The following is a 112,917-nucleotide window of genomic DNA, read 5'->3' on the forward strand; positions in this document are numbered from 1 at the left end:
CAGCAGCCGGTTGACGATCGCGGCGTGCGGGACGACGGCTCCCTTGGGGCGGCCGGTGGAGCCGGAGGTGTGGATGACATAGGCGGGGTGCTCGGGGCGCAGGGGCTGGAGCCGGTCGGCGTCGGTGAGTTCCGCGGTGTCGAAGTCGTCGCCCGGCAGGGCGTCGAGCAGCAGCAGGGGCGCCCGGTCGGGCAGGTTCCCGGCGGCCTGTGCGGAGGTCAGTACCAGGGTGGGCGCGGTGTCCTCGACCAGGAACGCCAGCCGGTCGGCGGGGTATCCGGTGTCGAGCGGGACGTAGGCGGCGCCCGCCTTGAGTACGGCGAGCAGCGCCACGACGAGGTCGGTGCCGCGGTCCAGTGCGACGCCCACCAGGCGCTCCGGGCCCACGCCGCGGGAGATCAGGAGCCGGGCGAGGCGGTTGGCGTGGGCGTGCAGACCGGCGTAGTCGAGGGCGGGCGTGCCGTCGTCGGCGAGGAGGGCAGGTGCGTCGGGGGTGCGTGCGGCCTGCCGTGCGAGCAGGTCGGTGAGGTGGGTGACCGGGACGGGGTGGGCGGTGGCGTTCCACTCCTCCAGGACCCGGTGTTCCTCGGCGCCGGTCATCAACGGCAGGCGGGACAGGGCGAGTTCGGGGTCGCTGAGGGCCGCGGCGAGGAGTGTCTCCAGGTGCTGGAGCAGTCGGTCGACTGTGTCCGGGGTGAACAGGCCGCTGCTGTAGGTGGCCTCGATCCGCAGCCGGCCGCCCGTCAGGAACGCCTCCAGGCTCAGGTCGAACTGGGTGGTGTCGTTGTGGACGGTCTCCCATTCGGCGCCCACCCCGGGGAACTGCGGCCCTTCGAGTCCCTGGGTGAGGAAGAGGAGCATGACGTCGAAGTAGACGGAGCGCCCCGGCTGCCGCTCCGGCTTCAGCACCTCCACCAGCCGGTCGAACGGCATGTCCTGATGGGCGTAACCGTCGGTGCACAACTGCCGTACCCGCTCGACGAGTTCGGCGAATCCGGGGTCGCCCGCGAGGTCGGCGCGCAGGGCGAGGGTGTTGCCGAAGTTGCCGATCAGCTTCTCCAGGCCGGGCAGGTCGCGGTTCATGACGGCCGAGCCGATGGGGACGTCGGTGGCGCCGGTGGTGCGGTGCAGCAGGGCCGCCAGTCCCGCGAGCAGGACCATGAAGGGGGTGACGCCGGCGCCCCGCGCGAAGGCGGTGAGGCGCTCGGTGACGTCGGGGGCGAAGGTGTGGAAGCGGCGGTCGCCGGCCGCGGTGGGGCGGGCGGTACGTGGCGCGTCCGTGGGCAGGGCGAGAGGGTGGGGCGGTGGGACGAGGGTGGAGCGCCAGTGGTCGAGGTGTTCGGCCAGCCGCTCGTCCGTCCAGGTGGTGCGCTGCCAGTGCGCGAAGTCGCCGTACTGGAGGGGAAGTTGTTCGAGGCCGGAGGGCTCGCCGGTGGCCGCCGCGCGGTAGAGGGCGGTCAGATCTCGGGACAGGGCGTTGAACGTCCCGCCGTCCCAGGCGATGTGATGAACGGTCAGGACGAGCGTGTGGTCCTGCTCCGCGCGCCGGATCAGCAGGGTGCGGATCGGGTGGTCGGCGGCGAGGTCGAAGGGGGTCGCCGAGGCGGCACGGGCGAGCTCCGCCGCCCGGCTGTCCCGCTGCTCCTCCACCGGCCCGCTCAGGTCGGCGGTGGCGAACTCCACCTGCGCCCCTGCGTCGACGATCTGCTCCGGGGTGCCGTCGGCGGTGGCCGGGTAGCGAGTGCGCAGAATCTCGTGCCGGTCGGTCAGGCCCTGTAAGGCGGTGCGCAGGGCGGCCGGGTCGAGAGGGCCGCGCAGACGGATGGCCAGGCAGACGTTGTAGGCGGGGCTCGCCGGGTCGAGCTGCTGGAGCAGCCACATGCGGGACTGGGCGTACGACAGCGGCAGCCGTGCCGTGTCCGCGGGGCGCGGCGGAACCAGCTCGGAGCGGGCAAGGCTGGCGGCCAGCCCTGCACTCTCCAGCCTGCGGCGCAGGAGTTCGCGGCGGCGTGCGGCGAGGTCGGCGGTGGGGGTCTCCGTCACTGGTCATCGCCTTTCAGGAGCCGTTCCAGGGACATGGTCCAGAGCTCGGCCAGCCGATGGATCTCCGGCTCGGTGAAGAGCCGCTGCGGCCACTGCCAGCACACCGAGAGCTCCGTCCCTGTGATCACTGCGTCGACGACGAGGGCGTAGGGCGCGGGCATGTCGGGGTCGGCGCCACTGCCCATGGCACCGGTCTCGGGCGCGCTGGTGAACACGGCGCTCTCGCGGCGCTCGCCCGTCGTCATCCGGCCCAGGTAGTTGAACTGGATCTGCGGTTCCGGGAGTGGGGAGAGCCGCGCGGCCGTGTCCGGGGCGAGGTGACGGAGCAGGCCGTAGCCGATTCCCTTGTCGGGCAGGGCGGCCAGCTGGTCGCGGATCCGGCGTACGTGGTCCGTGGCACCGGGGTCCAGCCGGACCGGGAAGACGGTGGTGAACCAGCCGAGGGTGCTGGACAGGTCAGCGCCGGGGAGGAGGTGCTCCTCGCGGCCGTGGCCCTCCAAGGCGATCAGTACGGAGGGGTCGGGTGACGCGGCGGCATCGGGTGCGCTTCGCCAGTCCGGTACGGCGAGTGCCAGCGCGGTCAGCAGCACCTCCTGGACGGACGCGGCGGTCAGGGGTGCGGTGATGTCCGGGCCCAGCGTGGTCCAGTGCCTGCGGATCGTGGCCCTGGTGTCCCGGGCGGGATCCAGCGGGCCGACTCCCAGGGGCTGCTCCGCTCGGTCCAACATTCCCTTCCAGAAGGCGAGTTCGCCCGCCCGGCCCGGCGTCAGATCCCGAAGCGCCTGTGCCCATGCGCGGAAGGAGGTGCCCACGGGCGACAGGTCCCTGCCTTCCCAGGCGGCGGCCAGGTCGGCGACCAGGACACCCCAGGACGCCGCGTCGGTCACCAGGTGGTGCAGCACGACCAGCAGTCGCCCCTCGCGACCGCTGCCCGGGTCGAACCACAGGAACCGCGCCATCGCCCCGGCGGCCGGGTCCAGCTCGGCCACCAGCTCGTCCATCGACTCCGGCACCAGCGTGCCGACCGCCGTGTGGTCCAGCCGCTCGGCGTCGATGCGCCGTACGCAGTCGACGGCGCGGGCCGAGCCCACGGGCGCGGCCTCGAAGCGCCAGGACCCGTCCTCGGCCCGGGCGAAAGTGGACCGCAGAAGGTCGTGCCGGTCCAAGACCGCCTGGACCGTGCGGTGCAGTCCGTCGAGGTCCATGCCCGGCGGGGTGCGCAGGAAGCGGGCCTGGCTGAGGGCGCGGAAGGGGCCGCCCTGCTCGGTGAGCCAGGTCAGGATGGGGGTGAGGGGTATCGCGCCCGTTCCCGCGTCGGCGTCGGCCGCCCGGTGTACGGCGGTGTCCGCCCGTTCGGCCAGTTCGGCCAGTTCGGCGATCGTGGGCCGCTCGAACACGTCACGCGGCGAGATCGCCAGCCCGGCCGCCCGCGCCTGGCTGACCAGCCGCATGGAGAGGATGCTGTCGCCGCCGAGCGTGAAGAAGCTGTCGTGCACGCCGACCGTGTCCAGCCCGAGCACCTCGGCGAAGAGCGCGGCGAGCTTCTCCTCGACCGGGTTGCGGGGCGGCTGCGCGGCCGGGCCCGCGGAGCGTGACGGCGCCGGGAGCGCGGCGGTGTCGAGCTTGCCGTTGAGGGTGAGCGGGAATCCGTCCACGGGGACGAAGGCCGACGGCACCATGTAGTCGGGCAGCACGGCGGCCGCGGCCCGGCGCAGCAGCTCCGCCGTCTCCTCGGCCGGGGGCGCGCAGAGGATGACGTAGGCGACGAGACGTCGTACGCCGGGCGTGTCCTCGCGGACGACGACCGCCGCCCGCTCGACGAGCGCATGCTCCAGCAGCACCGCCTCGATCTCGCCGGGTTCGATCCGATAGCCCCTGATCTTGACCTGGTCGTCGACCCGGCCGAGGCACTCGGCCAGGCCGTCGGCGGTCCAGCGGGCGATGTCGCCCGTGCGGTACATGCGGGCGCCGGGGTCGTCCGAGAAGGGGTCCGCGACGAAGCGGGCCGCTGTGGCGGACGGCCGGCCGAGATAGCCCCGGGCGAGGCCGGCGCCCGCGACGTACAGCTCGCCGTCGACGCCGGCGGGTACCGGGTTGAGGTGCCCGTCCAGGATGTACAGGGTGCCGCCCGCCACGGGCCGGCCGATCGCGGGGCGCTCGCTGAGGGCGAGGTCGCAGTCCGCGGAGTCGACGGTGGCTTCTGTCGGGCCGTAGAGGTTGTGCGCGGCGAGCCCGTCGGTGTCGCGCAGGGTGCGCCACAGGTCCGGCGGTACGGCCTCGCCGCCGACGCCGATCACCTTCAACCGGGCCTGCCAGTCGCCGCCCTGGGCGACCAGCTCGCCGAGCAGGGACGGGGACAGCTCGATGAACTCGATGCCGTGCCGGGTGAGGAAGTCCCGCAGGGCGGCGGGGTCCCGGCGGACGTCCTCGGGCACCATGTGCAGCTCGTGTCCGGCGAACATCCACAGCATGGGTTGCCAGGACGCGTCGAAGGCGATGGGCCAGGCGTGGCCGATCCTCAGCGGCTTGCCTGCGGCCGCTTGCGATGCCGGTTCGTGGAGGGCGGCGTTGTGGGCGGTGAAGAGGTTGACGATGGCTCGTTGGGGGATGACGACGGCCTTGGGGCGGCCGGTTGAGCCGGAGGTGTAGATGACGTAGGCAGGGTGTTCGGGGAGCAGGGGGGTTCGGCGGTCGGCGTCGGTGAGGTCGGCGGTGGTCGTTTTCGCGAGGCGGTGACGGGTCTCCGGGGTGTCGAGGAGTACGCGGGGGGTGGGTGGGAAGACCGGGGGGCGGCTGCGGGTTGTGGGGGGCTGGTCGCGCAGTTCCAAGGGCGTCGTAGCCAGCGTGGTGATAAGAGCCACCGGGCTTGCATCCGCCAGCATCCCCGCGATCCGCTCGTCCGGCCATGCCGGATCCAGTGGCAGATAGGCCGCGCCCGCCTTCTGGATCGCCAGCAGAGTCGTCACGGTGTCCGGCGTCGGGGGCAATGCGAAAGCCACTGTCCGCTCGGGTCCCGCACCCAACTCGACCAGGACTCGGGCTAGTTGATTGGCCGCACTGTTCAACTTCGCAAAGGTCAGGCTCTGTCCCTCCCCCACCACCGCCACCGCGTCCGGCGTACGCGCCACCTGTGCTTCGAACGCCTCCGGCATCGTGCGGTACCGCACCGGCAGCCGCTCCCCGACCCCGCCGGCCAGCAGCGCGGTCCGCTCCTGCGGGGCGAGGACGTCCAACGCGGCCAAGGGGGTGTCCGGGTCTGCCAGTACGGCCAGTACCAGGCGCTCGAAGCGCCCGGCCAGCTCCTCCACCGCGGGGCGCTCGTAGCAGTCGGGGCGGAACTCGAAGACCACGCCCAGTCGTTGCTCGGCGAGCACGGCCAGCGTCAGTGGATAGTGGGTGGCACCCGAGCCCTTGACCTCGACGATCCGCAGGCCCGCGGACGCCTCGGCCTCGGCCACCGCCGCCTCGTCGATCGGGTAGTTCTCGAAGACGAGCAGGGTGTCGAAGAGGTCGCCCGCGCCGGCGAGGCGCTGGATCTCCGTCAGACCCAGGTGCTGATGGTCCATCAGCCGGGCCTGCTCGTCCTGCAGTCGGCGCAGGAAGGCACCCGCCCGCTCCCCCGGCGGGACCGTCACCCGGACCGGCACCGTGTTGATGAAGAGGCCGATCATGGACTCCACACCGGGGAGTTCGGCGGGCCGTCCCGCCACCGTCGCGCCGAAGACCACGTCGTCCCGGCCGGTCAGCCGCGCCAGCAGCAGCGCCCACAGTCCCTGCACGACCGTGTTGACCGTGACGCCCCGGCTCCTCGCGAACTCCTGCACCCGGCCGGTCAGTTCCTCGGTCAGCCGCAGTGTGTGCAGCTCGGGCGGCACCGGGACCAGCCCGGCGGACCTCGGTGCCAGGACCGTCGGTGCCGCCCCGGCCAGCGCCTCGCGCCACGCGTCGGCGGAGGCCTCCCGGTCGCGGGAGGCGAGCCAGGCGAGAAAGTCCCGGTACGGCCGTACGGCGGGCAGCGGGGCCGTGGCGCCGGGGGCGAGCTGGGCTGCGTAGAGCTGGAGGAGTTCGCGGACGAGGAGCGGGATGGACCAACCGTCCAGCAGGAGGTGGTGGTTGGTGAGGATCAGCAGCCAGCGGTCGGTGGCACGGCGCACGAGCGTCAGGCGCAGCAGCGGCGGGTCGGTGAGGTCGAAGCGGGCGACGGCGTCCTCGGCGATCAGCCGGGCCGCCTCGCCCTCCCCCTCGGCCCAGTTCACCGGCACCTGCTTGAGCACCACCTGCACCGGTTCGTCAAGGTCCTCGTGCAGGAAGGCACTGCGCAGGTTGGCGTGCCGGGCGAAGAGTTCCTCGGCGGCCGTGCGCAGCAGGGCGGGGCGCAGCGGGCCCTCGATCTCCACCAGGGACTGCATGGTGTAGACGTCCTGGGCGCCCTCGTCGAACAGGGCGTGGAACAGCAGGCCCTGCTGGAGCGGGGAGAGCGGCAGCACGTCCTCGACCAGGGAGCCGTCGTCCCCGGGTGCCTTGCTCATCGAGTCCTCCACCTCGCCTTGACGTTGTCGAGCTGCGACTGGCTGAGGGACACCAGTGGTGCGCCTGTCGGAGTGAACGCCGAGGGTGCGGATGCGGTGTCGTCGGGCAGGGCGCGGGCGAGCCCGGCCGGGGTGCGGTGGGCGAAGACGTCCCGGGGGGACAGCGCGAGTCCCGCTCTGCGGGCGCGGTCGGCCAGTCGGACCGAGACGATGCTGTCGCCGCCGCGTTCGAAGAAGTCGTCGTGGACGCCGATCCGTTCCAGCCCGAGCACCTCGGCGAACAGCCCGCACAGCACCTTCTCCGGTTCGGTGCGCGGCGGTTCGAAGGCGGACGTCTCCGTGAAGTCGGGCGCGGGCAGGGCGCGTCGGTCGAGCTTGCCGCTGGGGGTGAGGGGCAGTTCGTCCAGTACCACCAGTGCGGACGGGACGAGATGACCGGGGAGCCGCTCGGCGAGGGCGCGGCGCAGGGCGAGGGGTTCGAGGGTGGCGCCGGGGGCTGCCACGACGTAGGCCACCAGGCGTCGTGGCGCCGAGCCGTCCTCCCTGGCCACGACCGCGGCCCTGCCGACCTCCGGCAGTGCGCGGAGCGCCGCCTCGATCTCACCGGGTTCGATCCTGAAGCCCCTGATCTTCACCTGGTCGTCGGCCCGGCCGAGGAATTCCACGGTGCCGTCGGGCCGCAGCCGTGCCAGGTCGCCGGTGCGGTAGAGGCGGCTGCCCGGTGGGCCGAAGGGGTCGGCGACGAAGCGTTCCGCGGTGCGGCCGGGTTCGTTGAGGTAGCCGCGGGCCAGGCCCGCTCCGGACAGGTACAGCTCGCCGACGGCGCCGACGGGGGACGGTCGCAGGAACGGGTCGAGGACGTGGACGCGGGTGTGAGCGATGGGCCGGCCGAGGGGCACCGCGCCCTCGCCGCGCTCGTGGACGTGGATCAGGCTGTCGCCGGCCGCCTCGGAGCAGCCGTAGAGGTTGATGAGCCGTGCGTCCGGCCAGCGCCGGGTGATGGCCTCGGCCAGTTCGCCGGGGAGCGTTTCGCCGCTGGAGATCCAGGTGCGGACGGAGGAGAAGGCGCCGGGCGGGGCGGATTCGACGAGGGTGGTGTACAGGCTGGGGACCGCTGTGAGGAGGGTGGCCCGGTGGCGGTCGGCCAGTGCGGCGAGGGCCGTCGGGTCGCCGGTGGACTCGTCGTCGGCGAGTGCGACGGCCTCGCCCGCGACGAGGGCGCCCAGCAGTTCTGTCAGGCCGTCGATGAAGCTCAAGGGGCTTTTGGAGACGCGGACGCCGGCGGAGTCGGCCCCCAGCTCCCTGCCCCAGGCGAGCCTGTTGGCGAGGGCCCGCTGGGTTCCGATCACGCCCTTGGGGCGGCCGGTGGAGCCCGAGGTGAAGATGAGGTAGGCGGGGTGCTCGGGCGACAGCGGCGGTCGGCGGCGTACGGTGGCCTCCGCGTCCGGGGGGCACACCAACTCCCGTTCGATGCCGAGCTGTTGGGCCGTCGGCGCGTCGCAGATGACCAGCCGGGGTCGGGCGTCGTCGAGCATCAGCGCGATGCGGTCGGGTGGGTAGCCGGGGTCGATCGGCATACAGGCGGCTGAGGCCTTCAGTACCGCGAGGAGTGCGGTGACCAGGGCCGGGCTGCGGGGCAGGGCCACGCCGACCACGGACTCCGGGCCGGCGCCGCGCGCGAGAAGAGCCGCTGCCAACCGGTCGGCCCGGGCGTCGAGTTCGGCGAAGGTGAGGGGGGTGTCGTCGCCGTGGAGGACGGCGGGCGCGTCGGGGGTGCGGGTCGCCTGGTCCTCGAACAGTTCACGGACCGTCGGATGCGGGAGCGGTTGGCCGTTCGGTGGGTGGGGCTCGGGCTCCGGAGGAGGGCTGAGTCGTGCCACGGGGGTTGCGGGGTGCTCGATGAAATCCCTTAACAGGGCGTCGAGTTGGGATGCGACTCGGGTCGCCGCCGGACCGTCCACCACTGCGGTCCGGTGGCCGAGCGTCAACGTCATTCGGGGGCCCGGCAGAGCGGTGAGTGTCAGCGGGTAGTGGGTGGCGTCGTGGACCGAGACTCCGGTCATGCGCAGGCCGTCGGTGCCGAGCGCTCGGGTGATGCCCTCGTGGTCGATGGGGTAGCTCTCGAAGACCAGCAGCGTGTCGAAGAGGGCGGTGTGCCCGGTGGCGCGCTGGATGTCGGCGAGGCCGAGGTGGCGGTGGTCGAGGAGCGCGGACTGCTCGGACTGGAGCCGGGTGAGCAGGTCGGCGAGCGGCTCGGCGGGGCGCAGCCGTACGCGTACCGGCAGGGTGTTGATGAACAGGCCGACCATGGACTCGATGCCGGGGACGTCGGCGTCGCGACCGGAGACGGTGGCGCCGAGGACGACGTCTGTGCGGCCGGTCAGCCGGCCCAGGAGGACGGCCCACAGTCCCTGGAGCACGGTGCTGACCGTCAGACCGTGGGCGCGGGCGGTGGCGGTGAGCGCCTCGGTGTCCCGCTCGGAGAGTTCCCACGCCAGCCGGGCGGGGTCCTCGGCCGGGAGGTCCCGGGCTTCGGGTGCGATGAGTGACGGTTCGTCAAGTCCTGTCAGGGCGGCCTGCCATGACCGTTCGGCCGCGGCGCGGTCCTGTCGGGCCAGCCAGGCGAGGTAGTCGCGGTAGGGGCGGACGCGGGGCAGGGTGCCGAGGTCGCCGCCCGGGGCGTACAGCTGGAACAGCTCCCGTACGAGGACGGGGGCGGACCAGCCGTCCCAGAGCAGGTGGTGGGAGGAGATCACCAGGCGGTGACTCAGCGCGTCGAAGGTGACCAGGCGGAAGCGCACCAGCGGTGGCCGGGCCAGGTCGAACCGTTCGGCACGATCCTCGGCCAGCAGCCGTTCGAAGGCCGGCTCGCGTTCCTCCGGTGGCAGGGAGGACAGGTCCGTGACCTGCCAGGGGGTCCGGACCGCGCTCGCGATCACCTGGACCGGGCGTCCGGAGCGCCGGGTGCGGAACGCGGCCCTCAGGTTGGCGTGGCGGGCGAGCAGCTTCGCCACCGCCGCGCTCATGAACAGCTCGTCCACCGGTCCTTCGAGGCGCAGGGCCATCTGGCCGGTGTAGACGTCGTGGCCCTGCTCGTCGTACAGGGCGTGGAAGACCATCCCCTCCTGCATGGGCGACAGGGGGAGGACGTCCTCCACGGCCGGGCGGCCGGCCATCAGCCCTCGGCCCGGCGCATGGCCTCGGCCAGGCTGCGCGGGCGCATGTCCGTCCAGTGCCGCTCGACGTATTCCAGGCAGGCGGCCCGGTCGGCGGGCCCGTGCACGGTCGACCAGCCCTCGGGTACGGGCGCGAAGTCCGGCCACAGGGAGTGCTGGCCCTCGTCGTTGACCAGGACACGGAAGACGCCGCTGTCGTCGTCGAAGGGGTTGGCCATGGCTCAGTTCCTCTCCTGCTCGCGGGACGGACGTGGCGCACGGTCGGTGAAGGTGCCGGAGAACTGGTCGTCCGCGCCGGGCACCGGTTCGGCGGGGTCGGCGCCGAGCGCGACGATCCGGTTGGCCTTGTCGACGTGGACGACCCGGGGCCGATGGGTGGCGCGCTCGGATTCGTCGAGCGCGGCGAAGGACATGATGATCACCAGGTGACCGGGGTGGACGAGATGGGCGGCGGCGCCGTTGATCCCGATGACGCCGCTGCCGCGTGCGCCGGTGATGGCGTAGGTGGTCAGTCGGGCGCCGTTGTCGATGTCGACGACCTGGACCGCCTCGCCCTCGACGATGTCGGCGGCCTCCATGAGGTCCTGATCGATCGTCAGGGATCCCACGTAGTGCAGATCTGCCTGGGTGACGGTGGCTCGGTGGATCTTGCCGTTCAGCAAGGTGCGGTGCACCATGACCCCCTGAGGAGACTACTTAGGTGAGGCTAACCTAAATCAACAAGGCCGGGTGGGGAAGAACGGTCGTGGAAGAACTCCAGGAGCAGCCGGTTCAGTTCGTCCGGTCGCTCCAGATAGCCGTAGTGGCCGCAGCCCTTGATCTCCTGGTAGACGGCGCCGGGGATGGCGTCGGCGACCTCGCGCCCGAGGCGCGGCGGCAGGACGACGTCGTCCGCGAAGCCGACGACCAGGCAGGGCACGTCGATCGCCCGGTAGGCCGCCAGCCGGCCCTCGGGGACCTCCAGGTCCAACTGGGCCCGCACTCCGGGCCCGCCCAGCCGCGGTGAGAACTCGAAGAGCTCCAGCCAGTCCTGAATCTGCCGCTCGTCGTCCAGGGTGGCCGGTGACAGGTTCTCCAGCGCGCGGATCCAGGCGCCGTAGGCGGCCGGCAGCTCCGATCCGCTGTCGTACAGGGCGCGTTCGGCCCGGGCCATCGCCGCACGCAGGACGTCCGTACGGCCCCGGGTGGCCAGCAGCACGCCCTGCCGCACGAGTCCGGGCCGGGCCAGCATCAGCTCCTGGACGACGTACGCGCCCATCGAGACGCCGACGAAACGGCCACGCGCGAGACCGAGGTGCTCGGCCAGGCCCGCCGTGTCGGCCACCAGGTCGTCGACGGTGAAGCCCTCCGGGCACTCGTCCGTGGGCGGAATACCCCGGTTGTCGAAGGTGACGACCCGGTGTCCGGCCTCGACCAGCGCCGGCACCTGATGGAGATGCCAGGCCCGGCCCCCGGCGCCCTGGCCCATCACCAGGACCACCGGCTCGCCGTCGCCGACGTCCTCGTAGTGGAGCCGGATCCCGTTGATCCGCGCGCTCGGCATGGTTCTCCGCCCTGTCGCCTCGAGGCTCGGTCAGTCGGCCGCCGGGGACGCCTTCGCGGGCGCCGCCCGGTCGTCCCCGTCGGCGTCCGGAGGCCGGCTGAGCGTGGCCTTTCGCAGCCCCGGCATGGCCAGGGCCAGCACGCCCACACCCGCCAGACAGATCACGCCGCCGAGCACCACGGCACCACTCGTCGAGCCGAGCGCCCTGGCGACCAGGCCCGCCTCGACGTTGCCGACGGACGGCCCGGCGGTGGCCTGCGCGAGCCACAGGCTGCCGACCCGGCCCTGGAGCCGGTCCGGCGTGTAGTGCTGGAGCAGGGCCCGGCGCAGGATCTCCGACGCGGTGTCGCCGAGTCCGGCCAGGCCCAGGAAGAACAGCGCGAACCACAGGTCGGTACTGAGGCCGAAGCAGGTGATCGCCACACCCCACACCGCCACCGCGCCGATCAGGGCCCGCCCGGTGTGGTGCACCCGGCCGGTCCAGCCGCTGGTCAGCGCGCCGAAGAAGGAGCCGACGGCGGGGGCGGTGTAGAGCAGTCCGACGGTGGACGGGCCGCCGCCGAAGTGCTCGGTGCCGAGTTCGGGGAACAGCGCGTACGGCATCGCGAAGACCACCGCGCACACGTCGATCAGCAGCAGCCCGGCGACGACCTGGTTGCCGCGCAGGAAGCGCAGCCCCTCCCCCATCGCCTTCAGCGGATGCTGGGCCTCGGCCGACCCCTCGGGGGGAAGCTTCGGCAGCGGTGCGAGCAGGGCGAGTCCCACGACGTATATGGCCGCGTCGATCCCGAAGCACCAGGCGATGCCGGGCCCGGCCGCGATCACGCCCGCGAGGGACGGGCCGATCATGCCGCCCAGTTGGGCGGTGAGCGTGGTCAGCGCGCCGGCGGCGGCCAACTGGCCGGGGGTCACCAGGGCGGGGGTGGCGGCCATGAGAGCCGGGCCGCCCAACCCGGCGGTGAAGCCCGCCAGTACGGCCGCCACGAAGACGAACCACACCTGCGGGTCGGGCAGCGCCGCGTTCACCGCGAGCCCGGCGATCACCAGCGCGGTCACGGCCCGGGTGACCAGCATGACCCGGCGCCGGTCGACCCGGTCGGCGATCAGTCCGCCGGTGACCAGACCGACCAGCAGTGCCAGGCCCAGCACCAGGCTCATCAGCCCGACTTGGACCGACGATCCGGTCAGCGTGTAGATCTGCAGGCTCGCGGCCACCGAGGTGAGGTGGGTACCCACCATGGAGATCGCCTGGGTGGCGAACACCAGCCTGAAGTCTCTGCTGGAGCGCAACGGCGCCACGTCCACGACGACTTCACCCAGCTTCACGCGCGCCCCTGACCCTGTGCCGGGACGACATAGGGGGCGACGCTGCGCAGTTTCTCGCAGGTCTCCTCCAGTTCCCGGGCCGGCGTCGACCCGGCGAGTATGCCGGCGCCGGCCCGCAGCCAGGTGCGCCCGTCCTCCTCGAAGATGCTGCGCAGCACGAGCGCCGCGTCGAGGGAGCCGTCACCGCCGGCCCGGAGCACCGCCCCGCTGTAGACGCCGCGCGGCTCCTTCTCGAGACGGGCGATGCAGTCGTAGGCCGCGGTCTTGGGGATGCCGGAGGCGGTCACCGCGGGGAACACCGCGCGCAGGACGTCCCAGGCGGTGGCGGACTCGGCCAGCAGGCCGTGCACGCTGGAGCCGAGGTGCTGCACACTGCCGCGCCGGCGGACGCTGAGCAGGTCCCGCACCGAGACCGTGCCCGGCCGGCAGACGGTGGCCATCTCTTCCTCGGCAAGTTTGACCGACAGCACGTGTTCGGAGATCTCCTTGGGGTCGGCGAGGAGTTCGACGCGCAGCCGCTCGTCCTCCTGCTCGCCCAGGCCGCGGGCGCGGGTGCCGGCGAGAGGCATGGTCACGACCTCGCCGTCGGCGCTGACCTCGGCGACGGTCTCGGGGCTGAATCCGGCGACCCGGCGTCCGCCGAGGCTCAACAGGAAGGAGCGGGCCGGGGTGTTGTGCGAGCGGCCGTGGACGTACGTGGCGACGAGGTCGACCGGGAAGGGCACGTCCACGGACCGGGAGAGGATGACCTTCTGGAGATCGGTGGTCCGTATCTCCTCGATGGCCTGGGCCACCAGATCGGGGTAACGGCCCTCGGTGTCGGACACCTCGATGGGCCGGGGTACGGCGGCTGGCCGCGCGTCGGCGCGCTCGAATAACTGGAGCAGCGTCGTCAACGTCTCCTCGTCGGCGCTGCGCACGACCGCACTCTTCCGACCGAGCCTCACTTCGGTGTGCGGGACGACAAGATGGAGCACGTCGTCGTCGCCGGCCCGGTCGGGGCGGCCGGCGTGGAGGTGGGAGAACTCGAAGGCCATCCAGCCGTAGGCGTTCCAGCCTTCGACCGCCATCCGGTCGAGTTCCTCGTGGACTTGGCGCAGGGGATGCGACCCGATCGGGGCCACCGTCTCCTCGTCGAACCATCGCCGGCGGATCTCGGAGCGGCCGACCAGGATCTCGCCGAGCGCCCCTCCGGCGAACCAGACGTCGCCGTTCTGTTCATAGATCACGTACTGGTCGAACAAGCCCGACTCCGCCAGTTTCGCCGCCAACTGGACGGGGTCTCCCGGCAGTTCCGTCTCCGCGCTCCGATAACGCAGCAAGGACCTACCTCCCTGGAGTTAGGTTAACCTAACCTAATTTACAACGACCCTAGCCTCCGCAGCGCGGTGCCGTCCAGATCACACCGCCAGGCTTGACCGCGGTGACTCATTAGGCAAGCCTTTCCTAAATAGCAGGCGGGAGTTGAGCATGCTCGACGGTTGGGTGGCCTGGCCGGACCCGTTGGCCGAGAAGTACCGCGCGCAGGGCTACTGGGAGGGGCGGCCGCTCGACCGGCTGCTGAGCGAGAGCGCCGAACGCACACCGCAGCGGACCGCGCTCGTGGACGCCGACGGAGACCGCTGGACATACGCCGAACTGGAACTGCGTGCCGACCGCTTGGCGGCCGGTCTGGTGCGGCTCGGCATCGGGGACGGCGACCGCGTGGTCGTCCAACTGCCCAACACCGACGCGTTCGTGGTGCTCTTCTTCGCCCTGCTGAGGGCGGGCGCGATACCGGTGCTCACCCTGCCCGCGCATCGCGAGAGCGAGATCGTGCATGTCGCCGAGGTGTCCGGCGCCACGGCGTACGCGATCCCCGACCTGCACGACGGCTTCGACCATCGCACGCTCGCCCGATCCCTGCGCAAGGCCGTGCCCGGCGTCGAGCACGTGCTGGTGGCGGGCGACGCCGCGGAGTTCACCGCGCTCGCCGACCTCGACGCCGAACCGGCCGCACTGCCCGAGCCCGACCCGGGCGACGTCGCCGTACTGCTGCTGTCGGGCGGCACGACCGGCAAGCCGAAGCTGATCCCGCGCACCCACGACGACTACACGTACAACGTCCGCGCGAGCGCCGAGGTCTGCGGTTTCGACCGCGACACCGTCTATCTGGTGGTGCTGCCGACCGCGCACAACTTCGCGCTGGCCTGCCCCGGACTGCTGGGCACGCTGATGGCGGGCGGCACCGTCGTGCTCGCTCCCACGCCGAGCCCCGAGGACGCCTTCGCGCTGATCGAGCGGGAGAGGGTCACCGCCACCGCCGTGGTCCCGCCGATCGCGCTGCTCTGGCTGGACGCGGTGGAGTGGGAGGAGGCCGACGTGTCCTCCCTCGCCCTGCTCCAGGTCGGCGGCTCCAAGCTGGGCGCCGAGCCCGCCGCCCGGGTCGAACCGGCCCTCGGCTGCACACTCCAGCAGGTGTTCGGGATGGCCGAGGGACTGCTCAACTACACCCGGCTCGACGATCCGCCCGAGCTGGTGATCGGCACCCAGGGCCGCCCGCTGTCCCCCGCCGACGAGGTCCGCGTGGTCGACGAGGACGACCGTGACGTACCGCCCGGCGAGCGCGGCGAGTTGCTCACCCGCGGCCCCTACACCCTGCGCGGCTACTACCGCGCCGCCGAGCACAACTCCCGCGCCTTCACCACCGACGGCTACTACCGCACCGGCGACCTGGTGCGGATCCTGCCCTCGGGTCATCTGGTGGTCGAGGGCCGGGCCAAGGACCAGATCAACCGCGGCGGCGACAAGATCTCCGCCGAGGAGCTGGAGAACCACATCCTCGCCCACCCCGGCGTGCACGACGCGGCCGTGGTCGGCATGCCCGACGCGACGATGGGCGAGCGCACCTGCGCCTACCTCGTCCCGCGCGGACAGGCCCCGGGACAAAGGGAGTTGGCGGTGTTCCTCACCGAACGAGGGGTCGCCGCGTACAAGCTCCCCGACCGGGTGGAGACCATCGAGGTCTTCCCCCGGACCTCGGTGGGCAAGATCGACAAGAAGGCGCTCGGCCGGCTGATCGCCGAACGTCTCCGCGCGGAGGGCATCGGTGGCGACTGAGGCCAGGACGGCCCCTGTTGTACGGACGGACAAGCAACCGCGCAGGCGCCGCGACTCGACTCGCACCCTGGCCGTGTTCGGTGCCCTGGTCCTGCTGGTCGTCGCGGCCGTGCTGAGCCTCGCGGTCGGCTCGCGCGCGCTGTCGCCGTCCGTCGTGTTCGACGCGCTGCTCCATGACGACGGCTCGACCGCGGCGTCGGTGATCTGGGACGTCCGCGTGCCGCGCACCCTCGCGGGCATCGCGGCCGGTGCGGCGCTCGGCGTCGCGGGTGCGCTGATCCAGGCGCTCACCCGCAACCCGCTGGCCGATCCGGGGCTGCTCGGCATCAACGCGGGCGCCGCCACCGGAGTCGTGCTGTCCATCACCGCGCTCGGCATCACGAGCCTGTGGGCGTCGGTGTGGTTCGCCATGGCGGGGGCGGTGGTGGCGGGGCTGCTGGTGTACTCGCTCGCCTCGGGAGGGCGCGGCGGCGCCACTCCGGAGCGGCTCGCGCTCGGCGGTGCGGTGATCGCCGCGGTGTTCACCGGCATCGGCCAGACGCTGATGCTGCTCGACGCGCAGGCCCTGGACCAGCTGCGGTTCTGGAGCGTGGGCTCACTCGCGCGGGCCGACAGCGAGACGCTGACGACGATCACGCCGTTCGTGGTGGTGGGCCTGGTGATGGCGTTGGCGCTGGTCCGGCCGCTCAACGCGCTCGCGCTGGGTGACGACGGCGCGCGGGCGCTGGGCGCGCATGTGGACCGGACGCGCTTGGTCGGCCTGGTGGCCGTGACGCTGCTGTGCGGGGCCGCGACCTCGGCCGTGGGACCGCTGGTCTTCGTCGGTCTCGCGGTGCCGCACATCGCCCGCCTGATCGCCGGGGCCGACCAGCGCTGGACGCTGCCGCTGTCGATGCTGCTGGCGCCGGCCCTGCTGCTGTGCGCGGACGTCCTCGGCCGGGTCGCCGTACGCCCGGACGAGCTGGACGCGGGGGTGGTCACCGCGGTGGTCGGCGCCCCGGTGTTCATCGCGCTGGTCCGCTACCGAAAGGCGGTGTCGGCATGACGACGCAGGCCCCGCCACGCGCCCGTACCCATGTCGTACGCAGCCGCTCGCACGGTCTCTCGCTCCGCGTGGACGTACGCGCGGTGACGGTCTGCGTGCTGGTGCTGGCCGCCACCGCCGCGGTCGGCGTCCTCACGCTCGGCACCGGCGAGTACACGATCTCCCCGGCGGACGTGGTCCGCACGCTGCTCGGCAACGGCAGCCCGCGCACCGACTTCGTCGTCAACGACCTCAGGCTGCCGCGTCTGCTGACCGGCATCCTGGTCGGCGCGGCGCTCGGGCTGAGCGGTGCCCTCTTCCAGAGTCTGACCCGCAATCCGCTGGGCAGCCCCGACATCGTCGGCTTCACCTACGGCTCGGCCACCGGGGGTCTGCTGGTCGTCCTGCTCGTCGGCGGAACCGGCGGGCAGATCGCCCTCGGGGCGGTGGGCGGCGGCCTCGCGACGGCCGTCCTCGTGTATCTGCTGGCGTGGCGGCAGGGCGTCCACGGCTATCGGCTGGTGCTGGTCGGCATCGGGGTGAGCGCGCTGCTGCAGGGCGTGAACGCCTATCTCCTCGCCAAGGCCCGCTTCACCCAGGCCGCGCAGGCCATGGTGTGGCTCAACGGCAGCCTGAACGGCCGGAGTTGGGCGGACGCACGCCCGGCCGCCCTCGGCCTGCTGGTCGTGCTGCCCCTGGTGGGGCTCGCCGCGAGCCGGCTGAGGATCCTGGAGATGGGCGACGACGTGGCGGGCGGGCTCGGCGTGCCGGTCCAGCGGACGCGGCTGCAGGTGCTGGTGCTCGCCACGGCGGCCTGCGCGGTGGCGACCGCGGCCGCCGGCCCGATCCCGTTCGTCGCGCTCATCGCCCCGCAGCTGGCCCGCCGCCTCACCCGGACCCCCGGCCCGGGCCTCCTGGCCGCCACCTGCACCGGCGCCCTGCTCGTGGTGAGCGCGGACTTCGCCTCTGGGCGCATCCACGAGACGGCCCAGCTGCCGGTCGGCGTGGTCACCGCGGTGGTCGGCGGGGTCTATCTGGGGTTGCTGCTGCGCAGGCAGCGGCGGGCCGGGCGGATCTGAGCCCGTCAGTGCCCGTGCTCCTCGGCCCCGTCCTCGTGCGAGGGGGCCGGTGAGCCGGCCGCTGCCGTGCCCGCCCGGACCGTCAACTCCGCGGTGTGCACCTGCCCCTGGTGCTTGAAGTCGAGGAACAGCCGGTAGGTGCCGCTGCTCGGTGCCGTGGCCGTGAACGAGATCTCCGGGCCGGGCTTCGTCCTGCCGTCGCCAGGTTCGCCGCCCGGGTGGACGTGGAGGTAGGCGAGGTCGCCGGAGCGCAGGGCGACGAGGTGGCCGTAGGCGCCGAGGTAGGGCTGGAGGTCGGTCACCGGGCTGCCGCCCCGGGAGACCTTCAGCTTGAGCTCGCCCTCCTTGCCCGGGCGCAGGGCGCCGTCCAGACGGACCTCGTAGCCGTCGACCTTCGCGGTGGCGTTCGGGACGGGCGGTTGCCGCGGCTCGTAGGTGCCCGAGGCGGCGAGGTCAGCGCCGAGGGTGAGGTTCTCGGCACCCTTCTTCGCCGGGGTGAAGTCGGCGAAGACGCGGTATCCGCCCGCGCGGGGCAGTTCGACGGGGATGCTCCAGGTGCCGTCGGCGGCGCGGGTGGGGTGCACATGGCGGTAGGTGGCCAGGTCGCGTGAGGCCACGATGAGGTGCAGTTCCTTGTCGTGTTCGCGCCGGTAGGCGGTGACCGCGCGGCCCGCGCTGTCGCGGATGGCGAAGCTCAGGTCGGAACGCTTCCCGGCGGCGACGGTCGTGGTCCTCAGGTCGAGGGTGTAGCCGCCCTCCGAGATCTGGAGCCCGCCGTCCGGCATCGTCTCGTGCCCTCCGTGGTCCTCGCCTCCCGCCGGATCCGGCGACGCCTCGCCGTGGCTCTCGTGGCGGGCGGGAGCGGGGTCCGCCACGACGGGGTCGACACCTTTGCCCACGCCGTAGGCGGTGCCGAAGGTCGCGGCCAGTGCGGCGGCGAACGCTGTGATCCTCAGTCCGGCATGCATGGCGGTCTCCTGCGGGTCTGATCCTTGGATACGGTCCTTCGATGCACCTCACCATACCCCTGGGGGGTACCAAGTCAACCCGAATCAGAGCTTGCATTGCCTACCCCCTAGGGGTATACATGGACACCGGCAAGGATACCCCCACCCCGTATTACGGTCGACCGAGACCTCGCATCCCAGGAGGAACCCATGTCCACCACCACCTACGCCGTCTCCGGTATGAGCTGCGCCCACTGCAAGGCCACGCTCACCAAGGTCATCGGCGAGCTGGACGGCGTCACCGGGGTCCACGTCGATCTCGCGGCCGGGCAGGTCACCGTCACCAGCGCCACCGAGCCGGACGACGCCCTGCTGGGCGAGGTGGTCGACGACGCCGGCTACGAGCTGACCGGCCGCACGGCCTGACCCGCACCCCGACCGCGGGGCCCGGCCGCACCGGGCTCCGTGAGCACCCCGCACGAGGAGCAGCGATGACCACCACCGCGTCCGATCCCACGACCGAGGTAGAGCTCGCCATCGGCGGCATGACCTGCGCCTCGTGCGCGGCGCGCGTCGAGAAGAAGCTCAACCGCATGGACGGCGTGACGGCCACGGTCAACTACGCCACCGAGAAGGCCAAGGTCAGCTACGGCGGTGACGTCTGCGTGCGGGACCTGATCGCCACCGTCGAGGCGACCGGGTACACCGCGCAGGAGCCCGCGCCGCCCGTGCGCGACGAGGCCGGGAGCGCGGACGGGCACGACGAACTGCGCTCGCTGAGGGAGCGGTTGATCACCGCGGTGACGCTCTCGGTGCCGGTCGTCGCGATGGCCATGATCCCGGCCCTGCAGTTCGAGTACTGGCAGTGGCTGTCGCTCACGCTGGCGGCGCCCGTCGTGACGTATGCCGCGTGGCCCTTCCACAAGGCGGCGTTCACCAATCTGCGGCACGGCGCGGCCACCATGGACACGCTGATCTCGGTGGGCACGTCGGCCGCGTTCCTGTGGTCCCTGTGGGCGCTGTTCCTCGGCACGGCGGGCGAGCCGGGCATGACGCACCCCTTCGAGCTGACCATTTCGCGCGGTGACGGCTCCGGGAACATCTATCTGGAGGCGGCCGCCGGTGTCACCGCCTTCATCCTGGCCGGGCGCTACTTCGAGGCCCGCAGCAAGCGCAAGGCCGGCGCGGCGCTGAAGGCGCTGCTGGAGCTCGGCGCCAAGGACGTCACCGTCCTGGACACGGGCGGTGGCGAACGGACCGTCCCCGTCTCGGAGTTGACGGTCGGCGACCGTTTCCTCGTCCGTCCCGGCGAGAAGATCGCCACCGACGGGACCGTCGTCGAGGGCTCGTCCGCGGTGGACGCCTCGATGCTGACCGGCGAGTCCGTCCCGGTCGAGGTCGCGCAGGGCGACCCGGTCACCGGCGCGACGATCAACGCGGGCGGCCGTCTCGTCGTCGAGGCCACGCGCGTGGGCGCCGACACCCAACTCGCCCGGATGGCACGGCTGGTGGAGGACGCGCAGAACGGCAAGGCGTCGGCGCAGCGGCTCGCGGACCGGATCTCCGCCGTGTTCGTGCCGATCGTGATCGCCCTGGCGCTCGGCACCCTCGGCTTCTGGCTCGGCAACGGCGCCGGAGCGGCCGCGTCCTTCACCGCCGCAGTCGCCGTACTGATCATCGCCTGCCCGTGCGCGCTGGGGCTGGCCACGCCGACCGCGCTGATGGTGGGCACCGGGCGGGGCGCGCAGCTCGGGATCCTGATCAAGGGCCCGGAAGTGCTGGAGTCCACGCGCAAGGTCGACACGATCGTCCTGGACAAGACCGGCACCGTGACCACCGGCCGGATGACCCTGCTGGCCGTCCACACCTCCGACAACACCGACGAGGCCGAAGTCCTGCGCCTCGCGGGCGCGTTGGAGCACGCGTCCGAGCACCCGATCGCCCGCGCCGTGGCCGACGGAGCACTGCAGAAGCTGGGTTCTCTGCCCACGCCCGAGGACTTCGCGAACGTGCCCGGTCTCGGGGTGCAGGGCATGGTCGAGGGGCACGCCGTGCTCGTGGGGCGGGACCGGCTGCTCGCGGGCTGGGCCATGGAACTGCCGGATGACCTGCGGCAGGCCAAGTCCGAGGCCGAGGCGGCCGGTCGCAGCGCCATCGCGGTCGCCTGGGACGGCGAGGCGCGTGCCGTGCTGGAGGTCGCCGACGCGGTGAAGGAGACCAGCCCGGAGGCGATCCGGCGCCTGCGCGCCCTCGGCCTCACCCCGATCCTGCTGACCGGCGACAACCGGGCCGTCGCGCAGGCCGTCGCCCACGAAGTCGGCATCGCGCCCGAGCAGGTGATCGCCGAGGTGCTGCCGCAGGACAAGGCCGATGTCGTCAAGCGCCTTCAGGACGAGGGCCGTTCGGTCGCGATGGTCGGTGATGGCGTCAACGACGCGGCCGCCCTCGCCCAGGCCGACCTGGGGCTGGCGATGGGCACCGGCACGGACGCCGCCATCGAGGCCGGCGACCTCACTCTGGTGCGGGGCGACCTGCGCGTCGCGGCGGACGCGATCCGGCTCGCCCGCAGGACGCTCGGCACCATACGCTCGAACCTGTTCTGGGCCTTCGCCTACAACGTCGCCGCGCTGCCGCTCGCCGCGGCCGGCCTGCTCAACCCGATGATCGCCGGGGCAGCCATGGCCTTCTCCTCGGTGTTCGTGGTCGGCAACTCCCTGCGGCTGCGCTCGTTCCGGGCAGCGGACTGACGACTCCCAGCGAGGAGAAGAGGGCGCCGCACCAGCGGCGCCCTCTTTGTTTCGTTCGTCAGCCGAAGGCCTTCACGGCCTGGTAGTAGGTCCAGGCTGTGCTGTTGCAGGCGGTCTTCGACGCACCACTGTAGCTGGCGCACACGCGCTTGAGGTCCTCGTAAAAGGCGCTGTCCACACGCGACTTGTTGGCGTCGAAGGCGCCGATCGCCTTGTAGTTGCGGTAACCGAAGTCGTGGCGGGCGCAGGACGTGGCGAAGGGGAAGCCGAAGGGGTTGTCGGGCGAGGAGGAGCAGTAGTCCGTCGACCAGTCGAACCCGTACGCGGACCAGGCGGACTGGTTGTTGCGGGCGGCGACCCAGGCGTTGTAGCTGGACGCGCTGGTCTGGGTCCAGCCGGACAGAACCTGGGGCTTGTCGGCGGGAGCGGCGTCGGCGGCCGAGGCGGTGGCGAGGACGGCTGCGAGGGAGAGGGCTGAGGCGGCAAGACCGGTGGCGAGTCTGCGGTGCATTCCACACCTCCATGAGGCTGCGACCCGTCCGTCGGGCCGCAGGTTCATGACAAGATGATTGACACCTGAACGGCTCTTTCACACCGCATGCGACTCAATTGCCCATTAACTCTTGGACATGCGAGGAGATCAGGGGATGAATTCGACGTCGGCGCGACCGGCCTCGCGCCGACCCGGCGGGCCCCCGACCGCATCCTCCCTCCGTAGGTCCACGGCAGTCACCGCCAGCGCAAGCGGCCCCGGGGCGAGGAAGGCCAGCGGCATCAGCATCCAGGCGCACAGGGCGGCGGTCGCCACCGCGAGCAGCACCAGGCCGCTGCCGCCCGCGTCCCGCACGCAGTCCCGGGCGGCCTCCCGCAGCGCGGTCCGCCAGTCGGTGAGCGACTCGGGGCGGGCGCAGGCCCGCAGGCCGGCCACCACGCCACCCGCCCCGATGCCGGCGGCGATCACCGCGAACGCCGCCCCGCCCGGCAACCCCGCCCGGGCCAGCGCCAGATCGGCGACCAGCAGCAGGACACCCGTCAGCGCGAGGGCGCCCGCCGCCAGGTCGCCGGTCCGCAGCCGTCGCCGTAGCAACGCGAAGTACCGCCCGGCGGTGGCCGGTTGGTCCTGCCTCGCGCCCCGCAGCACCGCACATGCCGTCGACAGGGCGGCCGGGGCGGTCAGCACGGGCAGACAGGCCACGGCCGTGGCCAGGCCGACGCTGAGCACATCGGCGAACAGAGTCATCCGCGGGCCGAACACCTCGCCCGCCTCACGTGCCGGCATCCCGCTCATCCCTTCAGTCCGGAGCTGGCCATGCCCTCCACCAGAAAGCGCTGGAAGGCGAGGAAGAAGAGCACGATCGGCAGCAGCGCGATCACGGACAGCGCGAACATCGGGCCGAACGCCGAGGTGCTGGAGGCGTCCACGAACGACCGCAGGGCGAGCGTGAGCGTGAACTTGTCCGGGTCGAAGAGATAGATGAGCTGGGTGAAGAAGTCGTTCCACGTCCAGATGAACGTGAAGATCGCCGTGGTGATCAGCGCCGGACGGGTCAGCGGCAGCACCACCAGGAAGAAGCTGCGGAACGGGCCGCAGCCGTCGATCCGGGCCGCCTCCTCCAGTTCGCGGGGCAGACCACGCATGAACTGCACGATGAGGAACACGAAGAAGGCTTCCGTCGCCAGGAACTTCGGCAGGATCAGTGGCCAGTAGGTGTTCACCAGGCCGAGCTGGTTGAAGATGATGTACTGCGGGATCAGCACCGCGTGGTGCGGCAGCATGATCGTGGCGATCATGAACGCGAACAGCGGCCCGCGCAAGCGGAAGCGCAGCCGCGCGAAGGCGTAGGCGGCGAGCGAGCAGCTGATGACATTGCCGAGGACCGCGCCGCCCGCGATCAGCAGCGAGTTGGACAGCAGCCGCCAGATCGACACGTCGTTCACGCCGTCCAGGGCCGTGGAGTAGTTCGACCACTCCAGGTGACCGGGCAGGAGGTTCAGGCTCGCGATGACCTCGTCGGCCGGCTTGAGCGAGGTGGCCAGCAGCCAGGCCAGCGGATAGAGCATCACGAGCAGGGCGGCCGGACAGCCCAGGTGCAGGGCGATCCGGCCCCAGCGAACTGGCTTACGGGCAAGGGCAGTTGAGGTCATCGGTCCCCCTCGGAGGTGTAGAAGACCCAGGAGCGCGAGGTACGGAACAGCACCGTCGTGACGGCGCCGATCACGATCAGCAGCACCCAGGCCATGGCGGAGGCGTAGCCCATGTGGGAGGCGACGAAGCCGCGGTCGTAGAGGTAGAGGGTGTAGACGAGGGTCGAGTCGGCGGGTCCGCCCTTGCCGGCGCCGATCGCGAAGGCGGGCGTGAAGACCTGGAAGGCCTGGATGGTCTGCAGCACGAGGTTGAAGAACAGGACCGGGGACAGCATGGGCACGGTGACGGACAGGAACTGCCGCCATTTCCCGGCCCCGTCGACGGCCGCCGCCTCGTACAGCTCGCTCGGGATCTGCTGGAGACCGGCGAGGAAGATGACCATCGGCGCCCCGAACTGCCACACCGTCAGCAGCGCCACGGCGAGCAGCGCCCAGCCGGGCCTGTTGACCCAGCCGCCGGTGCCGAACAGGTTGTCCACGGTGCCGCCGTCGTTGAAGATCGCCCGCCAGACGAGCGCGATGGACATCGACGCGCCGAGGAGCGAGGGGGCGTAGAACGCCGACCGGTAGAAACCCTTGCCGCGCTTCATGGACTTCAGCGCCAGGGCGACGACGAGGGCGAGCGCGAGTTGCAGCGGCACGGCGATGACGACGTACGTCAGAGTCGTCAGCACCGAACGCCAGTAGCGCGGGTCCTCGGTGAACATCTGGACGTAGTTGCGCAGGCCCACCCAGCGCGGCGGGTTGAACAGGTCGTAGTCGGTGAAGGACAGGTACAGCGACACGGCCATCGGCAGCAGGGTCAGCACGGCCGCGCCGAGCACCCACGGGGACAGGAACACCCAGGCGGGGCCCTGGCGTTCGCGCCTGGGCCGGCGCTTGGCGGCGGTGGCGCGCCGCGCGCGTGTGGGGATCGTGGTGGTGGTCATGACCTCAGCTCCGCCTTCGCCTCGGTGACGTAGTTCTCGGCCGCCTCGCGGGGCGACATGCGCTCGTACGACACCTGGTCGTAGTCGCGCTGGAAGGTGGTCTGGAGGGCGTTGTCGCCCGAGGGAGGGGCCTGCGGCGGGGCCTTGAGCGTGCCCTCCAGGGAGGTCTGGTAGCCGGCGATCGTCTTGTCGAAGTCCTTGAGCTGCGGCTCGATCTCCTTACGGACGGAGTCGTTGACGGGGATGCCGCGAGTGGCGCCGAGGACCTTCGCCGCCTGCTCGTCGTTGATGAGGAAATCGACGAGCTGCGCCGCCTCCTTGGCGTGGCTCGTGTTGGCGCCGACGCCGAGGAACATGGACGGCTTGAAGTACTGACCGGGGGTGCCGTCCTCGCCGGACGGCATCGGCGCGAGCGCGACACCGCTGGGTATGAGAGCGAGGTAACCGCTCGCCGGGGCGTCCCAGTTGGCGTCGGCCGTGGCCTCGCCGCGCCCGAGCGGGGTGTTCTCGACGGAGCCGTCGAGCTGGGTGGTCTGCTCGGCGGGCGAGACGACGCCCTCGCGCCGCAGTTCGTCGGTGAAGGTCCACCAGCGCGTCAGGTCGTCGGCGGTGAAGCCGAGCCCGCCGTTCTTCGTGTAGAGGGACTTGCCCTGGCCGCGCAGCCAGACCTCGAAGCAGTCCTCGCTCTGGCCGGGGTCGGTGGCGCCGGGCTTGCCGGTCTTCTCGGCCAGCGCGCGCATGGTGTCGGCCCACTGGCTCCAGGTCCAGCCGCTGTCCGGGAGCGGCACGCCGGACGCTCTCCACGCCTTGACGTCGTACGCGACGGTCTCGGTGCCGCGTCCTTGCGGGATCGCGTACTGCGTGCCTGCCAGCCGGCCGGTGGCGAGCAGTCCGGCGTCGATCTCGTCGGTACGCAGTACGGCCTTCTGCTCGCCGAGGTCGAGCAGGACGCCGCCGGAGGCGTACTGGTCGATCTGCCGGTAGTCGAGCTGCATGACGTCGGGGGCGTCGCCGCCCGCGGCCTGGGTGGCGAGCTTCTGCTTGTAGGCGTCGTAGGCCGAGAACGACGTCTGCACCTGGATGTCCGGGTGCTGTTTCTCGAACAGGGCGAGGGCTTGCTCGGTGCGCTCCGCGCGGTCGGGGTTGCCCCACCACGTGTAGCGCAGCACGACCTTGCCGCCGCCGACCGACTCTCCGGATCCTGAGCAGCCCGCCGGCATCGCGCAGAGCGCGAGTGCGGCGGCCGAAGCGCAGAACCTCTTTGTCCTGTGTCCGGGCATGCCGAGGTCACCTCTCCTCTCCTCGGTCTTTCCGTCGGCCCCCCTCCGGCCCCCCTGAGCCTGCTACTCGCCTTGGTACGGCAGCGTGATCCCCGGCAGGTTGTACTCGTCGCGGCGACCGCACATCCCGAACCCGCCGAGCCGGGTGGGCCCGGCCTCGTGCGCGGTCGCGTCGCCGAGGTAGGCCGGCTCCCCCGCCTCCAGCGCGTCGAGCTGGGCGCCCGTGCGCTGGGCCGTGGCGAGCGCGCCGGCCCGCCACAGCTCCCGCCAGTTGGGCACCTTGGCGCGCACGAGCCGGGCGGCGGACCGCTGGAACTCGACGTAGGAGCCGTTGTCCCCGGCGACGAGTGCCTCGCGCAGGGCGAGGTAGCCCTCGACGGCGAGGTCCCTGCGGCGCCGGGCGGCCGCGGCGGTCTCCGGGCCCGTGCCGGGCGGGAGTGCGGAGGCGACCGCGTACCGCTCCGGATCCGCGAGCACCTCGGGCGGGAAGGTGAAGACGGCGTCCCCGGCCTCGGGCAGACCGCTGTTCTGCATCAGCACGGTGATGCGCAGATCGCCGCCCTGGACCATACGGTGCACGGTCCCCGGCGTGAACCAGGCGACGGAGCCCGGCTCCAGCGGCATGTCCCGGTAGCCGTCGGGGCTCAGCGTCTGTACGGCGCCCCGGCCGCCGGTGACGACGTACGCCTCGGTGCACACCAGATGCAGATGCGGGCTGCCGCCGCACACGCCGTCGGCGGCCTCCCAGTCGTAGGCGCTGAGGTGGGACAGGCCGACGGCGCCGGGCAGCGGGTACGGCAGGTTCGGCTTCACCACGGCATTGCCTCCAGGTGGGAGGACACCCGCTCCCGGTCCCAGGCCCCGTCGGCGAACACGACCCGGTAGCGGTAGCCGAAGGACTCGCCCGGCGGCAGCTCGAACTCCTCGAAGAACGCCCAGGAGAAGGCCACCGTCGGGATCGGCTCGGAGCGCACGAACCAGTGCGACTCGTGGATCGCGGACTTCTCGTCGAGGTTCTCCGGCGCGTGCGCGAAGACGAGCGTGGAGTGCCCGTCGATGTCGTCGTGCTCGGTGGTGTAGGCGAGCCACGGGCTCTGCGTGCCCATCAGCTTGCCGGCGTCGGCGCCCGCTCCCCCGTCGAGGTCGGGTCCGAAGGCGGTGCCGCCGGTGAAGTCGCGGGGGCCGCGCCACTGAAGGCCGGTGTAGCCCGCCATCTCGCGGCCCTCGGTGGTCGGAGAACCGAACCGCAGGACCTCGTCGCGAAGGTTGGTGAGGCGGATCGACCAGTCCAGGGCCCAGGCTCCGGCCTCCTCGTCCACCGAGTGGACGGTCAGCCCGCGCGCTTCACGCGCCCACTGCGCTCCGCCGTTCTCGACCCAGGTGAGCTCCTCGGTGAGGACGAGCCGGTTGTCGTCGACCGTGAACTCGGGGAAACCGTCGTGCCGCATGGAGCCGACCCGCTCGGGCAGGGCGAGATAGCCCTGGCCGTGCACATAGCAGTTGCCGCCCCAGAAATTCTGCCCCGACAGATGACTCGCCGTCATCTGCAGGCCCTTGTGCCAGCGGTGGTCGCTGGGCCGGTACCCGGTCACGGTGTGCCCGGCGAGGGTGCGCACCGGGTGGGCGTAGGGCTTGCGGGACTCGAAGGCCTCCGGGTCGGGGCGGTAGACGTAGCGAAGGATCTCGGTGCCGTTCGCTGCCGTGACCGCGATGTGGTCGCCGTGCGCGTGGGTGACGCGGATGCTCATGCGCGCTCCTTGGGGGCCCAGTGGGGGTGGTCTCCGTGCATGGCCGGGTAGAAGGGGTCGCCGGGCGCGATCTCGCCCGCGTGCACCGGCTGTCCCGTGAACGCGGCCTTGTAGAGGGCGGCCGCGAAGTCGAGGGTGGCCCGCGCCCCCGGACCGCTGCCGGGCGGCCGGACACCGTTGTCGTAGGCGTCCAGGAGGCCGCCGAGCTGTGCCGTGTGCGAGCTGGGCACGTCCGCCGCCGGAGTGCGCCAGGCGGTGGCACGCTCGGAGGGGACGTGCGGGGCGGGGGTGTAGACCCAGTCGTCGTTGCGGTGGCCGTACAGGTGGGTGAGCTCGACCGTCGCGTCGGCGCAGTCCACGCGGATGCGGCTGACCTCGTGCGGGGACAGGACGCTGTTGACGACGGTGGCGAGGGCGCCGTTCTCGAAGCGCACGAGGGCCGTCGAGACGTCCTCGCTCTCGGTGTCGTGGACCAGGCGCGCGGCCATGGCCCGTATCTCCGTCCACGGGCCGAGCAGGTGCAGCAGCAGGTCGAACTGGTGGATGCCGTGCCCCATCGTCGGCCCGCCGCCCTCGGTGGCCCAGCGCCCGCGCCACGGCACCGCGTAGTACGCGGCGTCGCGGTGCCAGGTCGTCTGGCAGTGCGCGACCAGCGGGGTGCCCAGCTCACCGCTCGCGATCAGCTCCCGGGCGTGGACGGCGCCCGAGCCGTAGCGGTGCTGGAAGACCACCGACGCGTACGCGCCCGACGCCTCCTCGGCCGCCGCGATGTCGTCGTACTCGGCGAGCGACAGACACAGCGGCTTCTCGCACAGCACCCAGGCGCCCGCTTTGAGCGCGGCGATCGTCTGCTCCCGGTGCAGCGACGGCGGGGTGCCGATCAGGACCAGGTCGGGGCGTACGGCGTCCAGCATCTCGCCCGTCGAGGTGTACCCGGCGACGTCCTCGCCCGCGAGCTGCCGGAAGGCGTCCAGCCGGGCCTGGTCCACATCGACGGCGGCGACGAGCTCCACCCGGTCCGCGTGGTGTCTCAACGCGGGGAGGTGACTGCCGCTGACGATGGCGCCGGTGCCGATGACGGCGACGCGGCGGCGGGCGGGGCTTGGGGACATGCAGTTCTCCTCGGACGGCGGACAGCCCGCTCAGAAAGCGCTTGCACTTCGAGGGCGACCCTAGGCAGGGACGGAATGTAAGGACAACCCCTCTGCGGCGACATGAGCAAAGCCCGACCCGTTCGGCTCGGCCCACGTTCCGCACGCTCCCCCCTTCGCCCCTCGCTCAAACGGACGAAGATCGACGAGCGCCGAGGGTCGCGTCCGGCATCAACTCACCTTCAACCAGGGGGCGTTGACAGCGTGCGGCATCCGCGTCACGGTGATGACTCGTCGTGCCCGGGAGGCCACCCATGGCAGCAGTTGGTACCGACACCGATCTCGTCACACGCGTACGGGCGCTGCGGCCACTCGTCCGCGAGCATGCGCCCGGGGCCGAGCAACAGCGACGGGTCGTGCCCGAGGTCGCGGAGGCGCTGGGGGACGCCGGGATCCACCGGATGAACGTCCCCCGGCGGTACGGCGGCTACCAGAGCCGGCTGCGCACCCAGGTCGACGCGGTGGCCGAGATCGCCGAGGGATGCGGCTCGACCGCGTTCAAGACGGTGATCCAGGCCGGCTGCTCCTTCATCGCGGCCCTCTTCCCCGACGAGGCGCAGGACGAGATCTTCACCGGCCCGGACGTCAGGGTCGGTGGCACGCTCGTCCCGGACGCGACGGCGGTCCGCTCGAACGGCGGCTATGTCGTCAACGGCACCTCCGGCTTCGCCACCGGCTGCCATGACGCCGACTGGCATCTGCTGACGGTCCGGGTGGAGTCGGAGTCCGGGGAGGGGCCGCCCGAGCTGCTGTGGACGGCCGTGCCCATGGCCGAGCTGGAGATTCTCGACGACTGGTACGTCACGGGGCTGGCGGGCACCGGCAGCAACAGCGTCGCCGCACGGGACGTGTTCGTCCCCGCGCACCGCGTCCTGCCGGTCGGGCCGCTGCTGGCGGGCGAGTTCCCGTCGAAGTCCAACGCCGACGACCCGTTCTACCGGATGCCGGTGCTGCTGCTGTTCTGCGCCTGGACGGCGCCCCCCGCGCTCGGACTGGCCCGCTCCGCGCTCACGGAGTTCACCGGGCGCAGCCACCGGCGGGGCATCACCTACACCTTCCACCAGCGCCAGCACGAGGCCACGGTCACCCATCTCCAGTCGGCCGAGGCGGCCATGAAGATCTCCTGCGCCGAGCTGCTGACCGCCGATTTCGTCTCGCTGATCGAGACGCGGGCGGAGTCCGGCGAGCCGTACACGCCCGAGGAGCGGACGCGGATCAGGGCGCAGAGCGGCTATGTGGCACGGCTGTGCAAGGAGGCCGTCGATCTGCTCGGCTCGGCCTCCGGGGCGTCGTCCCTGCACCGGGACACGCCGATCCAGCGGACCGTGCGCGACGCGGGGGCGCTGTGTCTGCACTCGTTCGTGAACCCCGCCACCAACCTGGAGATCTACGGCCGGGTCCTGTCCGGACTCGACCCGGGCACGCCGTTCGTGTAGCCCCGGCCGGCCTCACCCCTTGGTGAGGAAGCGCCGCAGCCGGGTCAGCGGCCAGGTGTTGATCACGTCGTCCTTGGTGAGCCAGCCACGCTGCGCCGTGCCCACGCCGTAGCGCAGGTTGGCCAGGTGGATCACGGCGTGGGCGTCGCTGTCGACGGCGAACTTCACGCCGTGCCGCTTGGCCCGCAGGATGTCCTCATCGCGCAGGTCGAGCCGGTCCGGGTGGGAGTTGATCTCCAGGGCGGTGCCGGTGCGCGCACAGGCCGCGAAGACCGCGTCGAGGTCGACGTCGATGGCGGGGCGCTTGCCGATGAGGCGGGTGGTGGGGTGGCCGATGATGTGGACGTGCGGGTTCTCGCAGGCCTTGACGATCCGCCGGGTCAGCGCCTCGCGCCCCTGGTTGAAGTGCGAGTGCACCGAGGCCACGCACAGGTCGAAGCCGGCGAGGAACTCCCCCGGCCAGTCCACCTCGCCGTCGGGGCCGATGTTCAGCTCCGCGCCGTGCAGCACCCGCATGCCGCCGCGCCTGCCGCCTTTGCCGTACTCCCGGTCGAGCTCGCGGACACGTTCGCGCTGGGCGAGGATCCGTTCGTCGGTCATCCGCTGCATGGCCATGTCGGGGCCGTGGTCGGTGACCGCGTAATAGGCGTAGCCGCGCTCGGCGGCCGCGGCGACCATCTCCTCCAGCGGGGCGAGCCCGTCGGTGAGGTCGGTGTGGGTGTGCAGATCGCCGCGGATGTCCTGCTCCTGGATCAGGTCGGGCAGCTCGCCGCGCAGCCCGGCCTCGATCTCGCCGCGGTCCTCGCGCAGGGTGGGTGCGATCCACGGCAGGCCGAGGCGGGCGTAGACGTCCTCCTCGGTCTCGGAGACGATCTTCTCCCCGGTCTCGGTGTCGAAGAGCCCGTACTCGGAGAGCTTGAGCTTCTTGTGGACGGCCATCTCCCGGGTGCGGATGTTGTGCGCCTTGGAACCGGTGAAGTACTGCATGGCCGCGCCCCAGGAGTCCGGTGGTACGACACGCAGGTCGACCTGGAGTCCTTTGTCGGTGCGGATCGACGTCTTCTTCTCCCCGTGCGCAATGACCTCGGCGACGTACGGCAGTTCGGTGAAGGCCCGCATGACGGGCGCGGCCTTCATCGCCGCGACGAGGATGTCGATGTCGCCGATCGTCTCGCGGACGCGGCGCAGGGATCCGGCGTAGGAGCACCGCTCGCAGCCCTTCACCCGCGACATCTCGGCGACGATGTCCTCGGCGAGGCTCATCGCGACATCGATGAGGACCCGGTCGGCGGAGGACTGCAGCAGGCCGATGCCGTGCAGGATGTTCTCCTCCGTCTTCGGCCCGAAGCCCTTCAGGTCGCGCAGCCGCTCCGCGTGGATGGCGTCCGCGAGTTCCTCGGTGGTGGAGATGCCCAGCTCCTCGTAGAGGACGAGGGCCTTCTTCGGGCCGAGCGTGGGGATCGCGGTGAGCTGCCGGACACCGGCGGGGATCTTCGCGCGCAGTTCCTCGACGGCGGACACGCTGCCGGTGGAGAAGTATTCGACGACCTTCTCGGCGATCGACTTGCCGACGTTGGGGATCTCTTTCAGGCCCTTGACGTCGAGCGTGGACACATCGGCGTGGTGACCGCCGATCGCCCGGGCGGCCTTCTCGTAGACACGTACCTTGAACGCGTCTCCTCCGGTGATGGAGATCAGATCCGCGTACTCCTGCAGCAGTGCGGCGACCTCGTCGTTGGACCGTGCCACGCCTCCAGGGTAGGCACGGGAGGCCCGGCCGGACGAGCCCGGCCGGGCCGACCGTGTCGCCGCGCTACTGGCCCAGGGGCGTGGGCGGAGTGGTCGTCGGGTCGGGGTCGGGTTCGGGTATCCGGGCCGACATCGGCGGGTGTGCCGGGGTCGCGTGTTCCTTGGTCAGCGCGTTGATGATCCTGCGGGCCAGCAGGGGGTCGGCCGGCAGGGTGTGGGAGGCGAACCAGCGGGCGGCCGCGGGGGCCGGGGACGGTTCGACGAACTCGGCGCCCGCGTAGTCGTCGAGCGGCGGGTCGTAGATGTAGCCCGCGACCACGCCGTGGTCGACCAGGCGATCCACGAGGGCGTCGCGGTCGTGGACGAGCAGCGGGACCCGGAACAGGGAGGGCGGGCCCTCGTGCGTGGGCCCGTCGCGCAGTGCCGGGCTGGCCCAGGTGGTGCCGGACAGCAGCGAGACGCCGGCCCTGCGCCGGGCCAGGTCACCGTCGAGCAGCGCCATCCGCAGCTCCAGCTGCCCGCGGACCAGGGCCCCGTGGCGGGAGCGGAAGCCGTGCAGGTCGACCCGCACCCAGGGCTCGTACGCGGTCAGGCTGGGCGCGTGGCGGGCGCTGCCGGCGAGGCGGGGCGCGTGCAGAGCCATGCGGAAGTCGTCGCGTTCCAGCAGTCCGAGGCGCTGCATCGTGCGCCAGGCGGGCCGCACCAGGTGGAGGGTGCGTACGGCGGAGCGCGCCAGCGGGCGCAGCGTGGTGGCCAGGTCGTCGCGCAGCCGACGCGGGGTGAGCAGGTCGTCGCGCAGCAGCTCCAGCTCGCGTCGGGCGCGGGCGTCCTCGACGGCGAGGAAGCCTCCTGCCATCCCGGCGACGTGCTTGGACAGGCTGAACGCGGCGGCCGTCCCGAAGGTGCCGATCGGCTGCCCGTCCACGTGTGTGCCGATCGCGTGCGCCGCGTCCTCGATGAGGGGGATCCCCAACTGGTCGCAGCGGCGCCGCAGTTCGACGACCCGGTCCGGCAGGCCGTACAGGTTGGTGGTCAGGACGGCGTCGATGTCGCGCCAGGTGGACTCCGGTACGGCGGCCGGGTCGATGTTGCCGTCCCACCGGGACACGGGGGCTTGGACCGGGCGCAGTCCTGCGGCGAGGACGACGAAGAGGATCACGTCGTCGTTCACCGGGGACATCAGCACCCGTCCGCCCGGCCGGCACCAGCGCCGCAGCGCCAGGTAGAGGGCCAGTCGGGCCGAGGGCGTGTAGACGCATTCGCGTCCGATGCGCCGTGTCATCATCGCGGCGAGCCGCGATCCGTACGGCATGGTCACCTCTTCCGTGGAAGGGTCCGACGAAGGGTCGCCCGGAGCGGGCGGTGTGCGCTTCGGAACGTCGTACGAGGCCGCCGTGCGGGGAATGTCGGACCGCGAGGGGCCTGGGACCGCCGGGCCGGGACAGCGCCGGCGTGTACGCGTGACGAGAGCGGGTTCGCGTTCAGCGGGCGCGGGCTCCCGCGCCCGGCGGGTGGGCCGGGCCGGAGGTGCGCAGCGTGCCGACGGTCTTCAGCAGCCGGTCGGCGGGCTCGCGCAGCCGGGGGTGGGCCAGGACGGTGTTGCGCAGACCGCGCACCGGTCTGCGCCACATCCGGTGGGCCGTCGCCACCGGGTGCGGACGCACCGCGAACCCTTCCGCCACCCGCAGCTCACGCGTCTTGAGCCAGTCCTTGTACTCCTTCTCCCCGCGCCCCATGTCCATGAGCGTCACGCCGCCCCGGCCCGCGGCCTGAGCCAGCCGCAGGTGCATCATCAGCCCGGGCGAGTAGTAGCCGAACTCGGGGTCGTACGCCGTGAACCAGGCCGCGAACACCGAGCGTGACCGTGGCCCGAAGTGCGCGGCGACCGGCCGGTCCCCGGCGTACACCACGGACAGGATGCCGGTGAAGTGCTCTTCGCGGACCTGGAAGAGGTGGTCGACGAGGTCGACTATCCAGGGTCTGGAGAACCGGTCCATCCGCCCGGTTCTGCGGTACTGGGCGGACTTCCACCGCATGAGGGTGCGCAGCACGCGCGGGTCGCGTTCGTCGTACACGAACCGCACCTCGCCCTTGTCGCGGCCCAGGCGGCGTTCCTTCTTCAGCGTCGTCTTGGCCAGCCCCGGGTAGGTGGCGCGCAGCCACTCGGGATAGCCGCCCTCGCCGGGTTTCAGATCGAGGACGGGAGAGGCGAACGTGCCCGTGACGTACGGGCCGAACGGCTGCTGTTCCTCGACGAGGTGATCGAACTCGAAGACGGACAGCCCGCACACCTTCAGCAGTTCACGGGTGTCCCAGGTGACTCCGGGCCGGTGCACCAGGGCCTGGCAGTCGGAAAGGCCCAGGCCTATGGCCCGGCCGACGCCGTACGCGTTGCGCTCGTACGGGAAGAAGCCGACGGCCTCGCCGCCCTCGTGCAGGACCGCCACGTGCACCCCTTTGCGGTGCCTGCCGACCCCGAGCGCGAACTCCGGTGCCAGGAAAGGGTTGGCGTAGTCGGGCGATTCCTCCATCGCCCGGTGCCACGCCCGGCGTAGCGACTCGCTCAGCTCCTCGGGTCTGTGAATCGTGATGGCGCTCGTGGATCGCATGGCGACCGCTCCCCCCAAATGCCCCCCAATACGCGCCTTTCGGCGCGACGCCACTGTGTCCCCCCATGTCGAACTTTGTGGCGAGGCTCAAACGTCGCGAAACAGTACGCACGCTGTCAAGGTGCCTGATGAATCCTTTAGCAGCGCTTGGTGACCAGGGGCCGCCGCCCCGGTCAGCGGATCGCGACGACGACGTGACTGTCGCCGTACTGCCAGACCGGGCCGGCATGCCTGAACCCCGCTCGCCGCAGCAGCCGTTCATGGGCGGACAGCGACAGGTGCGCCGCGCAGCCGGCCCCGGTGGACGGCTGTCTGCTCCGGCGCTCGGCGAGCAGGTCGGCCAGCTCGGGGTCGGCCGCGACGGCCGTCCACCAGGACTCCCAGTCCTCGTGCGCCAGGGCGCGCCGGCGCTCGGCGTGGCGGCGGCCGACACATCCGGCGAGGGCGGTGAGCGCGGTGTCGTCGTGCGGGAAGTGGTCGCCGTTGACGAGGACGCCGCCGGGCTGCAGCAGGGCCGCGAGCTGCCGGTAGGTGCGGAGCAGGGCGTCGGGGCCGAGGTAGTGCAGTGCCGTCGTCGACACGGCCGCGTCCAGCGGGCGGTCGAGGCCCAGGGCGTGCGTCCAGCCCTCCTCGCCGATCATCGCGTCGACGTAGCGGGCCGCGTCCACGTGGTGGGTGCGGGCCAGTTCGAGGAGCAACGGGTCCATGTCCACGCCCACGATGTCGGCGTACGGCAGCCGCCGCGCCAGCCGGGCCGCCAGCGAGCCGGGGCCGCAGCCGAGGTCGACGACGAGGGGCCTGGCCGGGTGGCCCGCGACGGCCTGCTCGACGACGTCGGCGATCACTGTGAAGCGCTCCTCACGGTCCACGGCGTACCGCTGCTGCTGGAGTTCCCAGCGCCGCACCCATCGTTCCGCCGTCGCCAGACTCAGCCCCATCCGGTCGTGCCACCTCGTCGTCTCGCACCGACTCACCCTTCCGGCGCGACACTACAGGTGGAAACGGTTCCCATTCCGCCGGACGGCGGTGCGTCACCCGAGGGTGGCAAGGACGGTCAGCAGCCGGTCCACCTCCTCGACGGTGTTGTGGACGTGCAGGCTCACCCGCACCGAGCCGGTGCGCTCCCCCGCGCCGCCCTGACAGTGCTGGTCGCAGCGGACCATGAAGCCGTGGCTGAAGAGGATGAAGCCGAGGTCGGAGGAGTCGATGGCGCGGTGGCGCAGGGTGACGATGCCCCGGCGCCGCTGCACGGGCGAATCGGCGGCGAGGCTGGCCTGGCAGCCGAGGATCTCGTAGGCGTCGAGGTGACGCAGGCCCTCGGTGAGCCGGGCCGCGAGGGCGACCGTCCAGCGCTCGATGCGGTCGGTGCCCGCCGCGTCCAGCCAGTCCAGGGCGGCGGTCAGGGAGGCGATGCCGACGGTGTTGGGGGTGCCCGCCCAGCCGGCCGGCGCGAACTCGGGTCCACGGGCCTGGCGGGCCCAGACGGCTCCCGTGCCGGGCAGGGCCATGGCCTTGTGCCCGGAGAAGACGACGAAGTCGACGTCGAGACCGGCCACCGACACCGGCCCATGACCGACGCTCTGGGCGGCGTCCAGGCAGATCACCGCGTCCGGGCCGACCGCGCGGCGGATCCGTTGGACGTTCATGTCGCCGCCGTACACGTGGTGGATGTGGCTGACGGCGACGAAGCGGGTGCGCGGTCCGGCCAGTTCGGCGAGCTCGGTGTGGTCGTAGTCGCCGGACGTGCGCTGGTACGGCATCGGCCGCACGCGGATGTGCACGCCCTGCCCGGCCAGTTCCCGCTGGGTCTGAAGCCAGGGCGCGATGTTGGCCTCGTGGTCGGCCACCGGGACGACGATCTCGTCCCCGTCGGTGAGCAGCCGGGGCAGCCAGTCGCGGGCGACGGTGCGCAGGCCTTCGGTGGTCCCGCTCGTGAAGTGCACGACCGAGCGCTGCGGTGCCGGGTCGTCGAGGAACCGCTTGACCCGGCCGCGGGCCTCCTCGACCAGGGCGGTGGTCCGGTTCGCCCAGGGGTAGGTGCCGCGTCCGGCGTTGGCGTTGGTCGTGGTGAGGTAGGTGTGGACGGCGTCCAGCACGGCCTGCGGTTTCTGGGCGGTGGCCGCGCTGTCCAGATAGGCCAGTTCCGGGTGTGCGGTGATGATCGGGAACTGGGCGCGCAGGGCTTGCTGCCACTCCCCCAACTCGTCGACACTGGCGGGGAGTTGACTGTCCGTCCTGGATATGGTCATGGGTCAGTCCCGTACCAGGGGTGCGCCCGCGTCGCGCCAGGCGATGATGCCGCCGGTCAGGCTGCGCACGTCCGGGTGCCCCATCCGGGTCAGCAGGGCGGCGTAGCGGGCGGACTTCTCGCCGACCGGGCAGGCCAGCAGGACCGGGCGGTTGCGGCTGAACGGCAGCCCGCCGTGCAGGAGTTCCTCGAAGAGCTCGTCGACGATGTTGACCGAACCGTCGATGTGCAGGGCGGCGAAGGCGTGCGGCCCGCGCAGGTCCACGACCAGCGGGTCCCCAGTGGCGATCCACGCCCGGGCGTCGGCGACGCCGACGGCCGGTGCCGTGCGGACCTCGGCGTCCGTCAGGTCGGCCGGGGAGTTGCCGCGGCGCGGGCGGCCGAAGAGGTCGGGGCGCCGGTGGCGGACGTAGCTGAGATAACTCTCGACGCGGTCGCAGACGATGAAGACGGCCGACTGCCGCTCCGTCAGTTCGTCGTCGATGGCTTTGAGTTGGCGTGTGGCGCCGAAGTAGGCGGCGCCCCCGGTGGGTCCGGCCAGGATGCCGCAGCGGCGGTTGAGGGTCAGCATGCCCTCGATCGCCTCGTCGGCGCCGACCGACTCGATCGTGTCGTAGGTGCCGGGGTCGAACAGGCCCACCTCGTGCGCCTCGTCGATGGTGCGGATGCCGGGCACGAAGTCGGACTTGGCGGCGACCAGGCCGACGACCCGTACGGCGGGGTCGTGTTCGCGCAGGGCGCGGGCGACGCCGGTGGACGAGCCGGCGGTGCCCACGCAGGCGATGAACCAGTCCGGCGCCCGGCCGTCGAGGTCCTTGACGATCTCCGGTCCGGTGCCGGTGAAGTGGGCTTCGGTGTTGCGTGGGTTGAAGTACTGGTCGGTGTGCAGGAAGGTGCCGCCGGGCTCGGAGAGCGCGCGGTGGAACTGGGTGAGCGGATCGTCGGTGGCGGTCGGGTCCAGGCACTCGCTCTGGCCCGGCAGTTCTTCGATCTCCGCGCCCAGCAGCAGGAGCAGGTCCTTGATCTCCGGGATCCGCATCCGGTTGGTGACGCTTCTGAAGGTCAGGCCGTGCATGCCCGCAAGGACGGCCAGGGCCTTGGCGGTGTTGCCGCTCGACAGCTCCACGACCTGGCCGCCCTTCTCGGACGCGGCGGCGGTCAGATGCGGTCGTGCCATGTTCCAGGCGGCCCGGTCCTTCACCGACCCGAAGGGGTTGAGCAGCTCCAGCTTGGCGTACAGGTCGATGTGCCTGAGGCCGTGCACGGCCGGATCGATGCGCACCAGCGGTGTGTTGCCGATGGCGTCGGTGATGCTGTCGTACCTCACTGAGCTCCCCCCACGGGTGTGGTCGGCCAGTACTGGTCGTCCAGGCACCAGCGCCATGTGCCGCCCTCCTGCCAGGCGGCGACCTTGCGTGCGGCGGGCTGGTGCTGGGCACGGGTGGTGTGGAAGTCCATGCAGTAGCCGGCGGTGTTGGCGAAGGCCAGCAGGTCGCCGGGGGCGGGGCGGCGGGGCAGGAAGACCGTGCGGCGGGTGATCAGGTCGGACTCCAGGCACAGGCTGCCGAAGAGGTGCGCGGCGACCGGCTCGGCCCCGGCATGGGCGTCGGTGGTCGCCGGGTCCCGTGGGACGACGACGGGGTCCATCAGCACCCCGTGGTCCTCCAGCGCCACGTCGTCGGCCTTCGCCGCCAGCCGTAGGTGAAGGGGGCCGCCCACCTCCTGGTCGCGCACCTCCAGCACCTTCGTCAGAGTCACTCCGCACTGGTCGAGCAGCGCCCGGCCGGGTTCGGTGTGCAGGTCGTAGAGGTGTTCCAGGAGCAGCGCGGCCAGGGGGCGGCCGCCGAGGGAGGCGGCCGGCTGGGAGAGCAGTTCGTCGAGGTAGCCGGCCGCGGCGACCGGTCGGTGGGCGGGGTAGAGGCCGAGCGTGCCGCGCAGGGTGCCCGCTTCGGTGCGCAGCCCGTAGCCGTGGCCGCCGTAGGTCAGGGGCGGGCGGATGCCCAGGACGGCCTCGGTCAGTGCGGTGGTGTACCGCTCCCACTGGTCGCCGTCGGCAAGGTAGTTCACGCCGAATCCGCCGCCGATGTCCACGGCCCGGGGCCTGAGCCCGCGACTCCGGCACTCTTCCAGCACCCGCAGGCAGCCCTCCAGCGCCAACGCCTTCTCGGTCACGCTCGTCGTGTCGAGGTGGTACGCCACACCGACCAGGTCGAGCACATCGCCGTGCCGCTCGACGGCCTCCAGCAGCGGGGCCGTCTCCCCCGCGGCGGTGCCGAACCGGCTGCGCCGGGTCAGCACCCGTACGCCGGACGCCTCGAAGCCCGACAGGCGGAGCAGGACAGAGGCCCGGGGCAGGGCGTGTTTGCGCACCAGCGTGGCGAGTTGTTCCAGTTCGCCTCGCGTGTCGAGGCTGACGGTGACCGAGGTGCGGGCCGCCAGCCACAGGAACTCCGGGTTCTTCGGTCCGGTCGCCGTGATCCGGTCGGGGGTGAGGCCGGCGCCCAGGGCGTGCTGCAACTCCCCCAGTGAGGCGACGTCCACGCCGGCGTCCGTGGCGGCGAGCCTGCGCAGCAGGGCGCTGGACCGGTTCGCCTTGTGGGCGAGGTACACCTGGCCGGAGAGGTGGTGGGTGCCGTACACCGAGCGGAACCGCCGGAGATTGTCGGCGAGTTGGTCGGGGACGAGCACGTTCAGCGGCGACCCGAGGGCGTCGGTGAGGGTGTGCAGCAGCTCCGGGGAGTCCAGCAAGGAACGCAGCCGTGATTCCAGCCGCGGTTCGAGATACAAGGGCTGCCCGCCCATGCCCGGCCCTCCCCAGCGCTTCGGGCCCGACACTCCGGGCGCTGACGACCACTCCCCGCGGTTTGCCGTATAGCTCCTTTCCCGGCATCCGGTGGTTTACGCCCCGTACCTGCGCTGCTGGGCGGTACGTCAACAGGTGGGCCGAAAATCACCGCTGCCCGGCGCGCGGGTGCCGGCCCGGCCCGGAACACCCCGTTCCGTGATAGGGACACTCCAGTCGACACGATCCACGGATGGGGTTGTTGTGTTCGGTAGGCGGATGGCGGTTGTGATGGTGGCCGGGCTGCTGGGACTGGCCGGCTGTGCTTCCGAGCAGGGCGCGGCCGGGGCCGAGGCGACGGACGTGGCGGCCGGCACTCCCACCGCCACATCTCCCTCGGCGCCCGCGTCGGCGTCCGCGTCGGTGACTCCCGCGACGTCCCCCTCCGGGTCCCCCGGTCCGTCGCCGGTCCCCGTCACCGGACCGGATCAGCTGCTGGTGACCATGGAGGTCACCGGCGGCTTCGCGGGCGTGCACCAGGAGGTGACGCTGCGGGGCGACGGCAGCGTGCACACCACCGACAAGGGCGAACGCGCGGTGCGCCGCACGAGCCCGGCGCAGTTCACCGAGTTGCGCACGCTGCTCGGCGACCCGGCGCTGGACGACGTCTCCGACCTCACGATGAACATGGAAGCCGCGGACCTGTTCCAGTACACGCTGCGCTTCGGCGGACGCACCGTCAGGACGGACCTGTCCGCCGAGGAGCCCGCGCTCGACCGCCTGGTCCAGGCCCTGAGCGCATGGCTGCCGAAGTAGCGGCTCAAGGCCCGCTCAGCGGCCCTCTCCGGCGATGTTGACCATCCAGGTGATGCCGAAGCGGTCCGTACACATGCCGAAGACGTCGCCCCACATCTGCTTGTCCAGCGGCACGGTCACGTGGGCGCCGGCCGACAGCTTCTCCCAGTAGCCACGCAGTTCGGCCTCGTCGTCACCGCTCAGGCTCACGGACATGTTGTTGCCGGGCTTGTGGTCGCCCGTCGGGGTGTCGGCGGCCATCAGCGTGAAGTCGCTCGGTGTCTCGAGCATGCCGTGCATGATGTTGTCGGCCATGGGGGTGTCCTTCTGGCCGAACTCGGCGTAGGTGTTCATGTTCAGGGTGCCGCCGAAGACCTCCTTGTAGAACTCCAGCGCCTGACGGGCGTCACCGGCGAAAGTGATGTAGGGGTTGAGACGCGAGGCCATGAATCCTCCAGGAGTAGGGCCGGGGGCCGACTGCAAGGAAACGTAGCGCGGGCCACTGACAATGACCCGCGCACACGTCCACATGGCTCACAGCGCCTGCTACAGGGTGCGCTCCAGACGGTCCGCCACCAGCTTCACGAACCGCGCGGGGTCCTTGGGCTGGCCGCCCTCGGCGAGCACCGCCAGCGTGTGCAGCAGCTCGGCGGACTCGACGAGCCCCGAGCGGTCCTCGCGCTCCTTGTACGCCTGGTTCAGCCCCTTGACCAGCAGGTGGTCGGGGTTGAGCTCCAGGATCCGCTTGGTGCGGGGCACCTCCTGGCCCATCGCCCGGTACATGTTCTCCAGGGCCGGGGTCAGGTCGTGCGCGTCCGAGACGACGCAGGCCGGGGAGACGGTGAGCCGCGTCGACAGGCGCACCTCCTTGATGTCCCCGTCCAGCTGCTCCCCCATCCAGCCGAGCAGTCCGGCGTACTCCTCGGCCTGCTTCGCCCGTTCGCCGTCGGCCTTCTCGTCGCCCTCGGTGTCGAGGTCGATCTCGCCCTTGGCGACGGACCGCAGCTTCTTGCCCTGGTACTCGCCCACGGTGTCGACCCACACCTCGTCGACGGCGTCGGTGAGCAGCAGGACCTCGATGCCCTTGTCCCGGAACGCCTCCATGTGCGGGGAGTTCTCGATGCTCTGCCGGGACTCGCCGGTGATGTAGAAGACGTCGTCCTGGCCCTCCTTCATGCGCTCGACGTACTGCGCGAGCGTGGTCGGCTCGTCGTCGGAGTGCGTGGTCGCGAAGGAGGCGACGGCGAGGATGGCCTCGCTGTTCTCGGAGTCGGTGACCAGACCCTCCTTGAGGGCCGTGCCGAACTCCCGCCAGAACGTGGCATAGCGCTCCGCGTCCTTGGTCATCATCTCCTTGACCGTGGACAGCACCTTCTTGGTCAGCCGGCGCTGCATCATCCGGATGTGCCGGTCCTGCTGGAGGATCTCGCGGGAGACGTTGAGCGAGAGGTCGGCCGCGTCGACGACGCCCTTGACGAAGCGCAGGTACGGCGGGAGCAGTTCCTCGCAGTCGTCCATGATGAAGACGCGCTTCACATAGAGCTGGACGCCGCGCTTGTACTCCCGCGTGAACAGGTCGTGCGGGGCGTGCGAGGGGATGAAGAGCAGGGACTGGTACTCGAAGGTGCCCTCCGCCTGCAGCCGGATCGTCTCCAGCGGCTCGCGCCAGTCGTGGCTGATGTGCTTGTACAGCTCGTGGTACTCGTCGTCGGACACCTCCTCGCGCGAGCGCGCCCACAGGGCCTTCATGGAGTTCAGCGTCTCGGGCTCGGGCGCGTCGGCGCCGTCGCCGTCGGTCTCGCCCGCCTCCTGGTCCATCCGGATCGGCCAGGTGATGAAGTCCGAGTACTTTTTGACGATCTCCCTGATCTTCCAGGGGGAGGTGTAGTCGTGGAGCTGGTTCTCGGGGTCGGCGGGCTTGAGGTGGAGGGTGACCGAGGTGCCCTGCGGCACGTCGTCGACGCTCTCCAGCGTGTACGTGGCCTCGCCGCGCGAGGTCCAGCGGGTGCCCTGGGCCTCGCCGGCGCGCCGGGTCACCAGCGTCATCTCGTCCGCCGCCATGAAGCCGGAGTAGAAGCCCACCCCGAACTGGCCGATGAGCCCCTCGGCCCCGCCCTCGTCCTTGGCCTCCCGCAGCTCCTGAAGGAAGGTGGCCGTGCCGGAGTTGGCGATGGTGCCGATGAGCCGGCCGACCTCGTCGTACGACATCCCGATGCCGTTGTCCCGGACCGTGAGGGTCCGGCCCTCCTTGTCGATGTCGATCTCGATGTGCAGGTCGGACACATCGGCGTCGAGCGCGTCGTCCCGCAGCTTCTCCAGGCGCAGTTTGTCGAGCGCGTCGGATGCGTTGGAGACGAGCTCGCGCAGGAAGACATCCTTGTTCGAGTACACCGAGTGGATCATCAGTTGGAGCAACTGACGGGCCTCTACCTGAAACTCAAACGTCTCGGTCGGCATGGTTCGCCACTACCTCACAGGTCCAGTCACCGGAAAAATGGTCCCAGTCACTCTAAGACACGAGGTCAGCGCGGAGTGCCGCGATCCGGGACAGAGCCCTCGGCGGCCCTGCCCGCGCCACCCTGAGACATCCCACCCTGAGACATCACAGGCTGTCCGTGGCTCCGTTCGATGCCATGGTCGGGGGGCATCGACGATCGACACGATCGAACGGAGGAACCGATGCCCACATCACGCCTGCCCACATCACGCCTGCTCTCGTCCCGGCGCAGGTCGGCGGCCGTCGCGGGGGCGGCCGCCGTCCTGCTCGCCGGAGCCGGGCTGTTCACCGCCACGCCCGCCCAGGCCGCCCCGCGCCCGTGCCCCGGCGCGGGACCGGGCGACCCGTCGCGCTGCGCCCAGGTGATCGGCATCGACCCGGGCTCGGCCCTGGTGATGCGCACCGAACCGCGCTACGGCGCGGGCGAGGTGGCCCGCTACGGCAACGGGCAGTGGCTGGAGCTGTCCTGCTGGACCACCGGCGACCCGGACGCCGACGGTCACGGCTACCGCTACTGGATGCTCGTCTCCACGCCCAGGTCCTGGGGCTACGTCAACGACTGGTACCTCGACACCGGCGGCCCGGCCACCTGGAAGTCCCAGATCCCGCAGTGCCGCTGATCCCGGCGAACCGGCAGAAGGAGCCCTCATGACACCGTCGAAGCAGCCCGCCCGGACCGAACTGCGGGGGCGGCCCGGGCGGCGCCTGCGCACCCTCACCCTGACGGGTGCCGTGCTCACCGCCGCGGCGTCCGCCGTCCTCACCGGCGCGGGCCCGGCCGGCGCCGCGATCCACACCTGCAGCATCTCGGGCGACCGCACCCAGTGCGCGTACGTCACCGGCATCGACGCCGGGTCCCACCTGGCCGTACGGACCGCGCCGCGCTACAGCGCCCCGAAGTCCCCCGTCTTCGGCCAGTACCACAACGGGGACGAACTCGGCCTGATCTGCTGGACCACCGGCGACCCGGACGCGGACGGGCACGGCTACCGCTACTGGATGCGCGTCGACAACGGCATCGGGGACGGGTACGTCAACGACTGGTACCTCGACACCGGCGGCCCGAACACCTGGAAGTCCCGGATCCCGCAGTGCTGAGGCGTGGCCCGGGGCTCACACGAGGTGGGCGAAGACCACCAGGTTGGCGGTGTAGTCCTTGACCTCGCGGTCGTAGGCGCCGGCGCAGGTGATGAGGCGGACCTGGGCACGGGGTGTGTCGCCGTACACACGGTCGCTGGGGAAGGTGTCCTTGTCGAACGTCTCCACGCTGTCGACCGCGAAGGACGCGCTGCGTCCGTCGGACCGCACGACCTGGAAACGGTCCCCCTTCGCCAGCCCGCCGAGGTTGGCGAACACCGCGGCGGACGTGGCCGTGTCCACGTGCCCGGCGATGATCGACGTGCCCGGCTCACCGGGGGAAGTCCCCTTGGCGTACCAGCCGACGAGGTTGGTGTTGTCGGCCGGCGGGGGTTCGAGCCGGCCGGCCCGGCCGATGGCGAGGTCGGTGAAGGGCGCGTTCACCGAGATCTTGGGGATGAGCAGCCGTAGCGGCCGGGCCCGGGGCAGATGCTTGCCGACGGGCCGTGCGTCGGGCGAGAGCTGTCCGTCCGCGGCGCGGGCGTGCGACTCGCCCTCCCCGAGAGCATGCCGTTCGACCGCCGAGGGGGCGTCCGGCACGCCGGAGCCCGCGTCCTCGCCGCCGCTCAGGGTGATCGCCAGGACCATCAGGGCGATCGCGCTCCAGAACGTCGCCATGGCCACCCGTCTTATCCGCCGCGAGGTGGCGGAAGCGGTGCCGGCCGGGGCCGGATCGGTGTCGGGGGAAGAGGGACAGCCGGCGGGCATCGGACTCCACCTCACTCGGGCACGGCGACGAGCACATCAGAGGGACACATCAGAGGAACACACCGGTCACAGGGACCGACGGGGCCGCCGCGACGCGCGGCGCACGTGCGGCGGCCACAGCGGCTATGTCATCGGGCATGGTCAGGCCGTGGTTCCGGAGGCCTTCTTGCGGCGCACCACGTAGATACCGGCGCCGGCGACCGCCAGCGCGGCCACCCCACCGGCGGTCACACCCGACGAGGCGAGGCCGCCGCCGCCCGTGTGCATTCCGCCGTGCGGCTTGTCGTGCCCGGAGCGCCAGGACTCCTCGTCGTGGTCACCGCCCCACGAGTCCTCCTCGTCGCCCTTCCACGAGTCCTTCCCGTGGTCCTCCTCGCCGCCCCAGCCCTTCTCGGAGCCGCCGTCCTTGCTGCGGTAGCTGTCCGGGTCGTGCTTCGGGTCCTTGGCACCGCCCCAGTCGTCGTCGTTGTTCACGGCGGCCAGCGCTCCGCCACCCGTGTGGATCCCGCCACGAGGTCCGTCGTGGCTGTCCTCCTCCTCGTGCTCCTTGCCGTACGACTTGTCGTGGTCCTCGGACTTTCCGTGCTCTTCGGACTTTCCGTGCTCTTCGGACTTCCCGTGGCCCTCGGACTTTCCGTGCTCCTCGGACTTGTCCTGCTCCTTGCTGTGGGAGCTCTCCTCGGGGTCCCAGTCACCCACGGTGACTGCGTAGGCGGCCGGTGCGATCGCCAGCGCGGCCGTGGCCGTCGCGGTGGCGAGCAGCATGCGAACAGAGCGCATAGGTAGATCCTTCCGTCATGGCCTGGGCGGCTGACGCTTCATCACCACTGGAGCCAGACCTTGACGTGATCCACCGTCAGTCATGTCCTGCGGCCGCACCATTCGAAGCGATCACACGGGTTACGGCCACACCCTGACGGCCCTATGTCGACACGCCACGCCGTTCGGGCGGCCGTGTTCACCCGATGAGGTTCGAGGTTTACGCCGCGGCGAAGTGGTGAGACGCGTGGGATGTCCCAGCACGCCGTCACAGCCCTCGCCCGTGGTCACCCCGCACCGCCGTCACCTGCGCCTTCGCAGCAGCGGGACGCGTTCTTCGACAACGCCAAGTACGCGGCGATCGTGCTGGTGGCCGTGGGCCATGCGTGGGAACCGCTGCGGGACGGCAGCCGGGCCGTCTCCGCCGCGTACATGCTGGTGTACGCCTTCCACATGCCGGCGTTCATCATCATCTCGGGCTACTTCTCCCGAGGTTTCGACGGCCGCCCGGAGCGGCTGAAACGCCTGGTCACCGGCCTGATCGTGCCATATGTCGGGTTCGAGACGGCGTACACCCTCTTCACCCGGTGGACGGACCAGGAGCCGGACCGGCCGATCAGCCTGCTGGACCCGCTGTATCTGACGTGGTTCCTGGTGGCGCTGTTCCTGTGGCGGCTGACCACGCCGCTGTGGCAGCGGGTGCGCCTGCCGCTGCCACTCGCGCTCGGCGTGGCGATGCTGGCCACGCTCTCGCCGACCATCGGCAACGACCTCGATCTCCAGCGTGCCCTGCAGTTCCTGCCGTACTTCGTGCTGGGGCTGTCCCTGAAGCCCGAGCACTTCCGGCTGGTCCGGCGCCGGGCGGTGCGGATCGCTGCGGTGCCGGTGTTCGCCGGTGCGTTCGCGGTGGCGTACTGGGCGGTGCCGCGGATGACCGGAGGCTGGTTCTACCACCGTGACAGCGCTCAGGAGCTGGGCGCGCCCCCGTGGTACGGGGTCGTGATGACGCCGGTCCTGTTCGTCTGCTCGCTGGTGCTGGTGGCCTGCTTCCTCTCCTGGGTGCCCGGGCGGCGGATGTGGTGCACCGTGCTGGGCACGGGCACGCTGTACGGCTATCTGCTGCACGGCTTCGTCGCGCAGGGCGCCAAGTACGGGGGCTGGTACGACCCCGCCTGGATCCATCGCCCGCCGGGCGCGATCGTCGTCACCCTCGTGGCCGGCGCGATCGTGACGCTGCTGTGCACGCCGCCCGTACGGCGGGCCCTGCGCTGGGTGGTCGAGCCGCAGATGCCGTGGCTGTTCCGGCGGGAGGAGTCGGCACCGGACCGGGAGCGGGTCGCCGCCCGGGCGTGAGCCCTCTCAGGTCTCGCTCACCAGCCCCGTGACGTGCGAGGTCACGGTGTCGAGGATCTCTTTCCAGGCGGCCTCGTCGCCCAGCACCAGATAGTTCAGGGTCAGTCCGTCGGTCATGGCGGCCAGATAGCGGGCCAGTACGGGGGCGGGGACGCGCAGGCGCAGGCCCATGGACTGCCCCAGCTGGTCGATGAGGTCGGCGTACGTCTCGGCGTACAGCTCGTACTGCCGTCGCGCCAGGTGTTCGAACCCGGGCTGGCGCAGGGCGTACTGCGCCAGCTCGTAGGTGAGCATGTGCTCGTCCGGGTGGGCCCGGACATGGTCCCAGTACGCCTCGAAGCCCGCCCGGACGGTCTCCTCCAGGGTGGCCCGGGGCCGTAGGGCCTCCTTCACCAGCGTCACGTAGTGCCCGGTGATGGTGGTGATGACGGACTCGATCAGCTCCTGCTTGGAGTCGAAGCAGTAGTGGAAGACGCTCAGTGAGACGCCCGCCTCGGCGGCGATGGACCGGGTGGTCGTCCTGGGGACGCCGTCCCGGGCCATCGCCCTGATCGCCGCTTCGGTGAGCTGTCGCCGCCGCTCGGCGGACGGCAACCGTGCCATGGAGTACCTCTCGTGATGTCAGCTGCTGTGGACGCCGACCTCGTAGAGGGAGTAGCCCCAGTCGGTGCCGCGATCCTCGCCGTGGACGCGTACGTACCTCGCCGGTGTGCCGGTGAACCTGGCCGTGTCCAGGCCGCCGTCGCCGGTGGTCGTGGACCAGGCGGTCCGCCAGTTCACGCCGTCCGTGGAGAGCTCGATGCGGTAGGCCTTACCGTACGCGCGCTCCCAGTCGAGGGTCACCCGTTTGACCACGCGGGTGGAGCCGAGGTCGACCTGGAACCACTGGTCGTCGTTCCAGTCGCTCGCCCAGCGGGTGCCGCCGTCGCCGTCGACGGCCCGCCCCGGCTGGTAGCTGGTGAACAGGCTCCACTCCGAGGAGCTGGCCGACGTGGTCGCACCGCGTGCGAGGTTGACCCCGGCCTCGTGGTTCTCCGAGGCCGCCCAGGTGTCGAGGTAGGACTCGGCGCCCCTGAAGAGGTCGTCGACCACGTCCTGGCCGCCGACGCGGCGGATGTCCTCGATCCAGTCGGGGACGAGGCCGTAGTGGGCGGCGCCGTCGGTGTTCAGGTCCCAGGTGCGCTCGCCGGTGGTCTGCCGGTCGATGACCGAGCCGCCGTCGACGCTCTTGAAGGGGTACGTCACCTTGTTCGGCGCGTCCGCTCCGCGCGGTCCCGGCCAGCCGCCGACGCCGTTCATGTCGGTGCCGTAGCCGTAGCCCACGCCGTACTTGTCACGCAGGGCCTCGGTGCGCTTGGCCTCGGAGATGAAGCCCTCGGAGCCGTGCATGTACTGGGCGATGAAGCCGCCGAGGCCGTAGACCCGCTCGGTCCAGTCCATGTCCATCCAGCTGTGCGAGGAGAGGACGCCGGGGTAGGACGCGGACTCGAAGATGTCGAGCACCCGGCCGGTGGCCTTGACGCTCATGTGGTCGATCTCCAGCATCATCCCGCGGTTCATCATGCCCCGTACGGCGTACTCGCCGAGGTCGGTGAGCCCTCTGACGTTGCACTGGGCGTCCGCGCTGTACGAGGGAACATCCACCCCCGCCGGGAGTTCCTTCTCGGCCTCTGCCGCGGTGGCGTTGCCGATCGGGTTGTCGTGCTGCGGGCCCTTGCAGGTCTCGGTCTTCCAGAAGGTGCCGGTCGACAGGAACTGGCCCACGTTGATGGCCGTTCCGAGGCCGCCCGAGTCGAAGCGGACGCCGCACAGGGCGTTGTCGAACTTGTGGCACAGGAACATGCTGCGCACGCCCAGCGAGTGCAGTTCGTCGAGGCCCTTGTCGATGTCCGCCTTGCTGCATTGCGCGATGTCGAGGATCTGCTTGCAGCCGAAGGGTTCGGAGGTCTCGACGCCGAGGATGACCGCCAGCTTGCCCTGCTCGATGACCTGGCGGGCCTGCGCGCTGTCGGTGACGATCCGGAACCAGCCCTTGCCGGTGCCGCCGTACATCTTGTCGACGAAGGCCTGCATGTCGTACGACAGCTTGGCCTGGAGCCGGATGGACGTCATCTCGTCGCAGCTGCGGTCCTTGAAGAAGTACACCGAGCAGATGACGCCGTTGGTGACGAGGTCGTTGACCAGCACGCGCTGGCCGCCGCGCCAGGCCCGCTCCACCCAGGCGTAGTAGTTCTGCTGGTGGGTCAGTGAGTCGTGCGCGGGCCAGTCCTTGAAGGTGGGCCAGCCGTTCGGGTCGTGCTTGCCGTCACCGCCGTTGGTGATGAAGTCGAAGATCGCGAGGGAGCCGTCGGGGTAGTGCTCGGGGCAGTCCTTGAGGGCGTCGGCGACTCCGGCGTCGGAGAACGCCCTTCCGCAGATGAGCCGCCCGCCGAAGGCCTCGTTCGAGAGGATGTGGTCGTGCGCGTCGACGAAACCGCGCACCTCTCCCTTGGCGTTGGTGCCGGTGAAGGGCTCCCCGGTGACGTTGATCTGGGAGTCCGGCGCGGGTCGTGCGGTCGGGTTCCACCAGTCGGTGCCGGCCGCCGAGCTCGGCGTGGGGCCCAGCGCGATGGACAGCACGAGGAGGAGGAGCGACACGACGGTCACGTTCTTGCGTCTGCGGTACGGGCGTCCGGCACTGGTCACAGCCCATGTCCCTCGGTCGGCGGGATGGCGCGGTCGACGCGTCCGGCTGTCCTGGGCCCGCGAGCGCGGGCGCCGGGCATGACGGCCGGATTGTCATGACCTCGCAATACGTGCGACGAGGATGGCCACTCCCGCATGACGAGTCAAGAGTCCGGGACAAATGACCTACTGGCCGGAAACAAATGAACTGTTGACGGGGAGTCGGTTCACACCGGGTGGGTGACCCGGATCTTGGACTGGCCGTGCGGGAGCGCCTCCCAGTCCGTCATGAAGCGGGCCCGCAGCCCATACCTCTCGGCCAGCGCCACGAGGGTCTCGGTGCGGTAGTAGAAGTCCTCCCGCAGGACCTGGTGCTCCTTGCCCTCGGTGCGGTCGAAGGTGAAGTCGAACCAGCCGGTGGGCGCCAGCACCCGCCCGACATGGGCCAGGCACTCCTCGATGACCGGCAGGGGTGAGTGCGAGAAGACGCTGTGCGCGTGCACCACGTCGAAGTGGGCCTCGGGCAGGAACCGCAGCGTCAGGTCGCGCACCGGAGACAGCGTCGGGAGCCGCCCCTGGAGGCCCATCTCCACGACGGTGTCCTGGGCGGCGAAGAGGATGTCGGGCGAGATGTCGATGCCGTAGTAGTGACCGGGCTCCAGGTGGCGGATGAACCGCCAGCCGCCCCGCAGGTTGCCGCAGCCGATCTCCAGCATCCGGTGCTCGGGCTTGAGTCCGTGGCCGAGGAGGTAGTCGAACTGCATCTGCCCGAGCGCCAGCCACCGCTCCCGGCTGTGGCTGCCGACGGCCGCGTCCGGGTCGGCCCGGGTGTCGGAGCGCATCACGGCGCGGTAGTAGGAGACGTGGTCCGGGTGGCGGCGGCGCAGCCACAGGTCGCGGGCGAAGCGGGCCAGATGGCGGGGCACGCGGTCGGGGTGGCGCAGGGCGTAGGCGAGGCGATGGCCGAGGGCGGCGCGGTTCACGGTGAGGTTCTTGGCCGGCATGGGAATCCTGCCTCCCTGGGAACGCGGTACCTCCGAGGATGCGCACCGGCGTGCGGGGGCGCCACAGGTGGGGCCGTCACGGTGACCGGGCGGCTGCGCGGGGAGTGCGTTCGTCCGCTCGAACATCCCCCTGCCTGACCGGCCGTTCGTGCGCTACCGTGCAGGAGCCCGCGTCGGATGACGCAGCCATGACAACACGGCGGGGATGGTGACCGTGCGCGGATCCTTGGTGAGAGCCACACTCGCCGCCGTACTTCTCCTGGTCCCCCTGTCGTCCATCCCGCAGGCCGCGGCCGAGCCGCAGCCCGCCGCCGAACCGCCGACCGCTGTCACCACCGCCGCCGAGGACTGGACGCCGCCGCTCAGCACCCGTGGCCGCTGGATCGTCGACGCCGACGGCGACCGCTTCAAGCTGCGCTCGGGCAACTGGCACGGCGCCAGCGGGACTTGGAACGGTTCCGGCGACTCCGAGGACGACGCGTCCCACCACGCCGGCGAGAACTCCGGCCGGATGCCGCTCGGCCTGGACCGCGCCCCGACGGCCGAGATCATCGCGGGCTTCCGGGAGATCGGGATCAACAGCGTCCGGCTGCCCTTCTCCAACGAGATGGTCCACGACACCCGCCCCGTCACGGACGACTCGGTCGCCGCCAATCCCTCACTGCGCGGAAAGACGCCGCTTCAGGTGTACGACGCGGTGGTGCGCGAGCTGACGGCGGCCGGGCTCGCGGTGATCCTCAACAACCACACGAACACCACCCGTTGGTGCTGCGGAGTGGACGGCAACGAACGCTGGAACGCCGGCCAGTCCGCCGCCACCTGGGAGGACGACTGGCTGTTCATGGCCCGCCGCTACCGGGACAACCCGCGCGTCGTCGGCGCCGACCTGTACAACGAGGTGCGCCGCACGGTCTGGGACGACCCCAACTGGGGCCTGGGCGACGACCACGACTGGTTCGCCGCCTCGCAGCGCGTCGGCGACCGCATCCTGACGGAGGCCAACCCGAACCTGCTGATCGTCGTCGAGGGCATCAACTGGACGGGCATACCCGTCGACGGCCTCCCGCACGAGCGCCCCACCCTGGAGCCGGCCCGCCACCTGTCGCACACGCTCGTCGACTCCGGCAAGCTCGTGTACTCGGCCCACTTCTACGACTACACGGGCCCCCACCACACCGGCGCCACCGGCACGGGCGAGACCAGCGACCCCCGCTACCGCGACCTGAGTCCCACCGAGCTGATCTCCGTCCTGAACCGGCAGGCCTTCTTCGTCACCGCCGAACAGGACCAGCACTTCACCGCCCCCGTGTGGATCAGCGAGTTCGGCGTCGGGGGCCGCGACGAGACCGGTCAGAAGCAGCGGGCCTGGTTCGAGAACTTCGTGGACCAACTGATCCGCACCGACGCCGACTTCGCCTACTGGCCGCTCGTCGGCTGGCACGAGGACCGCAAGGGCAACGGCTGGGCGCTGCTGCACTGGGACGCCCAGGGCCGGCGGATGGGCCTGTACGACGGTGACGACTGGCGGGCCGCCGCCTGGACCAGGCTCGTCCAGGCCGACGGCCGCACGGGGCCGGTGGCGCCGGTCGCGGAGTGGTCCATGCTCAGCCCCGACCACGGCGACTTCGTCCAGTCACGGCGGATGCGCGCCCTGCCCGACTGGGACTCCGGTGCCCGCAAGGCCGTCTGCCCCGACGGACAGCGGCTGCTCGGCCTCGGCCACACCGGCAACCGGGGCCTGTGCTCGGACGTGACCGCGGGTGCCCTGTGGGATCCGGCCGGCGGACACGAGGTGGTCTTCGACGAGCGCCATGTCCGCGGCGACTGGGCGTCCGGGTACACCAAACTCCAGTGCGCCGACGGGCAGTTCCTCATCGGGTACAGCGTGCGCGGCGCCGCCGTCTCCGCCGCCCTGTGCGCGGCCGCCCCGGCCGGGAGGCTCGGCACGAGCGGCCGTACGGTCTGGTTCGACCGGGGCGACAACCGGGGGCAGGGCGCGAAGGGCGGCGACTTCGCGTACGGCCGCTACAAGGGCCAGTGCGCGGACGACGAATACACGGCCGGGATCGCCTACACCGGCCGGGTGGGGTCGTCGCGGACGCCCGACGCGCTGTACTGCCGAAAGCTGGGCTGAACACCGCGGAACGGGCCGACACGCCCCCGGACGGGCGCGGGCAGGGCCGCCGGCACGGTCGCGCCGGGGGATGCTGGAACCCGGATGCGGATCGTATGTGCTGTCGCCGTGCTCGCCGCCGCGAACCTGCTGAACAACTGGCTCGCGCGGAGCCCCGCCATGTACCTGGTCGTCTGTGTCAGCGCGACGGCCGCCCTGCTGCTGATCGCCCGCTGGGACGGCCTCACCCTGGCCGAGCTGGGGCTCGACAGGGCGGCGCTGCGCCGGGGGCTGCGGTGGGCTCCGGGGCTGGTGGGCGTCGTCCTGATGGTCATGGTGGTCCTCCTCGCCGTTCCGGCCGGGCGGGAGGCGTTCCAGGACTCGAGGGCGGTGGATCTGTCCCTGGGGCGGATGCTGTTCGGAGCGCTGGTGCGGGTGCCCTTCGGGACCGTGCTGCTGGAGGAGACCGCCTTCCGAGGCGTGCTGTGGGCCATGATCCGGCGCCGGCACGGCACGGCGTGGGCCACCGGCGTGTCGTCGCTGCTGTTCGGCCTGTGGCACCTGATGCCCTCGCAGGGCATCAACCGCTCCAACGCCGCGCTGGGCTCGGCCTTCGGTGACGGCCCGGCGGGCGTGGCACCGACCGTGGCCGTGGCGGTCGCCGCCACGGCCGTCGCCGGGGTGGTCCTGTGCGAGTTGCGCCGCCGCTCGGGCAGCCTGCTGACACCGATGGTGCTGCACTGGGCGGTCAACGGCCTGAGTTACGCACTGGCCTGGTCGGCGGCCCGTTGGTGGCCGGCCGGCTGAGCTCCGGGCTGCGGCTGCGGCGTCAGAAGTTGATCATGTGACCCGCGAGGCCGTGCACCGCCTCCTTGACCGCCTCTCCGAGCGTGGGGTGGGCGTGGACGTTGCGGGCGACCTCGTGCACGGTGAGGTCCCACTGCTGGGCCAGGGTCAGCTCGGGCAGCAGCTCGGTGACGTCCGGGCCGATGAGGTGGCCGCCGAGGAGTTCGCCGTACTTCGCGTCGCTGATCAGCTTCACGAAGCCGGTCGCGTCACCGAGGCCGTGCGACTTGCCGTTCGCCGTGAACGGGAACTTCGCCACCTTCACGTCGAAGCCACGCTCGCGGGCCTGCGCCTCGGTCCAGCCGAAGCTGGCGATCTGCGGCTGGCAGTAGGTGGCCCGCGGGATCATCACATAGTCCAGCTCCATCGTCTCGGCGTCCGCAATGGTCTCGGCGGCGACGATGCCCATCGCCTCGGCGGCGTGCGCGAGCATCAGCTTCGCCGTGACATCGCCGATGGCGTAGATGTGCGGGACGGAGGTACGGCAGCGGCCGTCGATGTCGATCGCGCCGCGTTCGGTGACGGTCACGCCGGTCTTGTCCAGGCCATAGCCCTCGATGTTCGGCTGGAAGCCGATCGCCTGGAGTACCTTGTCGGCCTCCAGGACCTGCTGGGTGCCGTCCTTGACGGTGACCGTGACGCGCACCATCTCGCCGGACTCGTCGACCGTGTCGACCCGCGTCGAGGTCAGCACGTCGATGCCCAGCCGGCGGTACTGCTTGGCGAGTTCGGCGGAGACCTCGACGTCCTCCAGCGGGGCCATGCGGTCCAGGAACTCGACGATGGTGACCTTCACACCGTAGTTGTGAAGGACGTATGCGAACTCGACGCCGATGGCGCCGGCGCCCGCGATGACGATCGAGCGCGGCAGCTCCTCGGCCAGGATCTGCTCCTCGAAGGTCACCACGCGCGCGCTGCGCCGGGTGCCGGGGAGCAGCTTGGGCGCGGCGCCGGTGGCGATGATGCAGTTGTCGAAGCCGATGGTGCGGGTGTTGCCGTCGTAGCCGGCCACCTGGAGGGTGTGCGGGTCGAGGAAGGTGCCGCGGCCGTCGATCTCGGTGATCTTGTTTTTCTTCATCAGGTAGTGGACGCCCTTGACCCGGCCGTCGGCGACCTTGCGGCTGCGGCGGAAGGCCTCGCCGTAGTCGAAGGTGACCTGTCCGTCCACCTGGATGCCGAAGGTCTTCGCCTCGCGGGTGAAGATGTGCGCCAGTTCGGCGTTGCGCAGCAGGGCCTTGCTGGGGATGCAGCCCACGTTCAGACAGACGCCGCCCCAGTACTTCTCCTCCACGACCGCCACCCGCTTGCCCAGCTGGGCGGCTCGGATGGCGGCGACATAACCGCCGGGGCCGGCGCCGAGGACCACGACGTCGAAGCGCTCGTCCTGCTCGACCATGGAGGGTTCCTTCCTGAGTGCGACGTCCTGCTCTGCCGGTGCCGGACTTCCGTCGGGGACGGTGTCCGGCTTCTTCCAGCATGACCGCATCCACGAGTTCGTGTGGCGATGCGGGAGCGTGACGGTGATCTCAGGAGGGGTGTGCCGCGGCGATCGGGGCGGTTCCCCGGCGTGTCAGTCCGGGGAGCGGTGTGTGTCAGCCCAGGCAGAGGAGGTTGAGCACGCAGAGCTGCGCCGGCGTGGTCTCCTGCGGTGCCGGGTTCGCCGGCGCGGGGGTCGCTCCGGAGTCCGCGCCGTCCGTCGGGGCCGGGGCCGGCGTCTGCTGCTCGGCCGCCTCGCCGCCACCGCTGCCGGAGCCGGTCCCGCCGGAGGGCTGGGTGACGGTCTGCGTCTGCGGGACCGTGGTCGCGGTGGGACGCGGGGTGGAGGCGGCGTCCGGTCGGGTGAACTGACGTGTGGTGCGCGAGGTGGTGACGGATTCGCGAGCGGCGTTCGTCGGCGACGGATGTGAGGACGGCGTGTCCGTGCCCGGGGTCGTGCCGGTGTCCGACGGGGTGGACGCCGGGCGGGTGAGCTCCGTCCTCTGCTGCTCCGGGAGCCCCACGTTCGGCCGTTCCGGCGCGGTGGCCGCCTGGGCCTTGTCGCCGGAACCCCGGTCCATCGACGCGACGGTCAGACCGCCGCCGACCAGGGCGACGGCGGTCGCGACCACGGCCCGGCGCTGGTTCTTCTTCCAGCGGGCCCGCTGCCGACGCCGCGCGGCCCGGCCCTGCGGGGCTGCGGGCACGCCTTCGACGCCTTCCACGTCGCCGGCCGGTGCCGTCTCGTCCGGCTCGGCCGACGGCGGCGTCTCGTCACGGAAGTAACCGTCGTACCAGGTGTCGACCGCAGGGTTCTCCCAGGACGTCGCCGCACCCGGCGCGGTCGACAAGGCGGGACCCCCTGCCGCGGAGGGAGCGATGTCCGGGGCGTAGGCGCCGCACCCGGGGCACACGAGAGCCCCGTTGAGATGCCGACGGCACGAGGAGCAGTAGTCCATCTACGGTCTTTCTGGCTTGACTGCGCCATCGGCCCTGGTCGGCCGCGGCCTGGTCACGTTCGCACTCGGGATCGAACGGCCAGAACGCTAACGAGGCTTTCGAGAGGCTGTGTGCAGCCTGAGTGATACTCCTGCGCAGATGTCTCTCGAAGTGTGTGTGAGCCGTGCCCCGTCAGAGGTCACAGCACCCCTCGCGGCGCATACGGCGGCTCACCTCCAGCCACTTCTCCTGCGCGCGTCGCCCGGTGGCCGGGTCGAAGGCGTCCACCAGGTCCGACTGCTCGAACAGGACGCCGCCCCGCAGGACCGCCGCCGTACGGATCAGCGTGGCGAAGTCGGTGAACGGGTCGCCGTCCACGACCGTGAGATCGGCCAGTTTGCCCTCCTCCAGCGTGCCGAGGTCGGCGTCGGCGCCGAAGACCCGCGCGGGCAGCAGGGTCGCGGTGCGCAGCGCCTCGGCCGGTGAGAGGCCGGCGCGATGGAGGGCGCGCAGGGCGAGATGCAGATGCAGTCCGACCGGGACGATCGGCTGGTCCGTGCCGAGCGCGACCAGCCCGCCGTCGGCGAGGATCCCCCGGTAGACATCCATCTCCCGTCCCAGGGTGGCCAGTTGGGCGTCGGTGGGCGGTTGCCCGGCCTGCTCGCGGACGAGCGCGGTGTCCCACGGCGGCATGAGCGCGGTGACGCGCGGGTCGTCCGCGAGCGCGGGGTCGGCGCCGAGGAGGGCCAGCGCCGTGAACGGGGTCGCCACGAGGTGGAAGTCGGCGGCGGTGTAGATCTCCTTCACATCCTGGTACGAGCGCCCGGTCGCGGAGGTGGCGTGCCCGAACTCCAGCCGCTGGGTGGCCTGCAAATGAGTGGTCAGGTCCTGCCCCAGCTGGACACCCGGGCTGCACAGATGGCTGCCGCTGCGCACGCCGAGCCGCTCGTGCCCGAAGTCCGCGGCCTCCTTCATCACCCAGCCCGGGGCACGGACGTAGGTCTTCACGAAGTCCCAGTCCAGCGCCTGGCCACGCGCGAGCGAGCGGCGCAGGCCCGCACGGGTGCGGTGGGCGCGGCCCATGCTGTAGGCGACGCGCGCCCCGTCGAGCAGCTCGCCGGTGGCCAGCAGCCGGGGCCCGGCGAGGACGCCGGCCACGACGGCCTCCCGGATGCGGGCCTGCTCGTAGGCGAAGCCGCCCAGCGAGACGGCCGTCGTGATGCCGTAGGCGAGCTGGAGCGCGGTCTGCCGGCCGCCGTAGGTGGTCTGCCAGGGGTGGGTGTGCGCGTCCCACAGGCCCGGGATCACGGTGCGCTCGCTCGCGTCGACGCGGCGTTCGGCGGGGTGACCCGCGCGGTGCGGGGTCACCTCCGCGACCCGGCCGTCGCGGATCACCAGGTCGAGGTCCTCGCGGACCTGCGCGCCGGTGCCGTCCCAGAATCGGCCCGCGTGCACGACCGTGTCCGCCGGGCGCGGTCGGCGGTAGTCCAGCGGGACGCGGACGGTACGGGTCCTGCCGTCGCGGATGTCGATGAGGCGCAGGCGGCCCGCGCAGAGGTAGAGCAGGGTGCGGGCGTCGGCGGACCAGGACGGGTGGTCGGCGGGTTCGGTGGTGAGCCGGCGTGGCTCGCCGTCCGGGGTGCCGTCGGCGCGGACCGGCAGCAGCCACAGCGCCGACTCCGCGACCACGGCCATCCAGCGGCCGTCCGGGGACCAGACGGGGCCGGAGTCGTAGCGGTCGGACAGCGAGGTGTGCGGGGCGAGCGCGTGCAGGGCTGCGGTCCCGGTGGTGGTGTCGACGACGCGGATGAGGTTGTAGCCCTCCCGGAAGCGCTGGTTGATGCGGTTGCGGTCGCAGAGCGTCACATACCGGCCGTCGGGCGACCAGCTGGGCCGGCCGGGCAGTCCGGCCGCGGCGAGCGGTGCGGCGACGACCCGTTCGGCGCCGTCGGGCAGGTCACGCACCACGAGGTTGCCGGACATGTCCAGGCACGCCAGCCGCGTCCCGTCGGGCGAGAGCGCGGGGAAGACCCGGCCGCCCTCGGCGAGCACGGTCTCCTCGCCGGAGCCGAGGTCGCGGCGCCGTACGGCGAACAGTCCGTCGCGGTCGTCGGCGTACACCAGCGCCGTGCCGTCGGGCGTCCAGACCGGCGCCAGCACATAGCGGGTGGACGGGACTTGCAGCACTTTGCGGGGCGCGTGGCCGCCCGTGGTCCCGGTGGTCCACAGCGCGTTGAGCGCGGCGAAGGCGACGCGCCGGCCGTCCGGTGACAGGGAGGGCAGGTGCAGCGCGCGGACGGGACGGGTGCCGGCGGGCTCGAAGTCGTAGGCCTTGCCGCGGTAGCGGGGCCGGGGCACGTCCAGTGTGGCGGTGAACGGGATCTCCTCACCGCCGCCCGGCGCGTCCGGGTCGACCAGGCGGAAGTGTCCGTCGACCGTGAGCAGCAGCCGCTCGCCCTGCGTCCAGCGGGGCGGCGCGGGCAGGAGGTCGCCCGCCACGGGCACGGGCGTGCCGTCCACGACGAGTGTGCAGGAGGCCGCGGGCGAGCCGGTGGTGCGCAGGTACGCGAGCCGCCCCGCCGCCGAGACGGCGGGGGTCATGAGCTGGGCGCCGGAGTCGTCGGTGTGCTCGATGGTGACCGGTCCCGAGCCGTCGGAGGCGACCGATGCGACGGTGGTCGCGCGCAGTGTGCCGGTGGCGGTGACGCCTGCCCGCACGAAGAGGACGCGCTCGCCGTCGGGCGACCACGCCGGGTCGAAGTCCTCCCAGCGGCCGTCCTGCCCGGGGCCCTCCTGGCCGGGGCGTCCGGTCAGCTGTGTCAGCTCGCCGGTGCTCAGGTCCACGATCCAGACGCGGTACGGGGCGCCGGTCACGGTGTCGCCGCCGCGCTCGGAGGCGAACGCGATCCGGGTGCCGTCCGGCGACCATGCCGGGCCCCGGTCGTCCCACGGCCCGTCGGTGAGCCTGCGCAGGCCGGAGCCGTCCGGCCGCAGCGTCCAGAGGTGGAAGCCCCCGCCGTGGTAGGCGCAGACGACGAGCCGGCTGCCGTCGGGTGAGAACTGCGGGCGGGTGGGTTCGAGGCCGGGCGAGGTGAGCGGTACGGCGGTGCCGCCCTGCCTCGGGATGGACCAGAGCACGTTCTGGACCTCGGCGACGAGCCGGTCACCGGAGGGGGCGAGGGTGGCGGAGCCGCCCGTGGCGGCGGTGAAGGAGAGGGTGGTCGTACCGGAGTCGGCGGCCGCGGCCTGCGGGCCGCCGGTGGTGAGCGCCGCGGCGGTGGCGGTGGCCTGAAGGAATCTGCGGCGGGAGAGCGGGCCGAGTGTGAGGGCGCCGGAGGCGTCTTCGGTGTCCAAGTGAGCTCCCAGTGCGCGGAGTTGGCGGATCGAAAGGGAGGGACCACTGGTGGCAAACGTACGGCGCGGGGCCCGGTTACGGGCCCCGCGCCGTCGTTTCTCGGCCGTTCCTCTGGACACCGAGGGCGGCCAGGCTGGATCTGTTCCCTATCGGCCCCCGGTATCCGGCATCCGACGACCGCGGTCAGACGCGGCCCGTCGCCGCGGCCTTGCGGAGTTCCTCCGCGTCGTAGATCACCTCGGCGCGGACGAGTACGCCGTCACGGACTTCGAGCAGTTCGGCGGCCGTCATGGTGCCGGGGACAGCGGTGAGGTTCCAGGAAACGAAGGCGCAGGCCGTGTCCCCGTCGACGAATCGGTGGCGAACGGTGAAATCGGTGGCGGCCGGGCCGAATTGCCCGGCCATCGCGCGGAAGCCGTCTGCGGAATCGAAGTTGCCCACCGGACCGACGAAGACGAAGTCGTCCGCGAGGGGAACCTCGCTCATGTCTCCGGCACGGTTGATCCAGGCGTCGTAGTACCGCTCGACGATTTCTGCCGTGGTCATGCGACCAACTCCCGTAGAGAAGTGTGCAGGTGGCCGTGGGCACGCCGGTGCCGACGGCTCATTCACGTCGGTTGGAAATACTAGTGGTCGAGCGACAAGGGCGCAGAAGCTCCGCAGCGGAGGTGCCTGAATTCGGCCGTGCTTAAACGGCAGGTCAAATGCCGATGCGCTTGACCAATTCCCGCAGGTCCGGATCGGCGTTCGCCCGGTCGAAGGCTGCGGCGAGGGTCTGGAGATAGGCCGGAATTGCGGCGTCCAGGGTCTCGCGACCGGATGCGGTGATGGCCGTGAATACGCCGCGTCTGTCCTTCTCGTAGTGAATACGCTCGACGAGATCCTGCCGCTCCAGACGGGTGACCAGGCGACTCACCGAGCTCTGGTTCATGCCGACCGCCTCGGCCAGCGCCTGCATCCGCAGTCCGGGACGACCGCTCCCGGAGACCTGGGCGAGCGCCTCCAGCGCGGTGTATTCGCTCAGCGACAGCCCGAACCTGTCCTGGAGGGCCTTCTCGACCAGCTCGGACACCTGGGTGTGGAAGGCGACGAGCTTGTTCCAGGCACCCTGCTCCATCTGGGTGGCCTGTCGTTCCGATGCGCTCTGACTCATCGCTACTACCCTCCTGACGCCGGAGGAGCAGCTCGCGGCAACCAACAACGGTACAACTACCTAATGTACTCGTAAAGGTACGCGCAATCATTGCACAGGACCACATCCACTCGCCACCGGACCACCATGGAGACCCGGACCTATGGGTGTGGCCGAAAATCCGTACTCCGGGCCACGATCTCGAAGCATTCGGCGGACTCGTGCCGCGTACTGCCGTGCAACCGCTGGACGTGCGCCACATACGATTCGGCCGTTCCGGGCCCGAGCGCCGCGCGCAGCCCGGCGCCGCCGAGCCGGACCGCGCTCGCCAGTGCCGCGTAGTGACCGGAGTCGGCCGGCGCCTTCGCCACCGCTTCGACCGTGAAGCCTGCCGCCGTGAGCGCGCTCGTCCACTGACGTGACGCCCGATGGCCACCGGGCAGGTCGGTCCCGGTGACGATCACGATCCCGCCTTCGGACCCGAGGACACGCCGCCAGCCCCGGGCGGCGACCGCGAGCGGGGTGGAGGGCCAGAAGTCGAGCGCCACGACGACATCGAAGGACGCGACGGGCAGGTCGAGTTCGTCCAGGTGCGCCACGGTGAAATCGAGATCGGGGGCGACCGGCACCGGGTGCGGCCGCGCCGCCGTACCGGCGGCCTCCCGTACTCCGACGACCTGGAACTCCTTGGATTCCAGATCCGTCATACCCCGTTGACGCAGCAACGCGCCGATATCCAGAATTCGTTGACCGGACCGCACCCCGGCGCGGGCTAATATCCGGCGGGTCTCTGTCGTTTCACTGTCGTTGGCCTCGGTGTCCGGTGGTCGCATCCGGTGACTTGCGTCACGAGGCTCGATCGAATCTTGATTGACCGGGTTTCGTACGGCCATGCACGCCCCCATCATCCCCGTTATGGACCAACTGCCGTCCTCCTGGAATCAATTGACAGCAGCGATCCCCGCACAAGCGTACTCCATCCCACCGCACTCCCCCGGACGATTCAGCCCGGGAGTGGACGACTTGGTGCAGGCCGACTTGGCACTTGCACGGGAAGTGACGATCGAGTGAAGGAAGGGTGAGTGAGGGCGAAGCAATGCGCGCAGGCGCGAAGTCAGATTCGCGCCAACTGTTCAGTGAAACGCTCCACGGTTTCCATGGTCTGATCGGCATTCAGCCTGGGGTCGCAAGCGGTGCGGTAGGCGCGCGGCAGATCGTTTTCGGAGATTCCGCAACGACCCCCGACGCATTCGGTGACGGACTCGGCGGTGCTCTCCAGGTGCAGGCCGCCGGGCCGGCCGCCGCCGCGGCACACGGCCCGTACGAACGCCTCGGTCTCGGCGAGCACCGCCCGCAGATGCCGGGTCTTGTGGCCGGTCGCGGCCCGGACGGTGTTGCCGTGCATCGGGTCGCACAGCCACACGGCCGCATGGCCCGCCGCATGGACGGCCTCCACCAGCGGCGTCAGGCGGTCCTCGATCCGGTCCGCGCCCATCCGGGAGATCAGGACCAGACGGCCGGGCCGGCGGTCGGGGTCGAGCGTCGCGGCCAGCCGCACGACCTCACCGGGCGTCATCCCGGGGCCCACCTTGCAGCCGACCGGGTTCAACAGCCCGGCGAGGAAGCGCACATGGGCGCCGTCGGGGTGGCGGGTCCGCTCGCCCGTCCAGGGCAGGTGGGTCGAGGTCAGGACCCAGGCCTGTGCCTCGGTGTCCCATCTGGTCAGGGGCTCCTCGTAGTCCAGGACGAGGGACTCGTGGCTGGTCCACAGCGCGGGCAGGCCGTCGCCCCAGTGCCCGCGCATGGGCAGCCCCTCGTCGGCGGCGCGGCGCAGCAGGAACAGGGTGCGGGCGGCGTGTTCGTATCCCCAGAGCATCCGGCGTGGATCGGGGCGGCGGGCGGTCGCGTCCGGTGCCATGTCGTTGACCAGGAAACCCCGGAACGCGGGCATCCGGACGCCGTCGACCTCCTCCGTCTGTGACGAACGGGGCTTGGCGAACTGCCCGGCGATCCGGCCCACGGTGAGCACGGGCAGCGCGAGCCCGTCCTCGACGATCCGGGAGACGTCCCGGAACAGCGCCAGGGTCCGGCCGATGCCCGCCGGGGTCGCCGGGGCGAACGGCTCGGCGCAGTCGCCCATCTGGATCACCATCCCCCGGCCGTAGGCCACTTCGGCGAGCCGGCGCCGTAGCGCCAGCACCTCCTCGGCGCTCACCAGGGCGGCGCGCGCGGCGAGTTGGCCGTGCGCCTGCCGCAGGCGGTCGTCGTGCGGCCAGCCGGGCGGTTGCCCGGCCGGCAGCCCGCGCCAGCGCGCCGGATGCCACGGGGCTCGGCTCTGGAGCGAGGACATCGTCACCACCACGCCATCACCTGCATCGGTTCGCGTCCTCCCTGTCGCACGGTGGTCGCCATGTCAGGGGCGTCCGTCCGCCATGTCCCGGAGGATCGTCTTGAGGATCTTGCCGGAGCGGTTGCGCGGCAGGGTGTCCAGGAACGTGATCAGGGCGGGCCGGTGATGGCCGGCCAGTTCCGCCGCGATCAGCCGGGTGAGTTCGTCGGGGCTGGGGCGGGCCGCCGGGGCGGGCACCACATAGGCGATCGGCACCTCGCCGTGCGCCGGGTCGGGCCGGCCCACCACAGCGGTGTCGGCGACTCCGGCGTGCGAGAGCAGCACCCGCTCGATCTCCGCCGGGTGCACGTCACGCCCACCGGTGGTGATCACGTCGGTCTGCCGGCCGACGAGCGTGAGATAGCCGGCCGCGTCCGCCCGGCCGAGGTCTCCGGTGTGCAGCCAGCCACCGCGGGTGGCCTCGGCGGTGGCCCGGGGGTCTGCCCAGTAACCGCGCATCAGGCTGTCGCTGCGCACACAGATCTCGCCGTTCTCCCCCGGGTCCGCCTCGGTGCCGTCCGGTCGGCGGATCCGCACGTCGACGCCGGGCAGGGGCCGGCCCGCACCGAGCGCGGGGTGCCGGTCGGGCGGCGTCCGCGGGTCCGGGTGCTCGTGCGGGGCGAGCATGGCGAAGTGACCGCCGGCCTCGGCGGCGCCGTACGCCTGCCGGAAGGCGCAGCCGAAGGTGCGGGCGGCGTCGCGGTAGACCTCCCAGGGCAGCGGGGCGCCGCCGTAGACGATCTCCCGGAGACTGCCGGTGTCGTGGGGGCGTGTGCGAGCCGCGTGGAGAAGGTGCCGGAGGGTTTCCGGGTCGAGCCACAGGTGCGTGGCCCGATGCCGGGTCACCGCCTCCAGCGTGCGGTGCGGGGCGGATGCGGGTGGCAGGACGATGCGGGCGCCGCCCGCCATGTACGTGAACGACATGGCGACGCTGCCGTGGAACAACGGTGCGCAGTTGACGAAGGTCGCCTCCTCGACCGGACCGGCCGCCGCGAGCCAGGCGAGACAGACCTGCATCAGGCTCCGGTGGTCCCAGACCACCGCGCGGGCTCGGCCGGTGGTCGCCGAGGTGTGCATGACGGCGACGGGGTCGTCGGGGCGTACCTGTGGCCAAGGGCCTTGGTACGGCGGCAGGTCGGACAGGTCGCTGTGGGAGCCTGCGAGGTCCAGAGCGACCGGTAGGCCGAGGTCGGCCGCCCAGGTGTGGTTCGCGAGGTCCGTGAGGACGGCCACCGCGCCGGTCCGCCGGGCGACGGCGGCCGTCTCCTGCGCGGGGCCGAGGGAGTCGACGGGTACGGCCACGGCGCCGATCCGGGCCAGGGCGAAGTACGCCTCGAACACCTCGATCCGCTCCGGGGCCGGGAGCAGGACCCGGTCACCCGGTCCCAGGCCCTGTGCGAGCAGCCCGCCGGCGAGGGTGTGCACCCGCTCGGCCAGCTCGCTCCATGTCACGGCGCGCCGCTCGTCCACCAGGGCGGTGCGTCCGGCGCGCCAACGGCGGTTGCGGTCCAGGATCTGCGTCAGCCACATGCGAGGTCATCCGTCCGACGGTTCGTCATCGAGTCCTGCGGAGCGGCTCATCGAGCCGAGGGGGCTTCCATCCAGAGTATAGACCCATACAATGTATGCATGAGTATTGATTCTTCAGACGAACGGACAGGGGCCCCCGGGAGCCGGGGCGGCGCGCCTCCCGGGTTACCGGCCCACGACCCGACGCACCCCGTCGAGAACGCCGTGATCAGCCGTTTGTCGGGCAATTGGCATCGGCGCGCGGCGGTCAAACGCCAGGAGCCGGACCTGGACGACCTGTTCGAGCCGGACCGGCCCGACTGCCCCGACAGCCTGCTGCCGTTCCGCGACCACCCGACCTATCTCGCGCTGGACGACGAGACGAAGGCGAGGCTGCACGCCTGGGGCTGGATCGCGTTCAACAAGAACGTCCAGGACATCGAGCAGCGGGTGGTCAATCCCGGGTTCGCCCTGATGGCGGCCGACGCGTTCGACACCGGGCTCGGCGAGTCCATGACGGTGGCCGTGACGCAGGCGATGGTGGACGAGCAGTACCACACCCTGATGCACCTCAACGCCAGTGCGGTGACCCGCCGTCGGCGCGGCTGGGCCATGCCCGACGCCGCGCTGCCGCTCGGCCACAAGGCCCGCCGCCACGAGGAGCGCCTGGCCGCCGCGGCGACGCCGGCCCTGCGCGAACTGGACCAGCTCGCCTACACCACCGTCGCCGAGATCTCCATCAACGCCTATCTCGACCTCGTCGCGGACGACGCGGAGGTCCAGCCGATCAACCGCGTCACCGCCGACCTCCACAACCGCGACGAGTACTGCCACTCCTCGATCGCCGCCGAGGTCGCCATGGCCGCCTACGCCCACCTGTCCGCCGAGCACCGGCGGTTGTTCCTCGCGGCGCTCGCCGACGGCATGGAGGCCTTCGCGGCGAACGACTACACGACCTGGCACCGAATCATCGAGCTGACGAACGTGCCGGGCGGCCGGCAGATGCTCCAGGACATGGCCGCGTCGGCGGCGCGCAAGCGGCTGCTGCAGGACTTCAGCGGGCTGCACCGGCTGTGCCGCGAGATGGACGTCCTCGACGAGCTGCCCTTCGACTGGTCGACCGTCTCCGTCGGCTGACGAGCCGTCCCCGCCCTGACCCGAGTCCGACCGTCGGCGGCACCCGCACCCACCACCGGCGACCGCTTACGACCCTCTGAAGGGGCCATGCGCACACTGCTGATCGACAACTACGACTCCTACACCTACAACCTCTTCCAGCTGTTGGCCGAGACCTACGGCCATGAGCCGACCGTCGTGCCCAACGACGACCCGGCCTGGAGTCGGCTGGACGTCGACGCGTTCGACGCGGCGGTGATCTCACCGGGCCCCGGGCATCCTGCGGGACAACGGGACTTCGGGCATTCGCGTGCCCTGCTGGAGCACACCGGCCTGCCCGTCCTCGGGGTCTGCCTCGGGCACCAGGGCATCGGGCTGCTGGCCGGCGCGCGGGTGGTCGGCGCGCCCGAGCCGCGCCACGGCCACCTCACGACCGTCGAGCACGACGGCAGTGACATCTTCGCCGGTCTGCCCGACCGCTTCACCGCCGTGCGCTACCACTCGCTGTGCGTCGCCGAGCCCCTGCCGCCGCAGCTGGAGGTGACGGCGCGGGCCGAGGACGGCGTCATCATGGGGCTGCGCCATCGTGAACTGCCGCGGTGGGGCGTGCAGTTCCACCCCGAGTCGATCTCCACCGAGTACGGCGCCGAGCTGATGGCGAACTTCCGGCGACTGGCGCTCGCGGCCCACCCCGGACGGCGATTGCCGCCGCCGCGCACCGCCGGCCCGGTCCGGCCGCCCGCGACCGCGGCCACGGGCCCCTCCCCGGTACCCGACCTGCGCGCCCATGTGCGGTGCCTGGAGCGGGCCGTGGACGCGGAGTCGGCGTTCACCGCCCTGCACGGCGGCAGCAGCCGGGCGTTCTGGCTCGACAGCGCCCATGTGGAGCCCGGCCTGTCCCGCTTCTCCTTCATGGGCGACGCAGACGGGCCGGGCGGCGAGGTGCTCACCTACCGGGTCGGCGACGCGTCCGTGATCGTCGAACCCTCCGGCGCCATCCCTTATCTGGAGCACGGCACCATCTTCGACGTCCTGGACACCCGGCTCCGCCGCCGGGTCACCGGCACCGAGGAGCTGCCGTTCGACCTCTCCGGCGGCTATGTCGGCTACTTCGGCTACGAGTTGAAGGCCGACACCGGCGCCGACAACGCCCACCGTGCCCCGGCGCCGGACGCGATGTGGCTGCGGGCGCACCGCTTCCTGGCCGTCGACCACCTGGAGGGGCGTACCTATCTGGTCGGCCTCGCCGAGCCGGCGGACGCCGCGGTCACCGAGGAGTGGCTGGACCGCACGGCCGCGATGCTGCGTACCCTCCCGGACGCCGTGGCGGCGAGGCCCGTCCCGAACGCGGCCGAGCCGGACGTCACCCGATGGCTGGCCCGGCCCCGCGAGCAGTACCTGTCCGACATCACCGCCTCCCAGCGCCAGTTGCACGCCGGCGAGAGCTACGAGATCTGCCTCACCAACAGCCTGCATCTGCCCGCCCCGGCCGACGATCTGGCCTACTACCGCAGGCTGCGCAGGCTGAACCCGGCGCCGTACGGGGCGCTGCTGCGGCTGGGCGAACTCTCCGTCTTCTGCTCCTCGCCCGAGCGGTTCCTGCGCATCGACCGCGAACGGACGGTGGAGAGCAAGCCGATCAAGGGGACGACCCGCCGCAACCCGGACCCCGCGCTCGACGAGGCCCTGCGCGCGTCCCTGCCGAGCGACCCGAAGACCCGCGCCGAGAACCTGATGATCGTCGACCTGCTGCGCAACGACCTCGGCCGGATATGCCAGGTCGGCAGCGTGCATGTGCCGGCCTTCATGGCGACCGAGTCGTACACGACCGTGCACCAGCTGGTGTCCACCGTGCGCGGCACCCTGCGTCCGGGCGCTAGCGCCGTCGACTGCGTCAAGGCGTGCTTCCCCGGCGGGTCGATGACCGGCGCGCCCAAGCTGCGCACCATGGAGATCATCGACTCTCTGGAGGACCAGGCCCGCGGCATCTACTCGGGCGCTCTCGGCTTCCTCGGCTACTCCGGCACGGCGGATCTCAACATCGTGATCCGTACGGCCGTACGGTGGCGCGAGAAGCTGAGTGTCGGGGCGGGCGGGGCGATCGTGCTCGACTCGCAGCCGCTCGCCGAGTACGACGAGATGCTGGTCAAGGCGGAGGCCACGCTGCGGGCGCTGCCCCTGGCCGCCGCCGACACACCAGGATCCGAAGCTCCCGTGGCCCGCTCGCTCGGCGATCGCATCGGCTAGCTTGGGTCGCGGGCCTGATCCCGGCCGCGCACGCGGCCACCGCACCCGCGACATGCCGACCGGAGGTGGCATTGTTTGCCAGCGAGCAGCTCAAGCTGTTGGCCGAATCGGGATGGAACACCTGCGGCTCCGTACGCGAGGGCGTCCGGCGGGCCGGGCTTCCCCTCCCGACGGCCGCGTATCTCAAGCGCACCGTCGACGCCTCACGTTGGGATCGTGCGGAGCGCGCCGTGGAGGCACTGCGAGCGCACTTCAAGGACTCCCGGTTCGCCGACGAGGCTGTCTTCGGCATCCTGCTGGTGCCCGACCCCGACAAGCTCGACACCCGGGGCGCGGTCGATCCGGCGATGCGCGCCGACCAGACCGGGAAGACCGGCAAGGGCGCGGTCGATGTGGTCGACCGCGCCCTCCCGGCGGGCCGGCTGGCGGTGCCGCCGGGCACCGACTGGACGCCGGTCGCCACCGTCACCGGCCCGGCCGGGCTGCACTTCGGCAGCTACGACGACATCACGGCCGCGGACGCCGGGACCTTCACGGTGGACGGCGTCGACACCCGGGACCTGATGGTGCGCCAGATCTGGGGCGCACGGGTCCTTCAGTCCGGGAGCGAGCTGCCGGACTGCGAGGTCGGAGGCGGCTGGACGTTCACACTGTTCCCCGGCGAGCCCCAGGTCGACGGCAAGGCCGCGTCGGGCACGGTGCTGCACGACAAGGTGCGGTTCCGGTTGGGGCGCAGTGATCGGGGGATCGCGGTGGTGCGGGTTTGTCCGGGGTTGGTGGTGGGGTGATGGGGGGCTCGGCGGTCGGCCTATGAGCCCGTCGGGTGAGCAGGGCGTAGGCGCGCCGGTCGGGTGATCAGTCGGCTCAGCAGGGCCGCGGCCGGCCGGTCGGCCGAGTTGGCCGACCGGCCGACGTCGTCAGACCACCTGGCCTCGCCTGCTCACCGGCACCATCGGCCCACCCACCCCACATGCCAAGCGCCCGGCGCCACGTTCGGCGTCAGCCGCAGCCGCCCGCATGGCCGTGGTCGCTCGAGTGTGCGTCGACGGCCGGGACCGGTGCGGTCGGCGGCGTAGCGGGGATCGGTGCCGGCTCCTCCCCCAACTCCCCCAGTACCTCCAGGAAGTCCGCGAGCCGGTCGATGCCCCAGAACTTCTGGCGGCGGTGGATGAAGAACGGGACGCCGAAGACGTCGTCGCGGTGGATGTCGAGGAGTGCCCGGACGCCCTCGGCGCGGACGTGGTCGTCGTCGGAGGCCTTCTCCGCGGCGGCCGGGTCGACTCCGACGTCGGCGGCGAGTCGGCCGATGGTCGCGCGGTCGGAGATGTCGAGGTTCTCCTGCCAACGGGCGCGGTAGACGCGGTCGATGAACGCGAGGCCCCGCCCCTCGGCCGCCGCCACCACATAGGCGAGGTGGGACGCCTCCCACCAGGGCTCGACGTCCTGCGGCCAGGTCACCGTGAGTCCGCGCCGGGCGGCCAGGCGGCGCACGTCCCCGAGCATGTACAGGTGCTTCTCGCGTGACATCGGCGTATAGGGGAAGCGCCCGCCGGCCTCGGCGAGCAGCCGCTCGCTGTGCGCGTCGGGCTCCCAGAACGGCCGCCACTCCAGGGCGTCCACGACATGCGGACGTCGGGTGGTGAGGTCGTGGAAGGCCAGCCAGGAGTACGGGCTGCGGAAGGAGAAGTAGATACGGGGACGACGCGGTGCGGGCGCCATGGCGACCTCCTCGGACGCAGTCGGGGCAGTCGGACGCGGATGGATGCCGTCGGTCGGTCGCTAGATCGTGATCCCGCCGTCCACCTGCACCACGGCTCCGGTGATGTACGACGCCCGGTCCGACGCCAGGAACCCGACCAGCCCCGCCACCTCCTCCACCGTGCCGAACCGGCCCAACGGCACGCTGTCGACGGCCCGTTGGTGTTCGCGCTCGCGCAGCACCGCCGTCATGTCGGTTTCGATGAAGCCGGGCGCGACGGCGTTCGCCCGGACGCCGAAGCCGCCCACCTCCTTCGCGAGCGCGCGGGTGAAGCCGATGATCCCGGCCTTGGAGGCGGAGTAGTTGGTCTGGCGGGGATTGCCGTAGACGCCCGAGACCGAGGACAGGGTGACGACGACCCCGCGCCGCCGCTTCATCATGCCCATGATCACCGCGTGGCAGGCGGTGAAGGTGCCGTCCAGATTGATCCGCAGGACCTGTCGCCAGTCCTCGTCGGTCATGGTCACCAACGGGTTGTCCCGGGTGACGCCGGCCGACGTGACGAGCACCTCGACGGGCCCCAACTCCTCCTCGACGTCCCGGACCAGGGCCCTGACGTCGTCCGGGTCGGTCACGTCGACCTGACGGGACAGGACCCGGGCGCCGAGCTCCTCGGCCTCCTTCTCCACCTCCCGGGCCGCGTCGGAGCGGGATCGGTAGCAGAAGGCCACGTCGTGTCCGTCCCCGGCGAGTTGGCGTACGACGGCGCGGCCGATGCCGCGGGAGCCGCCGGTCACCAGCGCGACGGGCCGCCGGTCGTGGTCCATGGGTGATCCTCTCGTGAACGGTGTCGGTCGGCAGGCGGTTCAGGCGAGGCGCAGCACGGCACAGCCGACCACGCCGTCGGGGTCGGCGGTGGTGACCAGTGCCGGCCGTCCGGTCGCCGTCGGATCGCCCTCGGCACTCGCCAGGAGGGCGGCGATCTGGAAGGCGGCGGACGCGGCGCCCGTGTCGCCGAGCAGGCCGGTGCAGGACAGGCGGAGAGGGTCGTGGTCGCCCAGCACCTCGGCGAGCGCGGTGCGTTCCCGGTCCGCGTACGGTCCGGGCGTGTCCGCGGGGGCGATGGCCCACAGGTCGGCCGCCGTCAGGCCGGTGCGCCGCAGGGCGCGGCGTACACAGTCGGCGAGTACGGGTCCGGCGTCCTTCTCGTCTGCGGGCAGGGCGATCTCGACGGCCGCCACCTCGGCGAGAGGCGTCCGGCCGGAGCCGGTGCCGGCGTCGCCGCCCGCTTCGAGCAGGAGCACCGCGCACCCCTCACCGGTCAGCGGCGCCTGGTCGGGCTCGGCGAGTGCGCGGTCGGCGTGGGCGTGCCAGTCCAGCCAGGCGCGTTCGGCGGAGAACTCCTCGGCCGCGCCGCACACGACGGTGCGCGCGTGGCCACAGCGCTGCAGCCGCCGGGCGTGGTTGAGTGCGAGCAGGGCGGAGGCCCGGCCCCCGGCAATGGTGACGTTGGGCCCGCGCAGTCCGTGCCGGATCGCCGACTGTCCCGCTGCGCAGTTCATGACGGTGTTGGGGAAGCGGGCAGGGTCGACCAGATAGGGCCGGTCCTCGGTCAGCGAGTCCCGCGTGAAGCTCATGATGCTGCCCACGCTGCCGTTCGAGGTGCCGAGGACGAGGCCGGTGTCCTCGTCGAGCCCCGGGATGCGCGCGCCGTGGCCGTCGTCGAGCAGCCGGCCCACGGCGGCGACGGCGAGCCCGGTGACCCGGTCCATCGACCGGGTGCCCTTGCGGCCCAGCAACTCGCGCGGCTCCCCGCCGGGTACGAGGCAGGCCCGGTCGGTGGGCGCGGCCCATCGCTCGGGGTCCAGCGTGGTGACGGCCTGCCGCTTCGACCGTACGCCGGCACTGAACGTCTCCCGTCCGACGCCGAAGGCGGACGCCGCCGACCAGGCGGAGATGACCGGTCCCACGGTGCTCATCGGCAACCCCCGTGCGGCGTACGGCCGTTCATGCCGCTCCCCTTTCCTCCAGGCGGGCGTCCAGGACGCCGTCGTGCTCGTAACGGCCCAGGATCAGGACGGCGTTGTTGCCGCCGAAGGCCAGCGCGTTGTTCTGCACCACCTTCAGGTCGGCGTCGATCGCCCGGTTGGGCACGCAGTCGATGTCGCATTCCGGGTCGGTCTCCACATGGTTGATCGTCGGCGGGATGAAGCCCTCGCGCAGGGCGAGCGTGCAGGCGATCGCGGCGAGGGCGCTGGCCGCGCCCATGGTGTGGCCGATCATCGACTTGATGGAGACCATGCGGGGCGGTGTGCCGCCGAAGACCTGACGGATCGCACGGGCCTCGCTGACGTCGTTGGCCTTGGTGCCGGTGCCGTGCGCGGAGATCAGGTCGACGTCGTCGGCGGTGACGCCGGCGTTGTCGTGGGCCAGGCGCACACAGCGGGCGAAGCTGTCCTCGTTGGGCGCCACGGGATGGTCGGCGTCGCAGTTCAGGCCGTAGCCCAGCACCTCGGCGTGGATGCGCGCGCCCCGCGCGAGGGCCGAGTCCAGGCTCTCCAGCAGCATCATCCCGGCGCCCTCGCCGGTGAGGATGCCCTTGCGGTCGCGGTCGAAGGGCTGGCAGCGCTCGGGGGCGATGGTGCCCAGGCGGTAGAAGCCGGCGAATGTCTTGAGGCAGACGGCGTCCGCTCCGCCGCACAGCGCGAACTCGAACTCGCCGGTGCGCACCGCGTCGTAGCCGTAGCCGATGGCGTAGTTGCCGGCCGCGCAGGCGGTCGGCAGGGTCACGGCCTCGACGTCGACCAGCCCGAGTTCCCGGGCGGCGGCCACCGACAGCCGGCCGGCCGGGACCCGGCGGGCCACGACCGGGTCCATGCGCTCAGGGCCGAGTTCCACTTCCTGCCGGGTCAGCCCGTCGAGGTCGCGGGACTCGCCGTCGGTGGTGCCCACGGAGACCAGCGAGCGCACGGCGCGCAGGTCATCGATGGGGAGGGCCGCGTCCGCCACGGCCATCCGGGCGGCAGCGGCGGCGAAGTGGCTCGCCCTGCCGTACTCGCGCAGCGGCAGCCGGGTGACGAAGCGGGCGGCGTCGAACTCGGTGATCTCGCACGCCCGGGAGTGGTCGAAGCCGCTCGCGTCGAAGGAGGTGATGGGCCCGGCCCCGCTGCGTCCGGCGCGCAGCCCGGTGAGGAACTCCTCGGCTCCGATCCCGATGCTGGTCACGGCGCCGAGGCCGGTGACGACGACGCGCCGCGGTGTCATGGTCGGTGACACGCCGCCGCCTACCGCCGGGCCGCGGCGGCCTCGGCCACCACCTCGTACACGCTCTCCAGGTTCACCATGCGGGCGAGTTCCTGCTGGGCGATGGTGATCTTGAACGTCTTCTCCAGGGAGGCGAGGATCTCGATGGCGAGCAGGGAGTCGGCCTCGTGGTCCTCCTTGAAGCGGCTGGTGCGGGTCATCTCGTCGGGTTCGAGTTCGAGGATGTCCGCCACGAGCTCCTTGATCTGGTTCTCCCGCTCCGCGGTGATGTCGGTGCTGGTCATGTCTGTGCTCCTTCTGTCGCATCAGCCGCCGTGTCGGGCGGCCCCCTGTCTGACGCGGCACCGGCCGGGCGTCCGGCGGTGCGCGGTGCGGGCTCAGGCGAGCCGTACGACGGCTCGCGCCCCGGACATCACCTCCAGCCCCTCGAAGCGGGCGCGCAGCCGGATCACGGCCCGGCGGTCGTCCAGCTTCCGCTCGACGACCCCGGTGATCCGCATGGTCGCGCCGGCGTCGTCGTCGGGCACGGCGACCGGCCGGGTGAAGCGGCGCACGCTGTACTCGATCAGGGCCGAGGGGTCGCCCACCCAGTCGGTGACGACGCGTACGGCGGCGGCGATGGTGTAGGTGCCGTGGACGATGACGTCGGGCAGACCGACGGACTTGGCGATCCGTTCGTTCCAGTGGGTGGCGGTGAAGTCCGAGCAGGCCCCGCAGTAGCGGAGCAGGTCGATCCGCCGCACGGTGATGTCCTGGGCGGGTATCTCGGTGCCGACCTCGACGTCGTCATGGGCGACCTTGGCTGCCACGTCACACCTCCTGGGCCTGGAGCACCGGGGCGGGTGCCTCGGCGCCGTCCCGGGGCAGGGCCGCGGTGCCGCGGGAGAGGATCGTGTTGACCACGGTGCACACGTGCTCGCCGTCCACCGTGCTGATCCGATGGGTCATCACCCACTGCTCGTGTTCGCCCATCACGCTCATGTCGTCGACGGTCGTGGTCTGCACGAGCCGGTCGCCCGGCCTGATCGGCCTTTGGTGCTCGACCCGTTGGGCCCGGTGCACGCACACCGGTTCCTTCCGCTTGCCGAACTCGGGGTCGTACAGCGGCCAGCCGCCGAAGCGGAAGAAGAGCATGACGGCGAAGGAGGGCGGCGCGATGACGTCCGGGTGGCCGAGCGCCCGTGCCGCCTCGGGGTCGAGGTAGACCGGATGGGTGTCGCCGGTGGCGATCGCGTAGTCGCGGATCTTCTCCCGGCTGACTTCGTAGACCTCGCTCGGCCCGTGGGTGCGGCCGATGAAGTCGTGGTTCAGTGCCATGTCGCCCCCTGGTGTGCGCTGTCGGTCGGGTCAGTCCCGGATGACGGTCTTGGTCCGCATGAGGAATTCCGCGAGGTACCGGTCGTGCGGCAGGCCCGGTCGCATCCAGTACGTCGGGTGGTCGCCGACGTGGACGTTGCTGATGGTCGGCTCGTCGACCAGTTGCTCCAGGAGCCGCTCGTCGTCGGTGATCGCGGTCACGACGAGGGAGTCGCGCAGTGGTGCCACGCCGTCGGCGCGGGTCCAGGGCGCCACCCATACGCAGGGGAAGCCCAGTTCGACGCCGGTCTGCGGGGCGTCGGCGCGGTCGAGCCGGAACACCGCCGGGCGCAGTACGGCGCTGCCGTCGCCGAGCTCGTCGACGATGCCGTCACCGCCCAGGTGCGCCGTGGCCCCGCCGGCGCTGCGCAGCAGGTACGCCTCAAGTGCCCGCGCCGCGGCCAGGGGCTGGACGGGCAGGACGGCCTTCGGGTCCTGCGGCGGCAGGCTCGGGATGGCCGCCAGCCGGGCGGCGAGCGCGTCGGCGACGGCGGCCGCCTCTGCGGGCCCGCCCTCGACGAGTACGGCGGTGGCGTTGACGCAGGCGGTGCCGCCCTCGTCGGCGACCGAGTCGACGATCATGTCCAGGTGGGCTCGCCAGTCCGCGCCGGTGACCAGGATCTTCGCCCGGCCGGGCCCTTGGGGCAGCACCGTGTTGTGTCCGGCGTACTTGCGCACCACGTCGTCGCCGCCGTACACGAGGGCGAGGTCCGCGCCGTTGATGACGGTGTCGGCGACGGTGTGGTCGGTGGGGGTCAGCGCCACGTGATCGGCGCCGAAGCCCGCCTCGCGCAGCGCGGCGACCAGCCGGTGCGGTGTGAACGGCTCGCGCCGCGAGGGCCGTACGACAATGCGGTAGCCGAGGGCGAGGGCCTCCAGCCACAGGGCGTGCACCCCGGGATGGTTGCCGGCGGCGTGCACGGCGAAGACGTTCCCGCGCCGCGTCCACACCGCGCCGCCGGCCCGGGTCGAGGGATCCCTCCAGTCGCCGACCGCGGCCTGGGGCCGGGCCTGCAGGACCGTGGTGGCGGCCTGTGCCGCCGCGTCCGCGACGATCCCGGTCGCGGCCCGGACCACCGGGATCGGGAGTCCGGAACAGCGGCTGACCAGCTGGCGGTAGGTGTCGGGGTCCATGCCGCCGACGGTGCCGGAGGCGAACAGCCGGCCGGCCCGCTCCAGTGCGGCGGCCCGCTCGCCGGGCGGCAGCGGATCGGCCGACCGCAGTGCGGCGAGGGCGCGCTGCACGAACAGCGGTGGCACGATGCTCAGTTCGGCGAGCGGCTCGCCGGTGACATCGGGCACCGTCAGGCGATTGCGGGCACGGTAGGGGCCGTTCGCGCCGAACGCGTCGAGCTGGACGAGCCGCTCCCCCGCGTCCCGGTCGCCCGGTGCCGTGGCCGCGGCGGCCTGTCGGGGCATCAGTAGACCCCTTCGATGACGGCCTGGTCGTCGAAGGTGGCCACCGGGCTGACGTCGGCGACCGAGTCGCCCATCTGCCCCTCGGGCGGCCGGATGCGCACGGCGGTGTCGCGTTCGAGGTTGTTGGGCAGCAGCATGGCCTTGCTGACGTGGTTCATGACGACCTGGCCGCGCTCGCCGTACGGCACGTTCGCGCCGGTCTCGGGGTCGATGACGGAGAAGGTGATGTACGGCGCGAAGGGGTCGAAGACGCACCTGTCCTCGCCCGTCGGCTCGATGCGCTCCAGGGAGCCGCCGAGGATCATCGTGCTGCCGTAGGCGCCCTGGAGCTGGATGCCCGGGAAGACCTCGGTGCGGAACAGGTGGCGGGTGTCGGCGTCCATGTGGGCGCCGCCCCACTGGATGTGACGAACCTTCTCGTTGATCAGCGCGACCAGCCGGTCGTCCTGCGCGAGCCGCTGGAGCAGCGGCGGGGTCGTGATCAGTACGCCGACGTCCTGGGTCTCCAGCAGGAACCCGGCCTGCGTGACGAGATGGTCGGCGTAGCGTGCGGCGTCCTCGGCGCGGCCCTCGGCGATGGCCTTCTTCACCCAGCGCGGGTCCATGTCGACCGTGAAGAGGATGCCTCCGCTGCGCCGGGCGCCCTCGCGCAGCGCGGCGCCGAAGATGTGCGGGCCGTCGGGCATCAGGGCCAGCCAGTTGACGCCGCGCGGACACCCGCGGGCGTCGAGGTGGCGCTGGCTGAAGGCGAGCCAGCGGTCCATCCAGTCGGGCGTGCAGATAACGCGCTTGGGCGCGCCGGTGGTGCCGCCGCTCTCGTAGACGCCGTACAGGTCGTCCGGCAGCGTGAGGCCGCGCGGGATCAGTTCCTCCACGCGCACGTCACGCAGTTCGTTGACGATGTTGGGGAACAGCTTCAGGTCGGCGAAGCCCTTGACGTCCGTCAGCGGGTCGAAGTCGAGCTTCCCGGCCCGCTCGAGCCAGAACGGTGATCCGGTCTCCGGGCTGAAGTGCCACCGCATCGCCGCGGTGATGAGTTCCTCGCCGTCCGGTGTCTCATCGGCCGGGCAGTCGAGAACCGGGTCCGTGCGGCCGTGGTCCGACATGTGCGTCCTTCCCCAGGGGCATGGCGATCTGCTGCGATTCCACGCTCGCACAGAGTTACATTCCCAGTCAAGGGATGTGCAAACTTTGACGGCGGGTTAGGGTCGATGGGAGCGGATGCACGGACCAGCGCCGGACGGGCCGCCCGTTGGCATCCGCGGACGGGGGAACCACATGCACGCAGACTCCCGCGGCCGGACCGCGGAATTACACGAGTTGCGCGAGCGGGTGCGGCGCGGACCGAGCGAGCGGGCGACCGCGGCCCAGCACGCCAAGGGGAAGCTGACGGCACGTGAACGGATAGAACTGCTGCTGGACGCAGGGACGTTCCACGAGACGGAGCAACTGCGGCGGCACCGGGCGCGGGGGTTCGGGCTGGAGAACAAACGCCCGCACACCGACGGCGTGGTCACCGGCTGGGGCACCGTCCACGGCCGTACCGTCTTCGTCTACGCCCATGACTTCCGCATCTTCGGCGGCGCCCTCGGCGAGGCCCACGCGCAGAAGATCCACAAGCTGATGGACATGGCGCTGGCCGCCGGAGCCCCGCTCGTCTCACTCAACGACGGTGCCGGCGCCCGCATCCAGGAAGGCGTCACCGCGCTCGCCGGCTACGGCGGCATCTTTCTGCGCAACACCCGGGCGTCCGGCGTGATCCCGCAGATCAGCGTGATGCTGGGCCCGTGCGCGGGCGGCGCCGCCTACAGCCCCGCCCTGACGGACTTCGTGTTCATGGTGCGGGACACCTCCCAGGTGTTCGTCACCGGCCCGGACGTGGTCAAGGCCGTCACCGGCGAGGAGATCGGCCACGACGGGCTGGGCGGAGCGGACGTGCACGCCGGGACGAGCGGCGTGTGCCACTTCGCGTACGACGACGAGGAGACGTGCCTGGAGGAGGTGCGGTACTTGCTGTCGATGCTCCCCTCCAACAACCGGGAGCAGCCTCCTGAGGTGCGGCCCACCGACCCTCCCGACCGGCCCGGCACAGCGCTGCTCGACCTGGTCCCCGCCGACGGCAACCGCGCCTACGACATGCACGCGGTGATCGAGGAACTGGTCGACGACGGCGAGTTCTTCGAGGTGCACGAGCGCTGGGCCACCAATGTCGTCGTGGGCCTGGCCCGCCTGGACGGCCAGGTCGTCGGCGTCGTCGCCAACCAACCCGCCCGGCTCGCCGGGGTGTTGGACACCCGGGCCAGCGAGAAGGCGGCCCGCTTCGTCCAGATGTGCGACGCGTTCAACATCCCGTTGGTCACGCTGGTGGACGTCCCCGGGTTCCTGCCCGGCGTCGACCAGGAGCACGGCGGCATCGTCCGGCACGGCGCGAAGTTGCTGTACGCGTACTGCAACGCCACCGTGCCGCGTGTCTCGGTCGTCCTGCGCAAGGCCTACGGCGGGGCGTACATCGTGATGGACTCCGGGTCCATCGGCTCCGACGTGACCTACGCGTGGCCGACCAACGAGATCGCCGTGATGGGCGCACAGGCCGCGGCCGACGTCGTCTTCCGTCGGCAGATCGCCGAGGCCGACGATCCCGAGGCCGTCCGGGCGGCGCTGGTCAAGGAGTACGCCGCCGAGCTGATCCACCCGTACTACGCGGCCGAACGCGGCCTTGTCGACGACGTCATCGACCCCGCCGAGACCCGCGAGACCCTCGTGCGCACCCTGGCCATGCTGCGCACGAAGCACGCCGATCTGCCCTACCGCAAGCACGGCAACCCACCGCAGTAGGCGGGGCCTTCGAAGGCCGGCCCGGGGCGAAACTTTCGCGTCGTCCCGTCGGCCTTTCGCCTGCGTGAGCGGTCGGCACATAGTGAGGGAGCTGTTGGCGACGGGGCTGTCACGCCCCGCCCCGTGAAGGGACGAGATGACGCGGAAGAACGCCCTGGTGGTCCGAGGCGGGTGGGAGGGGCATCAGCCGGTCCGGGCGACGGAGCTGTTCCTGCCCTTCCTGCGCGACCACGGATACGCCGTCAGGATCGAGGAGTCCACCGACGTCTACGCCGACGCCGCCGCGATGGCGGGCACCGATCTCGTCGTGCAGTGCGTGACGATGTCGCAGATCAGCGCCGAGCAGGTGGCGGGGCTGAGCGCGGCGGTCGTGGCCGGTACCGGATTCACCGGCTGGCACGGCGGGATCGCGGACTCGTTCCGGGCCTCCTCCGACTATCTCCATCTGGTGGGCGGGCAGTTCGCGACCCACCCGGGCAAGGAGCCCTGCGAGCGCCGGGGCGGTCAGGAGGACAACTACCTGCCGCACGCGGTGCACATCACCGGGCTCGGCCGCGAACACCCCGTCACCGCCGGCATCGACGACTTCGAGCTGCACACCGAGCAGTACTGGGTGCTCCACGACGACCTGATCGACGTGCTGGCCACCACGACCCATCCCACCCGGCCCTGGCAGCCCTGGCACCGCCCGGTCACCTCGCCCGCGGTCTGGACCCGCCGGTGGGGCGCCGGACGCGTCCTGGTGACGACGCCGGGGCACAGCCTCGACGTACTGGAACACCCCGCCGTCCGCACCGTCATCGAGAGGGGCATGCTGTGGGCGACGCGCACCGCGTCGGCGTCGTAGGACTCGGCGTCATCTCCCGCGCCTACCTGGACACCCTGGTCGGCCACCCCGCGGTCCGCGTCACGGCGGTCGCCGACCTCGACGCGTCCCGTTCGGCGGCGGTCGCGGCGGAGGTGCCCGGCGTCGAGGCCATGAGCGTCGAGGAGTTGCTGAGCAGCCCGGGCGTGGACACGGTGCTGAACCTCACCGTCCCCGCGGCGCACGCCGAGATCGCGCTGGGCGCGATCCGCCATGGGAAGAACGTCTACGGAGAGAAGCCACTGACGGCCGAACTCGCCGACGCACAGACCGTGTTGGAGGCAGCGGCCAAGGCGGGCGTCGCCGTGGGCTGCGCACCCGACACCGTCCTGGGCACCGGCATCCAGACGGCGCGGGCGGCCGTGGCCGCGGGCAGCATCGGACGTCCCCAGTTCGCGTCGGCGGTGATGGTGACGCCGGGGCACGAGCGCTGGCATCCGCACCCGGACTTCTACTACACCGCCGGGGGCGGCCCGCTGCTGGACATGGGGCCGTACTATCTCGCGTCCCTGGTCCATCTGCTGGGGCCGGTGCGTGCCGTGACCGGAGCGGCCGGCCGGCTGCGCGGCGAGCGCGTCATCGGCTCCGGTCCACGTGCGGGCGAGCGGATTCCGGTCGAGGTCGACACGCACGTCAGCGGGGTGCTGGAGCACGTCGGCGGGACGCTGACGACGATCACGACGAGCTTCGACGGCGTGGCCACGACCGCCGCGCCCATCGAGGTGCACGGCGAGAGCGGCACACTCGCCGTGCCCGATCCGAACCGCTTCGACGGCGAGGTCCGGCTCTTCGCACTCGGCGACACCCGGTGGCGCACGCTGCCGCCCTCGGCGGGCTACGTCGACGGCGCCCGGGGCGTCGGTCTGCTCGACTTCGTCGCCGCCGACAGGCGCCGGGCACCCCGCGCGAACGGCGAACTCGCCCTGCACGTGCTGGAGACGATGACCGCACTCCTGCGCTCCGCGACCGAGGGCCGCCGCATCGAACTGACGACTTCGACGCAGCCGCCCGCCCCCGTACCACTGACGGCCGCCGAGGAATGGCGGTGCACCGGCGCCCGGTAACCCGGCCCACGCCCCGGCTCGCGGCTCCCACTCCGACCTCGACTCCGAGTCACGGCCCAGGGCAGGCAACAGCCCTGGCCCCGACCGCAACTCCGGCAACCGACCACGCCTCCGGCGCGGCCCCGGCTCCGGCTCCGGCTCCGATCAGTCCACCGGCCAAGTGTGCGCAGCGGCGTTCAGATGCATGTACTCCATGTACGTCCGGGTCATCCGCCGCAGTGCCTCGCCCCGGTCGGCGCCGGCCTTCTCCAGGTGGTGGACCGCCTCCGCCTGCCACAGGGCGCCGTTGCGGGCGGAGACGCAGCGCTGCTCGATGATGCCGAGCAGGGGCTCGCGCCAGGCCGCGTCCATGCCGGCCAGTTCCAGGCCCCGGTGGGCCTGGGGCAGCAGGCGCCGCAACACCAGTTCCGTGACCGGGACTTCGCCCATGCCGGGCCAGTACATGCGGGCGTCGATCCCGTCGCGGGCGGCCGTGTGGAGGTTCTCCTCGGCGACCGAGAAGGACATCCGCGTCCAGACCGGCCGGTCGTCGTCGACCAGGGCGCGGGTGAGGCCGTAGTAGAAGGCGCCGTTGGCGATGGTGTCGGCCACGGTGGGGCCGGCGGGCAGGACCCGGTTCTCGATGCGCAGATGGGGTCCGCTGTCGGTGACGGCGTAGACGGGGCGGTTCCAGCGGTAGATCGTGCCGTTGTGCAGGGTCAGTTCGCCCAGCTGCGGTGCGCTCCCGCGGTCGTGCGCCTCCTGCGGGTCCTCGTCGTCGCACAGCGGCAACAAGGCCGGGAAGTAGCGCACGTTCTCCTCGAAGAGGTCGAAGACGCTGGTGATCCAGCGCTCCCCGAACCACACCCGGGGCCGTACGCCCTGGGCCTTGATCTCCACCGGACGGGTGTCCGTGGCCTGCTCGAAGAGGGGGATGCGGGTCTCGCGCCACAGCTCCTTGCCGAACAGGTACGGCGAGTTCGCCGCGAGGGCGATCTGTACGCCGGCGACCGCCTGGGCCGCGTTCCAGTAGTCGGCGAACTCCCGCGGCGAGACCTGGAGGTGGTACTGGGTGCTGGTGCAGGCCGCCTCCGGGGTGATGGTGTCGGCGTACGTCGACAGGCGCTCCACGCCGTCCACCGTGATCCGCAGGTCCTCGCCCCGCGCCGCGAAGATCTGCTCGTTGAGCAGCCGGTAGCGGGGGTCGCCGGACAGGGCGGACTCGCCGACGTCGGTCTCCCCCAGCGTCGGCAGGATGCCGATCATGATCAGGTGCGCCCCCACGGCGGAGGCGCGCTCCTCGGCGTGGTTGAGCGCGTCGCGGATGGCCAGCTCCCACGCCCCGGGGCCGCCCGTCGTCAGCTCACGCGGCGGGATGTTGATCTCCAGGTTGAAACGGCCCAGCTCGCTCGACCAGGCGGGATCGGCGATGGCCCGCAGGACGTCGGTGTTGCGCATCGCGGGCCGCCCGTCGTCGTCCACGAGATTGAGCTCGATCTCCAGCCCGACCTTGGGCCGCTCGCTCTCGAAGGTCGACTCGCGCAGCATCTGCGCCAGCACGTCGAGGCAGGTGTGCATCTTCTGCCGGTACCGGCGGCGATCCTCCCGCGTGAACACCAGGGCCGGCACGTCACGTCCCATCGTGCCCTCCCGAGTTCCCTCGGCGGATACCTCTTGTCCCAAGAGTGGCACTTCGGACGGCACCGGGACAGTCAGGGGACGGAGGCGTTCCCGGCCACCGGGCGAGCGGGCGGCGCACCGGCCCGCCGCCGAAGGTCCCCTTGTCGTTCGCCCCGCACCCGCCTAGCCTGACTTTGTGCCGCCAATAAACAAAACCCGGATCCACAACGTCGTGCCGGGCACCAGCAGCGATCTCACCCGTCTGCGTATGGCCCTCACCGCCTTCTTCGCCCTGGACGGCTTCCTCTTCGCCGGCTGGGTCGTCCGTATCCCCGCCATCAAGCAGCAGACCGGCGCCTCCGCGAGCGACCTGGGCCTGGCCCTGCTCGGCGTCTCCGCCGGCGCCGTCCTCACCATGACGCTGACCGGCCGCCTCTGCCGCCGCTACGGCAGCCATCAGGTCACCGTGGTCTGCGCGGTCCTGCTCTCGCTCAGCGTGGCCCTGCCCCCGCTGACGCACTCGGTCCTGGCCCTCGGCGCCGTCCTGCTGATCTTCGGCGCGGCCTACGGCGGCATCAACGTCGCCTTCAACAGCGCGGCCGTGGTCCTGGTCACCGCACTGCGCCGGCCCATCATGCCCAGCTTCCACGCGGCCTTCAGCCTGGGCGGCATGGTCGGCGCGGGCCTCGGCGCACTGGTCGCCGCGTCCCTCTCCCCCACCCGGCATCTGCTGGGCCTCGCCGTCATCGGGCTGCTGGTCACGGCGGTGGCGGGCCGCACGCTGCTGCGCCATGAGCCACCGACCCCGGCCGCCGACCCCACGCGCGAGGGCGACCGGAGCCCGCGCCGCCTGCACGGCAGAACCCGTGGCCTGGTGTTCGTCTTCGGCCTGATCGCCCTGTGCACGGCCTACGGCGAGGGTGCCATGGCCGACTGGGGCGCCCTGCACCTGGAACAGGACCTCGACGCCTCGCCCGGCGTCGCCGCCGTCGGCTACTCCTGTTTCGCGCTGGCCATGACCATCGGCCGGCTCAGCGGTACGGCCCTCCTCGAACGGCTCGGTCACGGCCGTACCGTCGTCGCGGGCGGCGCCACCGCGGCGGCCGGGATGCTGCTCGGCTCGCTCGCGCCCTCCCTGTGGGCGGCGCTGCTCGGCTTCGCGGTGACGGGACTCGGCCTGGCCAACCTGTTCCCGGTGGCCGTCGAACGCGCGGGCACCCTCGCGGGCCCGGGCGGTGTCGCCATGGCGTCCACCTTCGGATACGGCGGCATGCTCCTCGGCCCGCCCGCCATCGGCTTCATGGCGGACTGGCTGTCCCTGCCGGTGGCCCTGACCAGCGTCGCCGTACTGGCGGCGATCGCCACGCTCATCGGGGTCGCGACACGGCGGGCGACGCCGAACTGACCCTGGCGGGCACGCCGCCCGCGGGGCGGCGCATTGTCCGTCCCGCCCTCGCCGCGGATGATGGCCGGATGGCGCGACTCCACGACATCGTCATCGACTGTGCCCGTCCGGCCGCCACCGCTCGTTTCTGGGCCGCCGCCCTCGACGGTTACGCCGTCGCCCCGTACGACGACGCCGAGCTCGCCCGACTGCGAGCTCGTGGGATCGCCGGTCCGGAGGACGACCCCACCGTGCTCGTGGAACCCGCCGACGGCGGCCCTCGCCTGTGGTGTCAGCTCGTCCCGGAGCCCAAGCGCGGCAAGAACCGCCTGCACCTGGACCTGGTCTCGCGGCACGCCGAGACCGAGCTGGGCCGGCTCACCGCACTCGGCGCAACCGTCCGAACCCGGCACGAGGACCACTGGGTCCTGGCCGACCCCGAGGGCAACGAGTTCTGTCTGTTCCCCACTTCGGCCTGAGCACCCTCAGACCTTGGCGAGTTCCGCCGCCCCGAAGGACACGTCGAACCGGTCGCACCAGATGCTGACGCTGCTGTAGCGCGACAGGTCGGCGTCCTGCGGCACGACATAGTTCTGGCTGCCCTTGTTGCCCTTCAGGCTGCCGAGGCTGACATACGCGCCGTCGTCGAAGACGCGCCAGCCGCCCACTCCCTCCTTCACCGGAGCGTCCGTCAGCCACACCCGCAGGTCCGGCCCGTTGCTGGTGTCGAGGTTCTCCAAGCGTACGACGTGGGAGCCGTCGGCCAGCCGGACGAGTTTCACCGTGCCCGACGTCGCGTGCTCATGGCTGATCAGCTCACCGCCGGCCAGTGTCACCGGTCCGGGCGCGGGAGGGGTCGCGCCGGCCGAGGGGGATGCCTTGGCGGGCGGGACGGACGTCCGCACCGTGCCGGGCAGGGCCTCCTCCACGGTCTTGTCCTGCCACAGCTTCCACGGCTGGAACCAGTACAGCCCGAAGCCGCCCGCGACGACCACCAGCACCAGCACTCCGATGCCCAGCGGCCCGCTGAACACCTGCCGTACGCGCCTCATACCCGTCCCGCCTCCTGAGAGTTGTCCCGTCGCCACACCATCCAACGCGACACGGGCCGGGCCGTGTACACCGAGCGTGATGACGAAACCCTTACGTCGCGCCGTGACCGCGCTCGATCCGGCACACTCACCCCCATGGAGACAGCCGACTTCGTTCGAACCCTGGACCGTGAAGGACTGCTGCTGGCCGCGGCCGCCGAGGAGGCCGGGGCCGAGGCCAAGGTGCCGACCTGTCCGCAGTGGCAGGTGCGGGACCTGGTGCGGCACACGGGGATGGTGCATCGCTGGGCGGCGGCGTTCGTGGCCGAGGGACACACCTCCTACCAACCGGACGGCGGCCTGCCCGACCTCGACGGGGCGGAGCTGTTCGCCTGGTTCCGGGAGGGCCACCGCCACCTGGTCGACACGCTCGCGGGCGCTCCGGCCGACCTGCAGTGCTGGCACTTCCTGCCCGCCCCGTCGCCGCTGGAGTTCTGGGCACGCAGGCAGGCGCACGAGACGACCGTGCACCGCTTCGACGCGCAAACCGCCCGCGCAGGCACGCCGGACGAGATCGACCCCGGCTTCGCGGCGGACGGCGTCGACGAGTTGCTGCGCGGCTTCCACGCAAGGTCCAGGAGCCGCGTCCGCAGCGCCGAACCGCGGGTGCTGCGGGTGCGGGCGACGGACACGGACGACGCCGTGTGGACCGTACGGCTGTCGCAGGAGCCGCCCGCGACCGAGCGGGGCGAGAGCGCTCGCGCGGACTGCGAGATCTCCGGGCCGGCCGACCGCCTGTATCTGTCGCTCTGGAACCGGCTGCCCTTCCCGCACGTGACCGGCGACGCCTCGATCGCCGAGCTGTGGCGGGCGAACTCGGCTATCACCTGGAGCTGAACCCGGCCCGCACGCCCGTCAGTTGAGCGGCGTCCGCGCGACCGCCAGCATCCTCGTCAGCACCGCGCGCTGCACCGGCAGCACCTCGCCGTGCAGCGTGCGGCCCTTCGCCGTGAGGGCCACGCGTACGCCCCGCCGGTCCTCCGGGCACATGCAACGCTCGACGAGGCCGTCCTTCTCCAGCCGGGCGATCAGCCGGGACAGCGCGCTCTGGCTGAGGTGCACCCGCTCGGAGATCTCCTGCACGCGGTACGACGAACCGCCGTCCGAGCCGCCTCGCGCCGGGCCGTCGGCCAGGACGTCCAGGACCTCGAAGTCACTGGCGCACAGGCCGTGTTGGTGCAGTTCCCGGTCGAGTTCGCACTGGGTGCGCGCGTGCAGCGCCAGGATGTCCCGCCACTGGTCCACGAGCGCCTGCTCGGCCTTCTTCGCCGCCATGGGCGCACCGTAACAGAATTCGGGGATCATTGCATCCACATTAAATGCACTTGCATCTCATGCATGCGCATGTAGTGTCCTCGGCATGACCTCTCCGCTCAACTCCCCCGCGACCGCGGCCTCGGCGGTTCGCTGGACCCCGCGACTGTGGGGCACCCTGCTGGTGCTGTGCGCCGCGATGTTCCTGGACGCGCTGGACGTGTCGATGGTGGGTGTCGCCCTGCCGTCCATCGGCGCCGACCTGGGCCTGTCCACCTCAACCCTGCAATGGATCGTCAGCGGCTACATCCTGGGCTACGGCGGCCTGCTCCTCCTCGGCGGACGCACCGCCGACCTGCTGGGCCGGCGCCAGGTGTTCCTGGTGGCCCTGGCCGTGTTCGCGCTCGCCTCGCTGCTCGGCGGACTCGTCGACTCGGGCCCGCTGCTCATCGCCAGCCGCTTCATCAAGGGCCTGGCCGCGGCCTTCACGGCACCGGCCGGCCTGTCCATCATCACCACGACGTTCGCCGAGGGCCCCGTACGCAACCGTGCACTCGCGATCTACACCACCTGCGGCGCCACCGGCTACTCGATGGGGCTCGTCTTCTCCGGCCTGCTCACCGAGGCGAGTTGGCGCCTGACCATGCTGCTGCCCGCCCCGATCGCGTTGATCGCCCTGGCCGTCGGCCTGAAGCTGCTGCCGCGCAGCGAGCGCGAGAAGGCGGACGGCGGCTACGACATCCCCGGCGCCATCCTCGGCACCGCCTCCATGCTGCTGCTCGTGTTCACCGTCGTCGAGGCGCCCGAGGCGGGCTGGGGCTCGGCCCGCACGGTCCTGTCCTTCATCGCCGTCGCCGTCATGCTCACGGCCTTCGTCCTCGTCGAGCGGCGCAGCCCGAGCCCGCTGATCCGGCTGGGTGTGCTGCGCTCCGGAGCGCAGGTGCGGGCGCAGCTGGGCGCGTTGACGTTCGTCGGCAGCTATATCGGCTTCCAGTTCCTGGTCACGCTGTACATGCAGCAGTTGCTCGGCTGGTCGGCGCTGCACACCGCGCTGGCCTTCCTGCCGGCGGGGGCGCTCGTGGCACTGTCGGCGACGAAGGTCGGTGCCGTCATCGACCGGTTCGGCACGCCCCGGCTGATCGCGATCGGCTTCGCGCTGATGGTCGCGGGCTACATCCTGTTCCTGCGCATCGACCTCGACCCGGTCTACGCGGTGGTGATCCTCCCCACCATGCTGCTGGTCGGCTCGGCCTTCGCGCTGACCTTCCCCTCGCTCAACGTCCAGGCCACCAACGGCGTCGACGAGCACGAGCAGGGCATGGTCTCGGGCCTGCTGAACACCTCGGTGCAGGTGGGCGGCGCGCTGTTCCTGGCGGTCGTGACGGCGGTCCTGACCGCGAACGCGCCCGAGGAGCCCGCGTCCCCGCAGGCCGTGCTGGACAGCTATCTGCCCGCCCTGGTCGTGATCACCGTCATCGCGGTCGCGGGGCTGCTGATCGCCCTGACCGGCCTGCGCTCGCGTCGCGAGCAGCGGAGCGTCGTGGTCGCCAAGTCCACCACCCTGGAGGCCGAGCGCGTCGCCGTGCGCGACTAGGGCCTGTCCGGCGGATCAGGCCGGCTGCAAGGAACGGTGTCTCGTCAACGCAGGTGAGCGGGGCCTGGTGCGTCCAGCTGCAAGGCGGAGGAGGGCGTCGACGCGATGGGGGTCCCCCCGCTCGAGCGGAGCCGAGAGTAGGGGAGTCGGCAACCGACGACAACGCCGCTGGGGGTCCCCCCTCTGGGGAAGGGCGTGCCAGGCCCCGCGACGCCGGCCTGATCCGCCGGACAGGCCCTAGGGGGCGGCCTCCCCACCGCGTGCCCGGCGGAGCCGTCTTGCTCCGCCGGGCACACGCCTGTGAAACTCCCTGTATGAGCATGTATGGGGGACGGCGCAGTCAGGCCGAGCGGGACGCGATCACCGTCGAGATCGGATACGCGCTGTTCAGTGCGGCCTTCGCCGCGGCCCTGGTGTTCGGGGCCGTGGTGGGACCGGCGTACGCGTTCGATCTGTCGGCCGGGGTGCGCGGCACACTCGTGTCAGCGGGCGCGAGCGCGGCCGCCGTGCTGTTCGTCGCCCGGGTCGCCGCCGTGCTGGTCCGCTTCCAGCGGCGCGAGGCCGGCGCGGACGAGACGGCTCAGCCCAACCAGCCGGGCCGCACCAATCCCGACTCGTAGGCCAGCACCACGAGTTGGGCCCGGTCGCGGGCGCCGAGCTTCACCATCGTGCGGCTGACGTGGGTCTTCGCAGTGAGCGGGCTGACCACCAGGCGGCGGGCGATCTCCTCGTTGGACAGGCCGATGCCGACCAGCGCCATCACCTCCCGCTCGCGCTCGGTGAGTTCGGCGAGGGCGTCGCCCGCCGCGGGCTCCTTGGAACGGGCGGCGAACTCGGCGATCAGCCGCCGGGTCACCCCGGGCGACAGCAGCGCGTCACCCTCGACCACGGCCCTTACGGCACGCAGGAGTTCGTCCGGTTCGGTGTCCTTGACCAGGAAGCCGGAGGCTCCCGAGCGGATGGCCTCGAAGACGTACTCGTCGAGTTCGAAGGTGGTCAGCATGACCACCTTCACGCCCGTCAGGGCATCGTCGTCGGTGATCCGGCGGGTCGCGGCGAGTCCGTCGAGGAGCGGCATGCGGATGTCCATCAGGACGACGTCGGGCCGCAGTTCGCGCACCTTGCGCAGCGCCTGCTCGCCGTCGGCCGCCTCGCCGGCCACCTCGATGTCGGGCTGTGCGTCGAGCAGCGCCCGGAAGCCGGCCCGCACCAGTGACTGGTCGTCGGCGAGCAGTACGCGGATCACCGGTTCTCCTTGGTCTCGGCGGATGCCTTCAACGGCAGTGCGGCAAGCACCCGGAAGCCGCCGTCGCCGCGCGGGCCCGCCTCGATCGTGCCACCGAGCGCGGCCGCCCGCTCCCGCATTCCGGCCAATCCGTTGCCGCTGCCGCCCGCGTCGGTGCCGGTCGCCGGACCGTCGTCGTCGATACGCAACCGTAGTGTCGTCCCGTCGTCGTGATCGAGGTGCACGCGCGCGTGCCGCGATTCCGAGTGGCGTACGACGTTGGTGAGGGCCTCCTGGACGATCCGGAAGGCGGCGAGGTCCGTGCCGGGTGCCAGGCGGGGCGGCTCGCCCTCGACCTCGACGGTGAGGCCCGCGCTCGCCGCCTGCTCCACCAGTTCGGGCAGCCGGTCGAGGCCGGGGGCCGGTGCGCGGGGGGCGTCGCCGGGGGTGCGCAGGGTGTCGAGGACCTGGCGTACCTCGCCGAGCGCCTCCTTGCTCTGAGCCTTGATGGTGGTGAGTGCCGTGCGCGCCTGCTCGGGGTCGGTGTCGAGCAGCGCGAGGCCGACGCCCGCCTGGACGTTGATCACGGAGATGCTGTGCGCGAGGACGTCGTGCAGCTCGCGGGCGATCCGCAGCCGCTCCTCGTCGGCACGCCGCCGGGCCGCCTGCGCCCGCTCGGCCCGTTCCTTCACCCACTGTTCGCGACGCGTCCTGGCCAGCTCCGACACCGCCACGATCGCCGCGACCCAGGCGGCGATCACGCCTTCCTGTCCCCAGGGGGCGGCCGAGTCACCGGATGGCGGCAGCCACTGATACAGCCAGTGGGCGACCAGGACGTGGCCGACCCAGAGCACTCCGACCGCCGCCCAGGCGGCCTTGCGATGGCCGGTGATGATGGCGTTGAAGCAGGCCACGGCGACAGCCAGGAAAACCGGTCCGTAGGGGTAGCCGGCACCGAGGTAGAGCATGGCGGCCGCGGCCGTGCCGAACGCGACGGCCACCGGGTAGCGCTTGCGCCACAGCAGCAGCCCAGCGGCCACGAACAGCAGGACGCGGGCGAAGGGGTCGAGATCCTCCCGGTCCTGCTGGCCCTGGGCCGCGAAGGTCGAGCCGGCCATCACGAAGGCCGTGATCAGCAGGGTCGAGCGCCAGGGCCAGCGAGGGGCGCGCTCCTCGCCGTCCTCCCCGCGGTTCCACCACGGCGGCCCGTGCCGCCACCACATCGGCGGACCGCCGCCGGGGCGTGCCTGCTGCTCGTCCATGCCCGCCACGCTAGACGCGATGGCCGCCGGGCGGCGTCACCCGCGCGTGGTGATCACGCCTACTCCCGGCGAAGTACGTCCCCCGAGCCGGCTCACTCCAGGCCCACGCCCTGCGCGAGCCGGGTCACCGCATGCCGGAAGAACGGCTCCCGGTCCTCCACGACCCGGTGGAACTGCCCGAACAGCTCGAACCCGACCAGCCCGAAGAGCTGCGCCCAGGCTCCGGCGAGCGCCACGACCGTCGCCGGGGGAAGGTCGGGGGCCAGGTCGGCCGCCATGCGCTCGGCCTCGGGGCGCAGTTCGCCGGAAAGAGGCGGCAGCTCACTGAGGCCGGAGCCTTGGTGGGCGTCACGGACGATGCCGATGAAGAGGAGGCCGACGCGGGAGGCGGGTGGGACGGTGGTGTCGGGGGCGGTGTAGCCCGGCACGGGCGAGCCGTAGATCAGGGCGTACTCGTGCGGATGCCGCAGCCCCCACGCGCGTACGGCCTCCGCCACCGCCGTCCAGCGCTGAACGGGCCCGGCGTCCGCGGCCTCGGCGTGAGCCACTTCCGCGCTCTCGCCGAGGGAGTCGTAGGCGTCGATGATGAGAGCGGTCAGCAGGTCGTCCCGGCTGGGGAAGTAGCGGTAGAGCGCGGAGGAGACCATGCCGAGTTCGCGGGCCACGGCGCGCAGCGAGAGCTTGGCGGCGCCTTCTGCCGCAAGCTGTCTGCGGGCCTCGTCCTTGATGGCCGCGGTGACTTCCATCCTGGCGCGGGCACGTGCGCCCTGTGCGGTGCTGCTCATGTGAGGCAGTCTCCCATGAAAACGGAGCAGTGCACACAATCGAGAGCACTGCTCTTGCTTTGGATCGACGCTCTCGTGCACACTGCTCTCAAGCGAGAGCACTGCTCTCCCAAACACACTCTCCGGGGGTCACCATGTCGTCGCCGTACTACCTCAAGGGCAGCCCGCTGACCGTCCGCCTCAACAACGTCATCGGCTGGATGGCCCGGCACGGGCTCAGCATCGCGGGCACCGCGGAGATGTCCGTACGCGGGCGCAAGAGCGGCCGGATGCAGCGCATCCCGGTCAACCCGCACACCTACGACGCCACGCAGTACCTCGTCTCGGCCCGCGGCCACTCCCAGTGGGTGCGCAACATGCGCGCCGCCGGGGGCGGGGAGCTGCGCGTCGGGCGCAAGGTCCGGGAGTTCTCCGCGGTGGAGCTTCCCGACGCGGAGAAGCTCCCGATCCTGCGGACCTACCTGGAGAAGTGGGGCTGGGAGGTCAACCAGTACTTCCAGGGCGTCACCGCGAAGTCCTCCGACGAGGAGATCATCGCGGCCGCCCAGGACCACCCGGTCTTCCGGCTCAGCGTCCAGAAGTGACCCGGGTAACCGTCAAGAAGTCGCTTCGTCGGCGGCCGGAGCCTGGCGGCGGTCCATGGCGGTGAGGGCGCGCTGGGCCATGGGGTGGCTGCGGACCATCTCGCCCAGCGACGACGAGCCGCGAGTGATGTCCATGAACGCCTTCCAGGCCGGCCGCACACCGGTCAGCCCCGCGTGGAAGAGCCCCGGACGACGCTCGAACACCGTCAGCAGCCGCTTGCCGACGCTCATCTCGACGCCGAGGCCCGCCTTGATCGCGAAGGCGTAGTTCAGGGCCTGGCGCCGGGTGTCCACGGCATCGTGCGCCTCGGCGATCCGCACCGCCCACTCCCCCGCGAGCCGCCCCGACCGCAGCGCGAACGAAATGCCCTCGCGTGTCCACGGCTCCAGCAGACCGGCCGCGTCACCGCACACCAGCACACGCCCGCGCGACAGCGGCGAGTCGTCGGCGCGGCAGCGGGTCAGGTGCCCGGAGGAGATGCTCGGTTCGAAGCCGGCGAGGCCGAGCCGCCCGATGAACTCCTCCAAGTACCGCTTGGTGGCGGCCCCTTCGCCGCGTGCCGAGATCACCCCGACCGTGAGCGTGTCCCCCTTGGGGAACACCCAGCCGTAACTGCCGGGAATCGGCCCCCAGTCGATGAGGACCCGCCCCTTCCAGTCCTCGGCGACCGTCTCCGGCACCGGGATCTCCGCCTCCAGACCGAGATCCACCTGGTCGAGCTTCACCCCGACATGGGCCCCTATCCGGCTCGCACTGCCGTCCGCGCCGACCACGGCCCGCGCGAGCAGCGTCTCGCCGCCCTGCAGGACGATCGCGACGGAGCGCCGGTCCGGCACCGCCGAGCCGTGCTGCTCGACGCGCTGGACGGTGACGCCCGTACGCAGCTCGGCGCCCGCCTTCTGTGCGTGCTCGACGAGTTGCTGGTCGAACTCGGGCCGGTTGATCAGCCCGAACAGCATCTGCTTGGAGCGGCGGGTGCGGGTGAAGCGGCCGTTGTTCGAGAACGTCACCGCGTGCACCCGGTCCCGGAAAGGCAGCTCGAAGCCGGGCGGGAGCGAGTCGCGCGAGGGGCCGATGATGCCGCCGCCGCATGTCTTGTAGCGGGGCAGCTCGGATTTCTCCAGGATCAGCACGCGTCGCCCGGCGACCGCCGCCGCATACGCGGCCGAGGCCCCCGCGGGTCCCGCGCCCACCACGACGACGTCCCACACCTGCCGCACGTCGTCCGCCGAAGAGTTCTCGCTGCTCACGATGGTCTACTGCTCCCGATCAAGCCGCCTACGCCTGCTGTCCCCCGCATCCTACGGCGGGCATCGTCGCAGGCTGCTGTGGGAGGATCACAGCACTCACAGGTACAACGTCGCACCCACAAGGAGCGTGCCCATGTCGTCGAATCCGGTCGCCGAGACCGTCGCCTCGTTGATGCCGAAGGCACGGGCGGAACTCAGCGAGCTGGTGGCGTTCAAGTCGGTGGCGGACTTCGACCAGTTCCCGCGCAGCGAGAGCGAAGGCGCCGCCCGCTGGGTCGCCGACGCGCTGCGCGGGGAGGGCTTCGAGGACGTGGCCCTGCTGGACACCCCTGACGGCACGCAGTCGGTGTACGGCCACCTGCCCGGACCCGAGGGCGCGAAGACGGTCCTGCTGTACGCCCACTACGACGTGCAGCCCCCGCTGGACGAGGCCGCTTGGACCACCCCGCCGTTCGAGCTGACCGAGCGCGACGGCCGCTGGTACGGGCGCGGCGCCGCCGACTGCAAGGGCGGCCTGATCATGCACCTGCTGGCGCTGCGCGCGCTCAAGGCGAACGGCGGCGTACCGGTGCACGTGAAGGTGATCGCCGAGGGCTCGGAGGAGATGGGCACGGGCGGTCTGGAGCGGTACGCCGAGGAACACCCCGACCTGCTGGCGGCCGACACCATCGTGATCGGCGACGCGGGCAACTTCCGCGTCGGGCTGCCGACGGTCACGACCACCCTGCGGGGCATGACCTCGGTGCGCGTGCAGATCGACACGCTCGAAGGCAACCTGCACTCCGGCCAGTTCGGCGGGGCCGCGCCGGACGCGCTCGGCGCGCTGATCCGCGTACTGGACTCGCTGCGCGCCGAGGACGGTTCGACGACGGTGGACGGGCTGACCGGCGAGTCGTCCTGGGAGGGGCTCCAGTACGAGGAGGCGCAGTTCCGCAAGGACGCCAAGGTCCTCGACGGCGTCGAGCTGCTCGGCTCCGGCACGGTCGCCGACCGCATCTGGGCGCGCCCGGCCGTCACGGTCCTCGGCATCGACTGCCCGCCGGTCGTCGGCGCCACCCCGTCGGTGCAGGCGAGCGCGCGTGCCCTGCTCAACCTGCGGGTGCCGCCGGGCGTGGACGCGGCCGACGCGACCAAGCTGCTCCAGGCCCACCTGGAGAACCACACGCCGTGGGGTGCCCGGGTGCGCATCGAGCAGGTCGGCCAGGGCCAGCCGTTCCGCGCCGACACGAGCAGCCCGGCGTACCAGGCCATGACGGACGCGATGGCGGTGGCCTACCCCGGCCAGGAGATGCAGTACGCCGGCCAGGGCGGCTCGATCCCGCTGTGCAACACCCTCGCCGCGCTCTACCCGAACGCGGAGATCCTCCTGATCGGCCTGAGCGAGCCGGAGGCGCAGATCCACGCCGTGAACGAGAGCGTGTCGCCGCAGGAGCTGGAGCGGATGTCGGTCGCCGAGGCGCTGTTCCTGCGCAATTTCGCGGCGAGTTGAGGGACGTCGCCCTGACGATGGGTGCATGACCCGCACCGAACGCCTCGCCGCCCACACCGACATCGCCACCTCGCTCGCGCTGCTCTGCGACAACGAGCTCGCGGGCCTCGTGGAGGCCGGCACTGCGCTCGGCACCGGGATCGGAGGGCGTTCGGCGCTGGTCGAGGTGGACGGCAGACGGGTGTTCGTGAAGCGGGTCCCGCTCACCGACGTCGAACTGCGGCCGGAGAACGTCCGCTCCACGGCGAACCTCCTCGGCCTGCCGACCTACTTCCACTACGGCATCGGCAGTCCGGGGTTCGGTGCCTGGCGCGAGCTCGCGGTGCACACCATGACGACCAACTGGGTCGTCTCCGGCCGGTTCCCGGGCTTCCCGTTGACCCACCACTGGCGGGTCCTGCCGCAGCCGCCGCAGCCCTTGTACGGCGAGCTGGCCGACGTGGAGCGGGCCGTCGCCTACTGGGGCGGCGGCCCGCCGGTGCGCGAGCGCCTCGAGCAGCTGCGGACGGCGTCCGCGAGCCTGACGCTCTTCCTTGAATACGTCCCGCACACGCTGCACGACTGGCTGGACGCCCGGGTGCGGACGGACGACGCCGACGCCGCGTGCGCCTTCGTGGAGAAGGAGCTCACGGCTGTCACCGACTTCCTGCGCGAGGTGCGCCTGCTGCACTTCGACGCCCACTTCCAGAACTTCCTCACCGACGGGCACCGGCTCTACCTCGCCGACTACGGACTCGCCCTCTCCGCCCGCTTCCCGCTCACCGCGCAGGAGCGGGGCTTCTTCGAGCGGCACCGGGACTACGACCGCGTCTACACGGCCTTCCACTACGTGAACTGGCTCGCGACCGCCCTGTACGGCCATGACCGGGACGGCCGCGAGGCCTTCGTGCGTGCCTGCGCCGACGGCGAGCCGGCCCGGGGGATCCCGCGGGCCGCCGCGGACATCATCGAGCGCAACGCGCCGCTCGCCGCTGTCATGGGGGACTTCGCCCGGCGGCTCCAGAACGAGAGCAGGCTGACCCCGTATCCGCACGACCAGCTTCAGGGCGCCGGAATGCCCGCCTCCAGGTAGTGCGCCGCCCCACGTTCCCGCGCCCGCAAAGCCCACCGCAGCCGCTCATAACGCACCGGCGGCAGCAGATCGGCGGCCTCCTCCTCGGTGACGAAGCGCCAGTCGCGCAACTCGGGGCCGGGCAGCAGGAGGCGTTCGGCCTCCTCGGAGTCGAGCTGACCGCCGTCGAAGAGCAGCCGCAGACCTCCGTAGCCGGGCGGTGAGGGCCGCTCCCAGTCGACGACGAGGAGACGCGGTACGTCCTCCAGCCGTATGCCCGTCTCCTCGGCGACCTCACGCATGCCCGCGCGCGCGGGTGCCTCGCCGCGCTCGACGACGCCGCCGGGGAACTCCCAGCCGGCCTTGTACGTGGGATCGACGAGCAGCACCCGGCCCTGCTCGTCGAAGAGGAGGACGCCCGCGGCGAGGGTCTCCGCGGTGGGCTCGGGCGTCTGCACGATGTCGCAGACGGGCACCGTACCGTCACCGACCGCCTCGGCGATGCGGACGGCCGTCTCGTACGGCGTCAGTCCGCTGTTGTCGACGGGGTGGGCGTCGGCGGTGAGCCAGGAGGCGAGTGCGGCGCGATACGGCTCTATGTGGTCGTACGACCACTGTCGGATCCGTATTTCGCCGTCGGGCAGGTCCGGCGGTATCTCCCGACCGGCTATGCGCTCCCGCAGGATCGTTTCCGCCGGGGCGAGAAGCACATGCTGGACGGTGATGCGGCGGGCGGCGAGGCCGCCGAAGATCTCGTCGCGGTACTCCTGGCGCAGCAGCGTCATGGGGATCACGAGGGTCCCGTCGAGCTCGGCGTGCAGTGCTGCAGCCGTGTCGATCACGAGACGGCGCCAGATCGGCAGATCCTGGAAGTCACCGACCTCGGTGAGGTGTTTGGGCGGAAGCAGGTGGGTGAGCGCTCCGCCGATGACCTCGGGGTCGAAGAGCGTGCTGTTCGGGATCAGCTCGATCAGTTCCCGTGCGGTGGTGGTCTTCCCCGCACCGAAAGCGCCGTTGATCCAGACGATCACGTTTCCCCCTCTTCTGTTGGCCCCCTGTGGCTTGCCCGCTCCACCCTGCCACGGAAACCAGCTCTCGTAGAGAGCGCAGGACAACGGCGCCGGAGCCCCTCGGTGCGGGGCAGCGGCGCCGTGCGGTCGACTCGGTGGGCTCGTCAGCCTTTCTTGCCGGGCTTCGAGTGCGGGGCGTCGTTCACGGCCCGGTCCGTCTCGCGGTTGATCGCCTTGCCGAAGGTGTCCAGCGCCTGGTCCACGTTGACCCCGGCGAGCTTGGTCGTACCGGTGGTGCCGAGGCCGCCGAGCTTCTTGCCGGTCATGTCCAGGCCGGCGGCCTTGATCTGACCACCGGTGGTGCCGGGCAGCCCGGCTGAAGGAGACCCGGTACCGGAGGTGCCGGGGTTCTCGACCGAGTGGGACGGAGTGACCGCCGCGACGACGAATCCGGTGGCCAGGGAGGCGATGGCGAGCATGCTGCGCTTCTTCATGGCCGGTTCAACTACGAAACGGCCCCGGAGTCACGCCCCGCCTCCGGACGAACCGGACAACGCAGCCGCCTCGGCCCCGGGCCGCTCCCGATCGCCGCGGCGCCGCCGTACGAGATCGTCGGCCGCTTCCGGCCAGCGGGCGAAGGCGAAGTCGAACCCCTCGGCGACCAGCCGGCCGGGGACGACCCGCCGGCTCTTCAGCAGGAGCTCGGTGTCCGAGCGCAGCGCGAAGGCGCCGAGCTCGGCCATCCACTTGGTCGCGGGCAGGCCCACGGGGACGCCCCAGGCGGAGCGCAGGGCCCGCATGAAGGCCCGCTGGGGCAGCGGCTCGGGAGCGGCGAGGTTCACCGGCCCGACGAGATCGTCCCGCTCGACCAGGAACTCGACCGCGCGCACGAAGTCCCGTTCGTGGATCCAGGAGACGTACTGTCCGCCGCCCGCCACGGGGCCGCCGAGGCCCAGCCTCGCCAGCCGTAGCAGGACGTCGAACACGCCGCCCCGATCAGGGCTCATCACCATCGCGGAACGCAGCGCGACCTTGCGGGTGTGCGGAGTGTCGGCCACCTCCTGCGCCCGCTCCCAGGCCCTGGCGATGTCCACGCTGTAGGACCAGTAGTCCGGCACCTCGGGCTCACTGCCGCCGATCACGCCGGTCGCCTCGTCGTTGGGGGCGTCGAAGCGGTGGGCATAGATGGTCGCCGTGCTCATCTGGAGCCAGACCCCGGGAGGCCGCTCGGCGTTCGCGATCGCCTCCCCCACGATCTCGGTGGAGTGCACCCGCGAATCCATCATGGCCTGCAAATTCGCCGGGGTGTAGCGGCAGCTGACACTGCGCCCGGCCAGGTTGATCACGACGTCGCTGCCGTCGATCTCCTCGGCCCACGGCCCCAGGTTCTTGCCGTCCCACTCGACCTCGCGCTCTCGCGTGGGCCGCCTGGTGAGGACGACGACCTCGTGGCCGGCCGCGCTCAGCGCACGGTTCAGGATCGCGCCCACCTGCCCGGTTCCTCCGGGAATCACTATCTTCATCGGCTCCCCCTCGGGTATGGAACGAGCCTAGCGCAGACTGTTGAACATGTTCAAAAATGCCTCGCGGGAATGCGCCGGAACACAGCTTCAGGTACAGACCACTTTCCAACACACTCCGACAGGTTCTACCGTGAGCGAACTATGACGCGTACATGCCGTCATCCCGCTTCGCAGGTTCGGAGGAACGTGACGATGCGTCACCTTCACACCCGCACAACCCGAAGAAGGCTGGTCGGAGCGCTCGCGGCCGGGCTGCTGTGTGCCACCGGACTCGCCGTCCCCGCGGCCACCGCGGCACCCGTCGCACCCGCCGTGGACGACGGCCTCGCGCTCACCCCGCCCATGGGCTTCAACAACTGGAACTCCACCCACTGCCGGGCGGAGTTCAACGAGTCCATGGTCAAGGGGATCGCGGACATCTTCGTCGAGAGGGGCCTCAAGGACGCCGGATACGAGTACGTCAACCTCGACGACTGCTGGGCGCTGCCCACCAGGGACGCCGGCGGCAAGCTCGTGCCCGACCCGGTCCGCTTCCCGGGCGGGATCAAGGCCGTCGCGGACTACGTCCACGCCAAGGGCCTGAAGCTCGGCATCTACACCAGCGCGGGCACGAAGACGTGCAACGACGCCGGATTCCCCGGCTCCCTCGGCCATGAGTACAGCGACGCCCAGCAGTTCGCGGACTGGGGCGTGGACTACCTCAAGTACGACAACTGCAACAACCAGGGCGTGGACGCCAAGCAGCGCTACACGACCATGCGCGACGCACTCAGGGCGACCGGCCGCCCGATCGTCTACAGCATCTGCGAATGGGGCGAGAACAAGCCCTGGGAATGGGCTGCCGACGTCGGCCATCTGTGGCGCACGACCGGTGACATCAGCGACAACTGGGGCTCGATGCTGTCGATCCTCAAGCAGAACCTGCCGCTCGCGCCGCACGCAGGCCCCGGCCGCTGGAACGACCCCGACATGCTGGAGGTCGGCAACGGCGGCATGACGGACACCGAGTACCGCTCGCACTTCTCGATGTGGTCGATCATGGCGGCACCGCTGCTCATCGGCTCCGACCTGCGCTCGGCCTCCGCGGAGACCTTCGAGATCCTGGGCAACCGCGAGGTCATCGCCGTCGACCAGGACCCGCTGGGCAAGCAGGGCACCGTCATCTCCTCCCAGGGCGGACGCTGGGTCGTCGCCAAGGAGATGCGGGACGGCAGCCGCGCGGTGGCGCTCTTCAACGAGTCCGGCACCGCCCAGCGCATCGGCACCAGCGCCGCGGCGGTCGGCCTGCCCGCCGCCGACGCCTACACGATGCGCGACCTGTGGCAGCACCGCAGCTACAACACCGCGGGCACGATCTCCGCGACCGTCCCCGCGCACGGCACGGTCCTCCTGCGCGTCTCCCCCGACGGCACGTGGGCCCAGCACCCGCCCGCCGTCGAACTCGGCCTGGAGGGCAGCCCGCTGGTCGAGGCAGGAAAGGCGGCCGGCCTCACGTCGACGGTCACCGACCTCGGGCGTACGCCGGCCAAGCACGTGTCCGTCACCCTGACCGGCCCTGAGGGCTGGTCCGTGAAGGCGACGTCCCCGACCACCTCGCCTACGCTCCCGACGGGCCGCTCCCTGCGCACCAAGTGGTCGCTCACACCACCGAAGGGAGCGCCGACCGGGTCGTACGGCCTCACCCTCAGGGCGAGTTACCGCTCACCGACCGGTGTCCGCGTCGACAGCGCGCTGCCGTTGACCGCGACCGTGGTGGCGCCACCACCCTCGGGGACGTCCGGACTCGGTGACCTTTCCTGGCTGTCGGCCACCAACGGATGGGGCCCCGTCGAACGCAACACGAGCAACGGCGAGAGCGGCGCCGGCGACGGCAACCCGATCACCATCGGCGCCGCGGTGTTCGGCACGGGGCTCGGCGTCCACGCCGAGAGCGCCGTCGAGTACTACGCGGGCGGCGCCTGCGAGACGGTGACCGCGCAGGTCGGAGTCGACGACGAGGAAGGCTCGGACGGCACCGTCGCCTTCGAGATCTGGGCGGACGGCACCAAGGCGGCCTCGACCGGAGTCCTCACCAACGCGATGCCGGCCCAGCCGATCACGGCCGACGTGAGCGGCGCCCAGGTCGTCCGGCTGGTCGCCACCGACGGCGGCGACGGCATCACGTCCGACCACGGGGACTGGGCGGAGGCACGCTTGAGCTGCTGAAGCCGGGGAGGCGGGGTGAGTGCGCAGCGGTCGGCCCGCTCACCCCTCGGTCCCGGCGGCCGATGAAGCCGATCCGGCGGTGGCCGTGGGCGACGCCGTCGCGGGCGCCGCGGTGGTTGTCGGCCAGGACGCAGTCGGCGTCGATCTTCCCCGCCGGACGGTCGATGAACACCGTGGGCGACGCCCGCCATGAGCTGCTGAAGCCTGGGAGGCGGGGTGAGTGCGCAGCGGTCGGCCCGCTCACCCCTCGATCCTTGCGACTGAACGTTCCTGCCCCAGTCGGACCTCACACCCCCGCCGCCGTCGTGTCCGCCTTCCGTGCGAGGGCGGCCGCGGCGGCGCCCACCAGGCCCGCGTCCGTGCCCATCTGGGCCGGCACGATCGTCAGGCGCTGGACGAAGGACAGGGTGGCGTAGTCGCTCAGCGCCTTGCGGAGCGGGTTGAAGAGAACGTCGCCCGCCTTGCCCACTCCCCCGCCGATCACCGCGATGTCGATCTCGACGAGAGTCGCGGTGGCCGCGATCCCGGCGGCCAGGGCCTGCGCCGCCCGCTCGAAGGAGGCCACGGCGACCGGATCGCCGTCCTGCGCGGCGGCGGCCACCGCGGCGGCGGACGTGTCGCCGTCCGGACCGGGACTCCAGCCGTTCTCGATCGCCCGCCTGGCGATGTTCGGACCGCTCGCGATGCGCTCCACACAGCCGCGCGAACCGCACGGGCACAGATCGCCGTCCAGATCGACGCTGATGTGGCCGATGTGGCCCGCGTTGCCGGTGGGGCCGGGGTGCAGCCGGCCGTTCAGCACCAGACCGCCGCCGACGCCCGTGGAGACGACCATGCAGAGCGCGTTGTCATGGCCGCGTGCGGCGCCCTGCCAGTGCTCGGCCGCCGTGATGGCGACCCCGTCGCCGATCAGCTCGACGGGCAGGCCGCCGGCCGCCTCCCGGACCCGCCGGACCAGCGGATAGTCGCGCCAGCCGGGCACGTTCACCGGGCTCACGGTGCCCGCCGAGGCGTCCACCGGGCCCGCGCTGCCGATACCGAGGGCCGTGGCGTGCCCCCACAGCGGCGATACGGTGAGCTCGCCGACGACCTCCTCGACGGCTCGCATCACCGTCTCGCCGTCCTCCCGCGCCGGCGTCGCGCGCTGGGCGCGGGCCACGATCGTGCCGTGGCCGTCCACCAGCGCTCCGGCGATCTTGGTGCCGCCGATGTCGAGCGCAGCCACGAGGTCGGTGTGCATCAGTGTCAGTTCTCCCCGTCAACCATTCGGAAACCCCGTCAACCACGGGAACTGGGCGAGCCGGTCTGGCGGTGGGGACGCAGGCCGGAGATTGCGGTGGACAGTGTCTCCTGGATCTGACAACGTTGTCCAGGCTCTATGCTCGACGCCACATCCTCATACAAACCCATGGACGACGCATCCCCGTGGACGCCGACAGGACAGGACACCGCATCGTGCCCGAGACCATCCGCCGATCCGACCGCGCTCCCGAGAACCGCTACGGCAACCGTCCCACCATGAAGGACGTTGCCGCGCGTGCCGGAGTCGGCCTGAAGACGGTCTCGCGCGTGGTCAACGGGGAACCCGGGGTCACCCCGGAGACCGAGCGTCGCGTCCAGGAGGCCATCGACGCGCTGGGCTTTCGCCGCAACGACAGTGCGCGGGTGCTGCGCAAGGGCCGTACGGCGAGCATCGGTCTGGTCCTGGAGGATCTCGCGGACCCCTTCTACGGCCCGCTGAGCCGCGCGGTCGAGGAGGTCGCGCGGGCGCACGGCGCGCTGCTCATCAACGGTTCCAGCGCCGAGGACCCGGACCGCGAGCAGGAGCTGGCGCTGGCGCTGTGCGCGCGGCGGGTGGACGGGCTGGTGATCATTCCGGCCGGTGACGACCACCGTTATCTGGAACCCGAGCTCAAGGCGGGCGTCGCCACGGTGTTCGTCGACCGTCCGGCGGGGAAGATCGACGCCGACTGCGTCCTGGCCGACAACCAGGGAGGCGCCCGCGACGGCGTCGCCCACCTCATCGCCCACGGCCACCGCCGGATCGGCTTCATCGGCGACATGCCCCGCATCCACACGGCCGCCGAGCGGCTGCGCGGTTACCGGGCCGCCATGGAGGACGCGGGTATACCGGTGGAGGGCTCCTGGATGTCCCTGGGCGTCACCGATCCGGTGCGGGTGCGCCGCGCGGCCGAGGAGATGCTCACCGGCCCGTCCCCCGTCACCGCGATCTTCACGGGCAACAACCGTGTGACGGTCACCGTGATCCGGGTCCTCGCCGAGCAGCCCCGCCCGGTCGCCCTGGTCGGCTTCGACGACATCGAACTCGCCGACCTGCTCCAGCCGGGCGTCACCGTCGTCGCCCAGGACGCCGCGGCCCTCGGCCGCACCGCCGCCGAGCGGCTCTTCCGCCAGTTGGACGGCACCCTGGTCACACCGGAGCGCATCGAGCTGCCGACGCGGCTGATCACCCGAGGTTCGGGCGAGCTGCGGCCGGAGGGCTGAGCCGCCGGACGACCGTGTCGCCGTAGGACGGAGAGGACCGATCGGCCCGTGGACGACGACCGCAGACTGAAGACGCTCGGCCTGGCGGACGCGCCGCGCGATCATCCCCTGCTCTACCCGGGCGCCTGGCCGTCGGACTCCGGGCTCCTCGTCGGGGACCGGCTGCTGCCCCTGGACCGCCTGCTGTACGACGACCGCGTGCCCGTCCTCGCCGTCGGCTCCAACGCCTGCCCCGGCCAACTGCGGCACAAGATGGACGAGTTCGGCATCGTCTCCCCCCTGCCCCTGGTGAAGGCACGGGTGACGGGCCTCGACGTGGGTGTCTCCGCACACGTGAGCCAGATGGGCTATGTGTCGGCGTCCCCCTTCCACGCCCCGGGACACGTACGGGAGTTGTTCCTCCTCTGGCTCGACGACGAGCAGCTCGCGGTGATCGACGCCAGCGAGGGGGTGCCGCTGCCGGACGGACACTACGGCCGGGCCTGGCTGCCGGAGCCCGACGTGCGGGTCGAACTGGCGGACGGCACCGCGCTCCCGGGCGCCTTCGCGTACGTCAACCGTCATGGCGTTCTTCACGACGGCACCGGTGCGCCGCGCACCCACCCCGGCCAGCGCGCCCTGCTCACCGAACTCCTCACGGGCTCGCCCCGGTTGAGGAAGCTCTTCGGTGCCACCCCGGAGGAGTTCTGCGCACGGGCACGGGCCGACGCCGGGCTGTGCGCGCGGGGCACGCTGGTGTTCGCGCAGGAGAAGCTGGTGACGGCCTCCGGGCTGGAGGCCCGTCTGCGGGTCAGGGGGAGCTGACGTCAGCAGACCGGCAGCCCGGGCACCGGCTCGTCGTTGTTGCCGCCCTCGATGTAGACGTCGCTGATGAAGACGTTGGCATTGCCGCTGTCGTCGTCCGTCTTGGCCCACCAGACGTTGGTCCACTCGCCGTACGTCTCACGGCGGCCCAGGTTCTGCTGGCAGTAGAAGTAGTTGGTGCCCGCGTTGAGGACGCCGACCTCGCTCCCCGAGGCGGTGTACGACTTGGCCTGCTTCCAGACCTTGCAGTTGTACTTGCCGCCGCCGATGGAAGTGCAGGACGGGGTCGGTGTGGTGCCGCCTCCCCCGCCTGTGGTGCCCCCGCCGCCGGTCGTACCTCCACCGCCGGTGGTACCGCCGTCGCCGGAACCGCCGCCCGTGGTACCCCCGTTGCTGCCGCCCCCGCCCGAGGTCTTGGTGGGGGCCGAGGTGGTGGGCCGGTCCGAGGGCTCGCTGCCGGCCGATCGGCTCGGGGACTTGGTCGCGCCGGGCGATTCCTTGTCGTCGTCCTTCTCGGTCAGGCCGGAGTCGCCCGAACGGTCCGCGTCGGGGCTGCCGCTCGCCCGCGCGGACGTGCCGTCCTGCGCGACGACGGACGACTCGCCCCCTGCCTCGGCCTTGGCGTCACCCTTGTTGTTCACCAGGGCGACGGTGACGCCGGCCGCCGCGAGGACGACGGTGACGGCCACGGCAGCGAGCAGGGCGCGGCCCTTGCGCCGGGAGGGCGCACGGGAGGAGGTGACCATCGGGTCTGTGGCATCCGCGTCGTGCGGCGGGGTGGGGCTGCCGAAGCCCGGCTGGTGCTGGGCGGACGGCCCCGGCACGGCGACGTACGGCGACATGGGCGGCTGCCCGGGGGCGCCGGGTCCCGGTGCGGCCGGGCCGCCGGAGTGACCGACGGCGCCGAAGCTCTGGCCGGGAGTCGCGGGGCCCTGCGCGCCTTGTCCGGGTGCCCCGAAGACCGGTGCCCCGGGAAGGTTGGAGGCGGGCACGCCCTGCCCGGGTGTGTCCCCGCCGTGCGCCTGGCCGGCGGCACCCGCCGCGGCCGTGGGCCCGAAGCCGGGCGGCACCGACGGGACACTGCGCTCCTTCTCGCCGGGCCCGGGGTCCGCCGGGCCCCGCAGCGCCGTCGTAGGCGCGTCGGTGCCGCCGGAGTCCGCGACCGCCTGCAGGAGTGCGCGTGCCGCGTCGGCCTCGGGCCGGGACTCGGGCCGCTTGTCCATCAGCTGCTGGAGGACGGGGCCGAGCGGGCCCGCGTTACCGGGCTCCGGCAGCGGCTCGGTGACGATCGCGGTGAGGGTGGAGAAGGTCGACGTACGGCGGAACGGAGCGGATCCCTCCACCGCCGCGTACAGCGTGGCACCCAGGGCCCAGACGTCCGAGGAGGCGCCCGGTTCGGCGCCCTGGGCGCGCTCGGGGGCCAAGTAGTCCAGGGAGCCGACCAGATGGCCGGTGCGGGTCAGATGGGTGGCCGAGCCGTCGCCCGGGTCCTCCATCGTGGCGATGCCGAAGTCGGTGAGTACGACCCGGCCGGAGCTCTCCAGCAGGATGTTTCCGGGCTTGACGTCACGGTGCAGGACGCCGGCGCGGTGGGCGGCGGCCAGCGCGTCCATGACCTTGGCGCCGATCCCGGCCGCTTCCCGCGCGTCGAGCGTGCCGCGCTCGCGCAACACGGCTTCCAGAGAGGGGCCGTCGACCAGTTCCATGACGATGAGCGGGCGTCCGTCGACCTCGGTGACGTCATGGATGGCCACGACTCCCGGATGCCGGACCCGGGCGGCCGCTCTGGCCTCGCGTTGCATTCGCAGCCGCAGATCCGCCAGTTCGGGCCCGTCGGCGTCCGAGTAGGTGCGCAGTTCCTTGACGGCGACCTCGCGGCCGAGGACCTCGTCGACGGCCCGCCAGACCACGCCCATGCCGCCGCGGCCCAGTTGGGCCACGACACGGTAGCGCCCCGCCAGCAGCCGGCCGGTCTCGTCAGACTGTCCGTTCTCCCCCGATGACACCGCTGCCCCGTTCCTGTGGCCCGTCATTGCGTCCGTACAGACTACGGGGCCAGGGTGACAACTCCAGTCGATGGAGGCTGCTGTGACCGGCCCGCTACTTGGCGGAGACCGTCAGGTCACCGCGTCGGGGTGCCGCAAATCCTTCCAGATCGGCACGGGTCAGACCGGTCAGCCGGGCGACCTCGGCGATGTCGAGGGCGCCGCAGTCCAGGCCGCGCAGCAGATAGCCGCCGAGGGCCTTTGCGGTTGCGGGCTCGTCCATGACGTCGCCACCGGCCCGGTTGGCATAGCGGGCGAGGCGGGCCGCAGCCTGCTCGAAACCTTCACGATAGAAGGCGAAGACGGCCGCGTACCGGGTCGGGATGTGGCCGGGGTGCATGTCCCAGCCCTGGTAGTAGGCACGGGCCAGGGCGCGGCGCGTGAGGCCGTAGTGCAGTCGCCAGGCGTCGTGGACCTTCTCGGTCGGGCCGACGGGCAGGACGTTCGTCGAGCCGTCGGAGACCCGTACGCCGGTGCCGGCCGCCGCGACCTGCATGATCGCCTTCGCGTGGTCGGCGGCCGGGTGGTCGCTGGCCTGGTAGGCGGCGGAGACGCCGAGGCAGGCGCTGTAGTCGAAGGTGCCGTAGTGCAGGCCCGTGGCGCGGCCCTCGGCGGCCTGGATCATCCGGGCGACGGTGGCGGTGCCGTCGGTGGCGAGGATGGACTGGCTGGTCTCGATCTGGATCTCGAAGCCGATCCGGCCGGGCTCGAGCCCGCGCGCCTTCTCGAACTCCTCCAGGAGCCGCACCATGGCGGTGACCTGCTCGGGGTAGGTCACCTTAGGCAGGGTGAGGACGAGTCCGTCGGGCAGGCCGCCGGCCTCCATCAGGCCGGTGAGAAAGATGTCGAGGGTGCGGATGCCGCGGTCCCGGACCGGCGCCTCCATGCACTTCATGCGGATGCCCATGTACGGGGCCGCAGTGCCGTTCTCGTACGCCTCGGCGATCAGCCGTGCCGCGCGGGCGGCGTCCTGGTCCTCGTCCTTGCCCTGGTAGCCGTCCTCGAAGTCCACGCGCAGGTCCTCGATGGGCTCGCGCTCCAGCTTGGCGCGCACCCGGGAGTACACCGGCTCGGCGAGCTCGTCGGACAGACCGAGTACGCCGGCGAAGGAGGCGGCGTCGGGGGCGTGTTCGTCGAGGGCCGTGAGGGCCTGGTCGCCCCAGGAGCGGATGGTGTCGGCGGCGAAGACGTCACCGGGGACGTACACGGTGTGGACGGGCTGACGGGTGCCGGGGTCTCCGGGGTAGCGGCGCTCCAGCTCGGCGTCGACCGGTGCGAGGGAGGCGCTGATCCCCTCGCTGACGGCGCCCGCGAGGCTCGTTGCCACATTCTCCTGCTGGCCCTGACCCATTCCCACACCCTCCTGTTTTCCGCTCTACGGAATCAACAATCCGTAGAATGAAGTTATCCGGGGACCTTCCGGATGGTCAACACCATGTCCACGGGGAGTCACTCCTCCATCTCGCCATGTTCACGCCCATCTCAGGACGCGGTATCACACTTCCATACGCACGCCCCGCACGACTCGTCCGGCCGTTCCCACCAAGGAGCCCGAAGTGCCGAACCACAGCCGAGTCACGCGCCGTCTGGGCCTGAAAGCCGCACTGGCCGCAGCGGTCACCGCGCCCCTCTCCAGTACAGCACTGCCCACGTCCACCGCATCGGCGGGTGAGCGCCCACCCCGCCGGCACCTGAAGGTCATGTCCTTCAACCTGCGCTTCGCGAGCACGACGGAACCCAACAGCTGGACCGTGCGCAGACCGGTGATGCACGAGCTGCTGCGCCGCGAGGCCCCCCATGTCATCGGCACCCAGGAGGGGATCTTCTCGCAGCTGCTGGACATCGATGCCGACCTCGGCCCGCGCTACGACTGGGTGGGCACCGGCCGGCTGCACGGCAGTCGCGACGAATCCATGGCGATCTTCTACGACTCCCACCGACTGCGCCCGACCGAGTACGACCACTTCTGGCTCTCCGACACCCCGGACGTCATCGGCTCCAACACCTGGGGCGCCGCCTTCGCCCGCATGGTCACCTGGGTCCGCTTCCGCGATCTGACCGACGGCGGACGGGAGTTCTACGCCCTCAACACCCACTTCGACCATGTGAGCCAGTACGCGCGCGAACGCAGCGCCACGCTCATCGCGCAGCGGATCGCCGGGTTCGACCGCTCACTGCCGGTCGTGGTGACCGGGGACTTCAACGTCGCCGCCCACAAGAACACGGTCTACGACACACTGCTCGGCGCCGGTCTCCTCGACACCTGGGACACCGCGCGCGAGCGCAGCGCGCTGTACGCGACCTTCCACGGCTACAAGCCGCTGACGCCGAACGGCGACCGCATCGACTGGATCCTCACCACGCCCGGTGTCACCGCGCACCGGGCGTCGATCAACACCTTCGCCGTCGACGGCCAGTTCCCGAGCGACCATCTGCCCGTGCAGGCGTCCCTGAGCCTGTGACGACACGAGGCCCCCGTGACCGTCGCGACGGTCACGGGGGCCTCGATGCGCCTGTTCGGGATCAGCCCTTGCGGGTCTTGATCTCCTCGGTCAGGGCCGGGACGACGTCGAAGAGGTCGCCGACGACGCCGTAGTCGACCAGCTCGAAGATCGGGGCCTCGGCGTCCTTGTTGATCGCCACGATCGTCTTCGAGGTCTGCATACCGGCACGGTGCTGGATCGCGCCGGAGATGCCGGAGGCGATGTACAGCTGCGGCGAGACCGACTTGCCGGTCTGGCCGACCTGGTTGGTGTGCGGGTACCAGCCGGCGTCCACCGCGGCACGCGAGGCACCGACGGCCGCGCCGAGGGAGTCGGCCAGCGCCTCGATGATCGCGAAGTTCTCCGCGCCGTTGACGCCACGGCCACCGGAGACCACGATCGCGGCCTCGGTCAGCTCCGGACGCCCGGTCGACTCACGCGGCGTGCGCGCGGTCACCTTGGTGCCGGTGGCCTGGGCGGAGAAGGTGACGGCGAGGGCCTCGACCGCACCGGCGGCCGGGGCGGCCTCCACGGCGGCGCTGTTCGGCTTGACCGTGATGACCGGGGTGCCCTTGGCGACACGGGACTTGGTCGTGAAGGACGCGGCGAACACCGACTGGGTGGCCACCGGGCCCTCGGCGCCGGCCTCCAGGTCGATGGCGTCGGTGATGATGCCAGAGCCGATGCGCAGCGCCAGACGCGCGGCGATCTCCTTGCCCTCGGCGGAGGACGGCACCAGCACGGCGGCCGGGGAGACGGCCTCGACGGCGGCCTGGAGGGCGTCGACCTTCGGGACGACCAGGTAGTCGGCGTACTCGGCGGCCTCGTGGGTGAGGACCTTGACCGCGCCGTGCTCGGCGAGGGTGGCGGCGGTGTCGGCGGCGCCGTTGCCCAGCGCGACGGCGACGGGCTCGCCGACGCGGCGGGCCAGCGTCAGCAGCTCCAGGGTGGGCTTGCGGACGGCGCCGTCCACGTGGTCGACGTAGACGAGAACTTCAGCCATGGGAATGCTCTCCTGCGGATTGCGAAGTCTGAGGGGCGGAAGGGCTGTTGAGCCTCAGAGGGCCGACGGGCCCTTAGATGAACTTCTGGCTCGCGAGGTACTCGGCGAGCTGCTTGCCGCCCTCGCCCTCGTCCTTGACGATCGTGCCGGCGGTGCGGGCCGGACGCTCGGCCGCGGCGTCCACGACGGTGTAGGCACCCTCGAGACCGACCTCCTCGGCGTCGATCTCCAGGTCCGACAGGTCCCAGGCCTGAACCGGCTTCTTCTTGGCGGCCATGATGCCCTTGAAGGACGGGTAACGCGCCTCGCCCGACTGGTCGGTGACCGACACGACGGCCGGCAGGGAGGCCTCCAGCTGCTCGGAGGCGGCGTCGCCGTCCCGGCGGCCCTTGACCGTGCCGTCCTCGACGGAGACCTCGGACAGCAGGGTGACCTGCGGGACACCCAGACGCTCGGCCAGCAGGGCCGGGACGACACCCATGGTGCCGTCGGTGGACGCCATGCCGGAGATCACCAGGTCGTAGCCGGCCTTCTCGACGGCCTTGGCCAGCACCAGCGAGGTGCCGAGGGCGTCGGTGCCGTGCAGGTCGTCGTCCTCGACGTGGATCGCCTTGTCGGCGCCCATGGAAAGCGCCTTGCGCAGCGCGTCCTTGGCGTCCTCGGGGCCCACCGTCAGGACGGTGATCTCGACGTCGTCGTCGGAGTTCTCGGAGATCTGCAGCGCCTGCTCGACCGCGTACTCGTCGAGCTCGGAGAGCAGACCGTCCACGTCGTCCCGGTCGACGGTCAGGTCATCGGCGAAGTGCCGGTCGCCAGTGGCGTCGGGCACGTACTTCACAGTGACAACGATCCTCAAGCTCACGCCGGCTCTCCTACTGCGTCGACATTTCTGTGCTGCCTACTTGCAGGCAGCATAGGCGCCCCAAGCGGCCGATCCCGATCGGGGCGACCCGCGCTCCGAGCGAAATATTACTCGTCAGTACACCCAGTTCGTTCCCGCTAAGCAAGCGCTTTGAACTGTGACCTTTGCAACGCAGCGTAATCGGAAACCGACGGCTTCGCAGAACCGCGGACGGCCTGTTCGGTCACATCGGTGCGGTGAGGTCAGTCACGCAGCCCGTTGAACCGGCCCTGGTGGTACACCAGCGGACGCCCTGGACCGGTGGGGTCGCCGAGGACGACCTCGGCCAGCACGATGCGGTGATCGCCGGCCGGCACGCGCGCGACGACCCGGCACACCATCCAGGCCGGGACGTCGTCGAGGACGGGCACGCCTTCGGGGCCCTCGCGCCAGGACGTGGCCGGGCCGAAGCGGTCGGCGCCGCTGCGGGCGAAGGTGGCGGCCAGGTCCTGCTGGTGCTCGCCGAGTATGTGGACGCCGACGTGGTCCGTCGCGGACACCGCCGGCCAGCTGGAGGCACCGGTGCCGATGCCGAAGGAGAGCATCGGGGGCTCGGCGGAGACGGAGGTGAGGGAGGTGGCGGTGAAGCCGACCGGGCCCGTCTCGCCGCGGGCGGTGATCACGGCCACTCCGGCGGCGTGCCGCCGGAAGACGGAGCGGAGCAGGTCGGGTGAGGCGAGCCGAGAGGTGCCGAGGCCGGAGATGGCCGTCATGAAGTTGTCCTTCTGCGCGGGGAGGCGGGCGGATCCGGGGCCGTTCAACGGCTCGGACAGCACGCGCTCGCGGTGCGGGCCAGATCGACGTGGGCCCGTCGGAAGAGAAGGAGTTCCTCAGGCATACGGTCAGGCTGACGATAGGTGGTGCGCACAGTCAAGTACGTTCCGGGATGTGGGAGATGACTCACCCTCGGTGTCATACCCCCTCAGACCGCCTCCCCCAGGGCGGCGATGACGTCCGCCTTGCGGGGCTGGCCGGTGGCCCGCCGCACCACGTTCCCGTCGGCGTCGAGGACCAGCACGGTCGGGGTCTTGAGGATGTCGAGCCGGCGTACGAGGTCGAGGTGGTCCTCGGCGTCGAGTTCGATGTGGGTCACGCCCGGGATCATCCCGGCGACCTCGCCGAGCACGCGCCGGGTGGCCCGGCAGGGTGCGCAGAAGGCGCTGGAGAACTGCACGAGGGTGGCGCGCTCGCCCAGTTCGCCGCCCAACTCGGCCGCCCCGAGCCGCTTTCCGTCGTCGCGCCCGCGCACCCGTACTCTCCCGCTCCGCCGCTGATGCAGCACTCCGTAGACGCTCGCCGCCGCGAGCACCGCCACGCACACCACAAGTCCGGTCATCACCCTGCTCAAGCGTTCACGAGACTGCAAAGATTCCCAGCTCCTGCAAGCCTTTCCCATGCGGAATGCTTGATTCATGGACATCGATGTGAGGGGGCCGCGCTTCGGGGCGGTCGTGACGACCGTGGTGCTGGCGGTCGTTCTGGTCACCGGCAGCGCCTGGCTGCTGGCCTGGCAGACGCTGGCGTTCGCGCTGGGCGCGGCGGGCGGGGTGGGCCGTTCGCCGTACGGCTGGCTCTTCCGCAGGGCCGTCCGTCCCCGGATCGGGCCGCCGACCGCGTTCGAGGCGCCTGAGCCGCCGCGGTTCGCGCAGGCGGTGGGGCTGCTCTTCGCCGGCGTCGGACTGGTCGGGTTCACGCTCGGTCCGGCCTGGCTCGGACTCGCCGCCACCGGGGCCGCGCTCGCGGCCGCCTTCCTGAACGCCGCGTTCGGCTACTGCCTGGGGTGCGAGGGGTACCTGCTCCTGAGGAGGCTGACGGTGCGCGCCGGGTAAAGGCGGAGCCAAAGTCCGAGGTGGATCAAGGGGCGACGTGACGAGGATCTCGCCCTTCCCCGGCACTTGGGCTTGGCCGTCGGACGTTCTTGGGGCACGATCTGCGCAAGCCGTAAACCTACGGCTGCGTAACTTTCCCACTGGGAGCCTCCTTCCCAGGCAGAGAAGGAAGGGTCCACCCCGTCCATGGCAGAGCTTGTCTACCGTCCCGTCGTCGGTCTCGCCCAGACACTGTTCAAGGCGTGGGACCTCAAGATCGACTGCAAGGGATCGGAGAACATTCCGCGCTCGGGCGGCGCTGTGCTGGTGAGCAACCACATCAGCTATCTGGACTTCGTCTTCGACGGCCTGGCGGCCCTCCCGCAGAAGCGCCTCGTGCGCTTCATGGCGAAGGAGTCGGTGTTCCGGCACAAGATCTCCGGTCCGCTGATGCGCGGCATGAAGCACATCCCGGTGGACCGCAAGCAGGGTGAGGCGGCATTCGCCCACGCGCTGGACTCGCTGCGGTCCGGCGAGATCGTCGGCGTCTTCCCCGAGGCCACGATCTCGCAGTCGTTCACGCTGAAGAGCTTCAAGTCGGGCGCCGCCCGGCTGGCCCAGGAGGCGGGCGTCCCGCTGATCCCGATGGCCGTGTGGGGCACCCAGCGCCTGTGGACCAAGGGCCACCCGCGCAACTTCAAGCGCAGCCACACCCCCATCACCATCCGGGTCGGCGAAGCCATCGAGGCCTCCAAGGACAAGTACGCCGGCGCGATCACCCGCCAGCTGCGCGAGCGCGTCCAGGAACTCCTGGAGGCCGCCCAGCGCGCCTACCCCGTCCGCCCCAAGGACGCGACCGACACCTGGTGGATGCCGGCCCACCTGGGCGGCACGGCCCCCACGCCGGAGCAGGTGCGCGCGGCCGAGGCGCACTGACGCCCGGCCGGTTCAGGAAGCCGGCGGCCGGACCTCGATCCGTGCTCCCGGGCTGAACTTCTCCAGCAGGCCCGCGAGTTCGGTCGCCGCGTTCTCGACGTCGGCCACGGGCATCGGCGTCATGCTCTCCAGCAGGAAGATGCCGGACACCGTCTCCTCGGTGAGGCGGGTGCGCGGGCCCTGGCGCCAGTTCCAGCGGCGGCAGGTCACGCCCGCCTCGTCGCGCCACACGACCTCGCCCGCGTCCGGGTGCTCGACGAGCTCCTCACCGCCGGCGACGGTGACGAAGTCCTCCTCGCCGGTGGCGCGCACCAAGTGCATGCCGCCCTCGATGCGGTCGACGTCCTCGCCGCCCACGGGGATGAGATGGGCGACGCTGATGGCGTTGTAGACGTCCACGAGCAGGTTGATCCGGGGCAGCCCCGACTCCGACAGGGCCCGCTTGGCCAGCGCCTCCGCGGAGTTGCGGGTGCGTGAGGGCTTCGATCCGAACGCCGTGTACGCCTCCCGCCAGGCCGCCATGTGCGGGTCCTCGTGCGGTGCGCGTCCATCCAGGCGTACGGCGAGACGCCTTGCCGCGTCGTCGAGGAGCGCGGAACTCCCGTCCGTGCTCGGGCCGTTGACCAGCCCGTGCGCCTCGATGGCGATGTGCGTGAAGCCGGGCGCGAGCGCGCGCACCTCGTCGGACACGGTCAGCGTGAGGGTCATCGTCCGCCTTCTCCCGGGGATCAGAGTGCGGTGGGGAGTGTCCGCCACAGGTGAGGCCGGTCGGGGGCCGCCTTGAGGGCATCGAGCACCACCGGATGAGGTGCAGCATACAGGACCGGATAGTCCAGCTCATTGAACTCCAGGTCGGGCGCGAAGGCCAACCGTTCACCGTCGAGCGAGTACTGCGCATCGACGCCCGGCTTGTTGCCCCGCGGATCCTGCCGGTGCCAGGCGCCGTTGAAGCGCACGGCGACCAGGCCGTGCACCACGTCGAACTGCTGATAGC

Annotated in this window: 99 protein-coding genes and 1 pseudogene (2 of these 100 only partly in view); 32 read left to right on the forward strand and 68 right to left on the reverse strand. The window is 71.5% G+C overall.

Features of this window, described 5'->3' with window-relative positions; genetic code table 11:
• The 8 genes in view from OG254_RS05640 to OG254_RS05675 are tightly spaced (at most 30 nt apart) and all read right to left on the reverse strand, a layout consistent with a single transcriptional unit that may run on beyond the window.
• A protein-coding gene (locus OG254_RS05640; protein ID WP_405577835.1) for an amino acid adenylation domain-containing protein crosses the window boundary here: on the reverse strand, window positions 1-2,043 show its 5' end (the start). The gene continues 5,793 nt to the left of window position 1, outside the view; 2,043 of the gene's 7,836 nt are visible here — the first part of the coding sequence; it begins with the start codon at window positions 2,041-2,043; its stop codon lies off the left edge, out of view.
• Window positions 2,040-6,572, reverse strand: coding sequence for an amino acid adenylation domain-containing protein (locus OG254_RS05645; RefSeq protein ID WP_405577837.1), 4,533 nt, complete (start codon window positions 6,570-6,572; stop codon window positions 2,040-2,042). The genes OG254_RS05640 and OG254_RS05645 overlap by 4 nt, the downstream gene beginning before the upstream one ends.
• Window positions 6,569-9,748: an amino acid adenylation domain-containing protein gene (locus OG254_RS05650; RefSeq protein ID WP_405577839.1), complete on the reverse strand. Its 3,180-nt coding sequence runs from the start codon at window positions 9,746-9,748 to the stop codon at window positions 6,569-6,571. The genes OG254_RS05645 and OG254_RS05650 overlap by 4 nt, the downstream gene beginning before the upstream one ends.
• A complete protein-coding gene (locus OG254_RS05655) occupies window positions 9,748-9,966 on the reverse strand; it encodes an MbtH family protein (RefSeq protein WP_405577841.1) in 219 nt (72 codons plus the stop codon). Before OG254_RS05655 ends, OG254_RS05650 begins: the two co-directional genes overlap by 1 nt.
• A gap of 3 nt (window positions 9,967-9,969) precedes the next feature.
• Window positions 9,970-10,425: an aspartate 1-decarboxylase gene (panD, locus tag OG254_RS05660; RefSeq protein ID WP_405577843.1), complete on the reverse strand. Its 456-nt coding sequence runs from the start codon at window positions 10,423-10,425 to the stop codon at window positions 9,970-9,972.
• Window positions 10,426-10,454: 29 nt separating this feature from the next.
• Entirely contained in the window at window positions 10,455-11,291 is an 837-nt protein-coding gene (locus OG254_RS05665) for an alpha/beta fold hydrolase (RefSeq protein ID WP_405577845.1), read from the reverse strand.
• 30 nt (window positions 11,292-11,321) lie between these two features.
• Complete coding sequence (entS, locus tag OG254_RS05670) at window positions 11,322-12,617, reverse strand: enterobactin transporter EntS (RefSeq protein WP_405577847.1); 1,296 nt, start codon at window positions 12,615-12,617, stop codon at window positions 11,322-11,324.
• Window positions 12,614-13,939: a salicylate synthase gene (locus tag OG254_RS05675; protein WP_405577849.1), complete on the reverse strand. Its 1,326-nt coding sequence runs from the start codon at window positions 13,937-13,939 to the stop codon at window positions 12,614-12,616. Before OG254_RS05675 ends, entS begins: the two co-directional genes overlap by 4 nt.
• 148 nt (window positions 13,940-14,087) lie before the next feature.
• Between OG254_RS05675 and OG254_RS05680 the strand changes: the two genes are divergently transcribed.
• The 3 genes from OG254_RS05680 to OG254_RS05690 are packed head-to-tail and all read left to right on the forward strand — an operon-like array spanning window position 14,088 to window position 17,819.
• Window positions 14,088-15,716 carry a (2,3-dihydroxybenzoyl)adenylate synthase gene (locus OG254_RS05680; protein WP_405577851.1) on the forward strand — a complete coding sequence of 543 codons (1,629 nt, stop codon included), beginning with the start codon at window positions 14,088-14,090 and terminating at the stop codon, window positions 15,714-15,716.
• Window positions 15,706-16,761: a FecCD family ABC transporter permease gene (locus OG254_RS05685; RefSeq protein ID WP_405577853.1), complete on the forward strand. Its 1,056-nt coding sequence runs from the start codon at window positions 15,706-15,708 to the stop codon at window positions 16,759-16,761. Before OG254_RS05680 ends, OG254_RS05685 begins: the two co-directional genes overlap by 11 nt.
• On the forward strand, window positions 16,758-17,819 hold the full coding sequence (locus OG254_RS05690) for a FecCD family ABC transporter permease (RefSeq protein ID WP_405577855.1): 1,062 nt from the start codon (window positions 16,758-16,760) through the stop codon (window positions 17,817-17,819). The genes OG254_RS05685 and OG254_RS05690 overlap by 4 nt, the downstream gene beginning before the upstream one ends.
• Window positions 17,820-17,824: 5 nt before the next feature.
• Here OG254_RS05690 and OG254_RS05695 read toward each other — a convergent pair whose 3' ends face one another.
• A complete protein-coding gene (locus tag OG254_RS05695; RefSeq protein WP_405577857.1) occupies window positions 17,825-18,787 on the reverse strand; it encodes a hypothetical protein in 963 nt (320 codons plus the stop codon).
• 189 nt (window positions 18,788-18,976) lie between these two features.
• Here OG254_RS05695 and OG254_RS05700 point away from each other — a divergent pair, with 189 nt between their 5' ends.
• Both OG254_RS05700 and OG254_RS05705 read left to right on the forward strand, forming a co-directional pair.
• Window positions 18,977-19,192: a heavy-metal-associated domain-containing protein gene (locus OG254_RS05700; RefSeq protein WP_405577859.1), complete on the forward strand. Its 216-nt coding sequence runs from the start codon at window positions 18,977-18,979 to the stop codon at window positions 19,190-19,192.
• 65 nt (window positions 19,193-19,257) lie between these two features.
• Window positions 19,258-21,513: a heavy metal translocating P-type ATPase gene (locus tag OG254_RS05705; RefSeq protein ID WP_405577861.1), complete on the forward strand. Its 2,256-nt coding sequence runs from the start codon at window positions 19,258-19,260 to the stop codon at window positions 21,511-21,513.
• Window positions 21,514-21,571: 58 nt separating this feature from the next.
• Here OG254_RS05705 and OG254_RS05710 read toward each other — a convergent pair whose 3' ends face one another.
• The 8 genes from OG254_RS05710 to OG254_RS05745 form a co-directional block, all read right to left on the reverse strand.
• Entirely contained in the window at window positions 21,572-22,024 is a 453-nt protein-coding gene (locus OG254_RS05710; protein WP_405577863.1) for a phospholipase, read from the reverse strand.
• A gap of 129 nt (window positions 22,025-22,153) precedes the next feature.
• Complete coding sequence (locus OG254_RS05715) at window positions 22,154-22,801, reverse strand: hypothetical protein (RefSeq protein ID WP_405577865.1); 648 nt, start codon at window positions 22,799-22,801, stop codon at window positions 22,154-22,156.
• Window positions 22,798-23,658, reverse strand: coding sequence for a carbohydrate ABC transporter permease (locus tag OG254_RS05720; protein ID WP_405577867.1), 861 nt, complete (start codon window positions 23,656-23,658; stop codon window positions 22,798-22,800). Before OG254_RS05720 ends, OG254_RS05715 begins: the two co-directional genes overlap by 4 nt.
• A complete protein-coding gene (locus tag OG254_RS05725; RefSeq protein ID WP_405577869.1) occupies window positions 23,655-24,587 on the reverse strand; it encodes a carbohydrate ABC transporter permease in 933 nt (310 codons plus the stop codon). The genes OG254_RS05720 and OG254_RS05725 overlap by 4 nt, the downstream gene beginning before the upstream one ends.
• Complete coding sequence (locus OG254_RS05730; protein ID WP_405577871.1) at window positions 24,584-25,867, reverse strand: ABC transporter substrate-binding protein; 1,284 nt, start codon at window positions 25,865-25,867, stop codon at window positions 24,584-24,586. Before OG254_RS05730 ends, OG254_RS05725 begins: the two co-directional genes overlap by 4 nt.
• A gap of 63 nt (window positions 25,868-25,930) precedes the next feature.
• Entirely contained in the window at window positions 25,931-26,683 is a 753-nt protein-coding gene (locus tag OG254_RS05735; protein WP_405577873.1) for a cupin, read from the reverse strand.
• A complete protein-coding gene (locus OG254_RS05740) occupies window positions 26,677-27,615 on the reverse strand; it encodes a PmoA family protein (protein ID WP_405577874.1) in 939 nt (312 codons plus the stop codon). The genes OG254_RS05735 and OG254_RS05740 overlap by 7 nt, the downstream gene beginning before the upstream one ends.
• Entirely contained in the window at window positions 27,612-28,727 is a 1,116-nt protein-coding gene (locus OG254_RS05745) for a Gfo/Idh/MocA family protein (protein ID WP_405577876.1), read from the reverse strand. The genes OG254_RS05740 and OG254_RS05745 overlap by 4 nt, the downstream gene beginning before the upstream one ends.
• A gap of 293 nt (window positions 28,728-29,020) precedes the next feature.
• On the opposite strand from OG254_RS05745, the gene OG254_RS05750 reads away from it, so the two are divergent.
• Window positions 29,021-30,202 (forward strand): flavin-dependent monooxygenase, encoded by a 1,182-nt coding sequence (locus OG254_RS05750; protein ID WP_405577878.1) that lies wholly within the window; start codon window positions 29,021-29,023, stop codon window positions 30,200-30,202.
• A gap of 12 nt (window positions 30,203-30,214) precedes the next feature.
• Here the strand turns inward: OG254_RS05750 and polX are convergent, their stop codons facing one another.
• The 7 genes from polX to OG254_RS05785 all read right to left on the reverse strand — a co-directional run bounded on the left by polX (window position 30,215) and on the right by OG254_RS05785 (window position 39,610).
• Entirely contained in the window at window positions 30,215-31,951 is a 1,737-nt protein-coding gene (gene polX / locus OG254_RS05755; protein ID WP_405577880.1) for a DNA polymerase/3'-5' exonuclease PolX, read from the reverse strand.
• Between the two features lie 64 nt (window positions 31,952-32,015).
• Complete coding sequence (locus tag OG254_RS05760; protein WP_405577882.1) at window positions 32,016-33,263, reverse strand: DegT/DnrJ/EryC1/StrS family aminotransferase; 1,248 nt, start codon at window positions 33,261-33,263, stop codon at window positions 32,016-32,018.
• Window positions 33,264-33,432: 169 nt separating this feature from the next.
• Complete coding sequence (locus tag OG254_RS05765; protein ID WP_405577884.1) at window positions 33,433-34,560, reverse strand: GNAT family N-acetyltransferase; 1,128 nt, start codon at window positions 34,558-34,560, stop codon at window positions 33,433-33,435.
• A gap of 173 nt (window positions 34,561-34,733) precedes the next feature.
• A complete protein-coding gene (locus tag OG254_RS05770; protein WP_405577886.1) occupies window positions 34,734-35,498 on the reverse strand; it encodes a class I SAM-dependent methyltransferase in 765 nt (254 codons plus the stop codon).
• Window positions 35,499-35,591: 93 nt separating this feature from the next.
• Window positions 35,592-36,809 carry an aminotransferase class V-fold PLP-dependent enzyme gene (locus OG254_RS05775; protein WP_405577888.1) on the reverse strand — a complete coding sequence of 406 codons (1,218 nt, stop codon included), beginning with the start codon at window positions 36,807-36,809 and terminating at the stop codon, window positions 35,592-35,594.
• Between the two features lie 3 nt (window positions 36,810-36,812).
• Window positions 36,813-38,135 carry a pyridoxal-phosphate dependent enzyme gene (locus OG254_RS05780; RefSeq protein WP_405577890.1) on the reverse strand — a complete coding sequence of 441 codons (1,323 nt, stop codon included), beginning with the start codon at window positions 38,133-38,135 and terminating at the stop codon, window positions 36,813-36,815.
• On the reverse strand, window positions 38,132-39,610 hold the full coding sequence (locus OG254_RS05785) for a Y4yA family PLP-dependent enzyme (RefSeq protein ID WP_405577892.1): 1,479 nt from the start codon (window positions 39,608-39,610) through the stop codon (window positions 38,132-38,134). The genes OG254_RS05780 and OG254_RS05785 overlap by 4 nt, the downstream gene beginning before the upstream one ends.
• A gap of 259 nt (window positions 39,611-39,869) precedes the next feature.
• On the opposite strand from OG254_RS05785, the gene OG254_RS05790 reads away from it, so the two are divergent.
• Complete coding sequence (locus OG254_RS05790; RefSeq protein ID WP_405577894.1) at window positions 39,870-40,406, forward strand: hypothetical protein; 537 nt, start codon at window positions 39,870-39,872, stop codon at window positions 40,404-40,406.
• A gap of 15 nt (window positions 40,407-40,421) precedes the next feature.
• Here OG254_RS05790 and OG254_RS05795 read toward each other — a convergent pair whose 3' ends face one another.
• Complete coding sequence (locus tag OG254_RS05795) at window positions 40,422-40,832, reverse strand: VOC family protein (protein ID WP_405577896.1); 411 nt, start codon at window positions 40,830-40,832, stop codon at window positions 40,422-40,424.
• 99 nt (window positions 40,833-40,931) lie between these two features.
• Complete coding sequence (gene htpG / locus OG254_RS05800) at window positions 40,932-42,842, reverse strand: molecular chaperone HtpG (RefSeq protein WP_405577898.1); 1,911 nt, start codon at window positions 42,840-42,842, stop codon at window positions 40,932-40,934.
• 222 nt (window positions 42,843-43,064) lie between these two features.
• Here htpG and OG254_RS05805 point away from each other — a divergent pair, with 222 nt between their 5' ends.
• Window positions 43,065-43,502, forward strand: coding sequence for a hypothetical protein (locus OG254_RS05805; protein WP_405577900.1), 438 nt, complete (start codon window positions 43,065-43,067; stop codon window positions 43,500-43,502).
• A 28-nt stretch (window positions 43,503-43,530) separates the two neighbouring features.
• On the forward strand, window positions 43,531-43,980 hold the full coding sequence (locus OG254_RS05810) for a hypothetical protein (RefSeq protein WP_405577902.1): 450 nt from the start codon (window positions 43,531-43,533) through the stop codon (window positions 43,978-43,980).
• Window positions 43,981-43,995: 15 nt separating this feature from the next.
• Here the strand turns inward: OG254_RS05810 and OG254_RS05815 are convergent, their stop codons facing one another.
• The gene (locus OG254_RS05815) at window positions 43,996-44,727 is read right to left on the reverse strand and encodes a class F sortase (RefSeq protein ID WP_405577904.1); all 732 of its coding nucleotides are present in this window, start codon (window positions 44,725-44,727) and stop codon (window positions 43,996-43,998) included.
• Between the two features lie 141 nt (window positions 44,728-44,868).
• Complete coding sequence (locus tag OG254_RS05820) at window positions 44,869-45,507, reverse strand: hypothetical protein (RefSeq protein WP_405577906.1); 639 nt, start codon at window positions 45,505-45,507, stop codon at window positions 44,869-44,871.
• A gap of 231 nt (window positions 45,508-45,738) precedes the next feature.
• On the opposite strand from OG254_RS05820, the gene OG254_RS05825 reads away from it, so the two are divergent.
• Entirely contained in the window at window positions 45,739-46,839 is a 1,101-nt protein-coding gene (locus tag OG254_RS05825; protein WP_405577908.1) for an acyltransferase family protein, read from the forward strand.
• Between the two features lie 6 nt (window positions 46,840-46,845).
• On the opposite strand, the gene OG254_RS05830 is transcribed toward OG254_RS05825, so the two are convergent.
• The 3 genes from OG254_RS05830 to OG254_RS05840 form a co-directional block, all read right to left on the reverse strand.
• Window positions 46,846-47,442 carry a TetR/AcrR family transcriptional regulator gene (locus OG254_RS05830; RefSeq protein ID WP_351201008.1) on the reverse strand — a complete coding sequence of 199 codons (597 nt, stop codon included), beginning with the start codon at window positions 47,440-47,442 and terminating at the stop codon, window positions 46,846-46,848.
• An 18-nt stretch (window positions 47,443-47,460) separates the two neighbouring features.
• The gene (locus OG254_RS05835) at window positions 47,461-49,524 is read right to left on the reverse strand and encodes a discoidin domain-containing protein (protein ID WP_405577910.1); all 2,064 of its coding nucleotides are present in this window, start codon (window positions 49,522-49,524) and stop codon (window positions 47,461-47,463) included.
• Window positions 49,525-49,730: 206 nt separating this feature from the next.
• A complete protein-coding gene (locus OG254_RS05840; protein ID WP_405577912.1) occupies window positions 49,731-50,507 on the reverse strand; it encodes a class I SAM-dependent methyltransferase in 777 nt (258 codons plus the stop codon).
• A 205-nt stretch (window positions 50,508-50,712) separates the two neighbouring features.
• On the opposite strand from OG254_RS05840, the gene OG254_RS05845 reads away from it, so the two are divergent.
• Window positions 50,713-52,641: a glycoside hydrolase family 5 protein gene (locus OG254_RS05845; protein ID WP_405577914.1), complete on the forward strand. Its 1,929-nt coding sequence runs from the start codon at window positions 50,713-50,715 to the stop codon at window positions 52,639-52,641.
• Window positions 52,642-52,725: 84 nt separating this feature from the next.
• Entirely contained in the window at window positions 52,726-53,427 is a 702-nt protein-coding gene (locus OG254_RS05850; RefSeq protein ID WP_405577916.1) for a CPBP family intramembrane glutamic endopeptidase, read from the forward strand.
• A gap of 22 nt (window positions 53,428-53,449) precedes the next feature.
• Here OG254_RS05850 and lpdA read toward each other — a convergent pair whose 3' ends face one another.
• The 8 genes from lpdA to OG254_RS05890 all read right to left on the reverse strand — a co-directional run bounded on the left by lpdA (window position 53,450) and on the right by OG254_RS05890 (window position 64,287).
• Entirely contained in the window at window positions 53,450-54,862 is a 1,413-nt protein-coding gene (gene lpdA, locus OG254_RS05855) for a dihydrolipoyl dehydrogenase (RefSeq protein ID WP_405577918.1), read from the reverse strand.
• A 196-nt stretch (window positions 54,863-55,058) separates the two neighbouring features.
• Complete coding sequence (locus tag OG254_RS05860) at window positions 55,059-55,793, reverse strand: hypothetical protein (RefSeq protein ID WP_405577920.1); 735 nt, start codon at window positions 55,791-55,793, stop codon at window positions 55,059-55,061.
• Window positions 55,794-56,073: 280 nt separating this feature from the next.
• Window positions 56,074-59,235, reverse strand: a complete 3,162-nt coding sequence (locus tag OG254_RS05865) for an amidohydrolase family protein (RefSeq protein WP_405577922.1) — start codon at window positions 59,233-59,235, stop codon at window positions 56,074-56,076.
• A 184-nt stretch (window positions 59,236-59,419) separates the two neighbouring features.
• Window positions 59,420-59,782, reverse strand: coding sequence for a nuclear transport factor 2 family protein (locus OG254_RS05870; RefSeq protein WP_405577924.1), 363 nt, complete (start codon window positions 59,780-59,782; stop codon window positions 59,420-59,422).
• 154 nt (window positions 59,783-59,936) lie between these two features.
• A complete protein-coding gene (locus tag OG254_RS05875) occupies window positions 59,937-60,389 on the reverse strand; it encodes a MarR family winged helix-turn-helix transcriptional regulator (RefSeq protein ID WP_405577926.1) in 453 nt (150 codons plus the stop codon).
• A gap of 140 nt (window positions 60,390-60,529) precedes the next feature.
• A complete protein-coding gene (locus OG254_RS05880; RefSeq protein WP_405577928.1) occupies window positions 60,530-61,075 on the reverse strand; it encodes a hypothetical protein in 546 nt (181 codons plus the stop codon).
• 407 nt (window positions 61,076-61,482) lie between these two features.
• Window positions 61,483-62,730 (reverse strand): 3-deoxy-7-phosphoheptulonate synthase, encoded by a 1,248-nt coding sequence (locus OG254_RS05885; protein WP_405577930.1) that lies wholly within the window; start codon window positions 62,728-62,730, stop codon window positions 61,483-61,485.
• A gap of 51 nt (window positions 62,731-62,781) precedes the next feature.
• On the reverse strand, window positions 62,782-64,287 hold the full coding sequence (locus OG254_RS05890) for a class I adenylate-forming enzyme family protein (RefSeq protein ID WP_405577932.1): 1,506 nt from the start codon (window positions 64,285-64,287) through the stop codon (window positions 62,782-62,784).
• A gap of 216 nt (window positions 64,288-64,503) precedes the next feature.
• On the opposite strand from OG254_RS05890, the gene OG254_RS05895 reads away from it, so the two are divergent.
• The 3 genes from OG254_RS05895 to OG254_RS05905 all read left to right on the forward strand — a co-directional run bounded on the left by OG254_RS05895 (window position 64,504) and on the right by OG254_RS05905 (window position 68,417).
• The gene (locus OG254_RS05895) at window positions 64,504-65,403 is read left to right on the forward strand and encodes a diiron oxygenase (RefSeq protein ID WP_405577934.1); all 900 of its coding nucleotides are present in this window, start codon (window positions 64,504-64,506) and stop codon (window positions 65,401-65,403) included.
• An 87-nt stretch (window positions 65,404-65,490) separates the two neighbouring features.
• Window positions 65,491-67,629 (forward strand): aminodeoxychorismate synthase component I, encoded by a 2,139-nt coding sequence (pabB, locus tag OG254_RS05900; RefSeq protein WP_405577936.1) that lies wholly within the window; start codon window positions 65,491-65,493, stop codon window positions 67,627-67,629.
• Window positions 67,630-67,694: 65 nt separating this feature from the next.
• Window positions 67,695-68,417, forward strand: a complete 723-nt coding sequence (locus OG254_RS05905) for a hypothetical protein (RefSeq protein WP_405577938.1) — start codon at window positions 67,695-67,697, stop codon at window positions 68,415-68,417.
• 211 nt (window positions 68,418-68,628) lie between these two features.
• On the opposite strand, the gene OG254_RS05910 is transcribed toward OG254_RS05905, so the two are convergent.
• From OG254_RS05910 to OG254_RS05950, 9 genes are all read right to left on the reverse strand, one after another.
• Complete coding sequence (locus tag OG254_RS05910) at window positions 68,629-69,348, reverse strand: 2-hydroxychromene-2-carboxylate isomerase (RefSeq protein ID WP_405577940.1); 720 nt, start codon at window positions 69,346-69,348, stop codon at window positions 68,629-68,631.
• A gap of 60 nt (window positions 69,349-69,408) precedes the next feature.
• A complete protein-coding gene (gene fabG / locus OG254_RS05915) occupies window positions 69,409-70,155 on the reverse strand; it encodes a 3-oxoacyl-[acyl-carrier-protein] reductase (RefSeq protein ID WP_351201317.1) in 747 nt (248 codons plus the stop codon).
• A gap of 39 nt (window positions 70,156-70,194) precedes the next feature.
• Window positions 70,195-71,307, reverse strand: coding sequence for a beta-ketoacyl synthase N-terminal-like domain-containing protein (locus OG254_RS05920; protein ID WP_405577942.1), 1,113 nt, complete (start codon window positions 71,305-71,307; stop codon window positions 70,195-70,197).
• A gap of 28 nt (window positions 71,308-71,335) precedes the next feature.
• Window positions 71,336-72,592 (reverse strand): beta-ketoacyl-[acyl-carrier-protein] synthase family protein, encoded by a 1,257-nt coding sequence (locus tag OG254_RS05925; protein WP_405594859.1) that lies wholly within the window; start codon window positions 72,590-72,592, stop codon window positions 71,336-71,338.
• 20 nt (window positions 72,593-72,612) lie between these two features.
• Entirely contained in the window at window positions 72,613-72,876 is a 264-nt protein-coding gene (locus OG254_RS05930; RefSeq protein WP_351201321.1) for an acyl carrier protein, read from the reverse strand.
• 93 nt (window positions 72,877-72,969) lie between these two features.
• Complete coding sequence (locus tag OG254_RS05935; RefSeq protein WP_405577945.1) at window positions 72,970-73,401, reverse strand: MaoC/PaaZ C-terminal domain-containing protein; 432 nt, start codon at window positions 73,399-73,401, stop codon at window positions 72,970-72,972.
• Between the two features lies 1 nt (window position 73,402).
• The gene (locus tag OG254_RS05940; protein WP_405577948.1) at window positions 73,403-73,909 is read right to left on the reverse strand and encodes a MaoC family dehydratase N-terminal domain-containing protein; all 507 of its coding nucleotides are present in this window, start codon (window positions 73,907-73,909) and stop codon (window positions 73,403-73,405) included.
• 30 nt (window positions 73,910-73,939) lie between these two features.
• Window positions 73,940-75,367, reverse strand: coding sequence for an aldehyde dehydrogenase family protein (locus OG254_RS05945; protein ID WP_405577950.1), 1,428 nt, complete (start codon window positions 75,365-75,367; stop codon window positions 73,940-73,942).
• A complete protein-coding gene (locus OG254_RS05950) occupies window positions 75,367-76,473 on the reverse strand; it encodes a phenazine antibiotic biosynthesis protein (protein ID WP_405577952.1) in 1,107 nt (368 codons plus the stop codon). The genes OG254_RS05945 and OG254_RS05950 overlap by 1 nt, the downstream gene beginning before the upstream one ends.
• 172 nt (window positions 76,474-76,645) lie before the next feature.
• On the opposite strand from OG254_RS05950, the gene OG254_RS05955 reads away from it, so the two are divergent.
• The 3 genes from OG254_RS05955 to OG254_RS05965 all read left to right on the forward strand — a co-directional run bounded on the left by OG254_RS05955 (window position 76,646) and on the right by OG254_RS05965 (window position 80,131).
• Entirely contained in the window at window positions 76,646-78,202 is a 1,557-nt protein-coding gene (locus tag OG254_RS05955; protein WP_405577954.1) for an acyl-CoA carboxylase subunit beta, read from the forward strand.
• A gap of 136 nt (window positions 78,203-78,338) precedes the next feature.
• The gene (locus OG254_RS05960) at window positions 78,339-79,049 is read left to right on the forward strand and encodes a ThuA domain-containing protein (protein WP_405577956.1); all 711 of its coding nucleotides are present in this window, start codon (window positions 78,339-78,341) and stop codon (window positions 79,047-79,049) included.
• Window positions 79,019-80,131 (forward strand): Gfo/Idh/MocA family protein, encoded by a 1,113-nt coding sequence (locus OG254_RS05965; RefSeq protein WP_405577958.1) that lies wholly within the window; start codon window positions 79,019-79,021, stop codon window positions 80,129-80,131. Before OG254_RS05960 ends, OG254_RS05965 begins: the two co-directional genes overlap by 31 nt.
• 144 nt (window positions 80,132-80,275) lie before the next feature.
• Here the strand turns inward: OG254_RS05965 and OG254_RS05970 are convergent, their stop codons facing one another.
• The gene (locus OG254_RS05970; protein ID WP_405577961.1) at window positions 80,276-81,751 is read right to left on the reverse strand and encodes a glutamate-cysteine ligase family protein; all 1,476 of its coding nucleotides are present in this window, start codon (window positions 81,749-81,751) and stop codon (window positions 80,276-80,278) included.
• Between the two features lie 211 nt (window positions 81,752-81,962).
• Here OG254_RS05970 and OG254_RS05975 point away from each other — a divergent pair, with 211 nt between their 5' ends.
• Window positions 81,963-83,135: an MFS transporter gene (locus OG254_RS05975; protein ID WP_405577963.1), complete on the forward strand. Its 1,173-nt coding sequence runs from the start codon at window positions 81,963-81,965 to the stop codon at window positions 83,133-83,135.
• Between the two features lie 68 nt (window positions 83,136-83,203).
• On the forward strand, window positions 83,204-83,593 hold the full coding sequence (locus tag OG254_RS05980) for a VOC family protein (protein WP_405577965.1): 390 nt from the start codon (window positions 83,204-83,206) through the stop codon (window positions 83,591-83,593).
• Between the two features lie 6 nt (window positions 83,594-83,599).
• On the opposite strand, the gene OG254_RS05985 is transcribed toward OG254_RS05980, so the two are convergent.
• Window positions 83,600-84,166 carry a DM13 domain-containing protein gene (locus tag OG254_RS05985; protein ID WP_405577967.1) on the reverse strand — a complete coding sequence of 189 codons (567 nt, stop codon included), beginning with the start codon at window positions 84,164-84,166 and terminating at the stop codon, window positions 83,600-83,602.
• A 135-nt stretch (window positions 84,167-84,301) separates the two neighbouring features.
• On the opposite strand from OG254_RS05985, the gene OG254_RS05990 reads away from it, so the two are divergent.
• Window positions 84,302-85,042, forward strand: coding sequence for a maleylpyruvate isomerase family mycothiol-dependent enzyme (locus OG254_RS05990; RefSeq protein WP_405577969.1), 741 nt, complete (start codon window positions 84,302-84,304; stop codon window positions 85,040-85,042).
• Between the two features lie 18 nt (window positions 85,043-85,060).
• Here the strand turns inward: OG254_RS05990 and OG254_RS05995 are convergent, their stop codons facing one another.
• The gene (locus OG254_RS05995) at window positions 85,061-85,480 is read right to left on the reverse strand and encodes a MarR family winged helix-turn-helix transcriptional regulator (RefSeq protein ID WP_405577971.1); all 420 of its coding nucleotides are present in this window, start codon (window positions 85,478-85,480) and stop codon (window positions 85,061-85,063) included.
• An 85-nt stretch (window positions 85,481-85,565) separates the two neighbouring features.
• On the opposite strand from OG254_RS05995, the gene OG254_RS06000 reads away from it, so the two are divergent.
• Complete coding sequence (locus tag OG254_RS06000; protein WP_405577973.1) at window positions 85,566-87,053, forward strand: MFS transporter; 1,488 nt, start codon at window positions 85,566-85,568, stop codon at window positions 87,051-87,053.
• Window positions 87,054-87,367: 314 nt separating this feature from the next.
• Window positions 87,368-87,673 (forward strand): DUF6332 family protein, encoded by a 306-nt coding sequence (locus tag OG254_RS06005; RefSeq protein WP_405577975.1) that lies wholly within the window; start codon window positions 87,368-87,370, stop codon window positions 87,671-87,673.
• Here OG254_RS06005 and OG254_RS06010 read toward each other — a convergent pair.
• From OG254_RS06010 to OG254_RS06020, 3 genes are all read right to left on the reverse strand, one after another.
• On the reverse strand, window positions 87,634-88,299 hold the full coding sequence (locus OG254_RS06010; RefSeq protein ID WP_405577977.1) for a response regulator: 666 nt from the start codon (window positions 88,297-88,299) through the stop codon (window positions 87,634-87,636). The two genes, OG254_RS06005 and OG254_RS06010, sit on opposite strands and share 40 nt — an antisense overlap.
• Window positions 88,296-89,540 carry a sensor histidine kinase gene (locus OG254_RS06015; protein ID WP_405577979.1) on the reverse strand — a complete coding sequence of 415 codons (1,245 nt, stop codon included), beginning with the start codon at window positions 89,538-89,540 and terminating at the stop codon, window positions 88,296-88,298. The genes OG254_RS06010 and OG254_RS06015 overlap by 4 nt, the downstream gene beginning before the upstream one ends.
• Before the next feature lie 92 nt (window positions 89,541-89,632).
• Entirely contained in the window at window positions 89,633-90,325 is a 693-nt protein-coding gene (locus tag OG254_RS06020; protein WP_405577981.1) for a TetR/AcrR family transcriptional regulator, read from the reverse strand.
• A 134-nt stretch (window positions 90,326-90,459) separates the two neighbouring features.
• Between OG254_RS06020 and OG254_RS06025 the strand changes: the two genes are divergently transcribed.
• Window positions 90,460-90,909 (forward strand): nitroreductase family deazaflavin-dependent oxidoreductase, encoded by a 450-nt coding sequence (locus OG254_RS06025; protein WP_405577983.1) that lies wholly within the window; start codon window positions 90,460-90,462, stop codon window positions 90,907-90,909.
• Between the two features lie 12 nt (window positions 90,910-90,921).
• Here the strand turns inward: OG254_RS06025 and OG254_RS06030 are convergent, their stop codons facing one another.
• Window positions 90,922-92,160 (reverse strand): geranylgeranyl reductase family protein, encoded by a 1,239-nt coding sequence (locus OG254_RS06030; protein WP_405577985.1) that lies wholly within the window; start codon window positions 92,158-92,160, stop codon window positions 90,922-90,924.
• A gap of 133 nt (window positions 92,161-92,293) precedes the next feature.
• On the opposite strand from OG254_RS06030, the gene OG254_RS06035 reads away from it, so the two are divergent.
• Both OG254_RS06035 and OG254_RS06040 read left to right on the forward strand, forming a co-directional pair.
• Window positions 92,294-93,649, forward strand: a complete 1,356-nt coding sequence (locus OG254_RS06035; protein ID WP_405577987.1) for a dipeptidase — start codon at window positions 92,294-92,296, stop codon at window positions 93,647-93,649.
• Between the two features lie 25 nt (window positions 93,650-93,674).
• The gene (locus tag OG254_RS06040; RefSeq protein WP_405577989.1) at window positions 93,675-94,721 is read left to right on the forward strand and encodes a protein kinase family protein; all 1,047 of its coding nucleotides are present in this window, start codon (window positions 93,675-93,677) and stop codon (window positions 94,719-94,721) included.
• Here the strand turns inward: OG254_RS06040 and OG254_RS06045 are convergent.
• From OG254_RS06045 to OG254_RS06055, 3 genes are all read right to left on the reverse strand, one after another.
• Complete coding sequence (locus tag OG254_RS06045; protein ID WP_351201529.1) at window positions 94,691-95,731, reverse strand: NUDIX domain-containing protein; 1,041 nt, start codon at window positions 95,729-95,731, stop codon at window positions 94,691-94,693. The two genes, OG254_RS06040 and OG254_RS06045, sit on opposite strands and share 31 nt — an antisense overlap.
• Window positions 95,732-95,874: 143 nt before the next feature.
• The gene (locus OG254_RS06050; protein WP_405595665.1) at window positions 95,875-96,204 is read right to left on the reverse strand and encodes a hypothetical protein; all 330 of its coding nucleotides are present in this window, start codon (window positions 96,202-96,204) and stop codon (window positions 95,875-95,877) included.
• Window positions 96,205-96,234: 30 nt separating this feature from the next.
• Window positions 96,235-97,233 carry a TIGR01777 family oxidoreductase gene (locus OG254_RS06055; protein WP_405577992.1) on the reverse strand — a complete coding sequence of 333 codons (999 nt, stop codon included), beginning with the start codon at window positions 97,231-97,233 and terminating at the stop codon, window positions 96,235-96,237.
• 192 nt (window positions 97,234-97,425) lie between these two features.
• Here OG254_RS06055 and OG254_RS06060 point away from each other — a divergent pair, with 192 nt between their 5' ends.
• Window positions 97,426-99,438, forward strand: a complete 2,013-nt coding sequence (locus OG254_RS06060) for an NPCBM/NEW2 domain-containing protein (RefSeq protein ID WP_405577994.1) — start codon at window positions 97,426-97,428, stop codon at window positions 99,436-99,438.
• Window positions 99,439-99,484: 46 nt separating this feature from the next.
• Here the strand turns inward: OG254_RS06060 and OG254_RS06065 are convergent.
• Both OG254_RS06065 and OG254_RS06070 read right to left on the reverse strand, forming a co-directional pair.
• Window positions 99,485-99,613: pseudogene (locus OG254_RS06065) on the reverse strand (LacI family transcriptional regulator); the annotation flags it as partial.
• A 111-nt stretch (window positions 99,614-99,724) separates the two neighbouring features.
• Window positions 99,725-100,678, reverse strand: a complete 954-nt coding sequence (locus OG254_RS06070) for an ROK family protein (RefSeq protein ID WP_405577997.1) — start codon at window positions 100,676-100,678, stop codon at window positions 99,725-99,727.
• Window positions 100,679-100,893: 215 nt separating this feature from the next.
• On the opposite strand from OG254_RS06070, the gene OG254_RS06075 reads away from it, so the two are divergent.
• A complete protein-coding gene (locus OG254_RS06075) occupies window positions 100,894-101,943 on the forward strand; it encodes a LacI family DNA-binding transcriptional regulator (protein ID WP_405578000.1) in 1,050 nt (349 codons plus the stop codon).
• 48 nt (window positions 101,944-101,991) lie between these two features.
• Window positions 101,992-102,747 carry a hypothetical protein gene (locus OG254_RS06080; RefSeq protein WP_405578003.1) on the forward strand — a complete coding sequence of 252 codons (756 nt, stop codon included), beginning with the start codon at window positions 101,992-101,994 and terminating at the stop codon, window positions 102,745-102,747.
• 2 nt (window positions 102,748-102,749) lie between these two features.
• On the opposite strand, the gene OG254_RS06085 is transcribed toward OG254_RS06080, so the two are convergent.
• Together OG254_RS06085 and OG254_RS06090 are read right to left on the reverse strand one after the other, a co-directional pair.
• Complete coding sequence (locus tag OG254_RS06085; protein WP_405578005.1) at window positions 102,750-104,753, reverse strand: protein kinase domain-containing protein; 2,004 nt, start codon at window positions 104,751-104,753, stop codon at window positions 102,750-102,752.
• A gap of 94 nt (window positions 104,754-104,847) precedes the next feature.
• The gene (locus OG254_RS06090) at window positions 104,848-106,143 is read right to left on the reverse strand and encodes a DUF6986 family protein (RefSeq protein ID WP_405578008.1); all 1,296 of its coding nucleotides are present in this window, start codon (window positions 106,141-106,143) and stop codon (window positions 104,848-104,850) included.
• 205 nt (window positions 106,144-106,348) lie between these two features.
• On the opposite strand from OG254_RS06090, the gene OG254_RS06095 reads away from it, so the two are divergent.
• A complete protein-coding gene (locus tag OG254_RS06095; protein ID WP_405578010.1) occupies window positions 106,349-107,254 on the forward strand; it encodes an endonuclease/exonuclease/phosphatase family protein in 906 nt (301 codons plus the stop codon).
• A 61-nt stretch (window positions 107,255-107,315) separates the two neighbouring features.
• Here the strand turns inward: OG254_RS06095 and OG254_RS06100 are convergent, their stop codons facing one another.
• From OG254_RS06100 to OG254_RS06115, 4 genes are all read right to left on the reverse strand, one after another.
• Window positions 107,316-108,278 carry an electron transfer flavoprotein subunit alpha/FixB family protein gene (locus OG254_RS06100; protein WP_405578013.1) on the reverse strand — a complete coding sequence of 321 codons (963 nt, stop codon included), beginning with the start codon at window positions 108,276-108,278 and terminating at the stop codon, window positions 107,316-107,318.
• A 73-nt stretch (window positions 108,279-108,351) separates the two neighbouring features.
• Entirely contained in the window at window positions 108,352-109,140 is a 789-nt protein-coding gene (locus tag OG254_RS06105; protein WP_405578016.1) for an electron transfer flavoprotein subunit beta/FixA family protein, read from the reverse strand.
• Between the two features lie 242 nt (window positions 109,141-109,382).
• Window positions 109,383-109,892, reverse strand: a complete 510-nt coding sequence (locus OG254_RS06110; RefSeq protein WP_405578018.1) for a flavin reductase family protein — start codon at window positions 109,890-109,892, stop codon at window positions 109,383-109,385.
• Between the two features lie 209 nt (window positions 109,893-110,101).
• Entirely contained in the window at window positions 110,102-110,515 is a 414-nt protein-coding gene (locus tag OG254_RS06115) for a TlpA family protein disulfide reductase (protein ID WP_405578021.1), read from the reverse strand.
• 76 nt (window positions 110,516-110,591) lie between these two features.
• Here OG254_RS06115 and OG254_RS06120 point away from each other — a divergent pair, with 76 nt between their 5' ends.
• Both OG254_RS06120 and OG254_RS06125 read left to right on the forward strand, forming a co-directional pair.
• Window positions 110,592-111,008 (forward strand): DUF4395 domain-containing protein, encoded by a 417-nt coding sequence (locus tag OG254_RS06120; RefSeq protein ID WP_405578024.1) that lies wholly within the window; start codon window positions 110,592-110,594, stop codon window positions 111,006-111,008.
• Window positions 111,009-111,194: 186 nt separating this feature from the next.
• Window positions 111,195-111,923, forward strand: coding sequence for a lysophospholipid acyltransferase family protein (locus OG254_RS06125; RefSeq protein ID WP_405578027.1), 729 nt, complete (start codon window positions 111,195-111,197; stop codon window positions 111,921-111,923).
• A 12-nt stretch (window positions 111,924-111,935) separates the two neighbouring features.
• On the opposite strand, the gene OG254_RS06130 is transcribed toward OG254_RS06125, so the two are convergent.
• Window positions 111,936-112,631 (reverse strand): B3/4 domain-containing protein, encoded by a 696-nt coding sequence (locus tag OG254_RS06130; RefSeq protein WP_405578030.1) that lies wholly within the window; start codon window positions 112,629-112,631, stop codon window positions 111,936-111,938.
• A 20-nt stretch (window positions 112,632-112,651) separates the two neighbouring features.
• Window positions 112,652-112,917: the final stretch of a transglutaminase domain-containing protein gene (locus OG254_RS06135; protein ID WP_405594862.1), read on the reverse strand. Its footprint extends 307 nt past the window's final position; the window shows 266 of its 573 coding nt (coding positions 308-573); the start codon falls outside the window, past its right edge — the gene reads right to left on this strand; the stop codon is at window positions 112,652-112,654.

This window comes from Streptomyces sp. NBC_01092, from assembly GCF_045039535.1.
GTDB lineage: Bacteria > Actinomycetota > Actinomycetes > Streptomycetales > Streptomycetaceae > Streptomyces.

What these genes read in the sequence shown, in the direction of transcription:
- OG254_RS05710 (WP_405577863.1), bottom strand. Translation starts at nt 22,024, where the DNA reads ATGCACCGCAGACTCGCCACCGGTCTTGCCGCCTCAGCCCTCTCCCTC.
- OG254_RS05990 (WP_405577969.1), top strand. Translation starts at nt 84,302, where the DNA reads ATGGAGACAGCCGACTTCGTTCGAACCCTGGACCGTGAAGGACTGCTG.
- OG254_RS05705 (WP_405577861.1), top strand. Translation starts at nt 19,258, where the DNA reads ATGACCACCACCGCGTCCGATCCCACGACCGAGGTAGAGCTCGCCATC.
- OG254_RS06040 (WP_405577989.1), top strand. Translation starts at nt 93,675, where the DNA reads ATGACCCGCACCGAACGCCTCGCCGCCCACACCGACATCGCCACCTCG.
- OG254_RS05995 (WP_405577971.1), bottom strand. Translation starts at nt 85,480, where the DNA reads ATGGCGGCGAAGAAGGCCGAGCAGGCGCTCGTGGACCAGTGGCGGGAC.
- OG254_RS05750 (WP_405577878.1), top strand. Translation starts at nt 29,021, where the DNA reads ATGGCAGCAGTTGGTACCGACACCGATCTCGTCACACGCGTACGGGCG.
- OG254_RS05730 (WP_405577871.1), bottom strand. Translation starts at nt 25,867, where the DNA reads ATGCCCGGACACAGGACAAAGAGGTTCTGCGCTTCGGCCGCCGCACTC.
- OG254_RS06100 (WP_405578013.1), bottom strand. Translation starts at nt 108,278, where the DNA reads ATGGCTGAAGTTCTCGTCTACGTCGACCACGTGGACGGCGCCGTCCGC.
- OG254_RS05880 (WP_405577928.1), bottom strand. Translation starts at nt 61,075, where the DNA reads ATGACGGATCTGGAATCCAAGGAGTTCCAGGTCGTCGGAGTACGGGAG.
- OG254_RS05970 (WP_405577961.1), bottom strand. Translation starts at nt 81,751, where the DNA reads ATGGGACGTGACGTGCCGGCCCTGGTGTTCACGCGGGAGGATCGCCGC.
- OG254_RS05980 (WP_405577965.1), top strand. Translation starts at nt 83,204, where the DNA reads ATGGCGCGACTCCACGACATCGTCATCGACTGTGCCCGTCCGGCCGCC.
- OG254_RS05785 (WP_405577892.1), bottom strand. Translation starts at nt 39,610, where the DNA reads ATGGGCGGGCAGCCCTTGTATCTCGAACCGCGGCTGGAATCACGGCTG.
- OG254_RS05920 (WP_405577942.1), bottom strand. Translation starts at nt 71,307, where the DNA reads ATGAGCACCGTGGGACCGGTCATCTCCGCCTGGTCGGCGGCGTCCGCC.
- OG254_RS06005 (WP_405577975.1), top strand. Translation starts at nt 87,368, where the DNA reads ATGAGCATGTATGGGGGACGGCGCAGTCAGGCCGAGCGGGACGCGATC.
- OG254_RS05745 (WP_405577876.1), bottom strand. Translation starts at nt 28,727, where the DNA reads ATGTCCCCAAGCCCCGCCCGCCGCCGCGTCGCCGTCATCGGCACCGGC.
- OG254_RS05805 (WP_405577900.1), top strand. Translation starts at nt 43,065, where the DNA reads ATGCCCACATCACGCCTGCCCACATCACGCCTGCTCTCGTCCCGGCGC.
- OG254_RS06115 (WP_405578021.1), bottom strand. Translation starts at nt 110,515, where the DNA reads ATGACCGGACTTGTGGTGTGCGTGGCGGTGCTCGCGGCGGCGAGCGTC.
- OG254_RS06110 (WP_405578018.1), bottom strand. Translation starts at nt 109,892, where the DNA reads ATGACGGCCATCTCCGGCCTCGGCACCTCTCGGCTCGCCTCACCCGAC.
- OG254_RS05810 (WP_405577902.1), top strand. Translation starts at nt 43,531, where the DNA reads ATGACACCGTCGAAGCAGCCCGCCCGGACCGAACTGCGGGGGCGGCCC.
- OG254_RS05940 (WP_405577948.1), bottom strand. Translation starts at nt 73,909, where the DNA reads ATGGCACTGAACCACGACTTCATCGGCCGCACCCACGGGCCGAGCGAG.
- OG254_RS06055 (WP_405577992.1), bottom strand. Translation starts at nt 97,233, where the DNA reads ATGAAGATAGTGATTCCCGGAGGAACCGGGCAGGTGGGCGCGATCCTG.
- OG254_RS05960 (WP_405577956.1), top strand. Translation starts at nt 78,339, where the DNA reads ATGACGCGGAAGAACGCCCTGGTGGTCCGAGGCGGGTGGGAGGGGCAT.
- OG254_RS05770 (WP_405577886.1), bottom strand. Translation starts at nt 35,498, where the DNA reads ATGGGGCTGAGTCTGGCGACGGCGGAACGATGGGTGCGGCGCTGGGAA.
- OG254_RS06000 (WP_405577973.1), top strand. Translation starts at nt 85,566, where the DNA reads ATGACCTCTCCGCTCAACTCCCCCGCGACCGCGGCCTCGGCGGTTCGC.
- OG254_RS05665 (WP_405577845.1), bottom strand. Translation starts at nt 11,291, where the DNA reads ATGCCGAGCGCGCGGATCAACGGGATCCGGCTCCACTACGAGGACGTC.
- OG254_RS05840 (WP_405577912.1), bottom strand. Translation starts at nt 50,507, where the DNA reads ATGCCGGCCAAGAACCTCACCGTGAACCGCGCCGCCCTCGGCCATCGC.
- OG254_RS06020 (WP_405577981.1), bottom strand. Translation starts at nt 90,325, where the DNA reads ATGAGCAGCACCGCACAGGGCGCACGTGCCCGCGCCAGGATGGAAGTC.
- OG254_RS06025 (WP_405577983.1), top strand. Translation starts at nt 90,460, where the DNA reads ATGTCGTCGCCGTACTACCTCAAGGGCAGCCCGCTGACCGTCCGCCTC.
- OG254_RS05655 (WP_405577841.1), bottom strand. Translation starts at nt 9,966, where the DNA reads ATGGCCAACCCCTTCGACGACGACAGCGGCGTCTTCCGTGTCCTGGTC.
- OG254_RS05820 (WP_405577906.1), bottom strand. Translation starts at nt 45,507, where the DNA reads ATGCGCTCTGTTCGCATGCTGCTCGCCACCGCGACGGCCACGGCCGCG.
- OG254_RS05760 (WP_405577882.1), bottom strand. Translation starts at nt 33,263, where the DNA reads ATGCCGTACGGATCGCGGCTCGCCGCGATGATGACACGGCGCATCGGA.
- OG254_RS06015 (WP_405577979.1), bottom strand. Translation starts at nt 89,540, where the DNA reads ATGGACGAGCAGCAGGCACGCCCCGGCGGCGGTCCGCCGATGTGGTGG.
- OG254_RS05720 (WP_405577867.1), bottom strand. Translation starts at nt 23,658, where the DNA reads ATGACCTCAACTGCCCTTGCCCGTAAGCCAGTTCGCTGGGGCCGGATC.
- htpG (WP_405577898.1), bottom strand. Translation starts at nt 42,842, where the DNA reads ATGCCGACCGAGACGTTTGAGTTTCAGGTAGAGGCCCGTCAGTTGCTC.
- OG254_RS05955 (WP_405577954.1), top strand. Translation starts at nt 76,646, where the DNA reads ATGCACGCAGACTCCCGCGGCCGGACCGCGGAATTACACGAGTTGCGC.
- pabB (WP_405577936.1), top strand. Translation starts at nt 65,491, where the DNA reads ATGCGCACACTGCTGATCGACAACTACGACTCCTACACCTACAACCTC.
- OG254_RS05695 (WP_405577857.1), bottom strand. Translation starts at nt 18,787, where the DNA reads ATGCATGCCGGACTGAGGATCACAGCGTTCGCCGCCGCACTGGCCGCG.
- panD (WP_405577843.1), bottom strand. Translation starts at nt 10,425, where the DNA reads ATGGTGCACCGCACCTTGCTGAACGGCAAGATCCACCGAGCCACCGTC.
- OG254_RS06120 (WP_405578024.1), top strand. Translation starts at nt 110,592, where the DNA reads ATGGACATCGATGTGAGGGGGCCGCGCTTCGGGGCGGTCGTGACGACC.
- OG254_RS05680 (WP_405577851.1), top strand. Translation starts at nt 14,088, where the DNA reads ATGCTCGACGGTTGGGTGGCCTGGCCGGACCCGTTGGCCGAGAAGTAC.
- OG254_RS05945 (WP_405577950.1), bottom strand. Translation starts at nt 75,367, where the DNA reads ATGCCCCGACAGGCCGCCGCGGCCACGGCACCGGGCGACCGGGACGCG.
- OG254_RS05985 (WP_405577967.1), bottom strand. Translation starts at nt 84,166, where the DNA reads ATGAGGCGCGTACGGCAGGTGTTCAGCGGGCCGCTGGGCATCGGAGTG.
- OG254_RS05650 (WP_405577839.1), bottom strand. Translation starts at nt 9,748, where the DNA reads ATGGCCGGCCGCCCGGCCGTGGAGGACGTCCTCCCCCTGTCGCCCATG.
- fabG (WP_351201317.1), bottom strand. Translation starts at nt 70,155, where the DNA reads ATGGACCACGACCGGCGGCCCGTCGCGCTGGTGACCGGCGGCTCCCGC.
- OG254_RS05950 (WP_405577952.1), bottom strand. Translation starts at nt 76,473, where the DNA reads ATGTCGGACCACGGCCGCACGGACCCGGTTCTCGACTGCCCGGCCGAT.
- OG254_RS05850 (WP_405577916.1), top strand. Translation starts at nt 52,726, where the DNA reads ATGCGGATCGTATGTGCTGTCGCCGTGCTCGCCGCCGCGAACCTGCTG.
- OG254_RS05715 (WP_405577865.1), bottom strand. Translation starts at nt 22,801, where the DNA reads ATGAGCGGGATGCCGGCACGTGAGGCGGGCGAGGTGTTCGGCCCGCGG.
- OG254_RS05815 (WP_405577904.1), bottom strand. Translation starts at nt 44,727, where the DNA reads ATGCCCGCCGGCTGTCCCTCTTCCCCCGACACCGATCCGGCCCCGGCC.
- OG254_RS05870 (WP_405577924.1), bottom strand. Translation starts at nt 59,782, where the DNA reads ATGACCACGGCAGAAATCGTCGAGCGGTACTACGACGCCTGGATCAAC.
- OG254_RS05645 (WP_405577837.1), bottom strand. Translation starts at nt 6,572, where the DNA reads ATGAGCAAGGCACCCGGGGACGACGGCTCCCTGGTCGAGGACGTGCTG.
- OG254_RS06070 (WP_405577997.1), bottom strand. Translation starts at nt 100,678, where the DNA reads ATGCACACCGACCTCGTGGCTGCGCTCGACATCGGCGGCACCAAGATC.
- OG254_RS06050 (WP_405595665.1), bottom strand. Translation starts at nt 96,204, where the DNA reads ATGAAGAAGCGCAGCATGCTCGCCATCGCCTCCCTGGCCACCGGATTC.
- OG254_RS06125 (WP_405578027.1), top strand. Translation starts at nt 111,195, where the DNA reads ATGGCAGAGCTTGTCTACCGTCCCGTCGTCGGTCTCGCCCAGACACTG.
- OG254_RS05775 (WP_405577888.1), bottom strand. Translation starts at nt 36,809, where the DNA reads ATGACCATATCCAGGACGGACAGTCAACTCCCCGCCAGTGTCGACGAG.
- OG254_RS06035 (WP_405577987.1), top strand. Translation starts at nt 92,294, where the DNA reads ATGTCGTCGAATCCGGTCGCCGAGACCGTCGCCTCGTTGATGCCGAAG.
- OG254_RS05925 (WP_405594859.1), bottom strand. Translation starts at nt 72,592, where the DNA reads ATGACACCGCGGCGCGTCGTCGTCACCGGCCTCGGCGCCGTGACCAGC.
- OG254_RS05740 (WP_405577874.1), bottom strand. Translation starts at nt 27,615, where the DNA reads ATGAGCATCCGCGTCACCCACGCGCACGGCGACCACATCGCGGTCACG.
- lpdA (WP_405577918.1), bottom strand. Translation starts at nt 54,862, where the DNA reads ATGGTCGAGCAGGACGAGCGCTTCGACGTCGTGGTCCTCGGCGCCGGC.
- OG254_RS06130 (WP_405578030.1), bottom strand. Translation starts at nt 112,631, where the DNA reads ATGACCCTCACGCTGACCGTGTCCGACGAGGTGCGCGCGCTCGCGCCC.
- OG254_RS05890 (WP_405577932.1), bottom strand. Translation starts at nt 64,287, where the DNA reads ATGTGGCTGACGCAGATCCTGGACCGCAACCGCCGTTGGCGCGCCGGA.
- OG254_RS05910 (WP_405577940.1), bottom strand. Translation starts at nt 69,348, where the DNA reads ATGGCGCCCGCACCGCGTCGTCCCCGTATCTACTTCTCCTTCCGCAGC.
- OG254_RS05795 (WP_405577896.1), bottom strand. Translation starts at nt 40,832, where the DNA reads ATGGCCTCGCGTCTCAACCCCTACATCACTTTCGCCGGTGACGCCCGT.
- OG254_RS05825 (WP_405577908.1), top strand. Translation starts at nt 45,739, where the DNA reads ATGTCCCAGCACGCCGTCACAGCCCTCGCCCGTGGTCACCCCGCACCG.
- OG254_RS06060 (WP_405577994.1), top strand. Translation starts at nt 97,426, where the DNA reads ATGCGTCACCTTCACACCCGCACAACCCGAAGAAGGCTGGTCGGAGCG.
- OG254_RS05845 (WP_405577914.1), top strand. Translation starts at nt 50,713, where the DNA reads ATGGTGACCGTGCGCGGATCCTTGGTGAGAGCCACACTCGCCGCCGTA.
- OG254_RS05830 (WP_351201008.1), bottom strand. Translation starts at nt 47,442, where the DNA reads ATGGCACGGTTGCCGTCCGCCGAGCGGCGGCGACAGCTCACCGAAGCG.
- OG254_RS05765 (WP_405577884.1), bottom strand. Translation starts at nt 34,560, where the DNA reads ATGCGATCCACGAGCGCCATCACGATTCACAGACCCGAGGAGCTGAGC.
- OG254_RS05875 (WP_405577926.1), bottom strand. Translation starts at nt 60,389, where the DNA reads ATGAGTCAGAGCGCATCGGAACGACAGGCCACCCAGATGGAGCAGGGT.
- OG254_RS05700 (WP_405577859.1), top strand. Translation starts at nt 18,977, where the DNA reads ATGTCCACCACCACCTACGCCGTCTCCGGTATGAGCTGCGCCCACTGC.
- OG254_RS05725 (WP_405577869.1), bottom strand. Translation starts at nt 24,587, where the DNA reads ATGACCACCACCACGATCCCCACACGCGCGCGGCGCGCCACCGCCGCC.
- OG254_RS06090 (WP_405578008.1), bottom strand. Translation starts at nt 106,143, where the DNA reads ATGGGTCAGGGCCAGCAGGAGAATGTGGCAACGAGCCTCGCGGGCGCC.
- OG254_RS05790 (WP_405577894.1), top strand. Translation starts at nt 39,870, where the DNA reads ATGGCGGTTGTGATGGTGGCCGGGCTGCTGGGACTGGCCGGCTGTGCT.
- OG254_RS05690 (WP_405577855.1), top strand. Translation starts at nt 16,758, where the DNA reads ATGACGACGCAGGCCCCGCCACGCGCCCGTACCCATGTCGTACGCAGC.
- OG254_RS05930 (WP_351201321.1), bottom strand. Translation starts at nt 72,876, where the DNA reads ATGACCAGCACCGACATCACCGCGGAGCGGGAGAACCAGATCAAGGAG.